This is a genomic window from Lentzea kristufekii, assembly GCF_033949925.1.
In the GTDB taxonomy this organism is placed as follows: Bacteria; Actinomycetota; Actinomycetes; order Mycobacteriales; family Pseudonocardiaceae; genus Lentzea; species Lentzea kristufekii.
Genome location: NZ_JAXAVV010000004.1, coordinates 1 through 115,343 on the forward strand (window position 1 = coordinate 1; position 115,343 = coordinate 115,343).

The 115,343-nt window shown below is 70.1% G+C and carries 101 protein-coding genes and 2 pseudogenes (1 of these 103 running past the window's edge); 38 read left to right on the top strand and 65 right to left on the bottom strand.

The genetic code is table 11. From position 1 onward, the window contains the following. Positions 1-59 precede the first annotated feature (59 nt). Genes SK571_RS09230 through SK571_RS09240 form a run of 3 tightly spaced genes read right to left on the bottom strand, consistent with a single transcriptional unit; the run spans position 60 to position 3,573 of the window. Positions 60-1,388, bottom strand: a complete 1,329-nt coding sequence (locus tag SK571_RS09230; RefSeq protein ID WP_319983601.1) for a cytochrome P450 — start codon at positions 1,386-1,388, stop codon at positions 60-62. Then, complete coding sequence (locus SK571_RS09235; RefSeq protein WP_319983602.1) at positions 1,385-3,046, bottom strand: GMC family oxidoreductase; 1,662 nt, start codon at positions 3,044-3,046, stop codon at positions 1,385-1,387. Before SK571_RS09235 ends, SK571_RS09230 begins: the two co-directional genes overlap by 4 nt. Continuing rightward, positions 3,043-3,573 carry a DUF5987 family protein gene (locus SK571_RS09240; RefSeq protein ID WP_319984013.1) on the bottom strand — a complete coding sequence of 177 codons (531 nt, stop codon included), beginning with the start codon at positions 3,571-3,573 and terminating at the stop codon, positions 3,043-3,045. Before SK571_RS09240 ends, SK571_RS09235 begins: the two co-directional genes overlap by 4 nt. Positions 3,574-4,216: 643 nt before the next feature. On the opposite strand from SK571_RS09240, the gene SK571_RS09245 reads away from it, so the two are divergent. Continuing rightward, the gene (locus SK571_RS09245; RefSeq protein WP_319983603.1) at positions 4,217-4,930 is read left to right on the top strand and encodes an AraC family transcriptional regulator; all 714 of its coding nucleotides are present in this window, start codon (positions 4,217-4,219) and stop codon (positions 4,928-4,930) included. A 226-nt stretch (positions 4,931-5,156) separates the two neighbouring features. Here the strand turns inward: SK571_RS09245 and SK571_RS09250 are convergent, their stop codons facing one another. The 9 genes from SK571_RS09250 to SK571_RS09290 all read right to left on the bottom strand — a co-directional run bounded on the left by SK571_RS09250 (position 5,157) and on the right by SK571_RS09290 (position 18,476). Then, complete coding sequence (locus tag SK571_RS09250) at positions 5,157-5,666, bottom strand: flavin reductase family protein (RefSeq protein WP_319983604.1); 510 nt, start codon at positions 5,664-5,666, stop codon at positions 5,157-5,159. 20 nt (positions 5,667-5,686) lie between these two features. Next, positions 5,687-6,124 carry an acyl-CoA thioesterase gene (locus tag SK571_RS09255; RefSeq protein WP_319983605.1) on the bottom strand — a complete coding sequence of 146 codons (438 nt, stop codon included), beginning with the start codon at positions 6,122-6,124 and terminating at the stop codon, positions 5,687-5,689. Position 6,125: 1 nt separating this feature from the next. Continuing rightward, positions 6,126-11,858 (bottom strand): type I polyketide synthase, encoded by a 5,733-nt coding sequence (locus SK571_RS09260; RefSeq protein ID WP_319983606.1) that lies wholly within the window; start codon positions 11,856-11,858, stop codon positions 6,126-6,128. Further along, complete coding sequence (locus SK571_RS09265) at positions 11,855-12,787, bottom strand: enediyne biosynthesis protein (RefSeq protein ID WP_319984014.1); 933 nt, start codon at positions 12,785-12,787, stop codon at positions 11,855-11,857. Before SK571_RS09265 ends, SK571_RS09260 begins: the two co-directional genes overlap by 4 nt. Before the next feature lie 74 nt (positions 12,788-12,861). Next, positions 12,862-14,721, bottom strand: coding sequence for a CRTAC1 family protein (locus SK571_RS09270; RefSeq protein ID WP_319984015.1), 1,860 nt, complete (start codon positions 14,719-14,721; stop codon positions 12,862-12,864). A gap of 47 nt (positions 14,722-14,768) precedes the next feature. Beyond that, positions 14,769-15,752, bottom strand: coding sequence for a DUF1702 family protein (locus tag SK571_RS09275; protein ID WP_319983607.1), 984 nt, complete (start codon positions 15,750-15,752; stop codon positions 14,769-14,771). A 97-nt stretch (positions 15,753-15,849) separates the two neighbouring features. Next, entirely contained in the window at positions 15,850-16,818 is a 969-nt protein-coding gene (locus tag SK571_RS09280) for a DUF1702 family protein (RefSeq protein WP_319983608.1), read from the bottom strand. Between the two features lie 75 nt (positions 16,819-16,893). Further along, the gene (locus SK571_RS09285) at positions 16,894-17,517 is read right to left on the bottom strand and encodes a MerR family transcriptional regulator (RefSeq protein WP_319983609.1); all 624 of its coding nucleotides are present in this window, start codon (positions 17,515-17,517) and stop codon (positions 16,894-16,896) included. After that, the gene (locus SK571_RS09290) at positions 17,508-18,476 is read right to left on the bottom strand and encodes a hypothetical protein (protein WP_319983610.1); all 969 of its coding nucleotides are present in this window, start codon (positions 18,474-18,476) and stop codon (positions 17,508-17,510) included. The genes SK571_RS09285 and SK571_RS09290 overlap by 10 nt, the downstream gene beginning before the upstream one ends. Before the next feature lie 209 nt (positions 18,477-18,685). On the opposite strand from SK571_RS09290, the gene SK571_RS09295 reads away from it, so the two are divergent. The 3 genes from SK571_RS09295 to SK571_RS09305 all read left to right on the top strand — a co-directional run bounded on the left by SK571_RS09295 (position 18,686) and on the right by SK571_RS09305 (position 21,878). Further along, positions 18,686-19,612, top strand: a complete 927-nt coding sequence (locus SK571_RS09295) for an NAD-dependent epimerase/dehydratase family protein (RefSeq protein ID WP_319983611.1) — start codon at positions 18,686-18,688, stop codon at positions 19,610-19,612. Between the two features lie 86 nt (positions 19,613-19,698). Continuing rightward, the gene (locus SK571_RS09300; RefSeq protein WP_319984016.1) at positions 19,699-21,240 is read left to right on the top strand and encodes an acyl-CoA carboxylase subunit beta; all 1,542 of its coding nucleotides are present in this window, start codon (positions 19,699-19,701) and stop codon (positions 21,238-21,240) included. Further along, positions 21,237-21,878 (top strand): maleylpyruvate isomerase family mycothiol-dependent enzyme, encoded by a 642-nt coding sequence (locus SK571_RS09305; protein WP_319983612.1) that lies wholly within the window; start codon positions 21,237-21,239, stop codon positions 21,876-21,878. The genes SK571_RS09300 and SK571_RS09305 overlap by 4 nt, the downstream gene beginning before the upstream one ends. On the opposite strand, the gene SK571_RS09310 is transcribed toward SK571_RS09305, so the two are convergent. Next, on the bottom strand, positions 21,859-22,524 hold the full coding sequence (locus SK571_RS09310; RefSeq protein ID WP_319983613.1) for a TetR/AcrR family transcriptional regulator: 666 nt from the start codon (positions 22,522-22,524) through the stop codon (positions 21,859-21,861). The genes SK571_RS09305 and SK571_RS09310 overlap by 20 nt on opposite strands. Before the next feature lie 69 nt (positions 22,525-22,593). Between SK571_RS09310 and SK571_RS09315 the strand changes: the two genes are divergently transcribed. Then, the gene (locus SK571_RS09315; protein WP_319983614.1) at positions 22,594-23,598 is read left to right on the top strand and encodes a carotenoid oxygenase family protein; all 1,005 of its coding nucleotides are present in this window, start codon (positions 22,594-22,596) and stop codon (positions 23,596-23,598) included. A 134-nt stretch (positions 23,599-23,732) separates the two neighbouring features. After that, on the top strand, positions 23,733-24,164 hold the full coding sequence (locus tag SK571_RS09320) for an SRPBCC family protein (RefSeq protein WP_319983615.1): 432 nt from the start codon (positions 23,733-23,735) through the stop codon (positions 24,162-24,164). Positions 24,165-24,180: 16 nt separating this feature from the next. Here the strand turns inward: SK571_RS09320 and SK571_RS09325 are convergent, their stop codons facing one another. From SK571_RS09325 to SK571_RS09335, 3 genes are all read right to left on the bottom strand, one after another. Next, on the bottom strand, positions 24,181-24,543 hold the full coding sequence (locus tag SK571_RS09325) for a hypothetical protein (RefSeq protein ID WP_319983616.1): 363 nt from the start codon (positions 24,541-24,543) through the stop codon (positions 24,181-24,183). Positions 24,544-24,682: 139 nt separating this feature from the next. After that, on the bottom strand, positions 24,683-25,120 hold the full coding sequence (locus tag SK571_RS09330; RefSeq protein WP_319983617.1) for a MarR family winged helix-turn-helix transcriptional regulator: 438 nt from the start codon (positions 25,118-25,120) through the stop codon (positions 24,683-24,685). Positions 25,121-25,214: 94 nt separating this feature from the next. After that, positions 25,215-27,899, bottom strand: coding sequence for a tyrosinase family protein (locus tag SK571_RS09335; RefSeq protein WP_319983618.1), 2,685 nt, complete (start codon positions 27,897-27,899; stop codon positions 25,215-25,217). Positions 27,900-28,092: 193 nt separating this feature from the next. Here SK571_RS09335 and SK571_RS09340 point away from each other — a divergent pair, with 193 nt between their 5' ends. Then, positions 28,093-28,272 carry a hypothetical protein gene (locus SK571_RS09340; RefSeq protein ID WP_319983619.1) on the top strand — a complete coding sequence of 60 codons (180 nt, stop codon included), beginning with the start codon at positions 28,093-28,095 and terminating at the stop codon, positions 28,270-28,272. Between the two features lie 245 nt (positions 28,273-28,517). Here the strand turns inward: SK571_RS09340 and SK571_RS09345 are convergent, their stop codons facing one another. Then, positions 28,518-30,623 carry an NACHT domain-containing protein gene (locus SK571_RS09345; protein ID WP_319983620.1) on the bottom strand — a complete coding sequence of 702 codons (2,106 nt, stop codon included), beginning with the start codon at positions 30,621-30,623 and terminating at the stop codon, positions 28,518-28,520. Between the two features lie 397 nt (positions 30,624-31,020). Here SK571_RS09345 and SK571_RS09350 point away from each other — a divergent pair, with 397 nt between their 5' ends. Both SK571_RS09350 and SK571_RS09355 read left to right on the top strand, forming a co-directional pair. Then, positions 31,021-31,788, top strand: a complete 768-nt coding sequence (locus tag SK571_RS09350; RefSeq protein WP_319983621.1) for a sensor histidine kinase — start codon at positions 31,021-31,023, stop codon at positions 31,786-31,788. Then, complete coding sequence (locus SK571_RS09355) at positions 31,776-32,408, top strand: response regulator transcription factor (RefSeq protein WP_319983622.1); 633 nt, start codon at positions 31,776-31,778, stop codon at positions 32,406-32,408. The genes SK571_RS09350 and SK571_RS09355 overlap by 13 nt, the downstream gene beginning before the upstream one ends. Before the next feature lie 17 nt (positions 32,409-32,425). Here SK571_RS09355 and SK571_RS09360 read toward each other — a convergent pair whose 3' ends face one another. The 5 genes from SK571_RS09360 to SK571_RS09380 all read right to left on the bottom strand — a co-directional run bounded on the left by SK571_RS09360 (position 32,426) and on the right by SK571_RS09380 (position 40,322). Further along, entirely contained in the window at positions 32,426-34,750 is a 2,325-nt protein-coding gene (locus SK571_RS09360; protein ID WP_319983623.1) for a DUF7617 domain-containing protein, read from the bottom strand. A 200-nt stretch (positions 34,751-34,950) separates the two neighbouring features. Beyond that, the gene (locus SK571_RS09365; RefSeq protein WP_406601965.1) at positions 34,951-37,317 is read right to left on the bottom strand and encodes a bifunctional salicylyl-CoA 5-hydroxylase/oxidoreductase; all 2,367 of its coding nucleotides are present in this window, start codon (positions 37,315-37,317) and stop codon (positions 34,951-34,953) included. A 2-nt stretch (positions 37,318-37,319) separates the two neighbouring features. Then, positions 37,320-38,906, bottom strand: coding sequence for an AMP-binding protein (locus SK571_RS09370; RefSeq protein ID WP_319983625.1), 1,587 nt, complete (start codon positions 38,904-38,906; stop codon positions 37,320-37,322). Between the two features lie 25 nt (positions 38,907-38,931). Next, positions 38,932-39,843 carry an acyl-CoA thioesterase gene (locus tag SK571_RS09375; protein ID WP_319983626.1) on the bottom strand — a complete coding sequence of 304 codons (912 nt, stop codon included), beginning with the start codon at positions 39,841-39,843 and terminating at the stop codon, positions 38,932-38,934. Next, entirely contained in the window at positions 39,840-40,322 is a 483-nt protein-coding gene (locus tag SK571_RS09380) for a cupin domain-containing protein (RefSeq protein WP_319983627.1), read from the bottom strand. Before SK571_RS09380 ends, SK571_RS09375 begins: the two co-directional genes overlap by 4 nt. A gap of 40 nt (positions 40,323-40,362) precedes the next feature. Here SK571_RS09380 and SK571_RS09385 point away from each other — a divergent pair, with 40 nt between their 5' ends. From SK571_RS09385 to SK571_RS09395, 3 genes are read left to right on the top strand one after another with little or no spacing between them, the layout of a single operon-like run. Next, positions 40,363-40,779 (top strand): RidA family protein, encoded by a 417-nt coding sequence (locus SK571_RS09385; RefSeq protein WP_319983628.1) that lies wholly within the window; start codon positions 40,363-40,365, stop codon positions 40,777-40,779. Between the two features lie 58 nt (positions 40,780-40,837). Then, positions 40,838-41,722 (top strand): fumarylacetoacetate hydrolase family protein, encoded by an 885-nt coding sequence (locus SK571_RS09390; RefSeq protein WP_319983629.1) that lies wholly within the window; start codon positions 40,838-40,840, stop codon positions 41,720-41,722. Positions 41,723-41,756: 34 nt separating this feature from the next. Beyond that, positions 41,757-42,581 carry a PaaX family transcriptional regulator gene (locus tag SK571_RS09395; protein ID WP_319983630.1) on the top strand — a complete coding sequence of 275 codons (825 nt, stop codon included), beginning with the start codon at positions 41,757-41,759 and terminating at the stop codon, positions 42,579-42,581. Here the strand turns inward: SK571_RS09395 and SK571_RS09400 are convergent. Next, entirely contained in the window at positions 42,578-43,081 is a 504-nt protein-coding gene (locus SK571_RS09400; RefSeq protein ID WP_319983631.1) for a M15 family metallopeptidase, read from the bottom strand. The genes SK571_RS09395 and SK571_RS09400 overlap by 4 nt on opposite strands. Before the next feature lie 113 nt (positions 43,082-43,194). Between SK571_RS09400 and SK571_RS09405 the strand changes: the two genes are divergently transcribed. The 3 genes from SK571_RS09405 (at position 43,195) to SK571_RS09415 (ending at position 45,288) form a co-directional block, all read left to right on the top strand. Next, positions 43,195-43,539, top strand: coding sequence for a hypothetical protein (locus SK571_RS09405; protein ID WP_319983632.1), 345 nt, complete (start codon positions 43,195-43,197; stop codon positions 43,537-43,539). Between the two features lie 14 nt (positions 43,540-43,553). Further along, positions 43,554-44,039 carry a glutathione peroxidase gene (locus SK571_RS09410; RefSeq protein WP_319984017.1) on the top strand — a complete coding sequence of 162 codons (486 nt, stop codon included), beginning with the start codon at positions 43,554-43,556 and terminating at the stop codon, positions 44,037-44,039. 184 nt (positions 44,040-44,223) lie between these two features. Continuing rightward, positions 44,224-45,288: a lectin MOA-related protein gene (locus tag SK571_RS09415; RefSeq protein ID WP_319983633.1), complete on the top strand. Its 1,065-nt coding sequence runs from the start codon at positions 44,224-44,226 to the stop codon at positions 45,286-45,288. 49 nt (positions 45,289-45,337) lie between these two features. Here SK571_RS09415 and SK571_RS09420 read toward each other — a convergent pair whose 3' ends face one another. Together SK571_RS09420 and SK571_RS09425 are read right to left on the bottom strand one after the other, a co-directional pair. Further along, positions 45,338-45,814: a hypothetical protein gene (locus SK571_RS09420; RefSeq protein WP_319983634.1), complete on the bottom strand. Its 477-nt coding sequence runs from the start codon at positions 45,812-45,814 to the stop codon at positions 45,338-45,340. 91 nt (positions 45,815-45,905) lie between these two features. Further along, a complete protein-coding gene (locus tag SK571_RS09425) occupies positions 45,906-46,757 on the bottom strand; it encodes an alpha/beta fold hydrolase (protein WP_319983635.1) in 852 nt (283 codons plus the stop codon). A 123-nt stretch (positions 46,758-46,880) separates the two neighbouring features. Between SK571_RS09425 and SK571_RS09430 the strand changes: the two genes are divergently transcribed. Then, positions 46,881-47,465, top strand: coding sequence for a CGNR zinc finger domain-containing protein (locus tag SK571_RS09430; RefSeq protein ID WP_319983636.1), 585 nt, complete (start codon positions 46,881-46,883; stop codon positions 47,463-47,465). On the opposite strand, the gene SK571_RS09435 is transcribed toward SK571_RS09430, so the two are convergent. Further along, complete coding sequence (locus tag SK571_RS09435; protein ID WP_319983637.1) at positions 47,444-47,593, bottom strand: hypothetical protein; 150 nt, start codon at positions 47,591-47,593, stop codon at positions 47,444-47,446. The two genes, SK571_RS09430 and SK571_RS09435, sit on opposite strands and share 22 nt — an antisense overlap. A 166-nt stretch (positions 47,594-47,759) precedes the next feature. Here SK571_RS09435 and SK571_RS09440 point away from each other — a divergent pair, with 166 nt between their 5' ends. From SK571_RS09440 to SK571_RS09455, 4 genes are all read left to right on the top strand, one after another. After that, positions 47,760-48,191, top strand: a complete 432-nt coding sequence (locus SK571_RS09440) for a cupin domain-containing protein (RefSeq protein WP_319983638.1) — start codon at positions 47,760-47,762, stop codon at positions 48,189-48,191. Positions 48,192-48,236: 45 nt separating this feature from the next. After that, complete coding sequence (locus tag SK571_RS09445; protein ID WP_319983639.1) at positions 48,237-48,953, top strand: spermidine synthase; 717 nt, start codon at positions 48,237-48,239, stop codon at positions 48,951-48,953. 67 nt (positions 48,954-49,020) lie between these two features. Continuing rightward, positions 49,021-50,109, top strand: a complete 1,089-nt coding sequence (locus SK571_RS09450; RefSeq protein ID WP_319983640.1) for a VanZ family protein — start codon at positions 49,021-49,023, stop codon at positions 50,107-50,109. Further along, a complete protein-coding gene (locus SK571_RS09455; protein WP_319983641.1) occupies positions 50,084-50,491 on the top strand; it encodes an SRPBCC family protein in 408 nt (135 codons plus the stop codon). The genes SK571_RS09450 and SK571_RS09455 overlap by 26 nt, the downstream gene beginning before the upstream one ends. A gap of 4 nt (positions 50,492-50,495) precedes the next feature. Here the strand turns inward: SK571_RS09455 and SK571_RS09460 are convergent, their stop codons facing one another. Then, positions 50,496-52,592, bottom strand: a complete 2,097-nt coding sequence (locus SK571_RS09460) for an alpha/beta hydrolase (RefSeq protein ID WP_319983642.1) — start codon at positions 52,590-52,592, stop codon at positions 50,496-50,498. Beyond that, on the bottom strand, positions 52,589-53,662 hold the full coding sequence (locus SK571_RS09465) for a class I SAM-dependent methyltransferase (protein WP_319983643.1): 1,074 nt from the start codon (positions 53,660-53,662) through the stop codon (positions 52,589-52,591). The genes SK571_RS09460 and SK571_RS09465 overlap by 4 nt, the downstream gene beginning before the upstream one ends. A gap of 107 nt (positions 53,663-53,769) precedes the next feature. On the opposite strand from SK571_RS09465, the gene SK571_RS09470 reads away from it, so the two are divergent. Continuing rightward, positions 53,770-56,430, top strand: coding sequence for a helix-turn-helix transcriptional regulator (locus SK571_RS09470; RefSeq protein ID WP_319984018.1), 2,661 nt, complete (start codon positions 53,770-53,772; stop codon positions 56,428-56,430). Here SK571_RS09470 and SK571_RS09475 read toward each other — a convergent pair. Continuing rightward, the gene (locus tag SK571_RS09475; protein WP_319983644.1) at positions 56,398-57,024 is read right to left on the bottom strand and encodes a glyoxalase; all 627 of its coding nucleotides are present in this window, start codon (positions 57,022-57,024) and stop codon (positions 56,398-56,400) included. The two genes, SK571_RS09470 and SK571_RS09475, sit on opposite strands and share 33 nt — an antisense overlap. A 10-nt stretch (positions 57,025-57,034) precedes the next feature. Then, a complete protein-coding gene (locus SK571_RS09480; protein WP_319983645.1) occupies positions 57,035-57,328 on the bottom strand; it encodes a hypothetical protein in 294 nt (97 codons plus the stop codon). Positions 57,329-57,495: 167 nt separating this feature from the next. Between SK571_RS09480 and SK571_RS09485 the strand changes: the two genes are divergently transcribed. Continuing rightward, positions 57,496-58,077 (top strand): NADPH-dependent FMN reductase, encoded by a 582-nt coding sequence (locus SK571_RS09485; protein WP_319983646.1) that lies wholly within the window; start codon positions 57,496-57,498, stop codon positions 58,075-58,077. A 3-nt stretch (positions 58,078-58,080) separates the two neighbouring features. Here SK571_RS09485 and SK571_RS09490 read toward each other — a convergent pair. From SK571_RS09490 to SK571_RS09505, 4 genes and pseudogenes are all read right to left on the bottom strand, one after another. Next, positions 58,081-58,988: pseudogene (locus SK571_RS09490) on the bottom strand (arsenic resistance protein). A 42-nt stretch (positions 58,989-59,030) separates the two neighbouring features. Beyond that, positions 59,031-59,414, bottom strand: a complete 384-nt coding sequence (locus tag SK571_RS09495) for a MerR family transcriptional regulator (protein ID WP_319983647.1) — start codon at positions 59,412-59,414, stop codon at positions 59,031-59,033. 2 nt (positions 59,415-59,416) lie between these two features. Then, positions 59,417-59,716, bottom strand: coding sequence for a hypothetical protein (locus SK571_RS09500; RefSeq protein WP_319983648.1), 300 nt, complete (start codon positions 59,714-59,716; stop codon positions 59,417-59,419). 39 nt (positions 59,717-59,755) lie between these two features. Then, complete coding sequence (locus tag SK571_RS09505; RefSeq protein ID WP_319983649.1) at positions 59,756-60,124, bottom strand: nitroreductase family deazaflavin-dependent oxidoreductase; 369 nt, start codon at positions 60,122-60,124, stop codon at positions 59,756-59,758. A 63-nt stretch (positions 60,125-60,187) separates the two neighbouring features. Here SK571_RS09505 and SK571_RS09510 point away from each other — a divergent pair, with 63 nt between their 5' ends. The 3 genes and pseudogenes from SK571_RS09510 (at position 60,188) to SK571_RS09520 (ending at position 63,083) form a co-directional block, all read left to right on the top strand. After that, on the top strand, positions 60,188-60,730 hold the full coding sequence (locus tag SK571_RS09510) for a hypothetical protein (RefSeq protein ID WP_319983650.1): 543 nt from the start codon (positions 60,188-60,190) through the stop codon (positions 60,728-60,730). A gap of 130 nt (positions 60,731-60,860) precedes the next feature. After that, positions 60,861-62,669 (top strand): annotated as a pseudogene (locus SK571_RS09515) (glycoside hydrolase family 3 protein); the annotation flags it as partial. Positions 62,670-62,696: 27 nt separating this feature from the next. Then, positions 62,697-63,083, top strand: a complete 387-nt coding sequence (locus SK571_RS09520) for a carbohydrate-binding protein (protein WP_319984019.1) — start codon at positions 62,697-62,699, stop codon at positions 63,081-63,083. Here the strand turns inward: SK571_RS09520 and SK571_RS09525 are convergent. The 4 genes from SK571_RS09525 to SK571_RS09540 all read right to left on the bottom strand — a co-directional run bounded on the left by SK571_RS09525 (position 63,080) and on the right by SK571_RS09540 (position 67,216). Next, entirely contained in the window at positions 63,080-64,171 is a 1,092-nt protein-coding gene (locus SK571_RS09525) for a glycosyltransferase 87 family protein (protein WP_319983651.1), read from the bottom strand. The genes SK571_RS09520 and SK571_RS09525 overlap by 4 nt on opposite strands. A gap of 109 nt (positions 64,172-64,280) precedes the next feature. Beyond that, positions 64,281-64,907 (bottom strand): response regulator transcription factor, encoded by a 627-nt coding sequence (locus tag SK571_RS09530; protein ID WP_319983652.1) that lies wholly within the window; start codon positions 64,905-64,907, stop codon positions 64,281-64,283. Then, entirely contained in the window at positions 64,904-65,920 is a 1,017-nt protein-coding gene (locus tag SK571_RS09535; RefSeq protein ID WP_319983653.1) for a sensor histidine kinase, read from the bottom strand. Before SK571_RS09535 ends, SK571_RS09530 begins: the two co-directional genes overlap by 4 nt. Positions 65,921-65,989: 69 nt before the next feature. Next, positions 65,990-67,216 (bottom strand): aspartate aminotransferase family protein, encoded by a 1,227-nt coding sequence (locus SK571_RS09540; protein ID WP_319983654.1) that lies wholly within the window; start codon positions 67,214-67,216, stop codon positions 65,990-65,992. A gap of 77 nt (positions 67,217-67,293) precedes the next feature. Between SK571_RS09540 and SK571_RS09545 the strand changes: the two genes are divergently transcribed. Together SK571_RS09545 and SK571_RS09550 are read left to right on the top strand one after the other, a co-directional pair. Further along, a complete protein-coding gene (locus SK571_RS09545; protein ID WP_319983655.1) occupies positions 67,294-68,163 on the top strand; it encodes a LysR substrate-binding domain-containing protein in 870 nt (289 codons plus the stop codon). Positions 68,164-68,256: 93 nt separating this feature from the next. Continuing rightward, on the top strand, positions 68,257-69,261 hold the full coding sequence (locus tag SK571_RS09550) for an LLM class flavin-dependent oxidoreductase (protein ID WP_319983656.1): 1,005 nt from the start codon (positions 68,257-68,259) through the stop codon (positions 69,259-69,261). Here SK571_RS09550 and SK571_RS09555 read toward each other — a convergent pair. Further along, positions 69,250-70,521 carry a lanthionine synthetase LanC family protein gene (locus tag SK571_RS09555; RefSeq protein ID WP_319983657.1) on the bottom strand — a complete coding sequence of 424 codons (1,272 nt, stop codon included), beginning with the start codon at positions 70,519-70,521 and terminating at the stop codon, positions 69,250-69,252. The two genes, SK571_RS09550 and SK571_RS09555, sit on opposite strands and share 12 nt — an antisense overlap. 24 nt (positions 70,522-70,545) lie before the next feature. Between SK571_RS09555 and SK571_RS09560 the strand changes: the two genes are divergently transcribed. Beyond that, positions 70,546-71,397, top strand: a complete 852-nt coding sequence (locus SK571_RS09560; protein ID WP_319983658.1) for an aminoglycoside phosphotransferase family protein — start codon at positions 70,546-70,548, stop codon at positions 71,395-71,397. Here the strand turns inward: SK571_RS09560 and SK571_RS09565 are convergent. Next, positions 71,369-74,605 (bottom strand): NACHT domain-containing protein, encoded by a 3,237-nt coding sequence (locus tag SK571_RS09565; protein ID WP_319983659.1) that lies wholly within the window; start codon positions 74,603-74,605, stop codon positions 71,369-71,371. The genes SK571_RS09560 and SK571_RS09565 overlap by 29 nt on opposite strands. Positions 74,606-74,659: 54 nt before the next feature. After that, positions 74,660-75,031 carry a hypothetical protein gene (locus SK571_RS09570; protein WP_319983660.1) on the bottom strand — a complete coding sequence of 124 codons (372 nt, stop codon included), beginning with the start codon at positions 75,029-75,031 and terminating at the stop codon, positions 74,660-74,662. A 261-nt stretch (positions 75,032-75,292) separates the two neighbouring features. Here SK571_RS09570 and SK571_RS09575 point away from each other — a divergent pair, with 261 nt between their 5' ends. Next, a complete protein-coding gene (locus SK571_RS09575) occupies positions 75,293-76,006 on the top strand; it encodes a hypothetical protein (protein WP_319983661.1) in 714 nt (237 codons plus the stop codon). Positions 76,007-76,019: 13 nt separating this feature from the next. On the opposite strand, the gene SK571_RS09580 is transcribed toward SK571_RS09575, so the two are convergent. Then, on the bottom strand, positions 76,020-76,520 hold the full coding sequence (locus SK571_RS09580; protein ID WP_319983662.1) for a hypothetical protein: 501 nt from the start codon (positions 76,518-76,520) through the stop codon (positions 76,020-76,022). Positions 76,521-76,612: 92 nt separating this feature from the next. Here SK571_RS09580 and SK571_RS09585 point away from each other — a divergent pair, with 92 nt between their 5' ends. From SK571_RS09585 to SK571_RS09595, 3 genes are read left to right on the top strand one after another with little or no spacing between them, the layout of a single operon-like run. Further along, positions 76,613-78,139, top strand: a complete 1,527-nt coding sequence (locus tag SK571_RS09585; RefSeq protein WP_319983663.1) for a hypothetical protein — start codon at positions 76,613-76,615, stop codon at positions 78,137-78,139. 2 nt (positions 78,140-78,141) lie between these two features. Next, on the top strand, positions 78,142-80,886 hold the full coding sequence (locus tag SK571_RS09590) for an ATP-binding protein (protein WP_319984020.1): 2,745 nt from the start codon (positions 78,142-78,144) through the stop codon (positions 80,884-80,886). A gap of 2 nt (positions 80,887-80,888) precedes the next feature. Next, positions 80,889-82,484, top strand: a complete 1,596-nt coding sequence (locus tag SK571_RS09595; RefSeq protein WP_319983664.1) for a hypothetical protein — start codon at positions 80,889-80,891, stop codon at positions 82,482-82,484. Between the two features lie 148 nt (positions 82,485-82,632). Here SK571_RS09595 and SK571_RS09600 read toward each other — a convergent pair whose 3' ends face one another. From SK571_RS09600 to SK571_RS09640, 9 genes are read right to left on the bottom strand one after another with little or no spacing between them, the layout of a single operon-like run. Continuing rightward, complete coding sequence (locus SK571_RS09600) at positions 82,633-83,610, bottom strand: hypothetical protein (RefSeq protein WP_319983665.1); 978 nt, start codon at positions 83,608-83,610, stop codon at positions 82,633-82,635. Further along, a complete protein-coding gene (locus SK571_RS09605; protein ID WP_319983666.1) occupies positions 83,607-84,575 on the bottom strand; it encodes a protein phosphatase 2C domain-containing protein in 969 nt (322 codons plus the stop codon). Before SK571_RS09605 ends, SK571_RS09600 begins: the two co-directional genes overlap by 4 nt. Before the next feature lie 35 nt (positions 84,576-84,610). Further along, on the bottom strand, positions 84,611-85,351 hold the full coding sequence (locus SK571_RS09610) for a vWA domain-containing protein (RefSeq protein ID WP_319983667.1): 741 nt from the start codon (positions 85,349-85,351) through the stop codon (positions 84,611-84,613). Further along, a complete protein-coding gene (locus tag SK571_RS09615; protein WP_319983668.1) occupies positions 85,348-86,244 on the bottom strand; it encodes a phosphotransferase in 897 nt (298 codons plus the stop codon). The genes SK571_RS09610 and SK571_RS09615 overlap by 4 nt, the downstream gene beginning before the upstream one ends. Next, positions 86,241-86,882 (bottom strand): vWA domain-containing protein, encoded by a 642-nt coding sequence (locus SK571_RS09620; protein ID WP_319983669.1) that lies wholly within the window; start codon positions 86,880-86,882, stop codon positions 86,241-86,243. The genes SK571_RS09615 and SK571_RS09620 overlap by 4 nt, the downstream gene beginning before the upstream one ends. A gap of 19 nt (positions 86,883-86,901) precedes the next feature. Further along, positions 86,902-88,608 carry an Hsp70 family protein gene (locus SK571_RS09625; RefSeq protein ID WP_319983670.1) on the bottom strand — a complete coding sequence of 569 codons (1,707 nt, stop codon included), beginning with the start codon at positions 88,606-88,608 and terminating at the stop codon, positions 86,902-86,904. Then, positions 88,605-89,099, bottom strand: a complete 495-nt coding sequence (locus SK571_RS09630; protein WP_319983671.1) for a hypothetical protein — start codon at positions 89,097-89,099, stop codon at positions 88,605-88,607. Before SK571_RS09630 ends, SK571_RS09625 begins: the two co-directional genes overlap by 4 nt. 13 nt (positions 89,100-89,112) lie before the next feature. Then, on the bottom strand, positions 89,113-89,514 hold the full coding sequence (locus SK571_RS09635) for a hypothetical protein (RefSeq protein WP_319983672.1): 402 nt from the start codon (positions 89,512-89,514) through the stop codon (positions 89,113-89,115). Between the two features lie 14 nt (positions 89,515-89,528). Then, positions 89,529-92,258, bottom strand: coding sequence for a hypothetical protein (locus tag SK571_RS09640; RefSeq protein WP_319983673.1), 2,730 nt, complete (start codon positions 92,256-92,258; stop codon positions 89,529-89,531). Positions 92,259-92,884: 626 nt separating this feature from the next. On the opposite strand from SK571_RS09640, the gene SK571_RS09645 reads away from it, so the two are divergent. Continuing rightward, entirely contained in the window at positions 92,885-95,914 is a 3,030-nt protein-coding gene (locus SK571_RS09645; RefSeq protein ID WP_454780181.1) for a BTAD domain-containing putative transcriptional regulator, read from the top strand. Positions 95,915-95,938: 24 nt separating this feature from the next. Here SK571_RS09645 and SK571_RS09650 read toward each other — a convergent pair whose 3' ends face one another. The 9 genes from SK571_RS09650 to SK571_RS09690 form a co-directional block, all read right to left on the bottom strand. Next, positions 95,939-96,712, bottom strand: a complete 774-nt coding sequence (locus tag SK571_RS09650) for an ABC transporter permease (RefSeq protein WP_319983675.1) — start codon at positions 96,710-96,712, stop codon at positions 95,939-95,941. Next, positions 96,709-97,659, bottom strand: a complete 951-nt coding sequence (locus tag SK571_RS09655) for an ATP-binding cassette domain-containing protein (RefSeq protein WP_319983676.1) — start codon at positions 97,657-97,659, stop codon at positions 96,709-96,711. Before SK571_RS09655 ends, SK571_RS09650 begins: the two co-directional genes overlap by 4 nt. A gap of 66 nt (positions 97,660-97,725) precedes the next feature. Continuing rightward, on the bottom strand, positions 97,726-98,838 hold the full coding sequence (locus SK571_RS09660; RefSeq protein ID WP_319983677.1) for a MalY/PatB family protein: 1,113 nt from the start codon (positions 98,836-98,838) through the stop codon (positions 97,726-97,728). A 95-nt stretch (positions 98,839-98,933) separates the two neighbouring features. Then, the gene (locus tag SK571_RS09665) at positions 98,934-100,409 is read right to left on the bottom strand and encodes an alpha/beta hydrolase (RefSeq protein ID WP_319983678.1); all 1,476 of its coding nucleotides are present in this window, start codon (positions 100,407-100,409) and stop codon (positions 98,934-98,936) included. A gap of 74 nt (positions 100,410-100,483) precedes the next feature. After that, complete coding sequence (locus tag SK571_RS09670; RefSeq protein ID WP_319983679.1) at positions 100,484-101,233, bottom strand: glucose 1-dehydrogenase; 750 nt, start codon at positions 101,231-101,233, stop codon at positions 100,484-100,486. After that, positions 101,234-102,739: an aldehyde dehydrogenase family protein gene (locus SK571_RS09675; RefSeq protein ID WP_319983680.1), complete on the bottom strand. Its 1,506-nt coding sequence runs from the start codon at positions 102,737-102,739 to the stop codon at positions 101,234-101,236. An 8-nt stretch (positions 102,740-102,747) separates the two neighbouring features. Further along, complete coding sequence (locus SK571_RS09680) at positions 102,748-103,596, bottom strand: SDR family NAD(P)-dependent oxidoreductase (RefSeq protein WP_319983681.1); 849 nt, start codon at positions 103,594-103,596, stop codon at positions 102,748-102,750. Positions 103,597-103,631: 35 nt separating this feature from the next. Beyond that, positions 103,632-104,717: a Zn-dependent alcohol dehydrogenase gene (locus SK571_RS09685; protein WP_319983682.1), complete on the bottom strand. Its 1,086-nt coding sequence runs from the start codon at positions 104,715-104,717 to the stop codon at positions 103,632-103,634. A 142-nt stretch (positions 104,718-104,859) separates the two neighbouring features. Beyond that, positions 104,860-105,051, bottom strand: coding sequence for a ferredoxin (locus SK571_RS09690; protein ID WP_319983683.1), 192 nt, complete (start codon positions 105,049-105,051; stop codon positions 104,860-104,862). A 45-nt stretch (positions 105,052-105,096) separates the two neighbouring features. Here SK571_RS09690 and SK571_RS09695 point away from each other — a divergent pair, with 45 nt between their 5' ends. Beyond that, positions 105,097-106,257 carry an acyl-CoA dehydrogenase family protein gene (locus SK571_RS09695; protein ID WP_319983684.1) on the top strand — a complete coding sequence of 387 codons (1,161 nt, stop codon included), beginning with the start codon at positions 105,097-105,099 and terminating at the stop codon, positions 106,255-106,257. A 9-nt stretch (positions 106,258-106,266) separates the two neighbouring features. Next, a complete protein-coding gene (locus SK571_RS09700) occupies positions 106,267-107,181 on the top strand; it encodes an acyl-CoA dehydrogenase family protein (RefSeq protein WP_319983685.1) in 915 nt (304 codons plus the stop codon). Here SK571_RS09700 and SK571_RS09705 read toward each other — a convergent pair. Next, positions 107,165-108,253 (bottom strand): NAD(P)H-dependent flavin oxidoreductase, encoded by a 1,089-nt coding sequence (locus tag SK571_RS09705; RefSeq protein WP_319983686.1) that lies wholly within the window; start codon positions 108,251-108,253, stop codon positions 107,165-107,167. The two genes, SK571_RS09700 and SK571_RS09705, sit on opposite strands and share 17 nt — an antisense overlap. Beyond that, a complete protein-coding gene (locus SK571_RS09710; protein ID WP_319983687.1) occupies positions 108,234-109,820 on the bottom strand; it encodes an acyl-CoA synthetase in 1,587 nt (528 codons plus the stop codon). Before SK571_RS09710 ends, SK571_RS09705 begins: the two co-directional genes overlap by 20 nt. 74 nt (positions 109,821-109,894) lie before the next feature. On the opposite strand from SK571_RS09710, the gene SK571_RS09715 reads away from it, so the two are divergent. The 3 genes from SK571_RS09715 (at position 109,895) to SK571_RS09725 (ending at position 112,294) form a co-directional block, all read left to right on the top strand. Beyond that, positions 109,895-110,686 carry a crotonase/enoyl-CoA hydratase family protein gene (locus tag SK571_RS09715; RefSeq protein WP_319983688.1) on the top strand — a complete coding sequence of 264 codons (792 nt, stop codon included), beginning with the start codon at positions 109,895-109,897 and terminating at the stop codon, positions 110,684-110,686. A gap of 95 nt (positions 110,687-110,781) precedes the next feature. Next, positions 110,782-111,543, top strand: a complete 762-nt coding sequence (locus tag SK571_RS09720) for a hypothetical protein (protein ID WP_319983689.1) — start codon at positions 110,782-110,784, stop codon at positions 111,541-111,543. A gap of 25 nt (positions 111,544-111,568) precedes the next feature. Beyond that, positions 111,569-112,294 (top strand): HAD family hydrolase, encoded by a 726-nt coding sequence (locus SK571_RS09725; RefSeq protein ID WP_319983690.1) that lies wholly within the window; start codon positions 111,569-111,571, stop codon positions 112,292-112,294. Here SK571_RS09725 and kstD read toward each other — a convergent pair. The 3 genes in view from kstD to SK571_RS09740 are tightly spaced (each overlapping or abutting the next) and all read right to left on the bottom strand, a layout consistent with a single transcriptional unit that may run on beyond the window. Beyond that, positions 112,291-113,997, bottom strand: a complete 1,707-nt coding sequence (gene kstD / locus SK571_RS09730; RefSeq protein ID WP_319983691.1) for a 3-oxosteroid 1-dehydrogenase — start codon at positions 113,995-113,997, stop codon at positions 112,291-112,293. The genes SK571_RS09725 and kstD overlap by 4 nt on opposite strands. Further along, positions 113,994-114,449: a pyridoxamine 5'-phosphate oxidase family protein gene (locus SK571_RS09735; protein WP_319983692.1), complete on the bottom strand. Its 456-nt coding sequence runs from the start codon at positions 114,447-114,449 to the stop codon at positions 113,994-113,996. Before SK571_RS09735 ends, kstD begins: the two co-directional genes overlap by 4 nt. After that, positions 114,442-115,343 carry the 3' portion of an acyl-CoA synthetase gene (locus SK571_RS09740; protein WP_319983693.1) on the bottom strand. 613 nt of this gene lie beyond the right edge of the window, so only the last 902 of its 1,515 coding nucleotides appear in the window; its start codon lies beyond the right edge, outside the window; its stop codon occupies positions 114,442-114,444. The genes SK571_RS09735 and SK571_RS09740 overlap by 8 nt, the downstream gene beginning before the upstream one ends.

Sequence of the window (115,343 nt, forward strand, 5' to 3'; positions counted from 1 at the left end):
CCCACTCCCCACCCCCCCCCCGCCCCCCGGCCCCCGCCCCCCCCCCACTTCTGGTGTGTTCACCAGCTGGACACGGTCATCGGCAGGCCGTCCCGCATGCGCAACGTCAGCATCGGCTCCGGCACCGCCGCACGTCCCGGCACCCCCGTGAGCTTCAACGCCCTGGTGACGGTGGCGAGCACGAACGTCGCCTCCATCATCCCGAGGTGGTTGCCGACGCAGTACCGCGGACCGGCGCCGAACGGGATGTAGGCGTAGGTGGGCCGGCCCGCCGCGTCCCCCATGAAGCGACCGGGGTCGAACCTCTCGGGGTCCGCCCAGAAGGCCGGGTGCCGGTGCAGCGTGTACGGGCAGATCAGCACGTCCGCGCCGGCCTCCACGCGGTAACCGCCGATCACGTCGGACTCCCTGGCCTGGCGCGGCAGGATCCACACCGGCGGATACAGCCGCATGACCTCCTGCAGCACGGCCGACGTGTAGGGCAACACGTGCAGGTCCTCGAACACCGGCATGCGGTCCCCCAGCGCACCGACGACCTCGTCGTGCACAGCGGCGGCCACGTGCGGATGCCGGTCGAGCAGGTGGAACGCCCAGCTCAGCGTGCTCGCCGTGGTCTCGTGACCGGCCAGCAGCAACGTCACGAGCTCGTCGCGCATCCGGCGCCGCCCGACGGCCGGGTCCGTCTCCGCGCGCGTCGACTCGACGAGCCGCGACACCACGTCGTCGCTGTCCGCCCGCGCCCCGTCGGCAACGAGCTGGTCCACCACGCGCTGCAGATCAGCCCGCGCCCGCCGGAATCTGAGCTGACGTCCCAGCGGCACCCAGGTCGGCACCGCGCTGAGCGACATCATCTCGAACATCGCCTGGTCCTGGACCGCCTCGAACGACGCCCCGAGCGTGTGGAACTCGCTCAGGTCCGCGTCGAGCAACACCCGGCCGAGCACCCGCAACGTCAGATCGGTCATCTCCGCACGGACGTCGACGGTCTGGCCGCGCGCCGAACCCAGCCGTGCGGCCATGTCCTCCGCCTCCCGGGCGATCACCCCGGCGTACCGCGCCATCCGCTTGGCCTGGAAGACCGGCTGGATCACCTTGCGCTGCTTGCGCCACAGCTCACCGTCGCTGGTGAGCAGGCCGTCGCCGAGCGCGCGCCGGGCGTGTGTCAGGCCGATGCCCTTGACGTAGTTCGCGGCGTGGTCGGCGAGCACGTGCTTGGCGTGGTCGGGATGGTTGAAGTAGTTCAGCGTCTTGGGTCCCAAGGGCAACCGCACGACGTCGCCGTAGTGCGCGGACATGGACGACATGACGCTCAGCCGGTTCCTGGCCATCTTCGCGAGCACCGCGAGGGTCGCCCGCCGCGGTGGACCAGGGGCGAGTGCCGCCGTCATTCGGTCACCAGGTGCGAGACCAGGGGCAGGACACCGTTGCGCGCCGACGTCTCGCCGTCCGGCGACGGCGCCCCGTAGGACACGTCGACGCCGCGTTGCCGGGCCGCCCGCACGATCGCCGGCACGGCGCGTTCGGCCAGTGCCGCGATCGTCATGGCCGGGTTCACCGTCAGCGCGCCGGGCACCGCGGACCCGTCGGTCACGAAGATGCCGGGATGCCCGCGCAGCTCGTGGTTGTCGTCCAGCGCCGAGGTCGCCGGGTCGTCGCCGATGCGGCACGACGACAGCGGGTGCACGGTGTACGCGCCCACGACGTCGTTCGTCCACGGCATCACGCGGGACATGCCGTCGCGTTCCAGGATGTCGCGGACGGCCTCGTCGGACTCGGCCCAGCCGCGCAGGGTGTTCTCGGTCGGCTGGTAGCTGATCGTGCCGCGGCCGAGCATCTGCTGGGAGATGCGGTGCGCGTTGCCGGTCGGTGGCGGCGGGCCGAAGACTCCCTCGTTGTCGTCTTCGGACATCGTGAACACGGTGAGCCACGACTTCCACCGGCGCAGGATCTCCTTCTTCTCCACGCCGAACCAGCTCGGGCCGGTGGCGTCGGGCGCCTGGGCGAGGATGGTGCCGAGGCCGGGCGGGAAGTACAGCTGTTCCAGCGAGAACCGCGAGTACTCGGGCAGCGAGCCGTCGAGCCGGTCCCAGCTCGCGACGCACGGGCCGCGGCCGATCTGGTTGGCCTGGTAGGTGACCGCCTCGTCGACGCTGATGCCCAGCACCTCGCGCACCCTGTCCTCGTTGAGGATCGCGGTGTTGAGGCGCTCGCCGTTGCCGGAGAAGTACCTGCCGGCGGCGTGGGGCATCGCGCCGAGCGTGGGCTCGGACCGTTGCAGGATCACGGGCGTGGCGCCGGCGCCGGCCGCCAGGACCACGATCTTCGCGTCGATCGTGCCGCTGCCGGTGGACACGCGGTAGTCCTCGCCGTCGATCACGTTGTAGTGCACGCGATAGCCACCACCGTCCGTGATGGACAGTTGCTGGACCTCGTGCAGCGGCCGGATCTCCGCGCCATGGGCGAGGGCCGCGGGCAGGTAGTTCAGCAGCAGGGAGCGCTTCGCGTCGAACTTGCAGCCGGACATCATCCAGTTGCAGTTGGTGCACAGCGCGGTGTCGATGGCGGCGGGCACCGGGTTCGCGGTGTGGCCGGCGTGGGCACAGGCCGCGCCGAAGAGTCCACCGCCGTAGGTCATCGTGTCCCAGTCGGTGGTGCTGATCGGCAACGCCTCGGCGACCCGGTCGTACCACGGTTCGAGGCTCTCCCTGGTGATCGCGGCGGGCCACATCCGCCTGCCGATCGAGCCCTGGCGGTCGAACACGAAGCGCGGCGCCCGCGGCATGGCGGCGAAGTAGACGACGCTGCCGCCGCCCACGCAGTTGCCGCTGAGGACGCTCATGCCGTCACCGACGACGAAGTCGAACACGCGGGTGGAGGACGAGCCGAGCCGGAAGTCGTGGTCGAACTCGTCCGCCTGGAGCCAGGGCCCCCGTTCGAGCACGACGACCCGCGCGCCTCCGGCCGCGAGGTGGTAGGCGGTGATCGCCCCGCCGAACCCGCTGCCGATCACCACGATGTCCGTCTGCTCCACTGTGGACGCGGTCATGCCGGGCTCCCTGAAGAAGTCGTGTCCGGGTGGCGGCGCGCGAGCGGCTTGCCATAGGTGTAGTCGGGAAAGCGCCACACCCCGTCGGGGTCCGGCGGGGCGAACCCGATCGTCAGCAGCCCGGGATGACCTGCCGCGATCGCGTCGGTGGTGTGCATGTGGGCGCCGGTGTCGAAGGCCATGTTGCTGAACAGCGCGATACCGACCCAGACCTCCTTCTCCGGGTGGCCGGGTGTCGTCAGCAGCTGCACCAGGGCGGTGCGGTCCGCGAACGGCAGTGCGACGAAAGCCGGCAGCGCTGGGTCGAGTTCGACGTCGTGCTCGGCCGCGTACGTGGCCGCGTGCGTGTTCAGCAGGCCCGCGAGCGGGTCCAGCAACGCGGCCATGCCGCCTTCGGGCATGCGCAGCAGCTCGATGGCGCCGGCCGCGACGGCACCGGGACCGGCGCTCGCCCCCGCGACCGCGACGTCGTCCGGCCACCTCTTCTCGCCGGGCACGATCGTGTCCGCGAACGCCTCGAACGTCATAGTCGTGACGTCGATCTGCGGAGTCTCCGTTTCGGTGGCGGTCACGTGCGCGTCCTCCTGTCCTCTTCGGTCGGGCGAACGCCCGGTGATGGTGCGAGCAATGACTTTCACCGGCCGAACAACCCGTTCGGCGGAAGACACGGAAGGCAGTCAATGCACGACCAAGGCTTTCCGCGGACTCCATTCTCGCGAGCGTCATCCGAACGGCGCATCTCCCGGATTGCGGTCTCGATGAATTGGAGATCAACTCCCGGGATGGGATGATCCCCTTTGCGCACGGAGGGCGACAAAGAACACGACACCCCTGGGAGCGGACCCACAACTCCAAGCGGTCCATCCCACTGGACCGCTCAGAGCAACCCGGGTTGTTCCTCCGCACCGCACGACCGTGCGTTTTGTTCATAGCCAAAACGCAGAGGCGACATAAAGGTCTTCGATCGCCTACCCAGAGTGAGGAAAAGAGCAGGTCGCTATGCCGGAATCGCACCTTGCCTGGCGTTTTGCCCGCTGCTAGCTTCGGTTGGGATGATTCCAACGCACTTTCCCAACAACTGGAGAATCCACCACAGTCACCACAACGGCGGAATCGGGGGACCCAATGGACAAGCTCGGTGAACAAGCAGTGGCCAGAGTAGTGGATGCCATGCAGACGAACCTCGGCGAGCGGATAACCATCGACGACATGGCCAAGGTCGCGATGTTCAGCAAGTTTCACTTCACCCGAGTGTTCCAGCGGGTTACCGGGGTTTCGCCGGCACGTTTTCTCTCGGCGTTGCGACTGCAAGAGGCCAAGCGGTTTCTCGTGGCGACCGATCTGAGGGTCACGGAGATCAGCCACCGGGTCGGTTACAACAGTCCCGGCACGTTCAGCTCGCGGTTCAAAATCAGCGTCGGACTCTCCCCCACCGAGTACCGGCAGCTGCGTGGCCGCACGACGCGCATCCCCGTCGACAACCGCAAGAACATCGTGCTGCGCCGCACGAGTTCGGTCAGCGGGCGGATCTACTGCCCGGCCGGGTGCGAGCCCGGTCCCACGTTCGTCGGCTTGTTTCGCGACCCGATCCCGCAGGGCGCGCCGGTCAGCTGCGCGGTGCTGCCGGGGCCGGGTCACTTCGTGCTGGAGAACGTGCCGGAGGGCGCTTGGTACCTGCTCATCCACACCGTCCCACCGGGCAGTGAGCACACGGCAGACCGCATGCCTTCCGTGGGCTCGCACGGGCCGTTGGTCGTGTCGAGCAGCACGATGGCGCACGTCGTGGACGTCGTCCTACGCCCGATGTCGGCCATCGACCCGCCGGTGCTCATGGCGTTGCTCGACGTCCGCACCACCGCGCTGGAGGCTCCGCGGGCGAGCTAGTGGCGCGACTCGGAACGTTGGCGAGGTAATTCACGCTCAGCAGGGCACCTCGCGGCACCGCCCCCACGCCCCCATACATCCAGTACGAGGACGTGGGGGCGGCACCACGATGCACCCGTCTGACCGCGAATTCCCCCGGCAACCTTCCGAGCCACACCACTAGCAGGACGAGAAGAAGGCGGGTCGCCAGTGGCGGCCCGCCTTCTTCTCGTCCTGCTCAGGTATTTCAAGCCGACAGACCGGAACGCTCCAGTGCGTGGAAGGCGCCGTTGAGGAACAGCAACGCGTTGCGGCCGGCCGGACCGTCGGTCGCGAGGAGGCGGCCGAGGAAGATCGTGTGGTCGCCGCCGTCGTAGGTCCGCCACAGCGCGCACTCGAACCGGGCGAGCGCGCCGCCGATCAGCGGCGCGTCGATCCGGCTGCCCGGCACCCAGTCCACCGCGTCGAACTGAGCACGGCCCGCCGGCCGCCACCGGCTGGCGAAGTGCCGCGCGACGTCCTCCTGGTCCGCGGCGAGCACGGACACCCCGAACGCCCCTGCGGCGGTGAGGTGCCCGTGCATGGACGCGTCCCGGCCGACGCACACGAGCACCAGCGGCGGGTCGAGGGACACGGACGTGAAGGAGTTCGCGGTCATGCCGTGCGGTGACGGGCCTCCGACGGTGACCACGGTGACGCCGGTCGCGAACGTGCCGAACACACGCCGCAGCGTCTTCGGGTCTTCGAACTCGTCCATGCAGGTCTCCCCCGTCATGATCAGGCCGCCACCGGCGCGTACCGCTCGAGCGCGAGACGCAGCGAGTCCGGCACCCGCGCCGGCCTGGTCGCGTTGTTCGGGCCGCGCATGCACGCCACCCGCTGGGCTCCCCGCGCCACGAGCTTCTCCGCTCCGCCCGCGCCGACCAGGACGTAGTCGAAGCCGAACTCGACCTGCGTCTGCGCCAGCTCGACCAGCGTCATCCTGACCGCGAGCTCGTCGAACGCGGTGAGCTCGGCGTAGAACTCGCAGTCCACCTTCAGCGTGAAGAGCTTCAGGTCGTCCTGGAGCTCGGTCAGCACGTCGGGGGCGTGCCGCACCAGGAACATCTCCCGGCACCGTCCCTGCCAGCGCAGGTAGTTCACGTAGTACACGTTGCCGACGAGGTTGGTCTCCTCGAAGCCGACCGTGTGCCTGATCTCGAAGTACGACTCCACGTCAGCTCCCCTCCATCAGCAGCACGGCCGCCACCACGGGATTCGAGACCCCGCGCAGGGACGTCACCAACGTTGCAATCCGCAGTCCCGGTGCTGTGAAGACCCGCCAGCCCTGCGGCCCACCCGGTTCCGGCGTGAGCGGTGTGTCGAGCGAGAGACCGGCCTTCTGCAGGCACTCGACGGCCGACCACACGCGCGTGGCCGCCACCGCGAACGGCTCACCGGCCTCGGCGAGCAACGCCGCCGTGCGGTGCCGGCGACCGAGGAGCCCTTGCCACACCTGGTCCTCCTGCTCGACCACGTCCTGCAGGTCGCAGGCCGTGGCGCGATCCGCCGCGACGCAGAGGGTGACGCCGGCGGCGTGGGACGCCGACACGGTCAGCCCGCCGTCCACCTCCGGCCGTCCGTCGGCCCGGTACCGGACCTCGGTCTCCCGTCCCAGCAGCCGGCTCACCGCGAGCGCGGTGCTCCTGCGCCTGGTGGCCCGGTCGGTGCCGGGTTCGCGGTCGGGCTCCACGACCACCGCGACCCGGTGGCCCAGCAGGTCCTCGACCTCCCGCTCCAGGTGGGAGCCCAGCAGCGGGGCCACCCACGGGCCGGCGGATCCCTTGCGCCGCAAGGCACGCAGGTGCAGGCCCTCCCACCGCTCCACGAGCTCGTCGCCGTCGAACACCGCGATGTCGTAGACGTAGGTGTCGCCGTCGCGGTGCCGTTCGGTGGCACGCATCCGCACTTCGCTCGCGCCGATGCCCGCGCCCGCCGGGTACACGCGGTCGATCCGTTCCGGCAGCAGCGTGCCGTCCGGGACGCAGACCTGGTTGCCGTGCATCAACGCGTCCCGCATGCCCGGATCGGCGAGCAGCAGGTCGGCGGGCAGGTACCCCGCGAACCCGTCCGGGTGCGCGCTCACCGCCACGTCGGCGTCGACGTCGCGGGCGCGGGCCTCGTGGAAGCGCCGCAGCCGCTGGAATCTCGCGCCCTGGAACATGGTGTCGCCGTACAGCTGGGTCGCCGGGTCGAGCGCGACGGGCGGCAACCCCGCGTCCGGGACGTTTTCCCCCAGGGGCAAGGTGTTCCCGTACGACAGCCTGGCCACGAAGTGATCGACCTCGAACGCCGTCTCCGAGCTGCGGATCGCGACGTCCACCACGTCGTCGGCGGTGACCACGGCGGCGATCCGGACCGTCGTGGACCCGCGTGGCGGCACCACGATCGGTCGCAGGAACCGGATCCCGGACAGCGCGGGCGTCGACTCGTGTCCGGTGACCGCCGCGGCGACCTGGGTCATCGCCTCCATCCCGTAGACGGCGGGGAACAACAGGTTGCCGTCGAGCAGGTGGTCGGCGAGGTAGAGGTCGGTGCCCGCGTTCAGCTCGACCTCGGTGACGAGCTCGACGCCGTGGTAGCGGACCAGCGGCTTGTCCACGAACCGCAGCAGTGGCAACGGCGGCAGGTCGTGGCGCACGGTGTCGACGCCTTCGGTGCGCCCGCTGACCACGACGACGTCCGGCGTCTCGGGATCGACGAGCAGCCGCCGCAGGATCCGGACACCCTCGTCCGGTGGGATGGGCGCGACGCCGTCCCGGGAAAGCGACTCGACCACGGCCAGCCGCTCCCCCATGCCGACACCGGACCACACCGACCACTCCAGGCACAGGGCCCGGCAGGACGGGTGGCCGTCGGCGAACTCGCGGGTGAGCGCCGCCAGCCAGTCGTTGGCGGTGCCGTAGTGCGCCTCGCCGCGCAGGCCCGAGCGGCCGATGATGCTGCCGAACGTCACCAGCAGCCGCAACGACCCCGCGTCGACGGCGCCGAGCACCGCGCGCAACCCGTCGATCTTCGGTGCCATCGTCGACCGCAGCCGATCCGCGTCCACTGTGGACAAGGCGGCCGGCTCGTTGCGCCCGGCGCCGTGCAGCACGGCGGTGACCGGGCCGAGCACGGCCTCCAGCTCCCTGACAGCGGTACGCATCCGTTCCGCGTCGGTCACGTCGGCCACCGCGTAGGCGACCTCGATGCCCCTGGCCCTCATGCGGTCGAGGTTCGCTGCCAGCTCGGCATCGGCGGAGGGCTCGGACCTGCCGAGCACGGCCAGCCGCACACCCCACTCCTGCGCGAGCGAGATCGCGCACTCGGCGGTGATTCCCTTGCCGCCGCCGGTGATCAGCAGCACGTCGGTGTCGGTCAGCGGCGGGATCTCGGCGGACGGCGACACCGGCAGTGCCCGCATCGTCGGCACCGTGCGCGTCATCTGGCTGTCGTAGCGGACTTCGCTGAACGCCGTGGTCGCCAGCACCTCAGGCAGCACGACGTCAGAGCTCGCGCCCGCGGGCAGGTGCACGACGGTCACCCGCACGCCCGGTGCTTCCAGCCGCAGCGTCTTCGCCATGGCCGCCGCACCCGCGTCGTGCTGCACCAGCACGAACCTGCCGTCACCGCGTGCGGCCGCGGACTTCGCGCCCCGCAAAGCCAGCTCCAGGTGCCGTTCCTCGCACACCTCGGGCAGGCAGACGAGCACACCGTCGCCCGCCGCGCCGCGTTCGAGGTCTCGCCGCAACCGTTCAGCGAACGGGTGGGAGTCCTCGGCGTAGAGCTGCCATTGGCCGTCGTCCTCGTGAGCGGCGACGGGCCGCAACGGCACCGGGTCGTCGTCCACGACGAACGCCCGCGCCCACGGTCCGGCGCCCGTGACGACGGTCGCCGCGGCATCGGTGTCCCTCGCGGTCGCACCCAGGTCGTCCAGCGCGTCGGCCAGTTCCCGCACGGTCGCGGTGGCGAAGTTCGTCGGCGCGCTGGCGGGCGGCACCCCGAGCCGCTGGGCCGCCTCGTTGACGAGCTGGCCCACGGTGATCGAGCTGAGGTGCAGGTCGTCGAGCAGCCTGCTCTCCGGGGCGACCGCTTCGCTCGGCAGTTCGGCCCGTGCGGCGGCCATCTCGCGCAGCACGTCCACTGTGGACGTCGCGGTGCCGACGACGGTCATGCCCGCGACGGCCGTGACGACCAGGTTGCCGGCGCCGACCGACAGTTCCGGCGCCTGTTCGCACGGGCTCGCGAAGAACGAGAACTCCTGGCCGACTCGCAACGGCCGGACCAGCCGGTCCGCGAACAGGGCGGCCGGGTTCAGCGCGGCTCCGGTGACGTGCGCGGCACCGACGACGCCGAGCAGCGACACCAGCGACTCGTCGTCGGTGTCCAGCGCGACGACCGGCACCTGCCCGACGTCGGCGGCCAGCGTCGTCAGCACCCGGCCGGGACCGACCTCGACGAGCAGGTCCGCGTCCTTGGCCGCGACAGCGATCGCCTGCGAGAACAGCACCGGATCGGTGATCTGGGCACGCAGCAACCCGCGGATGTCGGTGTCGGCCGCCAGCGTCTCGCCGGTCACGGTGGACACGACGTGCCCGCTGATCTCCGTGAACGTCTCGGCACCGAGCTTCGCGTGCAACGCGTCGGCCGCCGGTGCCACGAGCGGCGAGTGGAACGCGTGCGAGACCCGCAACGCGGTCCCGCGCACGCCTTCCCGCGCCGCCGCCTCCACCGCGGCAGCCACCCCCGCGTCCGTTCCTGCGACGACCGTCTGCTGGGGACCGTTGAACGCGGCGATCACCACCGGCAGCTCGCGAACGAGTTCGCTCACCACCTCCGCCGACGCGCCGAGGCTCGCCATCGTGCCGGAGGCGCTGTGCTCGGCCATGGTCGCGCCACGCACGGAGGCCACGCGCAGCAGCGTCCGTTCGTCGATCGCCCCTGCCCAGTGCAGCGCGGTGATCTCGCCGAGGCTGTGCCCCACCGCGACGTCCGCGGTGACACCGAGTCCGGCCAGCACGCGCAGCCCCGCGAGCGACCCGGTGACGATCCGCGGCTGGGCGACGGACGTGGCGACCATGTCACCGGACGTCGGCAGCGCGGCCCGTTCGTAGACCTCCCGCGCGGCCGCGAACCGCCGCCGCATCGCACCGCCGCTGGTGCCCTGACCGGATCCCTGGCCGGGGAAGAGGAACCCGACCGTCGCCGGTTCCGTGACGTGGCCGAGGAAACCGCGGCCGTCCGGCCCGAACCACGTGACGGCACCGGAGCCGGCCGCCTCCAGCACGCGGTTGAGCCCGCGCACGGCGTCCTCCGGCGACCGCGCCACCACGGCGGCGCGGTACGGCCGGTCCGCCAGTTCGGTCTGCAGCGTCGCCGCGAGGTCACCCAGTTCCGCGTAGGACACCCGTGCCGCGAACTCGGCCAGCTCGGTCAGCCTGGCCCGCAACGACTGCGCGGACTCGGCGTCGACCAGCAGCACCTCGGCGTCCTGCGCGGCAGCGGAGATCTCCAGCGCACGGGCGTCGGGTGCCCGCAACGGCGCGGACGACTCCAGCACGACGTGGGTGTTGATGCCACCGAAACCCATGGCCGTGATGCCGGCCCGCAGCGGAGCACCGGCAGGCCACGGTTCGGCGTTGCGCAGGACCCGCAGGGTCGCCGCGTCCTCGGTCAGCACCGGATGCGGGTCGACGCAGCCGATCGTCGGCGGCAACGTCTGGTGGTGCAACGCCAGCGCGGCCTTGATCAGACCGGCCACGCCCGCCGCCGCCTTGGTGTGGCCGATCATGCCCTTGATGGTGCTGATCGCGGCAGGGGCCGCCGCCGGGTCGGCATCCGCACGGGCCTGCGACAACGCCCGCAGTTCGGTCGCGTCACCGACCTCGGTGCCGGTGCCGTGGCCCTCGAACAGCGGCACGGTGTCGACGCCGAACCCGGCCCGTTCGTAGGCGCGGGCCAGGGCGAGCCGGTAACCGCTCACCTCCGGCCGGGTCATGCCGCCCCAGCCGTCGGAGGAGACGCCCCAGCCGGCGACGGTCGCGTAGACCCGTTGGTGCGGCTGAACGTCCTGCTCGCGCATCAGCACGACCATGCCGCAGCCCTCACCCGGCCAGAAGCCGTTGGAGCCGCGGTCGTACACCCGCATCTCCGACCGTGCGAGCGCTCCGGTCTTGGCGAACCCGACGATCTCGAACGGGTCGATCGACAGGTCGACCCCACCTGCGACGACGACGTCGAGGTCGCCGTCCACGAGCCGGCCCGCTGCCGTCGCGACGGACAGCAGCGACGACGAGCAGGCGCCGTCGACGGTGTAACCCCCGCCGTTGAGGCCGAAGTAGTTGCAGACCCGGCCTGCGATCGTGTTGGCGAGCCCGCCGGCGAGGCTGTCCTCGTCGATGGCGGGGAACGGGCTCTTGTACGTCGCCTCCAGGTCGGCGAGGAAGCCTTCCAGCTCACCGTCCGCCCAGCCGCGGGCCTTGAGCGACGCCGCGACCGTGCGGCGCACGTACGGCCACCTCAGCCGCATCAGGTTGGCTCTCGCGAACTCCCCTGTGAGCGTGTTGCCGACCACGACACCGGTGCGTTCGCGAGGAAGCCCTTCACCGCCGGCGAACCCCGCGTCGCTGAGCGCCCTGCCCGCCGTGTCGAGCGCGAGCCAGTGGGTCAGGTCCGTGGAGCGGTAGGTGCTGCCCGCGATCCGGTGTGCCACGCGGTCGAACTCGTAGCCCTCGATGACGGCGGCGGTGCGGGCGTAGAAGCGGTCGGGCGTCGAGGGGTCCGGGTCCCAGTAGTCCTCCAGCCGCATCCGCTCGTCCGGGAGCCGCCGGAACGCCCTGCGGCCCGCCAGCGCGTTCTCCCAGAGCTCCTCCGCCGACACCGCGTCCGGGTAGCGGCAGGCAACACCGACGATCGCGATCCTGGTCATGCCGGTACGACCTCCTTGCCCAGTGTCGACGGAGGCGAGACGACCTTGCCGTTCTCCGTGGTGCTCCCGGCTTCCTTCGCCAGCGCCTGGGCTGCCTCGTGCTGCTCACGCGCCTTGTTCACGAAGTGGATGCCCCACAGGAACATGCCGCGGATCAGGCACACCAGCGCCGTCGCGAAGAACAGGCCGTATGCGATGTGCACGCCGGTGAAGAAGCCGTACGCGAGGGCCACGCCGCCTCCGAACGCGATCTGCGAGATCGGCTTCGACGGGCTCGTGCCGGGGTCGGTGATCATGTAGTTGGTGAACAGCACGAACGCGACGCCGGTCATGGTGAGCAGGGCGCCGGGGATCGAGGTGCCGAACAGGATTCCCCTGACCACCGACTGGACCACGAAGAAGAACAACCACGACAGGATCAGCCACATCCGGCCGGTGAGCTTCGCGTTCAGCATCGTGCCGGCGGTGACGATGATCGCCGGGATCAGCCAGTCGAACAGGCCGGTGACGTTCTCGGTGAAGTGGTAGGGCGGCACGATGCTCGCCCACGGGAAGATCAGCAGGATGACCGCGATACCGAAGTTGGAAGGGTTCATGTAGTGCCGCAACCGGCCGCGGACCGGCGCCCGCAGCACCCACTTGGCTCCGACGGCCACGACGACGCCGAAGATCATCACCCAGATCTGGTCGTTGACGTAGATGAGCATGTTCATCGCGAGACTGGTGATGTGCGCCGGGTAGAGGAACTCCACCACGCCGCGCACCCCGTTGCCGAGGAACCTCGGTGGCCGCCCGTCCGTCCTGGCCCCGACGAGTTCGAGTCCGATCTCGACGGTGTAGCCGGTCAGCAGTGCGATGAACGGCCAGAGCCACGGTTGCTCGAACCCGAGCACGGAGTATCCGATGATGTTGAACACCGTCATCGACATCGCGAAGTTGCGCAGTGCCTTGACGACCTTCGGGTCGTGCCGGGGCACGTTCGCCGCCACGTCCGTCACGTCCGTCACCTCTCCTTAGCCTGGGAGCCGAGTTCGATCAGGTGCCTGCCGGGGGCGAGCGTCAGCGTCTGCTCGCGGGTCTGTCCCGAGCGGTCGCGCCAGTTGAGCCGCACCTCGACGGGTCCGTCGGTCTTGCCGAGTCCGATGTGGACCTCGTGGCCGCGTTTGCCGGAGTGCCCGCCACCGCCGTCGACGTGGCCGATGAACGTGCGTCCCTCCTTGGTGGTCGCGGTGACCTGGGTGCCGACCGCGGGCGATCCGCCCTCGTGGCACAGCCGCAACGTGAGACCGCGGCCCTGCGACGGGCCGGAGTTGCGGTAGAACACGGGTTCCGCCCACTGGCGTGCCACGGCGAAGTCGAGCTTGCCGTCGCCGTCCGCGTCGCCCGTCGCGATGCCGCGGGTGGGCACCGGGACGGCGAGGCCGAGCTGGTCGGCGATGTCGACGTACCGGTCGCCGTCCTTCACGTAGAACGCGAGCCTGTGGTTGCCCCCGACGTCGTCGCCGACCGTGACGCGCGGCCAGGAGACGGGGTGGCGCAGCGCGAGGTCGTTGGCGGTGGCCAGCTCCTGCAGCTGGGGCCACCTGTTGACCTGGCCGCGGACGAAGCCGGTCGCCTGGGCGATCGCGGGTTCGCCGGAGTTGGCGAAGTCGGCGATCTTGACGTCCCAGCCCCAGCCCGACCACGCGGTGCCGGCCGGCGCGCTCACGTCCTCCCACGGCGCCTCGTTGTTCGCGAGCTTGGCGCGCAGCACGTTCCGGTCGCCGGTCTGCGACATGAACTGGAAGTTGCTCTCCTGGATGCCGTACGACGTGGTGATGTTGCTGACGAACATGTCGTAGACGCCGTCCTGGTTGAGGTCGCCGAAGTCGACCCCCATGCCCTTGAACGAGTCGTGGCCGACGACCTTCGACTTCGGGGTGAGCGCGGTGCGCACGCCCTCCACCAGTGCCAGCTCGATGCGGCCCGGCGTGGACCTGTTGTGGTACATGCGATCCGGGCCGAAGTCGTTGGCCAGGTAGAGCTCGGGCAGCAGGTCTCCGTCGAGGTCGGCGGCCGCGGCGCCGAGCTCCCAGCCCTTGGAGGCGTCCAGGTCCTGCACGCCGTCCTGGACCTCGTAGCGGGGCACGCCCGCCGAGGTGGAGTTCCAGCGCAGGAAGTAGTTCTCGCCGCCGTTGTAGGCGGCTGACATCGAGTCGTTCATCTCGACCCCACCGCTGACGGAGGGATCGAGCACGGGGCCGTGCGGGAAGTAGTTGCCGATGAAGATGTCGTCGTGGCCGTCGCCGTCGAAGTCGGCGACCGCGGCGGCGTTGGAGTTCCACTGCGGACCGGTGTAGCGGCCGGACGTCGCGTTCGCACCGGGCACCAGTTCAGTGGCGGTGTAGGAGCCGGCGGTGAGCTTGTCCTGGCCGTCCGTGGAGATGTGCGCGATCGGGGTGCGGCCCCACATGTAGACCAGCAGGTCCATGCGGCCGTCCTCGTTGAAGTCGCCGGGCACGCAGCCCATGGGCGCCATCACGTCGTTCATCGGCAGGGTGCCGGGTGAGAGCGCGAACGCCTCGTAGCGCTCCTCCTTCGCGCCCGGTGCCGGCGTCACGACGACCTGGTCGATCCGCGGGTCGACGACGCACAGGTCGTTGTCGAGGCCGTCGCCGTCGAGGTCGTTCATCGCGATCGCCGCACCGACCGAGGAGATCCAGGCGTCGATGTGCTGGTAGTCCTTGTTGACCTTGCGGATCGTCTGCTGGTCGAACCCGCCGGGGAGCGAGATCGACATCGGGGTGAAGCCGTAGCCGCTCGCCACGTCGCGCTTCTCCGCCTGCGACGCAGCGGGCAGCCGGGCCATCAGGAAGGTCACCATCACGAGAACGAGCGCCAGGATTCCCGGCAGCTGTTTGCGGGTCCAGCTCACTGCTCCACACCTCCTGAGTGGACGTACTGGTCGGCGAAACCGCGCCGCCACAGCTCGTAGGCGGGCACGTCGTCCCGTCCGGGCCCGGCCGGCTTGAGTGCGCGGACCCGGTGCGCGGCCTCGTCCGCGCCGGTGCCGCACAAGATGTCGGTGGCGACGTGCGTGTGGTCGACGGTCAGACCGGCGAGTGCTCGCGCTTCCGCGGCGAACGCGCTGCCCTGGGCGACCACCGCGCGATGACGTCCCGAGTGCTCGGCGAACCAGCGCAGCTCCTCGGGTCCCGCGCCGCCCGCGTAGGTCGCGGCGAGACCCGCACCCGCGTACAGGTCGGCCCGGCGCGTGTCGGGGAAGCCGTCGATCAGCTCGGCGACCTGGGCGGCGTCCGCTCCTCCGACGAACCACAGCGCACGCCCGATGCCCTGGTCGATCGCGCGGTTCGCGTACCAGGCCGGGCCGCTGAACGGCCACGGGAAGTCAGGTTCGCGGTAGTGCCGGTGCACGTACTTCTCCGTGTGGAAGTACGCCTGGTGGAAGCCGTAGCCGTCCATCAGGAGCCACTGCAGCAGCTCGTCGCCCACCGCGAGCTTCGGCCAGCGGAACCTCGGCACGCGGGCCATCGCCCAGCCGACCCCGACGTAGACCATGTAGACGTGCTTCCCGCCGGCTCCCGCGAGGAACTCCGCCACCCGGCCACCGCCGCCGAACGGCAGCGCGTCGAGCGTGGCGAACCCCATGCCCGCGCCCTCGTAGGCGAAGCCGCGGAACTGTGGAGGCACGGTGTCGAGGAGCCGCTCCGCCTCCGCGGGTGCGCGCGCCTCGACAGCGGTCGCGAACCCGAAGAGGAAGTTCCGGCCGATGCTTTCCAGCAGTTCCTTCGAGGCTTCGTTCTTGTGGTGAAATCCACGTACTTCGAGCGTGGCCTCCGAACTCTTCGGCGTCAGCAATCGACGCCGCAAAGCGCGCAATCCCGCTTTGGTCACGATGCACTCTCCCCAACCGGACATATTCCCGACATCATTCTTTGCGTCACCGCAGCGGGATGACATCTTCCAGCATGCTCGAACACGCCTGCTTATCTCACGCAGTGAAATGCGCCTTGATACGACTGCGCCAGAGTTCGTATTCCGGCTCTTTCCCCGTCTCGCCGGCGGGCACGGAAGCGGTCTCGACGACGGCGACCGCGGCGGCCGGGCTCAGGTCGCTCAACGCGTGGACCGCCTGTCCGGCGCGGTCGTCGACGCAGTCGGCCGCCGCCTTGGCCATGATCGCGAGGGTCGCGCCGAGCGCCAGCTCCGGCCGCTGGTCGCCGGCCTCGGCGCGCAGCCACGCCAGGTCGTCCGGTCCGGCGCCGCCCGCGAACGTGGCGGCGAGCCCGACGCCGCTCCACAGGTCGGGCTGCCGGTGGCCGGCGAACGCCCGCACGGCGCCCGCGACGGCCTTCACGTCGGCGCCGTGGATGAACCACAGGGCCCGGCCCAGCCCCTGGTCGAAGGCCCGCGGGAAGTACGAGGGCATGTCCTGCCACGGGTAGGGCTTCGGCGGTTCCTGCTCGGCGACCCAGCGCTTCGGGTGGAAGTAGGCGCGGTCGAAGCCGTAGCCGTCGACCGCGAGCCAGGTGATCGCCGGGTGGTAGCGGACGCCGTCGAGATCGGGCACCACCTTGCGCCACAGCGGCCGGGGCAGCCGGGCCATGGCGAACCCGATGCCGATGTAGGCGAGGAAGAGGTGTGGCAGGCCGGGGCCGCGCAACAGGTCACGGGTGCGCTTGCGGCCGTCCATCGCGTCCAGGACGGTGCACGCCATGGTCGCGCCCTCGTAGGCGAACCCGCGCAAGCCGGGCTCGACGAGCGACAGCCTGCGCTCCAGCTCCCACAGGCTCCGGCAGTCGATTCCCCATTCGAATCCCGTGATCACGGTCTGCGGGATCTGCTCGAGCGCTCTGGTCGTTTCCGATTCCGGAACGGAGAATCCGCGAGCGGAGAAGGTGACGTCCGCGAGTTTCGGAGTGAACACGAGTCTTCTGATGGAACCGAGCACCGTCGACATCAGCGCTCCTTTTGTCGGCTCCCTCCATCTTCGACCGAACCCGTGGCAATTTGCATCTTTCCAATTGCGGTGCCGTCAGCCGTTCTCGGCCATGAGGTCGTGACCCAGTCTGCGGGCGGCGGTGAGCGCCACCGTGCCCAGCACGACGGACACGAGCAGCCGTTCCGCGCACTCACTCGTCGCACCGGCGCCCCGCGCCTGGTCCGCCTCCGCCCTGGCGACCGTCGCCCCGGCCCTCAGGTAGGCCTCCAGCAGCGCGTCATCCGGTGCGTGCCCCGCCAGTTCCAGGCCCGCCAGCACGCCGGCCAGCTCGGTCGCGGCGGCGTTGTCGCCCGCGACGCTCCGGCCGTCCCGGGCCAGCACCTCGTCGACGCGGTCACGCCACTTCGCCCGCGCTTCCCCGGTGGCGTCGGGCGGGGTGTCGCGGGAGATGCTGGCAAGCACGTCGGGCACGCTCCGGCCGCCGGGGCGGCCGACGAGCTCCGCGACCGCGGCGACCGACAGGCCACCGCGGTCGATGAGAGCACGCACGACGCGGAGCCTGCGCACATGGCTTTCGTCGTAGCGCATCTGGTTCGGCCCGGTCCGCTGTCCCGCGTGCAGCAGACCGGACCGCAGGTAGAACTTGATGGTCGGGATGCTGACCTGCGCGAGCCTGCTCAGCCCCGCGATCCGCAGGCCCGCGTCGCTCACGCCCATGGCGCCGTCGGGTACCACGGGATCAGCTCGCGCCGGGCGAGCAGCCGCACGTCCCAGTACAGGAACGTGAAGACGCCCATGGTGATCAGTGCGACGCCGGTGATCACCGCGAGCCGCACCGGCTTCTCCGTCAGCCAGCGCCGGGCTCCGGTGCCGAGGAACGCCGCCGTCGCGACGAGCGCCAGCGCGAGCACCGCGATGTTGCCGAGCGACTGCAGGCAGAACGCGGCGGCGCCGTAGAGCGGGTTGCCGCTCTCCGCCGCGTCGCGGAACAGCTTCCGGAACAGGCCGAACGGGCGGCCGATCAGGAACCCGCCGATGAGCACGCCCATGAACACCATGGGCGCGTTGGGAAAGCGCTTCGCGATGCCGGCGAACGGGTCGCGGACCACCCCGAGCGCGGCCAGGCCGAGGTAGGTCATCACCAGGCCGATCACGCCGAACACGATCAGCGACTGGACACTGCGGCCGTTCAGCGTGCCCGCGACGGCCTGCGCGGTCGAGAACTGGGGCATCGAGGTGCCCACGAGTCCGACGATCACGCCGTAGACCGCCGACACCGAGAGCATGCCGGCGGACAGCCACACCAACGGCTTCAGCGCGCCGCGGATCCGTTCGGACCGGCTGCTCGAACCGCCCAGCATCGGTGCCATCGCACCGAACGCCGCGATGTTGCACGCGGTGAACGTGCCCGCGAGACCCGTGACGAACGCGAACGCGATGCCGGCGGCGACACCCGCGATCGGCGTGGCCTTGGCGTCCTGGCCGAGCAACGTGTTCGCGACGTTGTCCCCGATCGTCGAGTCCACGAAGTGCGCCGACCACACGACCGTCAGCCCGAAGCCCGCGAGAGCGCTCAGCAGGACGATCAGACCGGGCCTGCGTGGGAAGTGGCCGTTGACGAACGCGGACGTGGCGATGGGCCGCGCCTTGGTGAGCGCGGGTTTGTCCGTCGACATGGGTGTGCTCCTCCGCCGCCTGCATTGGTCCACAAAGGACAGGCGCTGTTGCGCCCATCACAGAATGAGTCGGGGTGGCGCCGATCGCTTATCCCAGAGTGCGGGGTTGCGCCGGGGCGGACATCGCACTCTGGGATAAGCACCGAGGCCGTGGCGAAGGCAGGCTGGCGGTCGTCGTCGCGGCGAACGGGGTGCTGATGCTGGTGAGCGTGACTGGAGGGACGGGTTTCGTCGGATCACACTCGGTCGCGGCGTTCGTCGCGGCAGGGCACCGGGTCCGGCTGCTCGCGAGGAACCCCGGGGACGTGCCGGAGGTGCTCCGCCCGCTGGGGATCGATCCCGCCGCCGTCGAGGTGGTCGCCGGTGCCGCGACGGACGCCGGCAGGGTCGCGGAGCTGGTACGCGGTGCGGACGCGGTGCTGCACGCAGCAGGTGTCTACTCGTTCGACCGCCGCAGACGCCAGGAGATGCGGCGCACCAACGTGATCGCCACCGAGACCGTGCTGGGGGCGGCGCGGCGCGCGGGGGTCGGACGGATCGTCCACGTGTCGAGTTTCGTGGCACTCGGCGGCTCGATGCTCGACGAGAACTCCGCCGTGGCGAAGTCTTCCGAGGCGTACGCGGCGTCCAAGGCCGCGGCGGAGGCCATCGCGCGGAACCACGGCGCCGTGATCAGCTACCCGCCCGCGTTGCTCGGACCGCACGACCCGCGGCTGGGTGACCAGACCGCACGGCTGCGGGCGACGTTGCGAGGGCTCATGCCGATCTGGCCGACCGGTGGCTTCCCACTGGGCGATGTCCGTGACACGGCGGCGATGCACGCTCGCCTGCTCACAGGCGGCCCGCTCCGGTGTTTCGGGCCGGGGCGCTTCGTCTCGACGCGCGAGTACCTGCGGACGTTGCGCGAGGTGACCGGGCGCCGGTTGCCCGCCGTGTTCCTGCCCGGCGCGGCCCTGGCGCCGGTGGGACTGGCCGCCGACGCACTGCAGCGGGTGTGGCCGTGGCCCATACCGGTGCAGGGCGGCGCGATCCGCACGTGCCGGAACGCTCAGCGCTTCGTCTCGTCCGAACAGGCCCGTCCGTTGGCGGAGACCATGGCCGACACCGTTCGCTGGCTGGCGGGGAGGACGGCATGACCGACCTGTCGGAACGTGCGCTCCGGCCGATCGACTTCGTGCCGGTCGCGGTACCCCGCCCCGCGCCGGCACCGGAGCCGCGCTCGATGAGGTCCGTGCTGGACGAGTCCGACCGGCTGCGGGCACGCGTCATCGCCGGTGACGAGAACGCCGTCGCCCGTCAGCACGCGCTCGGCAAGCACACCGCCCGCGAACGGCTCGACCTGCTGCTCGACCCCGGCTCGTTCACGGAGATCGACCTGTACCGGCGGCACCAGGCGCGGGGCATGAAGATCTCCGAGAACCGGCCGCACACGGACGGAGTGGTCGCGGGGTCCGGCACCATCGACGGACGCCGGGTCTTCGTGTACGCGCAGGACTTCTCTGTGTTCGGCGGGTCGCTCGGCGAGGCGCACGCGTCGAAGATCCACAAGGTGATGGACCTGGCGATCTCCGCCGGGTGCCCGTTGATCGGCCTGAACGACAGCGGCGGCGCCCGCATCCAGGAGGGCGTCATGGCCCTCAACGCCTACGGCGGAATCTTCCGCCGGCACGTGGCGGCCTCCGGGATCATCCCGCAGATCAGCGTGGTGATCGGCCCCTGCGCGGGCGGCGCCGCCTACTCCCCCGCGCTGACCGACTTCACGTTCATGGTGCGCGGCACGGCGAAGATGTACCTGACCGGACCCGACGTCGTCGCCGCCGTGAACGGCGAAGTGGTGACGCACGAGGAACTCGGCGGCGCGGACGTGCACGGCAGCCAGTCGGGCGTCGCGACGTTCGTGCACGACGACGAGGAGACCTGCCTCGCGGACGTTCGATACCTGGTGTCCTTGTTGCCCGCCAACAACCTCGACAGTCCTCCCTGTGACGAACCGGTCGGTGCGACGACCGACGAACGCCCGCGTTTCGCCCAGCTCGTGCCGGTCGAACCGAACAAGCCGTACGACATGCGCTCGGTAATCGCCGAGGTCGTCGACGACGGCGAGTTCATCGAGGTGCACGAACACTGGGCGGGCAACGTGATCTGCGCGCTGGGCCGCGTCGACGGCCGGACGGTGGGCCTGGTGGGCAACCAGCCGCTGGTGCTCGCCGGCGTCCTCGACTCGGCGGCGGCGCAGAAGGCGGCGCGATTCGTGCGGTTCTGCGACGCCTTCAACATCCCGCTGGTCACACTGGTCGACGTGCCCGGCTTCCTGCCCGGCACCGCACAGGAGCAGGGAGGCGCGATCCGGCACGGCGCGAAGCTGCTCTACGCCTACTGCGAAGCCACCGTGCCCCGCATCCAGGTCATCATCCGCAAGGCGTACGGCGGTGCGTACATCGTGATGGACTCCCGTTCGATCGGCTCGGACCTCTCACTGGCCTGGCCCACCAACGAGATCGCGGTCATGGGGGCCGAAGGCGCGGTGAACGTGTTGTTCCGCAAGGAGCTCACCGCCGCGGCCGACCCGCTGACCTTGCGCGCCGAACTGATCGCCGAGTACACGGAGCAACTCATGCACCCGTACTACGCCGCCGAACGCGGCCTGGTGGACGACGTGATCGACCCGGCGCAGACGCGGGCGGCGATCGCCCGCGGCCTCGAGATGCTGAACACGAAACGCACCTCCGCACCGGCGCGCAAGCACGGGAACGTGCCGCTGTGACCGCGCCGGACCACCTGCTGTACCGGCGCGTCCGGCGCGACATCGGCCTGCTGGCGACGCGGCAGGTGGCTGACGCACCGGTTCCCGCGTGTCCGGAGTGGACGGTCGCGGACCTGGTGGCACACCTGCTGGAGGTGGCGGGGAACGTGGCGGCACGGCTGGGATCGCCGGTCGGCACGGCACAGCCCCGGCAACCCGGCGTCGAGCTCGGCTTGGAGGAGTGGGACCGCGTCTCGCACGTCCTCGAACCGCTCGTCGAACTGGAGGGCCCGCGCTCGGCCGGCCGCATGGTGATGGACGCGTTCACCCACCTGCTGGACCTCCACGCCGCCCTGGACGTCCCGGCCGACCCCGATCACCCCGCCTACCGCAGCACGCTGGACCTGCTCGCCGGTGGCTTCTCCGCCTCCGTGCGGGCACACCACCTGCCGGTGCTGCGGATCGAGAGCCCGACGACGTCCTGGACGACGGGTGACGGGCCGGTGGTCCGCACGCTGCGAGCCGGCACCCACGACCTGCACCGCAGCCTCGCGGGAAGGCGGTCCCACGCCGAGATCGCCGCCCTGGACTGGGACGGCCCGCCCGGACCGTGGCTACAAGCCTTCACCTGGGGACCGTTCACCCCGCCTGCTGACTGAGCTCTCGCTCGACCCGGCGCCGCGACGCCCGCACCGACCGGGCCGCCGGCTCCGGCCGATCCCCCGCCCCCAGCATCAACGCGACGAGCTGAGGATCGAACAACGCCTCACCGTCGAGCGGCGCCGCCAGGTACCCGCCCAGTTCCAGAGTCACCAGTCCGTGGGTGGCGATCCACATCTGGTGGGCGACGTGCGCGACGTCGGCCTCCCCGAAGCGGCCCGCCGCGACGCAGTTCGCCACGCACTCGACGACGCCCGTCAAGGTGTAGCGGCCGTGCTGGCGATCCTCGTCCGTCAGCGAGAACCCGCTGAGCGACGCACCGCCGAACATCACGCTGTACAGATGCGGGTTCGCCAGCGCGTTCAACCGGTACGCGCGGCCGAGCAACGCCAGGTCCGAAACCGGGTCGGACGTCGGGCGCACCGCGGTGAGATGCTTTTGCAGCCGCTGAAAACCCTCGTGCACGATCTCCCGGACCAGGCCGCTCATGCCGCCGAAGTAGGTGTAGACGGCCATCGTCGAGGTGCCGGCCTCCGCCGTGATGCGACGTGTCGAAAGAGCCTGAGGTCCTTCGGTGGCGAGCAACGCGGCGGCGATCTCGATCAGGGCGGTGTGCGTGCGCGGGTCCGTTCGGCGTGGGCTCACCTTTGACATTGTTGCATAACAGCGATATGTTTAGGACAACACTGTTATGCATTGGTCGGAGGTGCGACCGTGGAAGCACTGCTCGTCGAGGGCTCGTTGCCCGCGAACCTGCGCGGCCGGTTCCTGCAGTCCGTCCCCCACCCGGCGCACGGCGCCGACCCCGTCTCCATCACCGGGGTCCGCCTCTCCGACGGCACAGCGGCCTGGCACCGCGCCCGCACCGACCACTCACTGCTGGGCACGGTGCCGAGCCTCGCCCCGGCGGTGCGCGACGGCCTGCGCATCGCCCGTCCGGTGCAGGATCCGCGCACCGGCGAGTGGCACACGATCGCGACCAGGCCAGGTTCCCCCCTCGCCGAGCACGTGACGATGAGCGCCTCGGGTTCGGTGCGCCGCGGCCGTTGTTTCGTGCTCAGCGGCCCCACGCGCATCGACACCGTCGCCCTGACCCCTGACCACGTGGTCGTCTTCGACGTCTCCGTGGTGCACGACCGCGCCGCAGAACTCATCGGCCTGCGCACACCCTTCGCCTGGCGGTCGTCCAAGCAGGCCCGGATCGGCCTCCTGCCACGACGTTCCCGCGGCAATCCCCTGTGGTTCCCGGTCTCACCGTGCTTCGTGCCGGACGCGGTCAACGCCTTCGAGGACGGTCAGGAGGTGGTGGTCGACGCGCTGCGGCAGACCTCGCCCACCGGACCGCGCGAGCTGACCCGCTGGACCCTCGACCTCGGCACGGGCGAGGCCGACGAAGTGTTCTTGACGTACGCGGATTCCGCCATCGCGCGCGCTGACGAGCACGGACGAGGACATCACGAGACCTACGGAACCGTTGGCACCACGGTGTTCCGGTACGGCGACGCCGCCTACTCGTTCGGTGCCGATCACCGCCTCGGCCAGCCCGCACTCGCCGACGAGTGGCTCGTGATCCCGGTGCGTCACGGTGCTTCGAGCGACCTGGCCGTCTTCGACGCCACCGATCTCGCCGCCGGCCCGCGTTCCGTCGTCCGGTTACCCGTCACCGTGCCGGTTGCCACCCGCACCGCGTGGCAACCTCTCGCCTACCCGATCCGGTAACACCGGGGCAGACCGGAGGTTCCACGGCTCCGGCATCGACTCAGGCGCGTCACCCGGAGATGGGCGATGATTCAAGACAGACGCGCGCGGTACATCGGCACCGCCGCGGCCCTGTTTCACCGCGGAGGTGTCGCATGCCAGTCGACGTCCGGCCCGAGGTGCTCGTTCACCGGTCGCGCTCCGACGTCGCCGCGTTCATGTTCGACCCGGCCAACGATCTCAAGTGGACCGGCGGGATCACGTCCAGCCGGCCCGCACAGCCCGGACCGCTCGTGAAGGGCGCGACCGTGGAACGCACGGCCCGGTTCCTGGGACGTGAGTTCGTCTACGGCTATGTCGTGACCGAACACGATCCGGACCGGCTGGTCGAGCTGAAGGTCGACCGGCCGTTCCCGATGACGGTGCGCTACGAACTGGCGGACGCACCGGCCGGCACGCTTGTCGCGATACGTGCCAGTGGTGCGCCGGGCAGGTTCTTCGGCTGGGCGACGCCGTTCATGGCGCGCCAGGTGCGCAAGAGCATCACCGCTGACCTTGAGCGGTTGCGCGCCTGCCTGGAGTCGTGAGGGTCATGTTTCCCCGTCAGCGGGTGGCGTGGGAGCCGTGGTCGCCGACTTGGGCGTCGAACCAGGCGTGCAGGGCGTTGCGAAGCTCGGCATCAGCGGTGGTGTAGGTGGCTCGCGCCCCGTCGCGGGTGTTCTCGTAGTCGATGGTGATCCGTCCGCTGTGGACGCGGAGCGTTTCCAGGCCGGGCATCTCGTTGCCGTGGATGCGCGCGGGATCGGTGAAGTCGCCGCGGCGGAAGCGGTCGACCTCCGCGGTCAGGTGTTGCTGGACGAGGGTGATCTGGGCGGTGTCCCGCGGGTCGTCGGCGACGACGGTCTGCACGCCACCGGCGTCGTTCTTGGTGAACCGGTGTGTGGTGCGCTCCAGGTCGAACGGCATCACAGACGCACCCCGTTCGGCGACCTCTGCCTGTCGGTCGGAGGGCGCCGGCGGCGAGGGGGCGGCGGCGCAGCCGCTGCTGAGCGCGACCGCAGCGACTGTGGCCACCAGGAACGGGGTTCGATGGACTTGAGGGCGGTCACGACGGTTCAACAGCGGCCTCCGCGAGGATCTGGAGCGCGCGCACCACAGCGGCGCGTTGGTCTTCGGGTACGCGATCGAGCAGGGACGCGAGACGGTCTCGGCGGGAGTCGGCCTGCCGAGCGGCAGCGGTGGCACCTGCCGCGGTGAGCACGAGCAGCACACCGCGGCCATCGCCGTCCGCGGCCTCCCGATGCACCCACCCCCGGCCGGCCAGGTTGGTGACCAGGCGGCTGACCGTGCTCTTCTCCAACCGCAGGCGGCGAGCCAGTTCGACCTGACGGATCCGCCCCTCCCGGGCGATTTCCACCATGGCGTGCGCCTCGGAGACCGGGAGCGACTGCCCGCACGGCGTGCGGTCGGGCTGATGGAGGCCGAAGTTGCGGACGAACCGCATCAGGGCTTCCTGCGCCGCGTCCGTCTCCCCGCTCGTCATGGTTCGACCGTACAACCAGATGGTTCGATGGCGCAACCAGTTGGCCTGCGCCGGTCACGTCGGCACCGTTGACCGCCCGTTGCGGCTCCGGCCCCTAGCGACAAGCGGACTTGAGACATTCGGCGACGCGGTCGGGGTCGATCTTGTTCCGTTCCAGGAGCCGGCGCACACCGTCGTTCTCCAGCAGGCAGAGCAGGAACGCGCAGCCGTCGAGATCGCGGCCGGGCCGGGGGTGAGGATCGATCACCAACGGGGGCGCCTGGTCACCGCGCGACCAGACGGCGAAGGTCCGGAGCTCCTCGCGAGTGAACGCCGTGCCGCGCAGATCCGTGCCGCTCGCACGGACCAGCACGCGATACACCCCTGACTCGGCGGTGGGAACCGAGACGGCGAACACCCCGGGCTCCTGCCCGGACAGTGACATGGTCGTCTGACCGCCGCCGGGACCGGTCACCAGTGCACTCACGGCCGCGGAGGACAACGGAATCCCGCTGTCCGTCAGCGTCGCTGTCAGCTGCGCCGGGGTGCCGGGCAGCCGGGAGCCCTGGCTCAGCACCACGCCGAGCCGCAGCGCGCTGCGGGCTTGGACGCTCAGCGTGAACGGCACGCCGTGCGCCTTGAACCCCGTCACGATCTGCTCGAACAGCTGCCCACCACGTTTGCGGTCGGCGAGGCGCTTGCGCAGTTCGGTGATCCAACGGTCGAGCTCTCGCCTCTGCACGGACAGCACGGCCTGCCACTCCCCCGCCTGACCTGCCACGCGCAGCACGCGGTAGGCCTCGCCGACGACCTCCGCCGGGCTCGCGGTGGAGCCGTCCGGTGCGACGAGCTCCACGCGCAGAGCCCGCGCGTTCTCGCCGAGCACCAGCACGTCCGCCCGGATGTCCGCGGCGGTGAGCAGGAACGGGACGACGACCTTCCCGCCGACCGGTACGAAGCCGTCCGGGTCGACCACGATGGCGGAGTTGGTGGCTCCGGCAAGCACCTGAGCGAAGTACTTCTGCAGCAGCAGCTGGTCGTCCGCGCCGGGGTTGCCGGTGAGCAGGAGGTAGCCGCCGGTGCCGTTGGCGATGTCGGACAAGGCGCCGGGGTTGAGCTGGTCGGCGGTGCCGAGGCCGATGGCGAACACGCGGCTGTGCACGGAGGACGCCGCGGCGGCGATGGTCTTGTCGGCTGTTTCGTGGCCGTCGGTGAACACGACGGTGGCGGTGTGGTCGTAGTCCATCGCGACCGGTGCGAGCTGTGCGGCTGCGCTTTCCAGGCCGTCACCGATGGCGGTGAGGCCGTTGGGGTTGGTGAGCGTTCCGGTGATCGCGGTGGAAGCGGCGAGCCGGCCTGCTCCACCGATCATGGGCCCGGCATCGGTGACCGGTGCGGCCTCGGTGGCATCGGTGTCGAAGCGGACGACGCCGATGCCGTCGGTGTCGTCGAGCAGCGTGACGAACAAGGGCGCGGAGTCGTGCAGGACGTCCATGCGGGTCCTGCCGAGCAGTCCGGAGGCGAGGCTCATGCTGCCGGACCGGTCCAGGACCAACGACGTGCCGACAGTCGGGTTCGGCACGACGGTCGCGGTCACCGGGACCGTGAACACGTCGCCGGTCTCGGTGATGGTGACGGTCAACGTGCCGGAATCCGACGAGCCGGCGGCACCCGGCGTGCAGAGCACCCAGACCAGCAGGTCGCCGGCCTCGAAGCCGTCCGGGTGCGGCGAGGTGACCGACGCGGACAGGACGGTGAACGGAGCGGTCACCGAGGCGCCGGCGGTCACCTCGGTGCACCCGCGCACCCGCAGCCGCAACGCCCGGGCCGTCGGCAGGTGCTCGATCACGTCGAGGAACCGGATGGGGTCACCGACGGCCGGCGAGACCTGTTCCACGGTCAACGGCAGGGTGTCGTAGCACGGCGGGCGCACCACGGACGGGTGGCGGCAGTTCTTGCTCTCGATGCTGGGGGAAGCGCCGGCCCACGGGTCGATCGGCGAACCGAACTGGACGGTGCCGTTCCACGGCTGCATCGGATCCAGGATGCTGCCCGGTCCGGTCGTGCCCGACTGGTCGCCGTAGACCTGGTCCGGGTCGAGCCGCCAGTCCTGGCCGGGCTGCGCCTGCCACATCGCGAAGAGCCGGTCCACGTTGCTGTGCAACAGGAACACGAACGGGTCCTCGAACGCCTGGTGTCCATCACCGATGTCGCCACCGACGTAGCCGTGCGCGCTGCCGTGCCAGCCCTCCAGCTCGGTGTGGAACGCTTCCCACTGCTGGGCCTGGGGAAGGCCGTCAGCGTTGCCGATGATCGAGGCGTCCGAGCCGATCCCCGGCGCCCCCGCTCCGGCGCCTCGCTGGACGGACTGCGGTGGATCGGCCGGGTTCCCGGTCTGTTCGCGGCTGCCGGCGAGCACACCGCCGTTGTGCAGCGCGGCGAGCGGTCCGTCGACCATTCCGTTCATCGTGCCGAAGAGAGTGTCGGAGGAGAGGTCGACGGTGCCGCCCTGACCGTCGGAGGCGGCGCGCGGGTCCTGCGTCCAGTCCCAGTAGTGCAGGGCGACATCGGGGTTCGACTGCTGCAGCAGTGCCTCGAAGCGGTTGCAGAGCTCGCGGTGCCATGGCAGGAAGGAGTTGCCGCCGTGGTTGTGGGTCGACTGGTGGATCTCGTCCTGCTTGTCCCAGTAGGACACTCCTCCGGGGAAGGCGTGCAGGTCGGCTTGCAGCAGGGCGTCGATGAACGCCTGCCGCTCAGCCGGCGTGAGGTGGGCGATGTTGCGTCTGACCGGTCCAGCCATCGTGGGCCCCCTTTGTGCGGATAACTCGAGGAGGGCGGATGGCGGGCGCAAATACACCACGCGGCACGGTATTGACACCCCGAATGGGTGAGAGCCTGCCGCTGAAAGCGCAGAACCTGTTCCTGTTGTGCGGTCACTTCGCTCAGACAGATCTCACGGACACGGATGCGGTGGTAGCACTCCGATCTTCACGGTGAAGGTCGACCCCGTCGGCTCCCGCCAGTTCGTCGACAGCGGTGAACGCGCGCGCCTCGCTGCAGGCAAAGCGATTCGCCGTGCGCTCACCCGTCTCACCGAAGCCGACGCCGTGATCGGCGAACATCTGCGCCGCGCCGTGCACACCGGCAGGCGCTGCGACTACCGACCGATGTGACCGCCTGCCTCGTCAGCCGATCCCGGGTTGCGGGGCCGAGGGTGCAGGTCGACCGTCCGCCATCGCGCACACCAGTGACCCCGGCACCCACGCCCGGTTCGAGGACACCCCGGGTAGGCCACCACCGCCGCCAACGGCTCCGGAAGGTCGATCTCGTTTTGGATCGGCTCCCCACCCGTTGCTGCGCAGCGAGGCGATGACTTTCCGGGCGATACAGGACGACCTGCCGAATGCGAGCCCGATGCTCAGGTCCTGATGGTGGAGCTCGATGCCAGCCGATCCTGAAGTCGTGCGTGACGAAGCTGGTAGGCGGCTCCTGCTTGTCGGAAGAGCCCTCTGTCGTGCGCGTCACGCAAGAACGTGAGCAGTCGCCAGGGCAGTTCACCGCGCAGGCCGAACCACCCCCGCGCGAGGCAGAACTCACCCCAAGCGGACCCGAGGCCCAAAGCCACCACACCGACTGCGGCGAAGCTGATTCCGGACAAGGCGATGAACCCGATGGACATGCCACCGGACATGCCGAGCGATACTCCGAACAGAAACCCCCCGAACGAACCGATGAGCAGAACACTGCTCCGATCGGCACGGAAAGCTGAATACGGGTCGACAGCGTGCGCGGTATCGGCCGGTTGATTCACGAATGCCGCGAGAGCGGTGCCCATCCCGATTGCAACGCCGGCGAACAGGCCTGCTCCAGCTCCGATCGTGAAGCCGCTGAGCACGCCCGTGGCGAGGCCGGTCACCACGCCGGTCACGGCGACGGAGGTCAGGCCCCCCGCTGCCCGGCGGAAGTTCCTGCGTACTCCGAGGCGGACGACGACTGGTTGCGGTAGACCGGTCCTCCGATCGACCAGCAGTCCGCCCAGAACGCCCAGCAGACCTGTCAGCAATCCTGCGGGCAACCCCAGCGCCATGCCGCCGGCGATTCCGAATACGAGCGCGGTCGGCAGCCCGCCGGAGAGTCCGAGGTACAGCCAGATCGAGAAGCCGACCGCGAGAACAAGCCCGAACACCGCACGCACGTGAATCTGGACGTCTGTCGCGCAGAGAAGATGCCCTACCGCAGCGCCCAAGATCCCCAACAGCACACTGCTGCCGCGGCGCGGTGCTCCTTGTGCCAACGTCCACCAAATGAAATCCCGTGTGCCGTGGTGCTCGAGCCGCTCGGCCAGGTGAACGCACCACTGCTGCACCAACACGGGATCCCAACGAAGTGCATGTCGACGCCGTCTGCCGGTTGTCTCTTGCGGCCGTGCGTACAGCCCCGAGATGAAGGCGTCCAACAAGTGGTCCTCAAGAGCTTGCGTGCTGTTGAACTGGCGCTGGTTCAGCAGCACTGCCGGATCCAGATGAGTGCCTTCGCCGTAGATGTCACGCGCCAGCGAGACCATCAACGGGGTGGACAGAACCGTCGCCAAATTACTGCAGGCAGGATCGAGAGGGCGTCGCTCGAGCTGGTCCAGGACGCACTCCCACGACGAGCTTTCAGAGCTGCGGCGACGAGTCAGCGGCAGGTACGATCGAAGATCGTTCGGTGAGATGTCGATCAGTTCGACGGCTGCCGCTCGAGACAGCACGTGCAGATCATGGACGGCCACAGCGTATTCTTCTGTTCGACTTGTGAGCACCATGGGAAGATTGCACTCGCTGAGCAATCTGAGTGCCTGTTTTCTGTGATGGGCGGCGATTTCGTCGAATCCATCGAAAATTGGCAGGATGTGACCATCCGCGACGAGAAGCGACACCGCGGACACCTTACCGCGCCCAGGTCTCACTATTCCGACGTAGTCGCGTGCGAGCTGCGCTTCGATCCACTCCCTCAAAGAGGTGGTGACCGGATTCCAGGATCCGATGTTGAGCACCACCGGCACTGGACTGTTGTCGCTCCATCGCCCGAGCAGAGCGAGCACGAACTGCAGCACAAGGACGGTCTTCCCAGCCCCACCCCTGCCCAGGACCACCATTCTGCCCGACGGCACACTGCGGTAGATCTCGGCGAATTCCGCAACCGGCCCGACCAACGCAAGAGGTTCGACATCATCAGCCGAGACACCTAGTACATTACTCCAGTAGTCGCTCAGCTCCAGACGTGCCGCCTTGAACCGCACAGTCAATGGAAGAGGATCTCGAATGCGCCGCTTCTCCTCTTCTCCGAGCCACTGCACCCTGACCGCACGGGCAAGCTGTGCCGCCAGGACACGCAAATCGTCGGTGAAACCTCGATCGCCGGCATGGAAGTGGATGCCCCCGAAAACCGATCCACTTTGAGCGATCACACCACCCGAGCCCGTACTGACTTCATTGTGAACAGCACCAGCCAATTGAGACGCCGACTCGCTCTCCTCAGACATGGACGCCTCGCACACATTGATCACTTAAAAGGAGCACCCAACCTGGACGCGCAAACATGCGAGCCACCCTAGCGAACTTCTGTCGATCTCAAAGGCAAGAGGTTGAGGCTTCAGAGAAGCTGACCAGCAGCACAGAAATCCTGATCCGCTCAACGATCCACACCAGCCGCTCGTCGACCCACAAGCAGACTCAGGTGATATTTTCCTAGAAACTTGACCGCGGAGCGCCGAGATTCTTTAACGCATGGAATTCTGCGTCTTCAATCCAACGTCAGCGCCGCGGAGGCCCGCACCTGAACGGAGATCAACAGCCCTGCGAGGTCCTCTGCGAGGCTGGCGTGTCGCGCCCGCAGACCATGCGTTTCAGCTGTAGCTGTCGTCGCAGAAGATCACGTCAATGTCTGCCGGAACGAGCTTTCTGAACGTCACGCAGATCGGCGTGCTCGCCGCGTCCGGCACCACCCCGGCCGTGCTCGAGGTCGTCGCCACCGCCGCCGCGAGTCTGGTCGAGGTCGCCCGGTTGCGCGGGGAGCTCGCCACCGCCCTGCGCGAGGTGGAGGCGAGTCGCACGCGGATCATCCAGGCCGGGGACGCCGAACGGCACCGGCTCGAACGGGATCTGCACGACGGCGCCCAGCAACGGCTGGTGTCGCTCGGCATGGCGATGCGGCTGGCGCAGCGGCAGCTGCCCACCGGGTCCGTCGACGTGCACGCGCTGCTCGACCAGGGGGTCGCCGAACTCGCCACCGCCATCGCCGAACTCAGGCAGATCGCGCACGGCCTGCGTCCCACCAGCCTCGACGACGGCCTGCACAACGCCCTTGCCGCGCTCACGACGACGTTGCCGGTCCCGGTGGCGCTGGAGATCATGTCCGAACCGCTGACCGACGACATCGCGATCACCGCCTACTACGTCGCCGCCGAGGCGATCACCAACGCCGCCAAGCACGCGCACGCCAGCACGATCACCGTCCGCGTCACCCAGCGGGCGGACGAGGTGAACGTGTGGGTGAACGACGACGGCTGCGGCGGTGCCGATCCGCGCGCGGGGTCAGGACTGGCCGGGCTGGCCGACCGCGTCGCCGCGATCGGTGGTTCGTTGCGGCTCAACAGCTTGCCGGGTGCCGGCACGACGATCCAGGCGGTGCTGCCGTGCGCATCGTGATCGGCGAGGACTCGGCGTTGTTCCGGGAGGGTCTGGCGAGACTGCTCTCCCATGTGGGCCACGACGTCGTGGGCCGTGCCGCCGACGCCGAGACCCTCGTGGACGTGGTGGCGCGGGCCGAGCCCGACCTGGCCATCGTGGACGTCCGGATGCCTCCCGGCCTGACCGACGACGGTGCGAAGGCCGCCCGCCGGATCCGGGCGGCCCAGCCGGAGGTCGCCATCCTGCTGCTGTCCCAGCACGTGGAGACGAAGCACTCGGTCGACCTGGTCAGCCAGGGCGGGTTCGGCTACCTGCTCAAGGATCGCGTGCTCGACGTCGACGACTTCCTGGAGTCGATCACGCGGGTCGCCGCCGGTGGGTCGGCACTCGATCCCGAGGTGGTGGGCCGGCTGCTGGGACGGCCCACCACCGGGGCGCTCACCCCGCGCGAACGCGAGGTGCTCGGACTGATGGCCGAGGGCTGCACGAACGTCGCGATCGCGCGGAGGCTCTGGCTCACCGAGCGCACCGTCGAGACCCACGTCGGCAGCATCATGGCCAAGCTCGGGCTGGCCGCGAACGTGGAGGAGCACCGCCGGGTGCTGGCCGTCCTGACCTACCTGGCCGAGTACGGCTGATGCTCCTCCGCCACTGCTCAGTTCAGCACGCAGAGCAGTGAACAGGCCTTCGCGGACGACCACTCGCTGTACGTCCGGGTGCCGTTGACCGGCGTGTACTTCGCTTTCGCGTTGTTGGTCAAGGGGAACAGCGACAGCAACGCGTACGTCGAGCAGTACACCACTTCTGACTCACCGGGCTGCAACGCGAACGGCCCGCTCTGGCAGGCCGGTTCCACGTCGTCGACCACGTAGGCGTCGACGACCGGGATCGGGCCGTTGTTCGTCACCGTGACACGCCAGTACGCGGTCGCGTTCAACAGGCCGAGCACGCCCACGGGTGCTTGCTTCACCCACGGACCGGCGCCGCCCGCCTTGCAGTTGGCCGGTGAGTGCGAGCCGCAGATCTCCTTGTTCACCACCACGTTCGGCATGCACGCCGTTCCCGGTGCGACCTGGCGGGTCACCGTGTTGGACGAGAAGCCGCCGGTCGCGTCGGTCCCGTTCGCCGTGTTCGCGACGGACGTGACCGCGCAGTCCGCGGAGATCGTGGTGCGGAAGCACACCTGCGGTGCGTCGCCGTTGAACTCCACGGCCAGGGACGGCTGGTTGCCGCCACCGAAGTCCGCGGCGTCGTTCAGCACGAGCGATGCGGTGAGCGTCAACGAACCGGCGGTGACGCCGGTCAGGTCGACCGTGCCGTCAGGGGCGAAACCCGGTGTGGCGACGGGGTTTCCGCCTCCGTCGACGGCCTTCACGGTGGAGGCGCCGAAGTTCACGTTCGCCGGTGTCACGCCGACGAGCCGCGCCTTCGTGTATGCGGTGACGTGCGGTTTGCCGTCGCAGTAGAACTGAGACGGGGTGAGAGACACGGAGGCGCCGCTGCGAACGCAGGGCGACGCCCCCGTGTCAGGATCCATCGAGAACAGCACGCCCGCGTCACCCAAGCCGATCATGCAGCCGGTGGGAACGTCGTAGGCGTAGCCGTAGTCCCTGGTGTCGCCGCCGTTGACGGTCGGGTGGGTGATGCGCGAAGGCACGCCGGCACAGGACGCCCCGGTGCTCCAGTCGTGGCACACCGCCGCACCCGGGTACGGGCCGCGCCAGATGCCGATGAAGCTGCGCACGCGGTCACCGGTGCGGACCACCTCGGGGTTGAACGCGATCACGCCTCCTTCCAGCCCGGCCGTGGCCGACGGCGCGGGCAGGGGCGAGCCGTCGATCGCGTAACAGGTGGTGACGTTCGACGCACCGGTCGTGCTGGAACACGCACCGGTCTCCGCACCCGTGGTGCTGTAGGCGGTGTAGGCGTTGTAGGTGATGTTGCCGTTGGGCCCGACGGGTTTCGAGGCCGGCCAGCCCGCGCACCTGGCCGTGGTGCCGGGGTCGAAGCAGCCCAGCTGGGGAGCGCCACCGGCGGCCGGCACCGAGGAGGCGAAGAGCTTGCCTCCGGCGACGGTCAGCGCGCCGTAGTAGTAGCTGCCGGTGTTGGTCCACGGCACGATCGGGGCGTAGGGCTGGCCCGCGCACGCGCTCTGGGTGGCGATCGTCCAGCACACCACGTTGCCCGAGGTCGAGGCGCCGTAGAGGTTGCCGCCGATCTGGACGAGTCCCGCCATCTCGGTCGTCTGCCCGCCGCGGGGCATCAGCGGCCAGAACCCGCAGTTGCCGGGAGCGGCGAGGTCCATGCAGGCCACGCCGATCGAGGACGCCGTGGTGGCCGAGTAGTACACGCGCGCCGGATTCGCCTCGTCGCGCACGTACTGCGGTTCGAGCGGGCTGCTGATGTCGCCGGTGTTCCCCGCGCCGAACGGGCCGGGCGCGGTGTTGAGCGGTTTCGGCCACGGACCGCCCGGGCAGGGCGTGCTCGTCGCGAGATCGGTGCACACCAGCTTGGGGACGGTGAGAGCCGCGTGGTGGTAGACGTTCCACGCCTGCAGGCGGCCGTCGGGCGTGCGCTGCAGGATCGGGGTGAAGCCGTCACCGCCGGTCGATGCCGCGCTGGCCTGCACCGGCGGCGTCAGCACGCTGGAGAGCGCCTTGCCGCCGTTGCGCACGCCGGGGTGCGTGGCGGTGACCGGGTTGCCCTCGGTGCCGGTCCAGCCCGGCGGTACCTGCAGCGAGCCGGCCAGGAGGGTCTGGCCCGCGCCGACGGGGTCGGTGATCGAGGCGGCTCCGTTGGCGCCGTTCGCGTAGGACACGACCCAGGAGGCGACGTCGCCATGGGAGGCGGGATCGGACACGCCCTGCACGGACTTGGTGAGCGTGGACACGGGTGACTGGGCGGCCACGGGAACGGCGGCGGTGAGCGTGCTGCCGGCGAGCACGCCCGCTAGCACCATCGCCGGCAAACGTCTTCGCACGAGCATGATCCCTTCGGTGGCGGGTCGTTCGGGAACTGACCGCCGACGCTAGGGACGTCCTCTGTTCGGGAAAAACCCCCTCACCCGCGTGCTCGTGATGTCTGCACCATCAGACCAATGTGTGATTGCGGAACATGTGACCTGACAAGAGATTCCAATTCGTCGTTGAATGAAGTTTCACCTGAACGCCGCTGAAGTGCCTATGCGAGAAGCGAATGCTCGCGGTGCGGGGTCCAGCGCAGGTGCACGTTGCGGTCGGGTGGGTCGGCCCGCAGCAGGGACAACCGCGGCCGGACGGCGTCGGTGCGCGCGGACGGCGGCTTGCGGCTGCCGGCGCGGTACTGGACCGGCCACTCGGCCTGGTAGCCCTGTTCGGCGGCCGCGTGCAGCGTCCAGTGCGGGTCGTAGAGGTGCGTGCGGCCGAGCGCGCACAGGTCCGCGCGGCCCGCCAGCAGGATGGAGTTGACGTCGTCGTAGGAGGCGATGGCACCGACCGCGATGACGGCCGCGCCCTTGACCTCGTGGCGGATCCGGTCGGCGAACGGCGTCTGGTAGCTGCGGCCGTACGCGGGACGTTCGTCCGCCGTGACCTGACCGGTGGAGACGTCGATCGCGTTCGCGCCGTGGGCGATGAACGCACGGGCGATCTCCACGGCGTCGTGCTCGGTGTTGCCGCCGTCGACCCAGTCGGTCGCGGAGATGCGCACGATCATCGGGCGCTCGGCAGGCCACACGTCGCGGACGGCGTCGAACACCTCCAGGGGGAACCTCAGCCGGTTCGCCAGCGAGCCGCCGTACTCGTCAGTGCGCTGATTGGCGATCGGGGAGAGGAACGAGGACAGCAGGTAGCCGTGCGCGCAGTGCAGTTCGAGCAGGTCGAACCCTGCTTCGGCACCGCGCCGGGCCGCGGCGGCGAACTGCGCGGTGATCCGGTCCAGGTCCTCGCGACCGGCCTCGGCCGGGACGGGCGATCCGGGGCCGTACGACAGCGGAGACGGGCCGATGACGTCCCAGTTGCCCTCCGGCAGCGGCTCGTCCATGCCCTCCCACATCAGGCGGGTGGAACCCTTGCGGCCGGAGTGGCCGAGCTGCAGGCCGATGCGGGCGGTGCTCCGCTCGTGCGCGAACGCCACGATCCGCGCCCACGAGTCGCGCTGCTCGTCGGTCCACAGACCGGTGCAGCCGGGCGTGATGCGGCCCTCGGGCGAGACGCAGACCATTTCGGTCATCACCAAGCCCGCGCCGCCCATGGCCTTCGAGCCCAGGTGGACGAGGTGGAAGTCGCCCGGAACGCCGTCGACGGCGGAGTACATGTCCATCGCCGAGACGATCACGCGGTTCTTGAGTTCCAGCTGCCCCAGGCGGAACGGCTGGAACATCGCCGGGGCCGTGCTCTGGAGTCCCTGGGAGGCGGCGAAGGCGGCGTCGACGCGGTCGGCGAACTCCGAGTCGCGGGTGCGCAGGTTGTCGTAGGTGATCCGGCGCGAGCGCGTGAGCAGGTTGAAGCAGAACCGGGTCGGCTCCTGGTCCGCGTACATGCCGATGTTCTCGAACCACTCCAGGGACGCCTGGGCTGCTCGCTGGGTGGACTCGACGACGGGGCGCCGTTCGGTCTCGTAGGCCGTCAGCGCGGTCTCGACGTCACCGTGCTCGTGCAGGCACGCGGCGAGGGCGAGCGAGTCCTCCATCGCGAGTTTGGTGCCCGAGCCGATCGAGAAGTGCGCGGTGTGCGCGGCGTCGCCCACTAGGACCACATTGCCGTGGTGCCAGCGTTCGTTGCGCACGGTGGTGAAGCTGAGCCACTTCGAGTTGTTGGCGAACACCTGGTGGCCGGCCAGTTCCTCCGCGAACAGGTCGCGGATCCGGTCGACGGCGCGTTCGTCCGAGACACCCGGCGCGAACTCCTGGGCGGTGTCGAAACCGGCACGGCGCCAGACGTCCTCGTGCATCTCGACGATGAACGTGGAACCGCTGTCGGAGTAAGGATAACCGTGGACCTGCATGGTCCCCCACGGTGTGTCCTTGATGAAGAACTGGAACGCCTCGAAGACGCGATCCGTGCCGAGCCACATGTACTTGTTGTGCCTGCGGTCCAGAGTGGAGCGGAAGACGTCCGCGAAGGACTGCCGCACCAGCGAGTTGACGCCGTCCGCGCCGACCACGAGGTCATGTGACGCGCGCAGCACTTCCGCGTCGGGCGCGGGTGTCGAGAAGTGCACGACCACGCCGAGATCACGGCACCGCCGCTGCAGCAGCCCGAGCAGTTCCCTGCGGCTCATCGCGGCGAACCCCTGCCCGCCCACGGTGTGGCTCTCGCCGCGGTGGTGGATGTCGATGTCCGTCCACCGGGCGAACCGGCTGGCCATGGCGGCGGCGAACTCCGGGTCGGCGTTCTCGATCCCGCCGAGCGTCTCGTCGGAGAACACCACGCCGAAGCCGAACGTGACGTCCGGTGCGTCGCGCTCCCACACGGTGACGTCGTGCGCGGGGTCGAGCTGCTTCATCAGCGCGGCGAAGTACAGGCCTCCCGGGCCACCACCGACGACGGCGATTTTCTTCGCTGCGATCCTCACGCCGTCACCTCCTCCTCGACGATCTTGCGGAGTGCGAAGCGCTGCAGCTTGCCGCTGGCGTTGCGCGGCAACGAGGTCCGGAACCGGACCTCGCGCGGGTACTTGTAGGGCGCGATCGTGCGCTTGACGTGGTCCTGGATCTCACGGGCCTTCGCGGCGTCGCCCCGCACCCCGTCGCGCAGCACCACGAAGGCACACACGACCGAGCCGCGCTCCTCGTCGGGTTTGGCGACGACGGCGGACTCCAGCACGTCCGGGTGGGCGTCGATGGCCTCCTCCACCTCCGGGCCGCCGATGTTGTAGCCGGAGGAGACGATCATGTGGTCGCTGCGGGCGTGGTAGTGGAAGTAGCCGTCCTCGTCGCGGTGGAAGACGTCGCCGGTGACGTTCCAGCCGCCCACCACGTAGTCCTTCTGCCGCTCGTCGTCCAGGTAGCGGCAGCCGACGGGGCCGATCACACCGAGCCGTCCGGGCTCGCCGGGGCCGAGTTCCTCGCCGTCGGCGCCGAGCACGGTGGCGCGGTAGCCCGGCACCGGCTTGCCGGTGGAGCCCGGCCGGATGTCGTCGCCGGCGGCGGAGATGAAGATGTGCAACAGCTCCGTGGCACCGATGCCGTCGATCACCTTGAGCCCCAGCCGCTCGTGCAGCCGTTTCCAGGTCTCCTGCGGGATGTGCTCCCCGGCCGACACCGCCGTCCGCAGACCACCGAGCTTCGCCTCGACGCCGTCGCGCAGGATCGCCTTGTACGCGGTCGGCGCCGTGGCGAGCACCGTGACTCCTTGCTGTTGCACGAGGTCCGCGATCTGGGTGGGCGTGGCGGCCTCGGTCAGCAGGGCGCAGGCACCGGCCCGCAGCGGGAAGACGACGAGCATGCCCAGGCCGAACGTGAAGGCGAACGGGGCGGTGCAGGCGACGAGGTCGTCCTCGGTCAGCCGCAGGACGTTCCGGCCGAAGGTGTTGTCGATGGACAGGACGTCGCGGTGGAAGTGCGCGGTGATCTTGGGCGCTCCGGTGCTGCCGGACGTGGGCGCCAGCAGTGCCACGTCGTCGGCGGCGGTGTCGACGGCGGTGAACTCCGTCGGCTTGGTCGCGGCCAACACCTGGAGGTCGTCGTAGCTCACCACGGTCAGCGATGGAAAGGCTTGCAGGTCCTCCACGAACCGCTGGTCGGCCAGGGCGATCGAAGGACGGGTCCGCTCGACGATCGGCGTGAGCTCACGGGTCCGCAACGCGGCCATGGTCGTCACCACGACACCGCCCGCCTTGAGGACGCCGAGCCACGCGGCCACGGTCCACGGGTTGTTGGGCGAGCGGAGCAGAACCCGTTGTCCTGGAACGAGACCGAGGTCTTCGGTCAGCACCTGGGCCACCTGGTTGGCGCGGGTCAGCAACTCGCCGTAGGACCACGTCTCCCCCGCCGGCGTGCGCAGCGCGGGACGGCCGGGGCCGAACTTGGAGACCGGGACGTCGATGAGCTCGGTGGCGGCGTTGAGCCTGGCCGGGTAGTTCAGCTCCGGCGTCGTGAACTCGATGACGGGCCACAACGCCGCGGGAGGTAAGTGGTCACGAGCGAAGGTGTCCATGGTGAAGTCCTTCCCGGGCGGCGGGTCAGGAAGCGCGGATCATGCCCTCCTGGGCAACGGTGGCGAGGTGGAGACCATCGCGGGTGAAGAAGCGTCCGTACCCGAGGCCCCGGCCCGCGTCCGCGGCGACGGCCTCCTGCAGGTAGAGGAGCCAGTCGTCGACCGGGCCCTCGCGGTGGAACCACATCGCGTGGTCGAGGCTCGCGGTGACGAGGCCCGGCCGGGCCCACGGCAGGTCGAGCACCCGCAGGACGGGTTCGAGGATCGTGTAGTCGCACACGTAGGCCAGCGCGGCGAGGTCCCGCTGGGCGTCGGTCAGGCCGTCGACCGGGCGCAGCGGGTCGAACGGTTTGATCCAGACGGCCTGGTGCGGGACCTTCTCGCCCTCCACCGCGAGGTAGACCGGGCCGGGTGCGTGCCGCATGTCGAAGCTGCGGCCCCCGGACCAGTAGGCCTTCGACTCCTCCGTCATCGAGCCGCCGGAGCGTCCGGCGAGGAAGTCCGCGGAGCTGGACAACTCCTCCGGGCCGGGCAGGTCGCCGGTGAACTCGGCCTGGAAGCCACCGCCCGGCTCACCGGCGGCGAAGTTCGCGAGGCAGGCGTAGAGGGGCTTGCCGTTCTGGTAGCCGCGGACCTGCCGGGTGCTGTAGCCGCGGCCGTCGCGCAGCAGCTCCACCTCGTATCGCACCTGGGCGCCGATGTCGGCCGGGCGCAGGAAGTAGCTGTGCATCGAGTGCAGCGTCTTGCCGTCGGTCACCGAACGCATGGCCGCGGCCGCCGCGGCGGCGACCAGGTCCCCGCCGTAGGCCTTGGGCCACGGGCAGGGCTGGGTGACGGCGGTGAAGGCGAGGTCGAAGTGCTCCGGCTCGGCCTTCTCCAGCGCGACGGCCTCCGTGAAGATCGCCGAGGTCGGCCCCGAAGCCCGCACGGCCGTCATCGGGTCAGCCAGTCGCGCAGGTCCTCGTCCGGCACGTCGTCCAGGTTCACGACGATGTTCTCCGGCGTTCGCGTGGTCATCCACGTGAGCGGGTTGTTCCGGTCGAGGTTGCACTCGATGTGCGGCATGAACGGTGGCACGAACACCCAGTCACCCTCCTCCATGTCGACGTAGTCCTCGAACTTCTCGCCGAAGTAGATCCGCGCCCGGCCGGACAGCACGTAACCGCCGGTCTCGGCCTCGCCGTGGTGGTGGGTGACCGAGCGGTAGCCCGGTTCGTTGGTGACCTTGCCGAACCACAGCTTCGTCGCCGGGGTGTGCTGGATGCTCACGCCCGAGATCCGGATCGCGCCACCGGAGTTCGCGGTGTCCGGGTTCTCGGCACCGCCGCGCGTCACGACCGGCGCGACCAGGCCGCTGGGCAGCCGGTACATCGAGTTGTCGCCGTCGAGCTGGTACTTGCTCAGGTCGGGCTCCATATCTCGTATTCTTCACGACCGTCAGATAGTGTCAATACTCATGAGGCCTGCAGCAGTGAATCCGGCCAGCCTTCCGGCGCCGCGCGGTTACTCCCACGGCACCCTCGCCGGCACCACACTCCACCTGGGCGGGCAGACCGCCCTCGACGCCGACATGAAGATCGTTCCCGGCGGCATCGTCGAGCAGTTCCGCCAGGCGTTCGGCAACGTGCTGACGACACTGCGTGCGGTCGGTGGCGAGCCGGAAGACCTGGTCAGCATCACGATCTACCTGACCGACATCCCGGACTACCAGGCGCACGGCAAGGAGATCGGGAAGGTGTGGCGGGAGCTCGCCGGCCCCGTCTACCCGGCCATGGCGGGCATCGGCTGCACCGCGCTGTGGCAGCCGGAAGCCCTCATCGAGATCCTCGGCGTCGCGGTGATCCCGGAAGACCGGCTGGTCAGGCCCAGCTGAATCGATAGCGCATTCATGATCTACGCAACGTGAACGCGATAGCCGAGGAGGTTCGTGCGTGAAGCTCGCTTCTGTGACCGTCGGTGATGTGCGGCGCGCAGCGGTCGTCGACGAGACGAGACGTCTCGTCTCGGTGCTGTCCACGACAGTCGACGACATCGTGCGCGGGGCATCGGCCGACGTGTCAGGTGCCGAGGTCCTGCCGCTGGCGGAGGTTCGGCTGGAGTCGCCGCTGCACCGCTTCAACCGCGACATCCTCTGCACCGGCTGGAACTACCGGGACCACTTCGAGGAGTCCGCGGGCAAGCGCGAGGGGCAGGACCCGGTGTCCCTCCCGCTGCGTCCGACGTTCTTCACCAAGGGCCCCGACACGGTCATCGGCCCCTCCGACGGCATCGCCTACGACCCGGAGTTGTCCCAGAAGTGGGACTACGAGGCCGAGATCGCGATGGTCATCGGTCGCGACGGCCGTTCGATCCCGGAAGAGAAGGCGCTGGACCACGTGTTCGGCTTCCTCGTCGCCAACGACGTCTCGCAACGCGATCTCCAACGCGCGCACGGCGGCCAGTGGCTCAAGGGCAAGAGTCTCGACGCCACGATGCCGCTCGGCCCGTGGCTGACCACCGCCGACGAAATCCACGACCTCGGACAACTGCGGGTGCAGTGCGAAGTCAACGGCGTTCTGCTGCAGGACGCGACCAGTGCGCAGATGGCGTTCTCCTTCGCCCGGATCATCGCCGAGCTCAGCCACGGCATGACCCTGCGCACCGGCGACGTGATCCTGACCGGCACCCCCAGCGGCGTCGGCAACGCCCGCGAGCCGCAGGTCTTCCTGCGCGACGGCGACGTCGTCGTCACGCGCGTCAGCGGCCTGGGCGAACTGCGCAACACCGTCACGCTGACCGACCTCGGCGAGCCGGGCGTTAAGCTCGCCGGCAGCTGATCAAGGTGAGGAGAGGGCACTGAACGTCGCGGACATGACCGTGGAAGCCGCGGCTCCCGCCGGGCGCGACCGGCTCGGCCCGCTCATCATCACGATCTTCGGCCTCTACGCGCGCGGCGAGCACAACTGGCTCTCCGTGGCCTCCGTCGTCCAGCTCATGGCCGACCTCGGCGTGGAGGGCCAGGCCGCGCGGTCCTCGATCTCCCGTCTGAAGCGCCGGGGCGTCGTCCGGGCCGAACGCCGCGACGGCGCCGGCTACGCCCTCTCCGAGTCCACGCTGGAGACCCTGGCCGAGGGCGACACCCGCATCTTCGAACGCCGCCGGGCCACCACCGAGGACGGCTGGCTCGTGGTCGTGTTCTCCGTGCCCGAGTCCGAACGCGAGAAGCGCCACGCCCTGCGCACCAGCCTGACCCAGCTCGGCTTCGGCACCACGGCCCCCGGCGTGTGGGTCGCACCGGGCAACCTGGCCACCGAGACCCGCCGCACGCTGGAGCGCCGCGGGTTGTCCGAGTACGTGGACATCTTCACGGGCCACCACTTCGCGTTCGGCGACCTGCGCTCCAAGGTCCGCGCCTGGTGGGACCTGGACGAGCTGACCGACCTGTACGCCGACTTCCTGCGCCGCCACCGCCCCGTCCTGGACGCCGGCATCACCTCACCCGAGCAGGCGTTCCAGACGTACGTGCCGATGCTCACCGCGTGGCGCCGCCTGCCGTACAGCGACCCCGGGCTCCCCCTGTCGCTGCTGCCTCCCGGCTGGAACGGCGTCACGGCCGAGGCCCTGTTCGAACAGCTCAACACGACTCTGAGCGCACCGGCCCGCGAGCACGCCCTGGCCGTCATCCACGGTCGTTAGCCGGCATTGCTCTGCGGCGGCGGGCACTGGCCGCCAGGGGTCGTCAGCAGCTCGAAGTGCCACATCTCGTTGGCGTAGGCCTGGCACAACCCGTAGTCCGCGCCGTGCTGGATGAGCCAGTCGTCGGCGTTCGTCGGCCCGATGTCGATCGCTTTGCCCGTGACGTGCGCGGACTTGTCCGGCGGGTGCACCCACCGCCGCGCCTCCTCCTCGCTGCGGTACAGCTCGACGGCCTCGTCCAGGAGCCGCTGCTGGTGCTCCGCGCTGCGCCAGCCCGACGTCACCCGCAGCTCGACCCCGGCGAGCTTCGCGTCCGCCGCCGCCTTCCGCACGGCGGTGAGCAGCGCGGGATCGAGGTTGGCGATGGCGGCGTGCTCGCCGTCGTCCAGCGAGATGCTCTCGTTCTTCGGAATGCTGCCGTCGCCGGTCACCTTCACCTGGACGCTGGTCGACTGCGGTCCAGCGGGTGTGCAGCCCGTCACCATCACGAGCAGGAGCACGATCCAACTTCCTTTACCAGACACGATTTCCAGCTTTCCCCAGCGATGTCGCCGGACGGCCAGCGGAGCGTGCGCGTTGTGCAACGAACCGTCGACTGCGTAGAACGGTGATCATGAGTTCACGGATCACAGTGTGCCGCGGCTGTTGCTGCGGCACCGAGCGCAAGCACCCCGAGGTCGACCACGACCACCAGCTCGAAGTGCTGCGCGCACGGCTCGCACCGGTGTTGGTGGCCGACTGCCTGGACGCGTGCGAGGCGTCCAACGTGGTCGTCGTGCGGCCCGGCAAGGCCGCCCGCGCCGCCGGGGCGAGGCCGGTGTGGGTCGGGTCCGTGCTGGACGACGACGTGGTGCGGGACGTGATCGACTGGGTCGACGCGGGCGGGCCCGGCGTGGCCGCTCCACCGCCGTCGGTGAGCGCCCGGATCGTGCCCGCTCCCGGTGGGCGCAAGACATGAACTACGTTGGCGGGATGGAGATCTACGACATCCCCGTCCGCACGCTCGCGGGCGAGCCCGGCGACCTGAACGCGGTGCGGGGCAAGGTGGCGCTGGTCGTCAACGTCGCCTCGCGGTGCGGCCTCACCCCGCAGTACGCGGGTCTGGAGCGGTTGCAGGAGAAGTACGGGACCGAGGACTTCTCCGTGGTCGGCTTCCCGTGCAACCAGTTCGCGGGCCAGGAGCCGGGCTCGTCCGAGGAGATCGCCACGTTCTGCTCGGCCACCTACGGGGTGTCGTTCCCCCTGTTCGAGAAGATCGAGGTCAACGGGCCCGGCCGGCACCCGCTCTACGAGGAGCTGACGAAGCACGCGGACGCCGACGGGACCGCCGGCGACGTGAAGTGGAACTTCGAGAAGTTCCTCGTCTCGCGCGACGGGCAGGTCATCGCCCGCTTCCGGCCGAGCACCGAGCCGGAGGACGCCGCGATCACCGAGGCGATCGAGGCCGCGCTGCGATAGCACTGCTTTGCAGGGTCAAGTGGCCACGAGGCGGATTTCACCCGGCGACGACACACGTCCGTGCGACTTGCCGGGCCGCGACTCCCGCGAGTCGCCCTTGTCCCACCAATAGATATCTTGTCGCGCCACTGCGGTCGGCGGAACGTTGAACGGGTCCAAACCCCCTTCCTTTTCCGAGGCCGCCATGACGATCCTGCGCATCACCCCGACCGAGACCACCGAACTCCTCGTCCCGACCCAGCGCGAGCCGCACGCCGATCCGGGTGATCTGCTCGCCGGCCACCTCCACGCCCCGAGGAGAGGCGAGGACTCGTCAGGCCCCCTCAGAGACGAAGGCCCGGTCATCACGCTGAGCGAGCCGATCCCCGCGGAGCAGATCGACGAGACCACGCCCTACGTGATCAAGGACGCGTACGGACGGGTGCTGAGCGTCCAGGACGCGGGAAGCGGCGCCTGGGAGTGGGCGTACTTCGGCGCCTACAACAGCTACTGGACCGACGTGTTCCCGCTGCAGTTCTCCGGGAAGCCGGTCGAGAAAGCCTCTTCGATCACCATGCAGGCGCGCAACTGGCCGTTGCACTCGAACGGCACCGCGACCTCGTGGGAGTACGCCCTGTGGGCGCCGTCCGACTACGGCAGCAGCTATCCGGTGATGTCGTTCTCCGCCAAGGCCGCTCAGAAGAACCCGGACGGCGTCCAGACCTACAACCTGTCGTGGAACAACAACGGAACGACCATGAGCCTGTGCGCGGACTCCGGCTCGTGGAACTGGGCGTACGTCTCGAGCTCCCACTCCGCCGCGGCGCTCACCTTCCACAAGTTCTACGTGCAGAAGACGAAGCTGGACAGCCTGTTCAGCGCCGCGTGGCCCGATGCGAGCTACGACCTGAAGCTCAACACCGGAGACCTGTACTACCAGGCCGTCACGACCTCGCAGGTGACGGCGACCTACCACAACTCCGGACTCGCGCAGTACAGCTGGAAGGCCAACTACTTCGACTGCGACGACTTCAGCTACGTCTACAAGGGGCAGTGCTCCAAGGACGCCTACGCGGTCAGTCCGGAGTACGGCTACGCGGTCGGCATCATCTTCGGGACGACGGCGAACAGCGCACACGCCGTGAACGTCTTCATCGACACGAGCGGCGCCGTTCAGGTCATCGAGCCGCAGAACGGTCAGATCGTCCAGGGCAAGAACTGGAAGGATCACACCGGCGCGGCGTACTCGCCCTACTTCATCCTGATGTAGACCGGGCGTGGTGCCGCCCCCGCGACGCGAGGGCGGCACCTGGCTCGAATCAGCGCTGGCGAGCCGTCGCGCCGTTGGCGATCAGGTTGTTGCCGGTGGTGTACTTCTCGGACAGCACGCGGAACGTGTACCTGACGGCGTCACCGTTCAGGTTCGGGGTCCAGCAGCGACGCTGACCTGGACGGATGTTCCCGTTTCCGCCCGGCTCGGTGTCGCAGTTCACCTCTCCGACCCAGGACCCGTTGTCGTAGCGCTGAAGCCAGGCCTGCGCCCACTGGTTCGAAGCCATGGGCTGCTCGTAGAGCGCGAACCCGAAGTACAGGCTGCCGGTCCGGCAGAGGTAGACGGTGCCGATGCGATCACCGCTGAAGTCCCTGATCGGCCCGGTACCGACGACGGTGTGGTAGCCCGTGTCGTTCTGGCAGTCGGGCGCCGCCTGCACCCCCACCGACGCCGTGGCCGGTGCCACCAGCCCCATCAGGACCGCGCCTGCCACGGCGAGCACCCCGGCCATCTTCTTGAACATGTCCCCTCCTGGTGTTCACGACGAGTAGTCGTGAGACCACGGTGGGGCACCGGTGCTGTGGAACCCTTGCAGGTTTTCTGGAATCGCCAGGTCAGGCGAAGGTCTTCGCCAGCACCGCGTGCACGTGGTCGGCGATCTCGTCGGCCGCCTCCTCCAGGGCGAAGTGCCCGGTGTCGAGCAGCACGACCTCGGCGGAGGGCACGTCACGGCGGTAGGCCTCGGCGCCGGCGGGGATGAAGAACGGGTCGTCGCGGCCCCAGACCGCGAGCACTCGCGGCTGCCGTTCGCGCAGCCAGGCCTGCCAGGACGGGTAGCGGCCGGGGTTGGTCCGGTAGTCCCACAACAGGGATTTCATGTAGCCCGCTCGTCCGGGCAGGTCGAGCACGCGCTGGTCGGCCAGCGCCTGCTCGGGGTCGATGCGCTCGGGGTCCTTCGCGCCCGCCAGCCACTGGTGCCGGGTGCCCTCGATGCTCAGGAACCAGTCGACGGTCTCGTCGTACTTCTCCTTCTCGCTCCACCACCCGTTCAGCGCCTCGGCGCCGGGGCCGAAGCCGTCGGTGTAGGCGTTGCCGTTCTGCGTGATCACGGCCTTGACGCGCTGGTCGTGCCCGAGTGCGATCCGGAAGCCGACCGGTGCGCCGAAGTCGAACATGTAGACCGCGTAGTCGCCGATGCCGAGCAGGTCGATGACCTGGCCCGTGACCTCGGCCAGCCGGTCGAACGTCGGGTCGCCGGGCAGCGGGTCGGACGAGCCGAAGCCGGGGTAGTCGATCGCGACGACGTGCCAGTCGGACGCCAGGCGGTCGATCAGCCGCACGTAGGCGCGGGTGCTCGACGGGTAGCCGGGCAGCAGCACGATGACCGGCCTGCTCGCGTCGCCGGACTCGCGGACGAACACCTTCAGGCCGTCGACCTCGACGTGGCGGTGGCGAATCGCGGGCATGTCGCTCTCCTCGTTCGTTCTAATGGATAGATGGACCGTATACACGTTAGCTTCCGTGCTGCAAGCTCCCGAGGGGAGAATCTGCTAACGTCTCGACCATTGCTTCAACCGTTAGGAGACGGCGTGGTCGCCACCTTGTCCGAGTTCCAGGCGGCAGGCTTCCCCATGGGTGCCGAGCCGCTCGTGGCGCTTGATCTGGTGGACACGCACGCGCTGTGCCTGGACCCGGTCCGGGACCTGCTCGCCGACGAGGCCGGGCACGCGGCGTGGTGGGCCCTGCAGGCGGATCGGCTGCCCGACGCGGCACCACCGGCGATGAGCGCGACCCGGCGGCTGAGAGCGGTGCTGCGGGAGTTGTTCGACGCCCACCTGACCGGGCGCACGCCTGACCCGGCGCTGATCGCGGACCTCAACGCCGTCGCCGCCGCGGTGCCCACGAGCCCGCGGCTGGACGGCTGGGGAGCCGGAGCGCGGGCAGGCGTCCGGTGGCACGACGACTACAACGGCCACCCGGCGCTGGCCGCGATCGCGGGCGAGGCGATCCGGCTGCTGGCCGACCAGAAACGGCTGGACGCGCTGCGCGCGTGCGCCAACCCGGCGTGTTCGATGTTGTTCCTGGCGGAGAACAAGCGCCGGGTCTGGTGCGCCGCCAACGTGTGCGGCAACCGGGCCCGGGTCGCCCGGCACTACGAGCGCACGCGCGCCTGATCGAGCGTGATCTGGTCCAGCAACGCCGCCAGATCGGCGGGCATGGACAGGAACGGCGAGTGCGATGCCGGCCGGTGGTGCACCGAGGTCGCGCGGGCGGCCATCTCCTCCTGCGACGCGGGCGGCATCGTCTTGTCGTTGTCGCACAACAGCTACGTCGACGGGATCGTGAGCCACCCGGCGGCCCTGAGCCGGTCGCACAGCGGGCGCTCTGCCGCCGCAGCGTCCCGGCGGCACGCTCGGCCATGCTGGTGGAGCAGCTGTCCCACCGTTGCAAGTACGAGGAGAGTCCCCATGCGCACGACCAGCAGCCTGGCATTGATCACGGCCCTCGGGCTGTCGTCCGCCGTCCCGCCGCGTGTCGCGGGCGCCACACCGGGCAGCGGGGTCACCGCCGTCACGATCTTCGACCAGACCGTGGGCGACACCCAGTACGTGCTCAAGGAGATCACCATCGCGCCGGGTGGCTCGACGGGCTGGCACTACCACCCCGGGCCGGTCAAGGGCGTGGTCACCCGGGGCGTGCTGACCCACCACGACTCGGACTGCTCGATCGACGGCGTGTACCGGCCGGGGCAGTTCATCAACGAACCCAACGGCACCGGCTACGTCCACTTGGGACGGAACCTGACGACCGCGCCGCTGGTGCTGGAGGTGCTCTACCAGAACCCGGTGGGCAACCCGCCGGCGGTCAGCACGCCGAATCCCGGCTGTTCCTTCGAGTAGGCGCCGCGGCCACCCGTTCGTGCACACGGGGTAGCGTGCCGCCGCATGAGTGCGCGCTTCCAGGAACTCGACTACCGCCAGACCCCGCTGGGTGAGCTGTCCCTGCGGCGCCGGCTCGAACCCGGCACCGGCAGGGAGATCCACGAGATCAAGCTCAACGAGGAGTTCCTGATGTCGAGCCTGTTCACCGTCGCCGAGGTCGAACTGGCCCACCTCGCACTCGCGGAACTGTCCGGGGACTCGCTGAACGTGGTCGTGGGCGGCCTCGGACTCGGCTACACGGCACAGACGGTGCTGGAGCACCCGAACGTCGGTTCGCTGCTGGTGGTCGACGCCCTCGGCGAGGTGATCGAGTGGCATCAGCAGGGCCTGATCCCCGCCGGCAAGACGCTGGCGGCCGACGAGCGGTGCCGGCTGGTGCACGGCGACTTCTTCGCCCTGACCCGCTCCGGCGAGGGTTACGACGAGGCCGAGCCCGGCAGGCTGTTCGACGCCCTCGTCGTCGACATCGACCACTCACCACGCCACCTGCTGCACCCGTCCAATGCCGACTTCTACACCGCGGAGGGCACTCGGCGCCTCGCCGCGCTGCTCACGCCCGGCGGGGTGTTCGCGTTGTGGTCCAACGACCCGCCCGAGGCGGAGTACACCGCCACCCTCGCGGAGGTCTTCACCGACGTGCGGGCCGAGGTCGTCACCTTCCCCAATCCCCTGCAGGACAGGGAATCGACGAACACCGTCTATCTCGCGAAGCGCCGTTGATCCATTCGCCGCAACCTTGGTGATCGTGGTTTGGCACTCCGCGTGAACGGGCATTGGACGACTCATGATGGCGTCGTACTGGGAGACCGCCCGGACCGGTTTCCTGGCGTTCGTGGGTGTCGGGTTGTTGGTGCTCCTGCCCCTGGTCCTGTTGCACTACTTCCGATTCAGGCGGGTCGAACCGCGGCGGGCGTTCGTCCTGTACGGCCTGCTGGCCTACGGGCTGGTCGCGCTGGCGCTGATCTTCCTGCCGTTCCCGTCCGACGTGGCGAAGCTGTGCACGGGCGAGCAGATGCTGTCGACGGTCCCGTTCCAGTGGGTGACCGACATGAGCAACAACATGGCGGCGAACGGGCGTTCCGGCGTCCTCTCGATGGTGAAGTCGCAGGCGTTCTTGCAGCAGCTGTTCAACGTCGCGCTGTTCGTGCCGCTGGGTGTGGTGCTGCGCAAGGCGTACCGCAAGGGTCCGCTCGCCGTCGTCGCCATCAGCCTCGGCCTGTCGCTCGCGATCGAGGTCGTGCAGTTCACCGGCAACCTCGGTTTCTACCCGTGCCCGTACCGCATCGCCGACGTGGACGACCTGATCTCGAACACCTTCGGCGGCCTGCTGGGCTGGATGATGGCGCCGGCGGCGTTCGTCGTGCCCAGGCTGCCCTCGTCCGACGAGTCGGCGGCGCCGAGCGACACCGTGACCGTGCCACGCCGGATCCTCGGCCTGATCTCCGAGCTCGTGCTGGTGATCGTCATCGCGAAGCTGGTGCTGAACTCGGATCCGCGCTGGGCCGTGTGCGTGCTCGTCGCGTTCCGGGTGGTGCTGCCGGCGGCGGCGAACGGGATGACGATCGGCGGAGTGCTGCTGCACTACCGGGTCCGCGCTGAGGACGGGTCACGCGCCAACCCGTTCCAGCTGGGCCTGCGCGAACTGCTCGGCTTCACGGGCTTCATGGCCTACGCGACCGTCGTGTCGCCGCTGATCGGCATCGGCTGGTGGGACCTGGCCGTCGTGGCGCTGTACGTCGGAGGCGCGTTCGCCGTGCCCGTGTTCCGCCGCGACCAGCGCGGATGGCACGAACAGGTGGCTCGGACGAGGGACGTGTTCGCGTTGCGGGAGACCGGGTACCCGGACCGCCATGACGACGTACACGCACACAGCTGAGGCGGACATCCCGGCCGACAAGCTGTTCGGTTTCCTCGCCGAGCCGCGGAACCTGCCCCGCTACTTCCCGCAGATGACCGCGGCCGAACCCGAGGGCGGCGAGCAGGTGCACGTCGAGGCCGAGGTGCACGGCCACCACGTCGAGGGCGAGGCGTGGGTGCGGCCGGACGCCGGACGCCGGACGCTCGAATGGGGCGCCGAGGGCCCGGACGACTACCACGGCGAACTCCAGATCGAGGAAGTGGCGCCGGGACGTTCGCGCATCACGGTGAGCCTGCACAGCGTGCGGGAGGCGCAGGGCGACGAGGTGCAGCGCGGGCTGGAGCAGACGGTCGCCGTGCTCACCCAGACCGCGGCGGCCGACGACCGGCAGACCGGCTGACCTCTCAGAGCAGTTCCGCGAGCAGGGCGGCGGCCCGGGCGGCGCCGTCCGCCTCGACCTCCCGGTAGCCGACCTCCCTGCCGATCTCCTCGGCGATGGCGGCGGCCAGGACATCACGGTCGGCGACCTGCTCGTACGTCATGCACCGGCCCGCGCCGTAGCGTTCGAGCCGGTGCCGGACGTGGAAGTTCTGCTCGAAGTGGTGGCGCAGCGGCACGAAGAGGAACGGGCGCCGGGCGGCCGTCAGCTCCATGCACGTGGTCAGGCCGCCCTGCACCACCGCGAGGTCGCAGGCGGCCAGGTACCGGGGCAGGTCCGGCACGTATCCGCGGATCTCCACCCCGCTGCGCCGCGGCAACGAATCCGGGTCGATGCGAGGGCCGGTGACGACGAGGAACCTCAGGCCCGGCACCCGTTCGACAGCGGCCGGCACGGCGTCGAGCACGCGCCGCAGCAACGACTCCCCCACACCGGAGCCGCCGACCGCGACCACGCACAGCTTCTCGTCCTGGTGCAGGCCGATCCTCCTGCGCAACGCCGCGCGCTCGCGTTCGTCCGGCGGGTCGAATCCCGTGACGTAGCCGGAGAAGTCGAAGTTCTGCTCCGTCCACTCGCGAATGGCGGGCAGGCCCTCGCCGAACGGCAGCGAGATCACGTCGTCCGGGTTGCCGACGAACACCGACCTGTCGCGCACGCGCCGCAGCCGGGCTCGCTGCTCGATCATGTCGAGGTTGTGGTCGGCCGTCAGGCGTTGCTCGCGCGCACCCCCGTCGGGCATCGGGAGCCAGCCGACGAAGTCCGTCATCCAGGCGAACGAGAACCGCTTCAGCTCGGGGTTCTCGTGCAGGAAGAAGTCGACGTCCCACGCCTCGTCGCCGATCACCAGGTCGTACCGCTCGGCGTCGAGGACGTCGTTGAACACCATGAAGTTGTTCACCAGCACCGAGTCCAGGCGGCGGAACGCCTCGAACACGTGCAGGTCGTGCTCACCCGCGTCGTCCTCCACGTGGGACGACTCGTTCGCCAGCCACGCCGACGCCGGATGGACCCGCTCCCCCGCGGGTTCGAGCACCTCGGTGACGGGGTGCTGCGCGAGCCAGTCGATCTGCAGACGCGGATGGATCTTGCGCAGTTCGGAGGCGATGGCGAGATCACGCCGGGCGTGGCCGAGGCCGATCGGTGAGCTCAGGTAAAGCGCCCGTGGCGGCTTGGCCCTGAACGTCCTCGTGCGCCGGGCCACGGGGTGCACCCGGTCGACGAACTCCTTGATCAGCAGGTTGATCCGCACGGGATCGCGGGCGTGCACGCCGTGGCCTGCGCCGTCGATCAGCACCAGTGAACCACCGGTGAGCTCGGCGAGGCGTTGACCGATGGCGTGCGGGCGGACGCGGTCGTCGGTCCCGTGGATCACCAGCACCGGGCACCGCACCTCGCGGCAGTCGTCCTCGATCGACGCGGAGCTCAGCCGGCCGGCGGTCGTGTCCACGAGCGTGGCGGGCTCGATCTCGTGCGCCCACCGCACGCCGTCCTCGATCTGCTTGGTGGAGTGGGGTTCCGCGAACATCCGCGCGAAGAACCAGTCGGCGAAGTCGTCGTAGCCACCGTTCAGCCAGTACTGCCGGTTGTACTTGCCCTCGGTCGACTCCCAGGCCTGCCTCTCCTGTTCCTGCACGCCGATGAGCGACCCGCTGGCGGGGCCGATCGCGACGATGCCGGTGATCCGTTCCGGATGGTGCGCGGCCACGAGCACCGACCAGGCGTCGCCGCGCGACAACGCCACCAGCACCGCCTGGCCGGTGTTCGTCGCGTCCATGACCGCGATCGCGTCCGCCGCGCACTCCGCGTCCACATAGGACTCGGCGCCCACCGGGCGATCGGAGTCGCCGCTGCCACGTCCGTCGAAGGTGACCACCCGGAAGTGCCTTGCCAGGTAGGGAACCTGGGCCTTCCAGAACCGCGACGGCACGATCGACCAGGTCGGCATCAGCAAGACCGTCGGTCTGCCGGGGTTGTCGTAGACCTGGAACGCGAGCCGCACGCCGGCGCGCCGGGCGTGCCCCCTCCGGTCGGCCTCGCGCACCGGGCGCGGCTCGTCGTTCACGGCCGGACTTCGAGGACCTGGTTGAAGGGGGTCTGGGCCACCCCGGCGAACCGGGTGAACCCACCGGCGACCGCGACGTCGCGGATCCGCGCGGGCCCGGCCTGGGTGCCGAGCGCGAGTCCGACGTCCTGCGACAGCGAGGCCGGCGTGCACAGCAGCGTGGAGAAGCCGTAGTAGGTGCGGCCGACGGGGTTGAGGTTGTCCTCGACGTGGTCACCGGCCATCGGCTCGACGATCATCCACGTGCCGTCGGGTGCCACCGCGTCCCTGACGTGCTGGGCCGCGCCCACCGGGTCCCCCATGTCGTGCAGGCAGTCGAACATGGTCACGAGGTCGTAGCCCGTGCCGCCGAAGTCCTTCGCGGACGCGACCTCGAAGGTCACGCGGTCGCCGACGCCCGCGGCCTCGGCACGGTCGCGCGCGATCCGGATCGACTCGGGGTGGTAGTCCGAACCGGTGAAGGACGAGTTCGGGAACGCTTGTGCCATCAGGATCGTCGATGCGCCGTGGCCACAGCCGACGTCGGCGACCCGCGCACCGGCCCGCAGTTTGGCCGTCACGCCGTCGAGCGCGGGCAGCCAGCCCTCGATCAGGTTCGCCTCGTAGTTCGGCCGGAAGAACCGCTCGCAGCCGACGTGCACGTCGGTGTTGTGCTCGTGCCAGCCGACCCCGGACCCGCTGCGCGCGGCCTCCAGCACCCGTCCGGCGTCGTGCACGGTGCCCAGCGCGATCTGGAACATGCCGGGCAGGAACGCGGGGCTGTTCTCGACCGTGAGCGCCACCGCGTGCTCGATCGGCAGCGCGTACCGGCTGGTCGCGGGGTCGTAGGTCACGTAACCGCCGGCGGCCTGGGCGTTGAGCCACTCCCGCACGTAGGGCTCGGCGGTGCCGCTGCGGTCCGCGAGCTCGGCGGGGCTGATGGGGTCGCCGGACGCCATGGCGCGGTAATAGCCGAGCTTGTCGCCCATGACGACGAGCGCGGCGTTGAGCGTGGCGCCGACCTCGTCGACGGCCCGGAACACGAACTGCATGAGCTTGTCGGTGTCCACCTCGGGTCTTGTCGTGGTCATGTGCTCTTCCCTCCTGTGAGGGATCGGAACCTATGAGCGCCAACGGGACAGCCGCATCAGGTGCCCCACCTAGTGACATGACCGTGCCTACACTGCCCCGTGTGCTGATGGGACGCGAGTCCGAGCGTCGCCAGGTCGAGCGGCTCGTCGCGAGCGCCCGGCTCGGGCACGGTGGCGCCCTCGCCGTCACCGGCGAGCCCGGGGTCGGCAAGACCGCGCTGCTGCGGTTCGCGGCCGGGTGTGCCACCGGGATGCACGTCCTGCGGGCCGCCGGGAGCGAACCCGAGCGCGAGATCCCGTTCGGCGCCCTGCACCAGGTGCTGCGGCCCGCGCTGGACCGTCTGGACGAGATCCCCGGTCCCCAGGCACAGGCGCTGTCCGTCGCGCTCGCGCTGCGGTCCGGGCCCGCCGTCGACAGGTTCGCCGTCGGGGCCGCCACGCTGAGCCTGCTGTGCCGGTTCGCCGAGGACCGGCCGGTCGCCGTGCTGCTCGACGACCTGCACCTGGTCGACCGGCCGTCGGCGGACGCGCTGGCGTTCGCGGCGCGCCGGCTCGCGGCCGATCCGATCGTGCTGCTGGCCACCACGCGGTCGCCGGATCCGCCGCTGCCCACGCTGCCGCTGGCGGGCATCGACCTCGCCGCCGCGGGTGAGCTGGTGTCGAGCCGGTCCGGCGTGGCCGCGTCGCCCGACCTGATCGCGCGGCTGCACCGGGCGACGGCCGGGAACCCGCTCGCGCTGATCGAACTGGCCGCGGGGGCGCACCGGTGGGCGCACGCGTCGCCCGAGGCACCGCTACCGGTGTCCGCCGCGCTGGCCACCGAGTTCGCCGCGCAGGCGCGGTCGCTGGGCGAGGCCGGACGGGCGGCCCTGACCGTGGCCGCGGTGGCGGGGAACGACCTGCGGATCGTCGCCGGGGCCTGCCGGCTGCTCGGTGTCTCCGTCGAGGCGCTGACCGAGGCCGAGAACGCCAAGCTCGTCGAGATCGCGGACGGTCACGTCGAGTTCCGCCATCCGCTGATCCGCGCCGCCGTGTACGGCGATGCGGCACCGCAGCACCGCCGTTCGATCCACCGCGCCGTGGCGGAGGCGTTGGGTCCGCACGACGCCGACCGGCACGCCTGGCACCTGGCCGAGGCGACGCTCGGTCCGGACGCCCAGGTCGCCGATCTGCTCGTGCAGGCAGCAACCCGCGCACACGAACGAAGCGCGCACGACGTCGCCGCCGCCGCGTACGAGCGGGCGGCCCGGCTGAGCCCGGACGTGTCCCGGCACTCCTCGTTGTGCCTCGCGGCGGCGGAGTCGGCGTGGCTCGCGGGCACGACGGCGCGCGCCGTCACGTTGCTCGACGAGGCAGGTGATCTGACGCGGGCGCTGGAGCTGCGCGGAGCGATCGCGGCTCGTACCGGCTCGCTGACCGAGGCGCGTGACCTCTGCCGGACCGCCGCCCACCGGTCCGGCGACGCAGACGAACGCGTCGTGCACCTGGCGGACGCGGTGCACGCCTGCTTCTACCTCGGCGACGCGATGACAGGGCTGGAACTGGCGCACGAGATCGAAGAACTCCTGGAGCGCGTCACGACGCCACGGTCACGTGGGCTCGGGCAGATGGCCGCGGGCGTCGCGCGGATCCTCGCCAACCGCGGTGGCGCGGACCAGATCCGTTCCGCGGCAGAGCAGCTGGCCGCGTCCGGCGTACCGCGTGACGACCGGCGCAGGCTGTCGTGGCTGATGATCGGCCCGTTGTTCCTGCGTGACGCCGAATCGGGCGCGGAGCTGCGGCGCATGGTCGGCGAAGCGCGCGCGGACGCGGCCGTGGGGACGCTGCCGTCGTTGCTGTTCCACGTCGCGAGAGACGAGGCCACCACCAACCAGTGGGTCCGGGCCGAGGCGACCTACGACGAGGCCGCCCGCCTGGCGAGGGAGACCGGGCAGGAGACCGACCTGGCGATGTGCCTGGCCGGCCTCGCATGGCTGCGGGCCCGCCTGGGCGACGAGGCGCAGTGCCGCGCGTTCGTCGCGGAGGCACTGCCGATCTGCCGTGCCCGCGACATCCACATCGGCCGGGTCTGGTCGCTGTTCGCCTTGGGAGAGCTGGAACTCGGCCTGGGCAACGCGACCAACGCGCTGACCCACCTGGAAGAACTGGCGGCGCTGCTCGACGGGCTCCGGCTCACCGATCCCGACCTCTCCCCCGCGCCCGAGCTCGCCGACGCGCTGGTGAGGCTGGGCCGTCGTGACGAGGCCGTGGTCGTGGCGCGGCGCTACCGTGCCGAGGCGGCAACGAAGGGTCAGCCGTGGGCCATGGGCCGTGCCGAGCGGATCACGGGCATGCTCAGCCAGGACGGCTTCGACACCCACTTCGAGGCGTCTTTGGCCTTCCACCACAGGACTTTGGACGACTTCGAGACCGCGCGCACCCGGCTCGCCTACGGCGCCCGCCTGCGCCGCGCCCGGCGGCGGGTGGACGCCCGGCCGCACCTGCACGCCGCGCTGGAGACGTTCGAGAACCTGCGCGCGGCCCGGTGGGCGGACCTCGCCGCGGTCGAACTGGGCGCGACGGGCGAAATGATCAAGCGTCGCGCCCAGGGCGAAACCCTCACGCCGCAGGAGTTGCAGGTCTCACTCCTGCTGGCGGAGGGCAAGACCACCCGCGAGGTCGCCGCCGCGTTGTTCCTGAGCCCGAAGACCATCGAGTACCACCTGCGCAAGGTCTACACGAAGCTCGGCATCCGCTCACGCGCCGAGCTGGCCGGCCGGCTGCCCTGACGCCCACGCGAACCCGTCCGGGTCGGTGAAGTCGACGGCGCCGATCATCACGATGCGGTGCGAACCGGAACCCTCGGGCGCCACGCCGGCGTCCTTGGCGAGCGCGCGCCGCCGGTACAGCCCCAGCTTCACGGTGCCGGCCGCGGCGAACTGGACGTACACGCGGCCGAAGCTCTTCTCCACGGTGAAGCCCTGGTCGACGTAGCACTGCCTGCTCGCGGCCACGTCCGTCGCGCCGAGCAGCAGCACGACGTCGCCGATCTCCCCGGTGGCCGGTCCGGTGTTCTTCTTGGCCGAGGTCGCGACCTTCCAGATGGTGCCGTCCGGCGCCTGCACGACCCCGCCGTAGCCCCACAGCGACTTCCCGGCGCGCTTGAGCACGGTCGCGCCGGCGTCGAGCGCGCCGCCGATCAGGAGGTCGACGTCCGCGGGCTGCGCCACCGTGAGGGACAGCGTGAAGCCGCGGAAGCCGGTGGCCGGTTCCTGCGAGGCCCGCAGGCGCAGGCGGGAACCGAGCCCGAAAGCGTTGGCGTAGAAGCGTTCGGCGGCCGCGAGGTCGGCCACTTCGAGGGTGATCGCGTCGAGTGAGGTCATGCCGGAAACGCTAGGCGTCACCCCGGGACCGGTGCTTCTCGATTCCTGACCGGCTCGCGGCCTTGCGCCGGTGCAGCACCACGACCGCCGTCACGACGACAACGGCGACCGTGCTGCCCGTGCCGACGAGTTTCTCGACCCGCCGGGCGGTCTCGCCCGCCGCCGCGCCGAGACCGATGTGCAACGCGCACCACCCGGTGGCACCGGCCGGCACAGCGGGCAGGAACGTCCGGAACGGCAGCCCGGCGGTGAGCTCGACCGGGTCGCCCACCGCTCCCGGCACCAGCGGCACAGCCAGGACCACCCACAACACGGCATCCGGCCACCGCAGCCCAGCCGCGCCTCATCGGTTCATCGCAGAAGACGGCTGTTGTGACTCACGGCACCGAACCAGGCAACAGCAAGCGGGGTAGAGTCCGGTTACCTAAGCGGGGTACGGTCCGCTTCGATCTCGGCAAAGGACTCCAGGACATGACGCACATCGGAATCATCATCGGCAGCACCCGCCCCGGCCGGAACGGCGAGCAGGTGGCGAAGTGGGTCCTCCAGCACGCGGAGCAGCGCACGGACGCGACGTTCGAGCTGGTCGACCTCAAGGACTTCCCGCTGCCCCACCTCGACGAGCCGATGCCCCCGATGCTGCAGCAGTACCAGCACGACCACACCAAGGCGTGGTCGGCGAAGATCGCCGGGTTCGACGGCTTCGTCATGATCACGCCCGAGTACAACCACTCCACGTCCGGCGTGCTCAAGAACGCGATCGACTACCTGTTCGCCGAGTGGAACAACAAGGCCGTCGGCTTCGTGTCGTACGGCAGCGTCGGCGGCGCACGGGCCGTGGAGCACCTTCGTCTCGTCGCGGGTGAGCTGAAGCTTGCCGACGTGCGCACCAGCGTGTCGCTGTCGATGTTCACCGAGTTCACGAACTTCACCGAGTTCCACCCGTCCGAGTACCAGGCGGCCACGCTGTCCACCATGTTCGACGAGCTCGTCGCCTGGAGCAGCGCACTCGCGCCGCTGCGCGACCGTCAGCTCACCTCGCAGCAAGCCTGACGCTCAGGGCAGCAGCCGCGGCACCACCCGCACGTAGATGACCATGCCGACCACCTCGACCAGCGTCTGCGTCACCACGACGACAGCCGCGAGGTCGTCCGGCAACGCGAGCGCGAGCGGCAGCACGACCAACGAGTTGCGCGTCGCCCCGGTGAACACGATCGCGCGCCCCGATGTCACGTCCAGGCGGAACAACCGGGCGACGGCGAGCCCGGCGAAGGCCATCACGACCAGGAAGGCCGCGTAGACCGGCACGACCCGCGCGACCTGCGGCAGGTCGCCACCGAGCTTCGGCACCTGCGACGCGACCACCGCGAACAGGGTCGCGGCCATCAACGGCACCATCGTCGTGCTGATCGCGCCGATGATCCGCCCCGCCCAGGCCTGGGTGAGCCACGCCAGCACCAGCGGGATCACGATCAGCACGACGAACGCCTCGACGAACGGCCCGGGGTCGACGACGGCCAGGCCGGAGCCGAGGAAGAGCCACAGATAACCGGGCAACAGCACCATCTGCGCGAGCAGCAGCAACGGCGTGGCGGCGAGCAGGCGCCGGCTGTCACCTCCGGCCAGTCCGCTGAACACGATCACGTAGTCGACGCACGGCGTGAGCAGCACCAACAACACGCCCAGCCGCACGCCTGATCGTCGGGCAGGAACGTGAAGAGCGCCGCCACCACCAACGGCACCACCACGAAGTTCACGACGAGAGTGGCCCCGAGGAACCGGCCCGCCCGCAGCGAACGCCCGAGCTCGACCACCGGCACCTGCAGGAACGTCACGTACAGCAGGGCCGCCAGCACGGGGTTGATGGCGTGTTCGAGGGCAGAGCCGGCGTCGGGGGCAGCCCAGCCGGCCAGCGCTCCCGCCGCCAGTGCGCCGAGGTAGACGGCGACCTGGTGACGTTCCAAGCCCGCGACGAACCCCGGCACAGCACCCTCCCGATCGGATGATCAGGACGATATCGGCAGCGGGCAGGACGGCGAGTGCGAGCAGACCAGGAGGTCGTCACAACCAGCGGAGATCGCCGCGCGCAGCGTGTCGCGGACGACCTCGAGGTCCGCGATCCTCGCCTCGACCTCACCGAGCTTCACCTCGGCGCGCACCCGCAGACCAGGACGGCGGGAGCCGATCGCGAGCAGTTCGGCGATCTCGTCGAGGGCGAACCCGAGCCGTTGCGCCGCCTTGATCACGCGGATCACCGTCACGGTCCCGGGCGGGTAGAGCCGATGCCCGCCGAGCGATCGTTCCGGCGGGGCGAGCAGGCCGACGCGCTCGTAGTACCGCAGCGTCTCCCTGTTCACCCCGGTTGCCTCGGCGACCTCCCCGGTGCGCATGCTCACCTCGCCGCCAGCGCGTCGAGCACCTCGGTCTGCGCGTCCGGTACCGAGATCGCCAGGGTCAGGCCGCCACCGGTCGCCGTCAACTCGAACGTGAAGAACGAGCAGCAGCCCGTCTCCCGCACCGCCAGGTCCGCCGCCTGGGCCACGACTTCCGGCCGTGGCTCCAGGTCCAGCACCAGCCGCGTCCTCGTGGGACGGTGGCGCGCGGCCCCGGCGAGCAGCGCGTCGAACTCGGCCAGGCGAAGCGGTCGCTCGGCCGTCGGCAAGGTGCACGCCCAGTTCTCTGATTCCTCCATGACTCGACGGTAAGCCCGTACCCCGGTACCGGATGCAAGTCAGGCGACGTCCATCCGGAGGAACTCCTTGATGCGAAGCGACTTCGGCGGGCGCTTCACGCCCTCGGCCAGTGCCGCGAACGCCTCCGCCTCGCTCACCACCCGCGGCGCGGTCACCTCGACGTCCTCGCCGTTGACCGTGAGCTTCGCGTGCCCGGCCGCCATGACGTTGCGCACCCAGTCCGCACGCGATCCGTAGACCAGGACGACCAGGTAGCCGCCCTCGACCGGGTGCGCCTCCATCGGGGTGCGGTAGGGCATTCCCGAGTTGCGGCCGACGTGGGTGAGCACCGCCCACTTGCCGCTCTTCAGCGCGTGCGGGTTGAACACGCGCTTGTTGATGTGGCCCCACCATCTGGGCATGGGCATGTCGGTCTCCTCTCCTGCTCCAAGACGCGATCGGAGGCCGAACTGTTGAAGTAACGTGCGCGAGTGGAGATCACCGACGACCGCACCTTTCCCGCCGCGCTGAGCGCGCTGAGCGGCATCCACTTCCCGTGGGAGTACGACGAGAAGGCCGACGAGCCCTCGCCGGGCAACATCGACTACGAGCCGTACGACGAATTCGAGCCGGCCGGGGACACGACCGACTGGATCAGGTCGTGGACGGGCAACAAGGACCTGGACGGGACCGAGGTCCGGCTCTTCGGGAAGGACGGCAGCGGTGGGCTCGCCGTGCTGTGGCTGGTGCGGGAGGGGCCGCTGACCGCGCAGCCCGTCATGTTCTTCGGGTCGGAGGGTGAGGTCGGGCCCGTCGCGACGAACCTGGGCGAGTTCCTCTGGTTGCTCGCGGGCGGGGTGGGGCCGCAGGAGGCCGTCGAGTTCGGGGCGGACAGCGGTGTGCCGAACGAGGAACTGCGTGCCGTCGCGGAGAAGTACTCCGGGACCGAGCCGCTCACACCGGCCGAGGTGCTCGCCAGGGCCCAGGCGGAGTTCCCCGACTTCGCCGAGAAGGTCGAGTCCTGGTGCCGCTAGAGCCGTGAGGGGAACCGGTACTCGTTCCGGTTCCCCGATGGTCTATACCACTTTGCGAACGCGGGTTACGCTCGATGGAACCTGTTGTGCCGCAAGGTAAACAGGACCTCGTCCCCCGGAGGTCTGCCCTGTGAGAAAGCTCCTCGCGGCCGCACTTCTGCTCGGTGCCGCCGTCATCCCCACCGGAACGGCCGCCGCGGCCGATCCGATCTACAAGGACCCGACCCAGCCGATCCCGGCTCGTGTCACCGACCTGCTGGGCCGCATGTCGCTCGACGAGAAGGTCGGGCAGATGACGCAGGCCGAGCGCAACTCGGTCAGCAACGCCGACCTGACGAACTTCCGGATCGGCTCGCTGCTGTCCGGCGGTGGTTCCGCGCCCTCGCCGAACAACGCCACGTCGTGGGCGGACATGTACGACAACTTCCAGCGCGCGGCGATCGCGACGCCGCTGGGGATTCCCATGATCTACGGCGTGGACGCCGTGCACGGCCACAACAACGTCGTCGGCGCCACGATCTTCCCGCACAACATCGGCCTGGGCGCGACGCGTGATCCCGGACTGGTGCAGCGGATCGGCCGCGCCACGGCCGAGGAGGTGTCGGGCACCGGCATCGACTGGGACTTCGCGCCGTGCCTGTGCGTCGCGCGCAACGACCGCTGGGGCCGCACCTACGAGTCGTTCGGCGAGACGCCCCAGGACGCCACGTCGATGACGACGATGATCACCGGTCTGCAGGGCTCGAAGCTGTCGGACTCCGGCTCGGTCCTCGCCACGGCCAAGCACTACATCGGCGACGGCGGCACGACCAACGGCACCGACCAGGGCAACACCCAGGTCAGCGAGGCCGAGCTGCGCGCGACGCACCTGCCGCCGTTCCGCGACGCCATCGCCAAGGGCGTCGGCTCGGTGATGATCACCTACAGCAGCTGGAACGGCACGAAGCTGCACGGGCACAGGTACCTGATCACCGACGTGCTGAAGAACGAGCTCGGCTTCAGCGGCCTCGTCGTGTCGGACTGGAACGCCATCGACCAGATCGACGGCCAGCCCGGCTTCACCGCCGCCGAGGTGCGCGACTCGATCAACGCCGGCCTCGACATGATCATGGTGCCGACCGCGTGGCGCCAGTACATCACCTACCTCAAGCAGGAGGTGCAGGCGGGCCGCGTGCCGATGTCGCGCATCGACGACGCCAACCGCCGCATCCTCACCAAGAAGTTCGAGCTCGGCCTCTTCGAGAAGCCGCTGACCGACCGCACGTACACGCCGACCGTCGGCAACGCCGCACACCGCGCGCTGGCCCGTGAGGCCGTGCGCAAGTCGCAGGTGCTGCTGAAGAACCAGAACGGCGTGCTGCCGCTGTCCAAGACCTCGTCGAAGATCTTCGTCGCGGGCAAGAGCGCGGACGACATCGGCTACCAGAGCGGCGGCTGGACCATCTCCTGGCAGGGCGGCAGCGGTCCGGTGACTCCGGGAACCACTGTGCTGCAGGGCATCCGCTCAGCCGTGTCCACGTCCACCACGGTGACGTACAACCGCAACGGCACCGGCATCGACGGGACCTACCAGGCCGCGATCGCCGTCGTCGGCGAGACCCCGTACACCGAGGGCGCGGGCGACCGGCCGGGCGGTCTGGGGCTCGACGCCGAGGACATCGCGACCCTGAACACCCTGCGCGCCACCGGTGTCCCGGTCGTGGTGGTGCTCGTGTCCGGCCGTCCGCTGGACATCGCGGCGCAACTGCCGCAGTGGCACGCCCTGGTCGCGGCCTGGCTGCCGGGTACCGAAGGCAACGGCGTCGCGGACGTGTTGTTCGGCGACCACAAGCCGACCGGCACGTTGCCGTTCACGTGGATGCAGAGCGCCTCGCAGCAGCCGATCAACGTCGGTGACGGCAAGGCTCCCCTGTTCGCGCACGGCTTCGGCTCGCAGTTCCCCGCCACACAGAACGCCTACGGGATCATCGGTGCCTCGTACTACGACGAGCAGCGCGGCACGCAGGTCGAGCGGTGCACCGACTCGGGCTGCGGGCAGAACGTCGGCTACCTGACGCCGGGCGACCACGTGGCCTATGCGGACGTCGACTTCGGCGCCACGCCGCCGACCTCGGTGACCACGCGGATCGCGTCCGGCTCCACGGCGAACGGCACCCTGCAGTTCCGCCTCGACAGCCCGACCGGCCCGCTGGTCGCGACGGTCCCGGCGGCGAGCACGGGCGGGTGGCAGACGTGGACCAGCCGCACCTCCGCCGCGTCCGGCGCGACGGGCGTCCACCGGCTCTACCTGGTGGCGACCGGCGGCACGGGCGGTGACCTGGCGAACGTGAACTGGTTCCAGTTCGCCCGCTAGAAGCCGACCGCTGAACGGGGTTCCGGGCGGGAGCCCCGTTCAGCCTTGTCCCGCGCAGTGCTGATGACCGCACACCAGCAGAGGAACGCGAGCCCCAGCCAGACGTAGGTGTTGCCGACGAGGTGCTGCCACCACGTCCACGCCAGCTCCCTGTCCCCCGCGGTCGGCAGAAGCCAGTGCGGGCCGACCGCGAACACCGCACCGACCGCGATCCTCACCCAGCCCCGCAGCAGCACCAACGCGGGCGCGATCCACACCCAGTGGTGCGACCAGGACACCGGTGAGATCAGCAGACCCGCTGCCGCGACGGCGACGAGCGTGGTGAGGTCGTCGCGCAACCGCGGCAACAGCACGACCGTCAACGCGAGCAGGGCCACCACGCTGACGAGCCACACGGACTCCGGGACGCCGAGCCGGAACAGCAGCCCGCGCAACGACTGGTTCGCGCTGTAGGACAGGCCGCCGACGCGTTCCGGGTCGAGCATCGCGTGGAACCAGAACTGCTTCGACTGGCCCGGCGCGAGCGCCCAGCCGAGCAGACCGCACGCCGCGAACGTCGCCACGGCGGTCAGCGCGGGCCGCCACCGCCCGCGCGACAGGAAGAACAGCACGAAGATCGCCGGAGTCAGCTTGATCGCGGCGGCCAGTCCGACCAGCAGGCCCCGTGGCCACGGGGTGCGCGGCAGCAGGCAGTCGGCGGCGACCAGGCCGAACAGGATCAGGTTGACCTGGCCCATGTCGAGAGTGATCCGCAGTGGTTCGAGCACCAGGCACAACGCGATCAGGCCGAAACCCGTCCACCTGCGGGCCGCCGCCGTGAAGAGACCGATGCCCGCGGCCGTGAACAGAACTGCCGTGAGAGCAAGGGAAAGTGGTGCCAGAACCCCGAACACCATCGCCGCGAAGGGCGGATAGGTGAACGGCAGTCCTCTCGGGCCTTGGAAGTCCGCGGCGTACAGGTCGGTGCCGGCGAGCCACGCCTCGCCGCCGGCGAGGTACACGCGCAGGTCCAGCACACCGGTGCCGAAGCTCCGCACGAAGACCCAGACGAGCAGACCGGCAACCGTTGCGCCCCAGAGGTTTCTCACAGCACAGAACACTGCTGTGCGAGGAGGTTCCGCCGGATCGGCCGGAGAGCACGAAGATCATGGCCGTTGGGACGGCCCGCGGAGCCGAAACTGGCCACCTGGCCAATGGTCAGTCGGCCACCACGTGCGCGCGGAACGCCCACGCGACGATCTCGACGCGGTTGCGCGCCCCCACCTTCGCCTGCACCGAGGCGAGGTAGGCCTTCACCGACGACACCGAGACCTTCAGCGAGGCCGCGATCTCGTTGTTGCTCAGGCCTTTCGCCACGTGCCGCACGACGTCCAGCTCGCGCTCGCTGAGAACCTGGGCGTCGGCGTTCGCGACCGGCGGCACCGACCGGCGCAGCACCCGCAGCACCACCTGCGGTGACACCAGGACGTCACCCCTCGCCGCCGATCTGACGGCCTCGGCCAGCAGCCCAGGACTCGCATCCTTCGTGAGGAACCCGCACGCGCCGAGGTCCAGCGCCTTGTTCAGCACCTCGTCGCTGTCGAACGTCGTCACGACCACGACGCGGGTGTGCGGGGCCAGCTGCCGCGTGACCTCCAGCCCGTCGAGCCCCGGCATCCGCACGTCCACCAGGCACACCTGCGGTTCCAGTTCGCGGGCCCGCTGGACCGCGGTGATCCCGTCCGGCACGTCGGCGACCACGCTGATGTCGGGCTGCGCCTCCAGGATCAGCCGGAACCCGGCCCGCACCATGTCCTGGTCCTCGGCGATGAGCACGGAGATCACGTGCGCACCTCCAGCGGCAGCTCGGCGGTGACGAGCCAGCCCTCCCCGGTGGCACCCGCGAAGAACCGCCCGCCCAGCTCGTGCACCCTTTCCCGCATGCCGACGAGCCCGAACCCTCCGGAGTGCTGCGGCCCCGGCCTGCCGTTGTCCACAACGGACAGCAGCACCACGCTCGAAGTCAGTCGCACGTCCACTTCCACACTCGTCGCGCCGAGGGCGTGCTTGCGGGCGTTGGTCAGGGCTTCCTGGACGATGCGCAGCACCGACCGCCCCAGTTCGGGCCGCACGTCCGCGGTCAGCTCGACGTTCGTCCGCACCGGCAGCCCCGACCTCTGCGCGAGCCGGTGCAGGTCGGCCGCGAGGTCGGTGGTCGCGGTCGCGGCCCCGTTGTCCCGCAACGTCCTGACCATCGCGCTCATCGCCCCCAACGCGTCCGTGCCGCCCTCGACTATGCCCGGCAGCATCTCGCACGCCTTGTCCTTGTCCTGCGCCGCCACCACGAGCGCGGCCTGTGCCTGCACCAGCATGCCCGTGACGTGGTGCGCGACCACGTCGTGCAGCTCACGGGCCATGTCGAGGCGTTCGTCCCGCCGCGCCCGCTCCTCCGCGGCCGCCGCCAACGCCGCCCGTGACCGTTCCCGCATCCGCAACAGCAGCCCGCCGGCGGCCATGATGATGCTCAGGATCAGCATCAGCTGGACGGCGTCCGCGCGGGACAGCGAGATGTGCGGACGGTAGAACGCGGCGTGTTCGGTGACGAGCACGAGCGCCACGACCGACGGCACGGCCACGAGCACCGGTGTGCGCCACGCGTGCGCGAACACGAGAACCAGCACGACCGCCGACTCGGCGATCGTGTACACGGGGTGGTCGAACCACGTTTCGCCGACGCCGGGGCCGCTGATCAGGCGCAGCGCCCGGTCGAAACCGATGATCCGTCCCGTGACCGCGAACACGGCGGCGACCATGACGGCGGTGGCGACGATGAGCGGTCTGCCGCGTTGTTCCCCCACGCCACCGATCGTAGGAGCAGGTCCGGCCACCCGGCCTCGACCGTCCAGCCGAGACGGGTGGCCAAGTGGTCAGGCGGCGCCGATCGCCTCGTCCAGAACGCTGATCCCCAACGCCAGCTCCTCCTCCGTCGCCGTCAGCGGCGGCGCGATCCGGAACACCCCGCCCATCCCCGGGATCTGCACGATGTTCATGTGCAGCCCGAGGTCCAGGCACTTCTGGGTGATCGGCGCGGACAGCGACTCGTCCGCGATCTCCAGCCCGACCAGCAGCCCACGCCCGCGGACGTCCGTCACCAGATCATGCTTCGCGGCGATGTCCTCCAGCCCGTTGCGCAGGAAAGCCCCGAGCTTCGCCGCGCGCTCGTCCAGCCGTTCCTCGACGAGCACGTCCAGCACGGTGTTGCCGACCGCGGCCACCAGCGGGTCCGACACGTGCGTGGTGAAGAACAGGTAGCCGCGGGCGTGCGCCTCCGCCTCGATCTCCGCGGACGTGATCACGGCGGCCAGCGGCAGCCCGGCGCCCAGCGTCTTGGACAGCGTCAGGATGTCCGGCACCACGCCGTCGCGCTCGAACGCGTACCAGTTGCCCGTGCGGCACAGCCCGGTCTGCGCCTCGTCCATGATCAGCAGCATCCCGCGTTCACGGCACTTGGCCGACAACGCGGCGAAGTAACCGGGCGGTGGTTCGAGGATGCCGCCGGAGCTCAGGATCGGCTCGACGATGCAGGCCGCCAGCGAGCCGACCGACTGCGCGTCGATCAGGTCGAACGCCAGGTCGAGCTGGGCCTGCCAGTCACCGGACGGCGCCGGAATCGCGAAGTTGCCGGGGGTCGCGGGACCGTAGCCCTTGCGGCCCGCGCTGTAGGTCGCGGCGGCCGCGGCGGCGGTCATGCCGTGCCACGAGCGGGCGAACGCCACCACCTCGTGCTTGCCGGTCACGAGCTTGGCCATGCGCAGCGCGGCCTCGTTCGACTCGGCGCCGGTGGTGAGCAGCTGCACCTTCGAGAGCGACTCGGGCAGCGTCCCGGCCAGCCGCCGGGCCAGGTCCACGACGGGGCGGCTGAGCATGCCGCTGAACAGGTGGTCGAGGTTCGCGATCTGGCGCTGCACCGTCTCGACGATGCGCGGATGGGAGTGGCCGAGGATCGCGCTCATCTGCCCGGACGTGAAGTCCAGGACGCGGCGGCCGTCCTCGGTGAACAGGAAGCTTCCCGACGCGCTGTCGATGATCTCGCGCGTGAACGTGCCGCCGTAGCGGACGAGGTGGCGGTCGACGTCGTCCCAGAAGGTGTCCATGGGAGAAAAGCTACGAGCGGGTGAGCATCAGGTCCATCTCACAATTCCACGCTCGCTGTTCGGAAATACTGCACAGCATGACGCTCAACCCGTGGCGCCTGCGCCTGCTCAGCCAGCTCGACGCACTCGGCACCGTGCGGGCCGTGGCACAGGCCGCGAACCTGAGTGCTTCGAGCGTGTCCCAGCAGCTCGCGGTGCTCGAAAGCGAGACCCGCACGCAGCTGATCGAACGAACGGGACGGCGCGTGCGGCTCACGTCGGCCGGGCTCATCCTGGCCAGGAGGGCGCGGTCGATCCTCGACCAGATGGACGCCGTCGAGGCCGAGCTCAGAGGCCTGAACGACGAACCGTCGGGCCTCATCCGGCTCGGCGCGTTCCAGAGCTCGATCCACACGCTCGCCGTGCCCGCGATCCAGACCCTCCGGTACCCGCACCTCGCCGTCGAGATCGTGGAACTGGAACCGCACGCCAGCATGCCCGCGCTCCTCGCCGGAGAGGTCGACGTGATCATCACGACCACCGACTTCGTGGAGCTGCCGGTACCGGGCGACATCGACGTGGTGCCGCTCGGCCAGGACCCGATCGTGCTGGTCACGCCGCCGAACCACCCCGCGGCGGACGTCGCCGCGTGCAAGGACGAGCCCTGGGCGTTCGACATCCCCGGCTCGTACATGGCCAAGCTCGCGACGCGGCTGTGCCGGCAGTCCGGGTTCGAGCCACGCGTGGTCGGCCGGTTCAGCAACTACATGCTCACGCTCGAGCACGTCGAGGCAGGTCTGGCGGTCGCGGTGCTCCCCGCTCTGGCCGTCGACCGCAGGTTCGACGTGGTCACGAGGGAGTTGCCGGTGACGAGAAGGATCACCGCCGCCGTGCGCCGCGACTCGCGCGCCGCGATCACCGTGGTGCTCGACGCCCTGCACACCCGGTCGCAGTCGGACGAGAGGTGATCACGAGCAGGCCCACGGTCGGGCCGGTTCCAGCATCTGGACGTAGTTGAGACGTCACCTGAACTCGGAGGAGACCCGATCGAGGAGGAAACGGTGCCGCGGAAGTCAGAGCCGTTGCGAAAGCTGGGTTTTCTCACCATCGGACTGTTCGACGAGCACGATCCGGGCGCGGGTCACCGGTCCACGCTGGACGTGATCGTGCTGGGCGAGGAGCTCGGGTTCGACAGCGCGTGGGTGCGGCACCGGCACCTGCAGTTCGGCATCTCGTCGCCGGTCGCGGTCCTCGCCGCCGCGACCCAGCGGACCAGCCGGATCCAGCTCGGCACCGCCGTCATCCCGCTGGGCTGGGAGAACCCGCTGCGGCTCGCCGAGGACCTGGCCACGGTCGACGTGCTGTCCGGCGGCAGGCTCAACCCCGGCATCAGCGTCGGGCCGCCGATGCACTGGGACGACGTCAAGCACGTGCTCTACCCGGAGACCGCGGACGTCGAGAACTTCAGCTACGACCGCGTGCAACGGCTGCTGGACTTCGTGGGCGGCGAGAAGGTCGCTTCGTTCAGCGGCGTCGAGGGCATCGAGGTCTGGTCGGACCGCGTGCAGCCGCACGCGGCCGGGCTGCGCGACCGGATCTGGTACGGCGGCGGCAGTCTGCGGTCGGCGAGGTGGGCCGGCGAGCACGGCCTGAACCTGCTGGCCAGCAACGTCGTCCAATCCGAGGAGTCCGAGGACTTCGCCGAGATCCAGCGCTCGCACATCCGGACGTTCCGCGAGCACGGTGGCGGCCGCGTCTCCCAAGGCCTCGTCGTGATCCCGACCGATTCGGCCACAGCTGACCAGCGCGCCAAGTACGAGGCCTACGTAGAGGGACGCACCGGGCGGATCGGCAAGCCGTTCGGGCCGCGCAAGTTCATGTTCGAGCGCGACCTGATCGGCACGTCCGCGGAGATCGCCGAGCAGCTGTACGCGCACCTCGCCTTCCAGGAGGTCGACGAGGTGGCGTTCGCACTGCCGTTCAGCTTCGCGCACGAGGACTACGTGCAGATCCTCACCGACATCGCCACGAAGCTCGGCCCGGAACTGGGCTGGTCACCGGCCTAGAGACCACCAGGTGTCCATGCGGGGCACCGACCTCGTGTCGCCCTGTTCCACGCGATCGGCGTGGAACAGGAACCCGGCGATGCCCGCCGCGCCCTGCATCCAGCCGATGCCGGGCGGCAGCAGCGGGTCGTCGTCGCGGTGCTCGGTGAACCGCCAGCACACACCGGATCCGTCCGGAATCGCCCGCTCCACCACGACGTCGGCGAGGCGGAACGCGAAGTCGGTGTGCTGCCCGGAGTCGAGCACCATGTCGCCGACCCCGGCCGTGCCGCAGCAACGGCCGTCGTTGTCCCAGAAGCCCGGGTACTTCCGCTCGGGCAGACCGGAGACGAGAACGCTGTGCAGGCAACGGCGATGCCACTCCGCGACGTCCACGCCCGCCACCTCGGCGATGCCCGCGTGCCGCAAAGCGGGCCACAGCAACGAGGTTCCGGTCGGGCCGTGGCACCAGCCGTAGCTGAACGGATCCGCGTCCTCCACGGGAACGCGCCGCCGCACCCGGAACCCTCCGTCGCCGGTGTCCGCCAGCGCCACGAGATGCTCGGCGCCTTCGGCCGCGGCCTCGACCAGATCGGGCCGCCCGAACTCGGCACCCGCCACCGCGAACGCGGCGGCGACACCCGCGACCCCGTGCGAGAAGTTGGGGCTGTGCCAGTCGTTCGTCGTGAAGCGCTCCGGCACCCAACGCCAGTTGGCACCGACCTCGGCCTGCTCCCGTTCGGCCAGCAGCACGTCGGCCGCTGTTCGGGCCAGCTCGTCCGCGCCCTCGACGTCGTGGCGGCGGGCCCACACCGCGCCCAGCAGCACGCCCGCCGTGCCCACGGCAACGTCATGCACGCGGGCGCCCGGCAGGTACCTCGGCGGCTCCAGGAACCCCTGCGGCCATCCGTCCGGAGTGGACAGTTCGAGCAACCTCGCGACCGCGGCCCCGGCTCCGGGAGCGCCCAGGGTCGTCAGCACGCTGATCGCGCTGACCAGTCCGTTGAAGAACGTGGCGTCGGTCGTCACGCCGATGCCGGCCCGCACCCGCGCCACGACGGCGTCCGCCAGCTCCTGCTCGCGAGCCGTCCACTCCCGGCTCAGGCGGATCTCCGCCAGCACGTGCGCCAGCCCGCCGACGCCCGCGTACATCCCCTCCCGGTACCCGACTCCCAGGTCGCCGCCCGGAAACTCCGGGATCCACACGCCGCTGTCGTCGTGGCACACCTGGTCCAGCACCCATCGCCAAGCGTCCTCGGCGGTCCCCCGGTACGTCCTCATCCGTCGATCATTACATTGGCGGAGGTGACTGTGCAGCGATCGCTCGCGGCCGCCGGGCTCACGGACGCGAAGACGACGCCGCTGGGCGGCGGCACCTACAACTCGGTGTTCCGGGTGTCCGCTCGCGAAGGCGAGTTCGTGTTGAAGGTGGCGCCCGGCGACCAGCCCGGCCTGACCTACGAGCGGCACCTCATGCGGACCGAGGCGATGTTCTGCACGCTGGGCTCCGCGGTCGCGCCGGTGCCGGAGGTCGTGTACGCGGACGACACCGCGCTCCTGGCCACCTGCCTGCCGGGCCGTCCCGTCTTCGGGCGCTCCGATGTCGACCGTCCGAGGCTCCGCCGAGAACTCGGGCAGGCGGTGAGGGCGCTGCACGAGGTGACCGGGCCCGGTTTCGGCTATCCCCAGCTCGGCCTGCACGGCACGTGGACCGAGGCGTTCTTCGGGATGTTCGACGCCGTGCGGGCCGACGCCGAACGCTACGGAGTGCGGCTCCCCGCGGCCGATCTGCACCGCCACGCCAAGGCGTTCGACGAGGTGCGGCGCCCGGCGCTGGTCCACTTCGACCTGTGGGACGGCAACGTCCTAGCCGACACCGGACTCACCGGGCTGGTCGACGGCGAGCGGGCGTTCTGGGGCGATCCGGTCGCGGAGTTCGTGTCGCTCGCGCTGTTCGGTTCGATCGAGGACGACGCGGACCTCCTCTCGGGCCACGGCTTCGAGTTCACCGACTCGGCGCGCGTGCGACTGGCCGCCTACCAGGCCTACCTCTACTCGATCATGCTCACCGAACGGGTGCCGCGCGGCAGCACCGACCCGGAGTTGGAGCGCGTGATCACCACAGCGCTCACCACAGCTCTCGACGGGTTGCGGTGACATCAGAGAGGCCGTGCACGGCCAGCACGTGGCTGGTGGCGCGGACGCAGTCGGCGCGGAACAGCGCGCGGCTCTGAGGCGACAGGCGGACCAGTTCGTGCCGGAGGGCCCCGCTCCAGACCGCGACGACGTCCCGGTCCGGCTCGGTCAGTGCCAGCAGACAGGTGAGCAGGTACCGCACCTTGTCCTGCGGTGGCAGGTCGTGCGCGTTCAGCGCCGCCTCCATGGCCGGGTCCGACGTCACCCTGGCGCAGGTCGCCACGGCGGCGAACACCGCGGGGTCGTCCGGCCGGGCGTGGACCAGGCCCCAGGCGATGCGGCGGAGGTTCGCGACCGGCAGCGGCACGGCGCCGGTGAGGCGGTCCACGGCCGCCGACACGAAGCGGTCGCCGGCGACGGCGGTGATCCGCCGGATGAGCTTCATCTCCAGCAGACCGTCCACCGCTCGCACCATCAGCTTCTGCAGCGCGGGTCCGACCGGCCCCTGGAGGAGATCGGGCTCGATCTCCAGCATGTGCAGCACCGTCTCCGTGGCCGGACCGATCTCGGTCAGTCGCGCCGCCAGCGCGTCCAGGTCGTCCATCGGGGGTGCGCTCTCGTCGCGGTACAGCTCGTCGCTCGCCTCGTCCACCAGCCGGTCCACCCACGGCACGCGCAGCCCGATCTGCACCAGCTCCTCGCGTGCGGCCAGCCTGACCCGCCGGTCCTCGTCGTGCAGTGCGGCGGTGAGGAGCGCGATGACCCCGGCGTCGTCGAGCGCCGCGCCGAGACTGGCGGCAAGGCCCGCCACCGCGGCTTCCCGGTGCCGCGGGTCGTCGCCGCCGAGCGCCTCGGCGAGGTCCGCCTTGGCCGTGGCGGCGGCCGTCCAGCCGAGAGCCTGCGCGACCGAGATCAGCGCGGGGTTGCGGCGTCGCGCCGCGCGCAGCACCTCGACGTCCTCGTCCACCAGGTCGCGCAGCACGACGTGGTCGGGGCGGGTGACGCCCAGTCCGCGGGCGAGGCGCTCCCGCATCGCCGCCACCGCCAGGCCGGGCGCCACGCGGTGCAGTGCGGCGGCGGCACCGTCGGTCACACTCCGGTAGACGATCGCCGCGCGCAACGCCGCGTGTCCCACCGGCCCGCACCACGCCAGAGCCTGCCAGGTCGACTCCCGGTAGCCGTGCTCGCCGGCGGCCGCCCGCACGAGTTCGGTCAGCTCGGCCTGATCTGCGGACGGAGTCAGGGCGAGCACCCTCGCCAGGTGCTCCGCGGTCAGGAAACCCGCTCCGTACAACCGCCAGACGAGTGCGGTCACCTCCGACCGCGCGTCCGAACCGGTGGTGAGGCCCGCACCCGCCGCGGTGAACGCGGTGGCGAACCAGCCGAGTCCGTCGTCGTCGCCACGTGCCAGCCGCCAGACGGCCTCGGTCACCACCCCGTCACCGTCGTCGCGCCCGGCCTCCAGCCCCAGCGCGAAGTCCAGCACGTCCGTCCACTCAGGACAAGCCCACGCCCGTTCTCCGACCAGCTCCGCGACCTCGTCCGCGCCGAGCGTGACGAGCTTCTCCGCCACGACGAACTGGTGCACGCTGCGGTGGATCCAGCCGATCGGCGCCGCGTCGTCGCCACCCCACGGCACCAGCACGCCGAACGCCCGCGTCGCGTCGAAGACCCGGCTCCTCGGCGTCGAGACCGACCCCAGCGACCGGTCGAGGACCGACTCGCACTCGTCCACCGGTACCGCGTCGCGCCAGGCCTGCCCACTGGTCGCCATGTGCCAGCCGAGCTCGCGGAACGCCGTGCGGAAGCGGCCCCGCAGTCCGGCGTCCTGGCGCAGGGCGGGAAACGGCGACGGTGAGCCGCTCTTCCACTCCAGCCGGTGGAACCGCTCGACCACCTGCTGGTAGAGACCGCTGCGGTTGGTGGTCACCTGTTCGGTCTCCGCGACCCACGCGCAGAAGGCGGCCACCAGCGGAATCCCGGCGGCCGCGCGGATCGCCGACAGCGGCGCGAGCACGGGATCGAGCCTCTCCCAAGGGATCTCGCCACCGTTGAGCTCGTACCACTGCTCCCAGAGCGCGCGCACCTGCCGTTCGCCGAGCACCCCCAGCTCGAAGAACACCGTCTCCGCACCGGCGAACGGGTGGACGAAACCCGCCGGCCGCGAGGTGAGCAGCACGACCGGGCCGGTTCGCTCACCAGCAAGGCCTGCCAGGTGCGCGAACGCTTCGACGACCGCGTCTCGTGCGCCGTCCTCGAACACCTCGTCGTAGGCGTCGATCAGAACGTGCGACGTGGGCGCGCTGGAGTCCAGGCGTGATGCGAGATGCGCGCGCAACCGCGCGTTGTCGCGAAGCTCGGGAGACCAGTGCAACGCGGCGCGGGCCACGCCGTCGGGTGACGGTGTCGCTCGCCAGGTCCCGGCCAGTTCGTGGGCGTGCGCGAACATCGGCAGCTCGACGTCGGCGACGGGGACGCCGTCGTCCAGCGCGGCCAGAGCCCCTTCGCACAACCGCAGGGCGTGCTGCCGCAGCAACCACGTCTTGCCGAAACCGGCGTCGGCCAGCACCACGCCGAGCCGGACGTCACGCACCGCGTCCCGCCAGCGGACCTCGCCCTCCGGCACGACGGGGCCGCGCTCCGGCACCTCGTCGTCCACGGTGACCCACCGCTCCAGGAAGCCGTCGTCGAGCGAGCGGTACGGCAGCCAGGCCCCGGTGCCGCGCAACCGGCCGGCCAGCGCCGTCAGGTATGCGCGCACGTCCCGCTCGGTGATCGTCATCAGGTCGCCGGCGAGCCGTGTGATCACCGTCAGGTCGTCTTCGGCGTTGCGGTGGCGCAGCCTGCAGTACTGGGCGGCGTCGAGCCCGGCCAGCTCTCCTGGCAGCCGGGCGGCGTCCAGTCGCGGGGTGGCGTCGAGGAAGACCGGGATCACGGTGATCCCCCACCGGCGCGCCAGCACCAGCTCGCGGCGCACCCAGTCGCCCGGGAGGTCGAGTCTGCGCACGCCGTCTCCGTCGCACACGTCGAGCCACCGCGACCCGATCACGGCGAGCACGACGACGCAGTCCGCCAGCCTCGATTCGATTTCCTTATCGAAATCCATCCCGGCGGGAATTGACCTCGAAGCGAGGAAAACACGATCCCCGCCGAACACCTCGGACAGGTGGCGGTCGATCAGCACGGCAGCGAAATCACCGTCGTCGGTGCGATAGTTGATGAAGATCATGACCGCTTCCGCGCTGATCCGCCGAAAGTTGACAGAATGTGGACGAATTAGTGGTCAGGCACCCTTCAACCAATTGGCCGCCGATGACGCGCTGCTCAGCTTTCGAGCCAGTGAGGCCTCCTTGCGCCACGCCAGCTGGGCGTGTCCCATCACTCCGTAGTGGGAGGTCCAGTGCGAGGTCCAGATCGACACGTCGCACTGCGAGGTGCCGCTCGTCGTGAAGGTGACCGAGATCGTTGGCGGCCACTTCCGCAGCTTGGGACGGAAGTTGAGGTGCCCGGCACCCTCCACCTGTGTCCACAGAACCCCGAAGTGCTCCATCACGAGCTGGGCCGCCTGCTGCTCGCTCAGCGCTGCCGTCACGTCCGTCTGGGCCCGCGCCCGGACCTGACAGAAGATGGCCCAGCCGATCAGCACGATGATCACCAAAACCGCGAATGCTTCCACAATCCCGCCTCTCCGCTCAGAACCTGACCAGTGCATCGCCGCCACCCCGTCGCGCGTTGCAAGAAGAATGCGGTCAATTTTCTGGACACTCCCGGTAACGTCGCAGCACCGGTCGAACGAAGTGAGAGAGGAGCACGTCAACAACACCGAAACGGATGGAAGAGGTGACCTGCATTGATCGACTGCGTCAGTTGCGGCGGCACCGTCCGGGGCGGCCTGAGCTTCTGCACGAAATGCGGAGTGCGCATTCGGCCCTCGGCCGTGACGGCGCCGGCCGTGCAGGCGCCGACCGCTCCCCGGGTTCCGGCGCCCACTGCCATCCCGCCGCCGCAGTCACCGGTGGCACCGCGAACGGCACCGGTCCGCCGGGAGACGCCGTGGCTGACCGGAAGCCTGGCTGCGGCCGTGGTCGTACTGGTGATCATCGTGTTCGCCGTGGCCGCACAGGACGACCCGGACGGCGGCGCGCCGACCTCCCCGGCGGCAGGACAGGCGACGAACTCCTGGCAGGACAGCACGAGGCCGACGACCGTGTCGCCCACCACCACGACACCCGACGTGTTCACCAACGCGGACCTCGCGCGCCAGGCCCTCGAACAGCAGGTCACCCGCGACCGGCCGGCGGTCGAGGCCGCGGTCGGGCTGTGGATCCCGCAGCTGTCCTCGAAGAGGTCCGGGCTCGTCGTCAACGGCGTCACCTTCGGGTACGCCGAGATCTGGGCGGACTACCGCACCGTCAAGAAGCGCTACCCGGACGCCCTGCTGCTGTGGTCCGGCGAGTTCGCCAGCTACGACGGCAAGAACTTCTGGGTCACCGTCGTACCGCGCTCCTTCAGCGCCGGGGCCGACGCCAACCTGTGGTGCGACGACCAGGGCATCGGCAAGGACGACTGCTACGCCAAGAAACTCATGCACACAGGCACGTCGGCGGGCACGACCGTGCTGAGGAAATGAGATGGCGGGGACGTCATCTCCACTGCAACGACCCGAGCATCGCGCACCAGTGCCACCGGTAGCCGGCCGCGCTCGCGCGCGGCACCCTCAGTTCGCCGTGCAACTGGTAGCCCGGCGCGTCGGCGACGAGACGGGAGACCCGTTGCCCGTGGGGGAGGTCGAGATCGACGACGAGAGCGTTCCGCCCGTCGACGAGCACCCGCCGCGCCTCGGTCACCGCTCCCCCGTAGAGCCGCGGCAGCTCGCGGACCACGGTGTCCGAACCGCTGAAGGCTCCCGGCTGCGGCCAGAACTGCACCTGCGGCACGAACGTCGTGTGTGGAGCGACGAGGGTGGCGAAGACGTGGTTCTCCTCGTCCGCGCCGGACACGTTCACCAGGCCGCCGTCCTCGGCGAGCGACCACGGCCACGGGTAACCGAACCGGAACGCACCCGGTACGTCGACCCAGCCCTCCTTGGGCAACACGTCCGGGATCGGTTGCCCACCAACGGAGTTGAAGAACCTGCCGATCACCACGACCTCCTCGCACCGGCTGCCGCAGACGATAGGCCTCGACCTGCCCGTTGCGGAAGAGGCGTCCGCACAACGACTTCCGGAGGTGCGCGGTGAGCGGGATCGTGCTCGGCTGGCAGGCGGTGGACCACGGCGACGCGCCGATCAGCCCGTTGTTCGACCAGCCGCCGTCCGCCACGGGAATCGATCCGGCGCGGGCGAACGCCTTGTGGCGCAGCAAGGTGGAGGCCGACCAGCTCCAGCTCGCGCGCCGGCACCACAGCCGGCCCTCGTGGTATCCGATAGTGGCCTGGGACGACGTGCACGTGCTGCCGGTGTTCGGTGGCACTCCCGCGTTGTGGTCGAGCCTGCTCGTCACGTTCGCCATGTCCTCGCCAGGCCGCGTGCGCATGGTCGACCTCACCCAGTCGGACCTCTTCGAACCGGTGCGGCGGGCCCGAGGAGTACCCGATGTCCGCTCCGACGTGCTGTCGGCCCGCGGATCCACTGTGGACGTGTTCGGCAGGCGGACACCCGAAGAACTCGCCTCGCTCGTGACGGACGTGCTGCGCCCGGCCGCGGGTGGCCACGGCCGCAACGACGCGTTGCGCGCCAGGCAGGAGCTCGCTCGGATCCAGAAGATGCTCGACGTTCCCAACGACCTCGCCACTCTGCGCGACGCGATCGCCTTGCTGCTCGGACATCCGCAGCGGTCGATCACGACCACGTTCGACCGGCGGGAGGAGACGGAGCTGCGCGACTACCGCACGGACGTCGTCACCGGCAACCAGCACGTGGCGGCCCGCCTGAACGACCTGCACGGCGACCTGGACGGGCTTCTCGCCTACGCACGTGATCCAGCGCGAACCGTGAAGACCTCGGGCGGTGGCCCGTTCCGCGTCCGCACCTACGAGGTCGAGCGCGGCGGTAGCACACAGGACGCGGAACTCGCACGGGAGCTGTTGTCCCGCACGGCGATGCTGGCGTTCTCGGCCCCGCACCCGCAGCCGGACCTGCTCGTGGTGGCGGGCGCGGAGGAGCTCGCACCCGAGGTGCTCGACGCGCTCACGAGCACCGCGCAACGCCGCGGCAAACAACTGGTCCTGTTGTGGGGCAGGGTGCCCCAGGAGGCGCAGAAGGTGATCGGGCACGGCGGCGTCGACTCGTCGCTGTGGGCGCGACTGCCCAACCGGCAGGACGCCGAGGTCGCCGCCAAGCAGTTCGGCAAGGAGTTCACGTTCGTGGTCAACGGTTTCTCGCTCTCGGTCAACGAGACGGACCAGTGGAACGAGTCGCAGTCCAAGACCGTCGGCGTGACCACCGGCACGACCAGCAGTTCCGGCACGAGCAGTTCGGCGGGACTGAAGGGCGCGCTGAGCTTCGGCCGCAACTTCGGCAACTCCGTGTCGACCTCCCTCAGCGTCAGCAACGCCAGCGTGCGGGGAACCGGCGGCTCGGCGGGCGTCACCAACACGCAGAACTGGGGACGAGTGCACGAAGACGTGGTGCCGCCGGAGACGTTCCAGCGCCTCGACGACGGCATCGCCCTGTACCGCGACGGCTGCACCGCGATGATCGCTGTCTGTGACCCCGCGATCGCGAGTTCCGGCCGCGCCTCTGCCACCCCGCTGGGGCCGTGACCATGCCGCCTGCGGAAACCGCTTTGCTGACCCACCAGGTGCTCTCGGTGCCCCGGCTGGAGGGCGGGCTGCCCGAACTGCGCGGCAGGCTGCTCCCCCAGCTCGCGCTGGCGCACGCGGCACGGCGCGCCGTCGCGTGCTGCTGGATCCGCGCCAGGCCGAACGGCAGGTTCGCCCTGCTGGTGGGGGGACTCGCGGCCGACGCCGCCGTCCCGTTCCCGCCGGGCGCCAAGGGAGCACCGCTGCGGCCGGAGCAGGTCGTGCGAGCGGTGAACCGCCTGTCCTGCTGGCGCCCTGCCGAGCTGGCCCTGGACTGCCTGCGCGAGGAGACCGATGACCCGCCTCCCGTGCTGGACGACCTGTTCGCACTGCTGCCGGACCGCCCGGCCGCGCTGCTCGTCGTCGCCGAGCCGTGTCCCGCCTCCGCACTCGAAACCCGCGTCTCCGACCTGTCGGACACGGTGGCCGACCTGGAGAAGCGCCGGTCCGGGCGCGGTTCGGAACGCATCCGGCTCGCGAGGGCCGAAGCGGAGCTGACGCACTTCGACGAGGCTGCCGCGCTCGGTGCGTGGCGGCTGCGCGTGTGGACCGCGGGCGAGAACGAGAGCGTCTGCACCGCCCTCGCCGCGATGATCGGCGGCATTGACGGGCCGCTGCGGGTCAGGCCCACCGGCCCCAAGACCGACCTGCGCTGGGACGAGACCTGTGACATGGCGACGTCCGCCGTCACCGCTCTGCTGCGCCCTCCTCTGCGGGAACTGCCGGGGATCAGGGTCACCACCAGCCCGGCGTTCGACCGCACGCCGGAGACCGCTGGTGAGCTGGCGCTCGGCCGCGTGCTGGACGCGACCGACACCCCGTCGCTGCCGTTCGGCGTCGCGCTCGACAGCGTGAACCGGCACGTCTTCGTCACCGGCGCCACCGGTGCGGGCAAGTCGCAGACCGTGCGGACATTGCTGGAAGCGTTGTCCGGGCGGGGGATCCCCTGGCTGGTCGTCGAGCCGGCGAAGGCCGAGTACGCCGCGATCGCCGGCCGGATCGCACCCGCCGAGGTGCTGGTGATCCGGCCGGGCGCGCCCGACGCCGTTCCCGCCTCGTTGAACCCGCTCGAGCCGAGCTCGACGCTCGTGAACGGCCGGCGCGTGCGGTTCCCGTTGCAGACGCACGTCGACATGGTGCGCGCGCTGTTCACCGCTTCTTTCGACGCGCAGGAGCCGTTCCCCCAGATCCTCGCCCGCGCGTTGACGAGTTGCTACACGTCGCTGGGCTGGAACCTGCCGCTGGGCGCGTCGCTCACCGCGGCGTCGGGGGTGCTCCCCCGCTGGCCCACGCTGACCGACCTGGAGCGCCACAGCCTCGCCGCCGTCGACGACATCGGCTACGGGCCGGAGGTCCAGCGCAACATGCGGGGGTTCGTCGGCGTCCGGATCGGCAGCCTGCGCTCGGGCACGCCCGGCAGGTTCTTCGAGGGCGGCCACCCGCTCGACCTCGACCGGCTGCTGACCCGCAACGCCGTCTTCGAGATCGAGGACCTCGGCGACGACAACGACAAGGCGTTCTTCATCGGTTGCGTGATGCTGCGGATGTTCGAATGGCTGCGGCTGCGCGAGAAGCACGGCCTGATCGGGTCCGGACTCGCGCACGTGACGGTGATCGAGGAGGCGCACCGCCTGCTGCGGCACGTCGAGACCGGCACCGCGGCCGCCCAGGCCGTCACGATGTTCGCGAACCTGTTCGCCGAGGTCCGCGCCTACGGCGAAGGCATCGTGGTGGCCGAGCAGATCCCGGCCAAACTGCTTCCCGACGTGGTGAAGAACAGCGCCGTCAAACTCGTGCACCGACTGCCGGCCAAGGACGACCGCGACTTCGTGGGCGCGACGATGAACGTCGACGAGGACCAGTCGCAGCACGTCGTCAGCCTGCCGCCCGGCACAGCCGTGGCCCACACCGACGGCATGGACCGCCCCGTGCTGGTGGCGATCGACGCCGCGGGCAGAACACGCGAATCCCGTGCGCCGGCGGTGACCACGCCGCCGGTGCGTCCCCGCGGCCCAGCCTGCCCCTCTCAGTGCGCCTGCCCCCTGGACCGGATCGTGCGGGCCGAGCACCTGCGCGACGCGCCGTGGATCTCGCTGTGGGCGGAGGTCGCGGTGCTGGCACACCTGGTCGGCGAATCGCTCGGCGCGCTGTCGGACCCGTTCCGCTCCCGGCTGCGCGTGGTGAAGCCCTTGGTGCTCGACTGCGCGATCGCGGCAGCGGCCGACGCGTCCGCGAAGCGCCGCGGCGTCCACGTCCAGCCCTGGTACGACCCGCGCGACCTGGCGAGGCGTGTCGGTGAGGTGATGCGGGACCAGGTCGGCACCGGCGCCTCGGTCAGCGTGCCCGAACCGCGCTGGCGCATCGGCCAGTTCCGCTGGGCTCGCATCACCCGCGTTCTCGGCGCTCCACCCGGTCCCGGCGACGACCCCGCCGTCCCCCACCCCCGGACGGCGGCCTGGCACGCGGCGGGCTTCGACGTTCCCGGCGCCACCTGGGCGGACCAGCTGGCCAACGCCACCGCGAGCGCAGCCCGGGACATGGTCCCCGCGCGCGAAGCACTGGGCGGGGAGCCCTCGATCGTCGACGACCTCACCTCAGCGCTGGCCGGCGGCGACTCGCCCGCGGAACGCCTGAACCGCGCCCTCGACGTGACCGGTCTCAACTCCGCGTGGCCGGCGTTCCGGCTCCGATCCCTGTGGGAGGCGTGATCATGGAAAGGTTCCCCGGCGGCGGCCAGGAGGCACCGGAGTTCAAGCCCGCGTTCGAGCTGGAGCCACCGCCGCCCGAACAGTCCGGGCAATCCGACAGCACTCTCGAGGACGATCTCGCCCCCGCTCCCGCCACCGCCTGGCAACCGAACGCCGCCCCGGACCGGCACGCACCACACCACATCGACTCCCACTCACCACACTCCGAGAGCGAGAGCGTCCGCAGCCAGGTGCCTGAAACCGCTGCGGAGCGCCCGCAGCCGGGCCTGGCGAGCCCTCTGGGCCACACGGCGCTGAGCCTCACCCTCCAGCACGACCTCGCTCCCGCACCCGACGCCGAACCACGACCGCCCGAGCCCTCCTTCGCCAGGCAGCTCGGCCACACCGCGCTCGACCGCACGATCCACCGTGATCTCGCCCCGGCGCCCACCACCGCTTGGCAGCCCGGAACACCGCCGAGCGAGGCCTCCTCGAACGAGCACAACCGCACGTCCCCCCAGGACACCACCGACCAACTCAGCTACGACGCCCTCGACCGAGAAAGCCATCTCGACTTCGTGCCGTCGCCGGCCACCTCCACCCAACCCGAAGTCGTGTCGAGCGAAAGCCGGCCACACCGCGCTGACCCGGCTCGCCAACCCGACGACACCTCCGGCCGGCTCGACTACGCCGCACTCACCCGAACCGTCGACCAGGCTTCCGAACCGGTCACCGGCCAGGGCGAACGAACACCACGGCGCATCGGCGCCCACGTGCCGGATCCCGCAGCCGACGACCAGTCCCCAGGGCGGTCCGACCCGGAGTACAACGCTTACCGCAGATTCGCCGAGGTGATCGTCAACGGTCGCGGTCCGCAGGACGGGACGAACGACTCCACCGGCGCGATCGACGACGGCGCTGACGATCCCGCGATCGCCCGGAAACGCCTGGACGGTCACAGCCGGATCCAGATGGCACGGGAGATCGAGAACGTCGAGATCAGTGGAAGCCCGAACGACGACGTCGACCGTTGGCTTCCACAGGCCCGCAACGACCTCGGCATCCAGAACACCTGCGGCATCACCGTGGTGAGCAAGATGGCCGAAAGACTCGGCGTGCAGACGTCCGAGACCCAGCTCGTGCACACGGCGCTACGTGAAGGACTGTGCGACACGCGGAGCGACGACGCCAAGGAGTGGGGCGGGGTCACCTCGGCACAGCAGGTCGAGCTGCTCAGATCCGTCGGCCTCGACGGCGACCGCCGGCGTGGCGGGACCACCGACGAGCTGGCCGAGCTCGTCAAGGAGGGATACATCGTCTCGATCGAGGTCAACGCCCGGGACATGATCCACCGGACCGATCCCCGATTCCCCGAGGAACTGCTGCCCAACACGGACGAACTGCCGCCGCGCAACCACGTCTGGTACCTCACGAACGCCGTCGAGCTCGTGCACCACCCAGCCGCCGTCGACGAGATGCGGGAGCCGATCGGGCTCGTCGGTCATGATCCGACGGGAAGGCCCGGAGTCATGCTGCCCGTCGAGCTGCTGCAGGAGATCTGGGAGCGCAACGGCGGGTACTACCTGATCGCGCACCGCCCCGCGCCGGACCCGGTCTGAACACGGTCGTGCCGATGAACTGCGCGCCGGACACCGTGATCTCGGTCAGGCCCAGCGGAGACCGCCCGCCCGACGCGTTCGCACGGACGCGCAGCCATTCGTTCTCGGCGAAAACCACCGGGCTGGGATGCGCAGTGCGAAGCCCGGTTCACGTGGCCGGCACCCACTGCCCGGTGGCGGGGTCCCGCCGCCAGCCGCTCGTGACCATCGGAGGCCGGGGTTCCGATGGCCGCGCGGCGAGCATCGGAGCGACCGCGGTGGACGTGCGGCGCGGTGTGCGCAGGGCGAGGTAGCTGTACCAGGCCGACGCGGCGGGGCGGTCCTTCGCACGGGCGGACAGCGAGCGGACGAGCAGCTCCCAGCCCTCGGCGTCGAACAGCCGGCGCACCCGCTCCGGGGCGCGGGCGGTGGACGCCTGCGGGCCTGGGCTCAGCACCCGCAGCACGAACAGCGCCAGCTTGTACACATCGGTGGCCTGGGTGAGCACCACGCCCTCCGGCGGGTCCCAGTCCGGTGCGCTGAGCTGGCGGACGACCGCCGCACTGCCCCGGATGCGGACGGCGTCGCAGTCCACCAGCATCACCGTCGGTTCCGGGGTGAGCCGGAACAGCTCGTTCTTCGCGTTGAGGTCACCGAAGACGATTCCCTTGGCGTGCAGGAACGACAGCGCGCCGGCCAGGTCGCGGCACACCGCGAACCGGTCGGCGCCCGTCAACGACGGCATGCCGAGGCGAGCGGCGAGTTCCGGTGCCACGAAGAGGTTCTGCGCCTCCCGCGGGTCGCGACTCGGCCTGCCGCTGGGCAGTGTTCGCCGCTGGAAGAAGGAATCCGGGATCAACGGCATCAACACTCCGACGATCCGGCCCTGGGAGCGCACCACCCGCGCCGGCCAGGCCGCGATGGTGTCGAGCCGCTGCCGGTCCCTGACGTCCATCGCGCTGCGCACCCGCACGATCGCCCGGAAGCCGTGGGGTGCCGACTGCTGACCCAGGTAGGCCTTGTACGCCAGAGGGCCGGAGACGTCGGGCAGGGTCAGGCCGGGCACGAGGTACACGACCGCCTGCCCGCCCTTGCCGATCCGGTCGCCCAGCTGCCCCAGCTCCGCCAGGTCGACCTCGTCGTTCATGACCGGCGCACCGGCCACACCGCCACGACAGTGCGGTCGTCGTCGTAGGTGCGCCGGGCGAAGTTCGCCTGTGAGGCGAACGTGAGCGCCTCCGGTGGTTCTCTCCAGGACGCGGCGAGGAACTGGCCGACCTCCCCCGAACCCGCGCCCAGTGCGTCACCGACGCCGTCGGTCATCAGCACGAGCGCCTCACCCGGCGCGATGCTGGTCTTGACGGCTGCGGGAAGCTCGTGCGGCACCAGGGGAATCGCGTCCGTGGCGGACGACGCGATCACGCTCCCCTCGTTCTTCACCGGCTGCAGAGCGATCCACGGCCGTTCGTCGTCCGGACGCAGCACCCACGCCGACGAGTCGCCGAACGGCATCACGTACGCCGGCAGGAACCCGTCCTCGTCCGGTGTCAGCCCGACCACGGCGAACAACGCCGTCGTCGCGAGCGTTCCGGCCACGTCGACCCGGTCCCCCAGGCCGAGCTCGGCCTGGGCGTAACGCACGACCTCGTCAGCGAGCCGGTGCAGCAACGCGGTCCAGTCGATCCGTGATGGGTCGTCCTGCCCCAGAAGGGCCGACAACGCCCGGCAACCCGACCTGACGACGATCTGGGCGGCGATGTGCGAGTGCGTGCCCTGGGCGACCCCGTCGGCCACGGCGATCACGAGCCACCGGCGGTCCGGGGACACCAGGAACCCGTACTCGTCCTGGCAGACCTTGCCGTAGTAGCGGTTCTTCAGCCCCCGCACGCACGCGGCACGCAGGTCGGCCACCGGTGATTCCACCGCGGGCAGACGAACGCCGTCCACCAGGAAGTCGTTGCGGAACAGGAACCTCGCGTCCCACTCGGTCACCACCGTGCTCGCCGCCCTGCCCGGATCACCGACCGCGCACGGTCGCGCGCCCTCTTCCCACTCCACCGGTTCCTCCTCCGTGGCCGCCTCGGGCCCTGCCGCGTGTCTGCCAGGGGACATCAGGTTCTCCTCGTCGCGCCGCGTTCGTCCTCCGCTCACAGGAAATCGTCGTCGTCCGCGCCGTAGGAGTTGATCCCGGCGGGGAGTTGGGCCGTGGTCGGCAGGACGATGCCGGACGAGCCTCCCGCCATCACGTTGCCCGAGTTCACCACGCTGGAGACGAGAATCTCGGCCATCGCCCTGATCGCCTCGGCGGGCGTGTTCCCCTTGTCCATCATGAACATGCGCATCTGCTTGCCGCCGGTCGACGGATGGATCAGCTGCTGCATCACCCGCGGATCCGCCTGCGCCACGCCGAACGGGATGAAGTTGGGGTACATCGGGAACCCGGTGCCGCTCTGCCGGTCGTACTCCGTCAGCTGTGCGAAAGCGTCGCGCCACTCGTGGTCCTCGTCGGTCGGAGCACCGTCGCTCAGGAAGAACACGGCCGGCCGGTGCACGCTGTAGTGGTCGCCCTTGAGCTGGGCGACGTCGTCCTCGATCGTCTTGCGCAGCATGCGGAACGCGGCCGCGTACGAGGTCCCGCCCCGCACCGCGAGTCCCGGCACCGTGAGCGACGGTTCGAGGATGTCGCACAGGGGCAGCAGGACCTGCGCGTCGTCGGAGAAGTCGACGAGGCAGAACCGGACCTTGTCGCTCAGGATCGGGTTCTGCCCGAGCGCGTCGAGCAGTGTGGGCATGATGTCGTTGGCCGCCACGATGTTCTCGCCGTCCATCGAGTACGAGACGTCGATGACGACGTAGAACGGCAGGAGTTTGGCTTTGTCTTCACTCATCGGGTGGTCACGCCTTCCGGCCTGGTGGGTGTGCGGAGTTCGGCGGCCCGGCGGAGCAACGGCTCCGGCCAGGCGGAGATCGGGGGTCTGCTGCCCGGCTCGGCGCGCAGCGACGCCCGCAGCAGCGGCATCAGCCCCCGGCCCAGCACCTCCGCAGCGCCTTCCGGGTCCCTGGTGTGGAAGTTCCTCGCCACGGCGCGCAGCACGACCAGGGCGGACTTGTACACGTCGGACTGCTGGTTCTGCGTGCCGGGGAACAGCGGGTCGTCCCAGCCAGGGGAGTTGGGCTGTGGTGAGACGGGGTCCGCGCCTCCCAGCCGGACGCCGTCGCAGTCGACCAGGTACACGGCGGGCTCGGGCTCGGCCCGCCACAGCACGTTCTTCACCGACAGATCGCCCAGTACGACACCGTGCCGGTGCAGCATCGCCGCGACCTCGGTGCAGTGCGCCAGCACCCGCAGCCGGGTGACGGTGTCGGGGTCCTCGATCCCCCTGCGCCGCAACAACGCCGCGTCCGCGATGAGGAACTGCAGTTCCCGCAACGTGGCCGTGCTGCCGCCGCCGGGCATGCGCAGGTCGAACGTGAAGTCCGCCGGCACCCGCGGCAGCAGTGCGCCGACGGCTCGATCGCCGGAGACCAGCACCGCCCGGGGCCAGCACGCCACGGCGTCCAGCGCCGCCGCGTCCACAGAGGACATCGACCGGCGCAGGGCGACGAGCCGGGTGAGCGAGGCCGGGTTGATCGCGATGCCGTCGTGGTAGCGCTTGATCACGAGGTCCCGCACGGGCAGCCCGCCGATCGCGAGCACCTCGGTGACCCGGCCCTGCCCGCCTTCGCCGAGGAGCGCACCCTCGGCGACATCGGCCGCCCGCACCACGTTTCCACGACTCACAGCACGTCCACCTCGTCGAACCCGGCGGGCACGCCCTTGGGCAGCACGGGGGCGCCCGCGGTGCCCGAGGCGACGACGCTGCGGATCACGATGTCGGCGATCCCCGCGATGGCGTTCTCCACGACCTCGCCGGACCGGGCGGCGAAACACCTCGTCGTCGCCACGCGGGCGAGCGTCGCGGCGTTGGCGTCTCCGATGGCGAACGACACGATCTCGGGCCGCCACGGCGAGGCCGGGTCGAGCAACCGCCGGTGCGCGGCCTGCCACTCGGAGCGGCTGTCGGTCGGCTCACCGTCACTGATGAAGAACACCATCGGCCGCCACACCCCGAACTCGTCGGCGGCGAGCTGGGCGACGTCCGCCTCGATCGTCGAGGAGAGCAGCCGGAACGCCGCGGTGTAGCTGGTGAGTCCCGCCGGCGCGAGCGGCGGGATCTCGTCGATCGTCGCGATGTCGCACAACGGGAGCACCACCCACGCCGAGGTCGCGAACCCAAGCACGCCCACCCGCGCGGTGTCGCTGACGACCGGGTTCGCCCAGATCGCGTCGCGCAACGCGGTGACGGACCCGCGCAGGGCCGTGGTGCGGTCGCCGGCCGCCATCGAGGCGGACAGGTCGCACACCAGGTAGATCGGCACGATCCGGCACTCGGCGTGGTCAGACGAGGAGATAGGCGTACGGGCGCAGAGCACTGGAGAGCGCCTCCTTGCACTCGTCGGCACCCGCGCCCGTGGCGCTCTCCAGGTCCGCGCAGATCGCCTCGATGCGGGCCGCCTCGTCGTCGTCCACGAACGGGATGACCTTCGACCTCGCCCTCGTGGTCAGCGCCGCGACCTCCGGGTCGGCGGCGTGCGAGGCGACCTGGCGGGGCGTGGCGCCGTTCACCGCGCCGGTGTCGATCGTGACGCTGACCCGCTTGGCGAGCTCGACGAGCTTCGACCTGTCCTTGGTGACGCCCCACGAGACGTCGTCGCGCAGCAGCACGGTGCCGGTCCTTATGTCGGTCACGACGATGTGCAGGATGCCGTCGACGTTGTACTCGTAGGTGATGGTGAAGGCGTTCTCGGTGATGCCGCGGTCCGGGTCGACCGAGATGTCCCACTCGCGCAGGATCACGTTGTCGTCGTGGTCGACGCCCTTCTCGGGATCTCCCTCGATGACCCGGATGCGCACCTCCTTCTGCCCTTGGGCCGCCGGGTGGTAGGTGTCGGTCGCCTTGGCGGGCAGCTGGTGGTTGCGCGGGATCAGCACGCTGAAGTGAGCGCGCTGGTGGTCGTCGTGCACCACGGTCCCGAGCGCGTGCTCGGTCGCGACGAAGAAGTCCTTGTCCAGCTGTCCCATCAGGATCGCCGATGCGATGGCCGCGCCCTGCGCGACGGCCGTCATCGGGTCGCAGCCGCCCGCGGGTTCGCGGCCGAGCATCTCCGACACCATCGTGCGGGCGGCGGGGATCTTGCTGCTGCCGCCGACCATCACCAGCTGGTCGATCGACGCGGGGCTGATCGACAGGTCGGCGAGGCACTGCTCGATCGGGCGGCGAACCTCGTCGAGGTGCGTGCTGATCGCCTTGACGAACATCGCCCGCGTGACCGGGAGGTACCGGCCGTCGGGCAGTTTCATGTTCACCTCGTCCTGCGTGGACAGCAGGATCTTGGCGCGTTCCACCTCCAGCCGGAACTGCGCCTCCTGCACCGGGCTCCACGACGGGCGCACCGGCAGCGCGTCCATCACCGCCTGGCCGAACGCCACGTCGAGGTCGATGCCACCGCTGCGCGGGATGCCCTTCGACGCGCGCTCGATGAAGACGCCTTCAATGGTCTCGAGCACCGTCACGTCGAGCGTGCCGCCGCCCCAGTCGAACACCAGCACGTTCTGGTCCCGGGTCGCGTCCACCGAGTACGCCATGGCGGCGGCGGTCGGCTCGTTCAGCAGGGCCTGCACCTCGATGCCGGCGAGGCCCGCGCAGAGCTTGGTGCGGAACCTCGCGAGCCCGCGGCTGTTCGCCGGGATCGTCACGACCGCGCGGTCCACGGTGATGCCCGGCGAGGCGCCCCGGATGTGCCCGAACAGCAGCGCGGCGGCTTCCTCGACGGACGCGGTGTGGCCACCGATCTCGACGAACTCCTCCGTCGCGAACAAGCGTTTGACGGCCTCGAGCTTGCCGCTGCCCATCTTCTTGCCGAGCCACCCGAACCTGGTCTCACCGGAGGGCTCGATCCCGAGCACCGAAGGCATGACCTTGTCGAAGCCCATGTCGGCCCAGTCCTGCGGCGGCGCGTCGATCGGCAGGACGTCCACCGATCTGCCGTTCCACTGGGCCAGGACGGAGTTCGTCGTGCCGAAGTCGATTCCGAACGGGTTCACGACCGCACCTCTTCCTGGTCGCCGGCGTCCACGCGCCGGTGCGCACCGAGATCCACAGTGGACTTGACTCGTTCCGCCTGGCCCATCACGATCGGCCGCCCGGTGATCGCGTCGACGTAGGCGAACCGCAGCACGCGCAGCTCGTCGCCCTCACCGCCGAGCACGTCGTAGTACCGGTCGTCGGTGGCGTCGTGGACCATGACCAGACCCGACTGGCCCATCCACTCGCGCACGAGGTCCGGCAACGCCTCCACGTGCCCGGATCCGACCGCGTCGGCGAACCGGGCGAGCTGGTGCAGGTGCTGCATCCGGCTGCCCGCGGCGGCGACCACCTGCTTGCGCAGCCCGTCGTACGCCTCGGCCGACAAGCCGGAGGACGGGTCGCGCACGATCGTGGCGACCTCGATCTTGTCGATCGACCGGCTGATGCCGTCGACCATCTGCTCGAGCCGCTCCAGCCGTGCTGCAGCTTCCCTGGTCCTGCGGGTCATCGACTGTCCTCTCCTACCGGGTGTATCCGTCGTCGAACTGCGTCAGCCGGGGTGTGATCGCCCCCAGCAGCTCCCAGAGGTCGTCCGCGAGCCAGTCCTCGAGAACGTCCACATCGGACTCGCTGACCTCGGTCGCGCGAGCCAGCGGACGCGGGGCCGGGGCGAACGCACCGGTGCTGCCCGGCCGGAAGACCTGGGGGTTGGCCGGCACGCGGAACTGGTCCACGGCGTCGGCCGGATCGTGGTCGCGTTGCTGGATCTCGTGCAGAGCCCGGTTGAGGTCCTCGATGGAGACCGCCGCTTCACCGCCCGCCCGCCGCATCCTCCTGGCGGCGCGGGCGAACGACCGGCGGGCGACCGCGGCGTCGGCGCCGTAGTCCACGCCCAGCAACAGGTACGGGTTGTGGTTGTCCATGGCCTGCCCTCCTGTCAGTTGCCCAGCACGCGGCGGGCCTTGGTCTCGAGCTCGCGGACGTGGTCGAGCAGGTCCATCAGCAACGCCCGCAGGTCCTCGCTGTCCGCTCCGCGCAGCCACGGCGTCAGCTGTTCGCGCACCCGTGTGCACATGTCCACGGTCTCGGCGACCTCGTGCCGCCCGGCGAACCAGGCGCTGCTGCCCGTCTGGGCCTGGTCGAGCAACTCGAGCGCGGCGTTGTAGATGTCGATCCGCGCCTCGACCTCGCGCGCCCGCGCCTTGTAGAGGTTGAGCCCGATGCGGCGCTGGGCGAGGTCCAGCAGGGAGCCCACCTTCGCGCGCTCGTCCTCCGGCAGCGCGGCAGCGGCTTGGCGGGCAGCCGTGTAGGAGTCGACGAGCGAGCCCGCGATCTCCTCGTCGCGGAACGACAGGTGGTAGGTCAGGGTCCCCACGCCCAGCAGCAGCAGGCAGGTCTGGTCGAACCGGCTCAGACCGGTCACCTGCCGGGCGAGCGCGAGGGCGACGACGCCGGCGACGTTGTCCGGGTCGTCGATGTGCTCGATCAGGAACTCCTTCGTCTGTTCCACCAGGTCGTCGCGTTCCTGACGGATCCAGTCCGGGGCGGAGTCCCAGTCGGTGATCGTGGCGAGCACGTTCACGATCGCCGTGTACGCGTCCTCGCTCGCCTTGGCCCGGAAGAACACCGCCTCGAGCGAACCGGTGTGCGGCGAGGCGGCGAGGCTTCGCGGTGCGCGCAGCCACTCCGCGTCGAAGCGGGAGAGGACGCGGGCGACCTCGCGGAACTCCTCCAGGCTGATCGGCTGCGTGATGATGGTGCGCAACGGTTCGCGCAGCATCGCGGGCAGTTTGTTCGCCTCGACGTCCTCGCCGTCCCAGATCTTCGAGCCGTCGCTCTGCCACATGCGCAGTGCGCGCATCGCCGCGTTGGCCCGCATTGCCTGGGACGGTGCTTCGCGCACGACCCTGGTCAGGTGCCGGGCGGCCAGCTCACGGTCGAGGTGCGTCGCGACGACGGCGATGTTGGCCAGCAACGCCACCGAGTACTCGCCCTCGATCGCGACTTCGAGCTCGTTCAGCGCCGTTCCATGTTCACCGAGGTGGTGCAGGGCGCACGCCAGCAGGTTGTGCGCCTCGTCCCGAATCGCCTCGTCCGTCGCGTGCGAAAGACAACCGCGTGCCTCCCGCGCGGCACCTGCCCAGTCGGCGAGGAACAGCCGTTCCCGCGTCGCCACCAGGGAAAGCCAGTCGGCGAAAGCCGGGAACCGCTGCCGCACGGACTCACCGCGCAGCAACGCGCCTGCGTTGAGCACGGTCGCGAGCGGCTGCCACGTCGTGCGGTCGGCCAGCACCACCTCGTCCAGCGCGGCGGCCGCCTCCCCGGACTCCGCCGCCCGCCGCAGCCCGGTGGCCAGCCTGCCGACGACATCGGCGTGCTCCGGCAGCGTCTCGTCGATCCGCACGTCGTCGAACCTGTTGTGCGTCAGGGCGTCCAGGGCGCGCAGGTGCCTGCCCATCGCGCTGTCGGGCGCTCGCTCCCCCGCGTCCGCCACGCCGCGTTCGTGAGCGCGACGGACGCTCTCGTCCACGTGGCCGACCTGGGTGACCTGCTCGTCCGTGAGGTCCTGCGGGGTTGTCCTGGCCAGCAGGTAGGCAGCGTCGTCCGGGTTCCGGTTCAGGCCGTGGACCTGGTGGGCGGTCAGGACTCCCGCGTCGATCAGACCGTCCACGACCGCGAGCGGGGCGGCGTCGAGGTCGCTCCCGGCGATGAGGGCGGAATTGGCCCGGGGCGAGCTGTGCACGGCCGCGACCCGGCCGCGGGCTCCGAGCAGCCGGGCGTGCTCCGGTCTGATCTCCGGCAACGGGGCGGTGGCGAGCGCGAGGACGGGAGCGGGCGCGTTGACCAGCCCGGCCAGCATCGCGACGTCCTCGCGGCGGCGGCCCGGTGTGCACGGGGTGATGCGCAGAACGCGCTGGACGACACCGGCGAGCGGCTCGGTGTCCGCAAAGGCCGCCAGCGACGGTGCAAGTCGCTGGGCCGCGTCACGAACCCGGTGCAGTCCGGCCGCGAACACCGCGAGCACCGCGATCTTGTGCCGGTACCTGTCCGCGGGCAGCACCGCTGCCGCGTCGACCACGTCCGCGACGTCGTCGCGCCGGGCGGCGGAGACGAGCCGCAGCCAGGCCTGTTCAGACTCACCGAGTCCGCAGTGACCGGTCAGCTCGGCGTGCCCGAGGGTCATCAGGTCCAGCGCGAGGCGGCGACCGAAGCCGGGGTGTGACCGGGCGTGCGCGAAGGCGCGGTCGAACAGGACCGAGGACGACCACGGCAGACTGAGCTGCGACGACTCCAGGGCGAGCGCGGCCCGCAGCACGGCTGCGGCCGGGCTCAGCCAGTTGTTCCCGTTCTCGGGCAACGAAAGCGGCGCGGGCTTCAGCGTGCTCACATCACGGTGCTCGACCTTGCCGTCGTGCAGGAGGAAGAGCGGGCCGTCCGCGCTCGTGCCGATGCGCATGGCATGGCGCTTTCGCAGCATCTTCCGGTACTCGAACACGTCGCCGAGGACGTCGTGCGGTGGCGCCGCGAGAAAGTCGATCGGGCTTCCGCACTGCGAGCACGGCCCGTCCGCGCTCATGTCCACACCGCACGCCACGCACATGCGTGCCGGAGTGGACAGCAACGCCGCGAGGTGCGTCTGCCCGGCCATGCCGGTCAGCCGGGTCACCTCGCCGAGGTCAGGCCCCTGCCGTCGTCCGGGCCGGGGCACCGGTGCCGGCGTCGGGCCAGAGGGCGCCGGAGCGCTCGCCACCACGACCGCGTCAGCCGGGAGACCGCAGTTCCCGCAGAACCTGTCTCCGATTTCTCCCGGCGCCGAGCAGCCGCGGCAAGAAGTGCTCCGCTGCCCGGAGACAGCGGGTCCAGTCAGAACGTTCAGGCTTTCTCCGGGCACGGTTCGTCCTCTCCGCTCAGCACAGCGACACGATGGTCGACAGCAACAAGGACTTCGTCCCTTTTCTGTCCAGAAATTCGCTGCGAGATGCCCACTTCCGCAGATAACACCAGGTCAGTTCGATCCAACGGCCTGCATTGCACATTCCGTCGACCATTTTCGAAGACAACGCACGACCGCCCCGGCAGCGCTCGCTCGTGTTTCATGACGTCCAGGCGCCAATGTGATCGAGCCGCCGTCGCCGAGCGTTACTCCGGACTACGACGAATTCGCTCCGTCACCCGTTCAGACCCTCCTGTCCTCGCGCCAATAGGAAAAGCGAATCGAATTCCTTGATCAGCTGGCATCGCCGGGCGGCCGGTTCGGCACACCGCCGCGAGCACGTCTGGAAAGCTGGTGGTGTGCGCGTGGCATTGCTGGGCCCGACGACCGTCGAGACCGAGGACGGCACACCGGTCGACATCGGTGGTGCCCGCGTCCGCATGCTCGTCGCACGCCTCGCGCTCGACCCGGGCCGCCCGGTGCCGACGACGACGCTGATCGACGACCTCTGGGGCGAGCAGCCGCCGGCCGACGCCGTGAACGCGCTGCAGTCGCTCGTGTCGAGGCTGCGCAAGGTCTGCCCGGTCGCGCTGGAGCCGGGCGGCTACCGGCTGGGTGTGGCGACGGAGGACGTCGACGTCTTCCGGTTCGAACGGCTGCGCGGCGCCGGGCGGCTGGACGAGGCGCTCGCGCTGTGGCGTGGTGACGCGCTGGCCGACGTGCGGGAGGCGCCGTTCGCCGCGCCGACGGCCGCGCGGCTCGAGGAAGCACGCCTGTCCGCGCAGGAGGACCGCGGTGAGCTCGACGTCGCCGCGCTGACCGCGATGTACGAGAAGCACCCGTTGCGGGAACGCCTGGCCGGGCTGCTGATGCGGGCGTTGTGCGCGCAGGGCAGGCAGTCCGACGCGCTGCACGTCTACGCCGAGGTCCGCGGCAGGCTCGCCGACGAGCTGGGGGTCGATCCCTCGCAAGAGCTGCAGGACGTCCATCTCGCGGCGGTGCGCGGAGAACTGGGGCCGCGGGCGGTGGTCGACCGGTTGCCGGTGCGGCTCACCAGTTTCGTCGGGCGCGACGACGAGCTCGCGGAGATCGCCGGGCTGCTCGCCGGGGCCCGGCTGGTGACGCTGGTCGGGCCGGGCGGCGCGGGCAAGACGCGGCTCGCCACCGAGGTGGCGGCGCGGCATCCGTTGCACGGCAAGGGCCGCGTGTGGTTCGCGGCGCTGGCCGGTGTCCGGGCGGCGGAGGACCTCGCCGGTGCGGTGCTCAGCGCGTTCGAGGTGACGTTCGCCGGGGATCCGCGGCGGCGGGCCAGCGAGGGCATGAACCGGATCGCCGAGGTGCTCGGCGCCGGGGAGTCGTTGCTGGTGCTGGACAACTGCGAACACCTGATCGGGGCGGCGGCCGAGTTCACCACCGAGCTGCTGCGCCGGGTGCCGAACCTCCGCGTGCTCGCGACCAGCAGGGAACCGCTCGCGATCGACGGCGAGTCGCTGTGCCCGATCGGCCCGCTCGCGGTGCCCAACGGTCAGGCAGACGTGTCCGCGTTCGGCGCGGTGCGGTTGTTCCTCGACAGGGCGAGCGCGGTGAAGCCGGCGTTCCGGCTCGACGGGTCCACTGTGGACGACGTGAAGCTGATCTGCCGCAGGCTCGACGGCATGCCGCTCGCGCTGGAGCTGGCGGCGGCGCGGCTGCGGTCGATGACGGTCCGGCAGATCACCCAGCGCCTGGACGACCGGTTCCGGCTGCTCACCTCGGGCAGCCGCACCGCGCTGCCGCGCCAGCGCACGTTGCGCGCGGTCGTCGAGTGGAGCTGGGACCTGCTGACCGAGGAGGAGCTGCTGCTGGCCCGGCGGTTCGCGGTGTTCCCCGCCGGCGCCGACCTCGCCGCGATCGAGGCCGTCTGCCTGCCGGACCCGTTCTACGTGCTCACGTCACTGGTCGAGAAGTCCATCGTGGACGTCATCGAGATCGAGGGCGAGCCGCGGTACCGGATGCTGGAGACGATCAGGGTCTACGCCGACGAACAGCTCGAGGCGTCCGGCGAGAAGCGGGAGGTCGTCGGACGGTTCCGGCACTACTACCGCGAACTGACCGCGCGCTGGGAGCCGCTCACCCGTACCGCGCGGCAGCTCGAGGCGATCGACGTCTACGAGGCGGAGCAGGACAACGTCGTGGCGGCGTTGCGCGGGGCGATCGACGACCGCGAGGTCGAGCTGGCGGCGGACCTGCTCGGTGGCACGTTCTGGTACTGGCTGGTCAAGGGCGACAACGAGCGCGCGGAGATGTCGGTGCGCGACGTGCTCGCGCTCGGCGACCTGCTGCCGGCCGACCGCTTCGCCACGTTCCGGGCCATGCAGCTCATCATGGCCGCCGTGCCCGGGGTGACGGACGCGGAGGAGGCGGCAGCGGTCATCGAGAGCTGCGTGAGCTCCGGCGCCGTCCAGAAGTACCCGTCACTCGCGATCGCGCTGCCCATGCTCGCGTTCCTCAGCCAGAACACCGAACTGGCGCGGCGCGAGGTGAAGCGGGCGGCGGCGAGTGAGGATCCGTGGGCCAGGGCGGGCGCGGAGTGGGCACACAGCTTCATGCTGGTCGACGACGGTGACCTGGAAGGCGCGGAACAGGCCCGCGACCGCGCGTACGACCAGTTCACGGCCATCGGCGACCGGTGGGGTTCGGCGATGACGCTCGGCATGAAGGCCGCGTTCGTCTCGCACACAGGTGACAACCAGGCGGCGATCGACCTCTACCAGCGCGGTCTGGAGGTGGCGACGGAACTGCGGTCGCAGGACGACGCCATACAGCAGCGGTGGCGGCTCGCGGTCGAGTACGCGCGCATGGGTGATCACGGCGCGGCCGCGCGCGAGGTGGTCGCGGCGGAGCAGTTCGTCAGGGACGTCGGCAACGACCAGCTGTCCACGATGCTCGACTACGCGAAGGCCGAGGTCGCGCTGCGCGCGGGCTGGACCGAGGAGGCACGCGCGCTGAGCATCAAGTTCAAAGAGAGCGCCATCGCGTCGTCCGTGCTCGGGACGTTCGTCACGGAGTGGGTGGCGATGCTCGACGCGCGCATCGCGATCGCCGACGGCAGGTTCGACGACGCCGAGGCGTCCGCCGCGGTGGCCGTCCAGACGACGTCCGAACGCGGCGACATGCCGGATCTCTCGACGGTGGCGGAACTCCTGGCCCAGGTGCGGCACCGGCAGGGCCGCGACGACGCCGCGCGGCGGTTGATGGAGCTCGCCCAGCTCATCCGCGGGCGGCTCGACATGGGCGATCCGGACGTGCGGCACCTCGTCGCCGAACTGGGTGAGCCCGCACCACTGACGATCACCAAAGCCGAGGCGCTGCAACGGGTGCGCGAAGAGGCGGGCCTCAGCACCGGCTGAGACCCGCCTCTGGTTCGGGTGAGGTCACACGCGCTTGCGGTAGGCCCACATCGCCAGCGGGAAGAACACCGCGACCGCGCCGGCCATCCAGATCAGCGATCCGGCGAGCGGCCCGGCGACAGCGCCGCCGTTGAGCAGCCCGCGCAGCGCGTCCGACAGCAGGCTCACGGGGCTGATGTCCGCCCACGCCTTGAGCCAGCCCGGCATCGTCGAGGTGCCGACGAACACGTTGCTGCCGAACGTCAACGGCATGATCAGCACGATCATGATGCCCTGCACGGCCTGCGGGGTCTTGAGCAGCATGCCCACGAACACCGACGCCCAGCAGAAGCACAGCCCGAACGCGATCGCGAGCCCCGCCGCGATCAGCAGTTCCACCGGACCCGTCTGGATCCGGTAGCCCATGACCGTGGCGATGATCAGCAGCACCACGACGCACACCACGTACCGCACGACGTCCGCCAGCACCGCGCCCACCAGCGGCGCCGACCTCGCGATCGGCATCGCGCGGAACCTGTCGAAGACGCCCTTGGAGACGTCGGTGTTCAGCTGGACACCGGCGGTCATGCTGGCCTGCAGGATGTTCATCACCAGGATGCCCGGCACCAGCATCTGCAGGTAGGCGTCGGTGTTCCCGGCGAGAGCGCCACCGAAGAGGTAGGTGAACATCACGAGCAGGATGATGGGCGCGATCGTCACGTCCGCCAGCTGCTCCGGATTCTTGCGGATCTTGAGGATTCCCCGCCAGGCCAGCGCGAAGCCGTGGCGCACTCCCCTGTCCAACGCGATCGTGCTCATACCAGGCTCCCTTCGTTCCGCTTTCCGGTGAGCGAGAGGAAGACCTCGTCGAGCGAGGGCAGCCGCAGCGCCAGTTCGTCCGCGGTGATGCCGGCATCGTCGAGCTTGCGGACCAGGGTGGACAGCAGCACCGGGTCGTTCACCGGCGCCGTCAGCAGTCCCGTGTCGTCGTCGCGAGTCGGCCGGACACCGGTCAGGTCACCGAGAATCCGGTACACCGCGTCGAGATCGCGCAACGACGTCGGCCGCACCTGCAGCGTCTGCCCGCCCACGCGCCGTTTCAGCTCGTCGGGCCTGCCCTCGGCCACGACGCGGCCATGGTCGAACACCGTGATCGAGTCCGCGAGCTGGTCGGCCTCCTCCAGGTACTGCGTGGTGAGCAGGACCGTCACGCCGTTCGCGACGAGCTTGCGCACCACCGCCCACACCTCGTTGCGGGCGTGCGGGTCCAGCCCGGTGGTCGGCTCGTCCAGGTACAGCACGGACGGGTTGCCGACCAGGCTGGCCGCGAGGTCGAGCCGCCGGCGCATACCTCCCGAGTACGTCTTGGCGGCCCGCCCCGCGGCGTCGGTGAGCTCGAACTGCTCCAGCAGCTCGGCCGCCCTCGCCCGCGCCCCCGCACGGGAGAAGTCCAGCAGGCGGGCCAGCAGGACGAGGTTCTCCGTCCCGGAGAGGTCCTCGTCCACCGACGCGTACTGGCCGGTCAGCCCGATCAGCGACCGGACCGCCCTCGGGTCCTTCAGCACGTCGTGGCCGTGGACCGTGGCGTGCCCCGCGTCCGGGCGCAGCAACGTGGCCAGCACCCGCACCGCCGTGGTCTTGCCCGCGCCGTTCGGCCCGAGCACCCCCACGACCTTCCCCTCCGGCACCTCGAGGTCGACGCCGTCCAGCGCCTTGGTCTCCCCGTAGTGCTTGACCAGGCCTTCAGCCCTGATCGCGAGTGCCATCGTTCCTCCCTCGTGTTCAGGAGGAACTGTGCGCCGCCCCGCTGGCAGATCGCGCACAGCGCGCTGTCAGCGGCTGGCAACCATCCTGCGCACGGCCTCGGTGATGATCTCGGGAGAGGTGCCGATGTTGAACCTGACGTGGCCCGCTCCCCCGCTGCCGAACTCGGCGCCCGACATCAGGGCGACCTTGCCCCGCTCGACGAAGAACGCGGCCGGGTCGTCGCTGATGGCACGGCAGTCGAGCCAGGCCAGGAACGTCGCCTCGGAGGGTTCGTAGCCGATCTCGGGCAGGTGCTCGGTGAGCAGGTTCTTGAGCAGCTTGCGGTTGTCGTCGAGACCGGCCAGCAGGGCGTCGAGCCACTCGCCGCCCTCGCGCAGCGCGGCCGCGTGCGCGATAGTGCCGAAGTGGCTCGGCCCGTGGCTGACCTCCTCGGGCAACCTCGCGAGGTCGTCGGTGCCGGAGATCGCGACCGCCGCCCGCATGGCGGCCAGGTTCCAGCCCTTCGACGCGGACATGAGCGACATCCCGTTCTCGTCGACGCTCAGGTACGGCACGAACGCGGTGCTCCTGGAGACGAGCGGCGCGTGGATCTCGTCGGCGATCACGCGGACGCCGTACGTCTCGGCCAGCCGCGCGAGGGCCGTCAGCTCTTCGACGGTGTGGACGGTGCCCGTCGGGTTCTGCGGGTTGCACAGCAGGTACACCGGACGGTCGGTCTTGACGTGCTGGAACGTCCACTCCAGCACGTTCAGGTCGAGGCGGCCGAGCCGCAGCGGTGCCTCGACGACCGCGCGGCCCATGCTCCGGACGAACAGGTAGAACGGCGGGTACACCGGCGGGCTGACGATCACGGGGTCGCCCGGCCCGGACACCAGCTTGATCAGCTCGACGATGCCGAGCATCACGTCGGACACGAGCGCCGTGCGGTCCACCGGGAGGCTCCAGCCCCAGCGCTGTTCCGCGAACGCCGCGAGCGCCTCCTGGTAGCCGGTACCGGCAGGGTAGCCGGTGTCGCCGAGGTCCAGTGCGTCGATGAGCGCCTGTTTGACGGGCTCGGCCAGGTCGACGTCCATCTCGGCCACCCACAACGGCAGCACGTCGTCCGGGAACTGCCGCCACTTCACACTCGTGCGCCGGCGCAACCGTTCCAGCGGCACCTGGGTCAGCGGATTCAGCATGAACCCCAACGTAGGTCACCCAGGATGAGCCGTCACGTCGTGCGGTGATCCGTTTCAGGAAGGGCCCCGCCGGCGAGGCCCTCCTGAAAGCGAACTCAGGCGAACGGCGACCTGTCGATGCCGCACGTCTTCTGAGCAGGCAGCACACCGGTGAAGAGGTACTCCCGCTTCACCTTCTCCGCGCACGCGCTGCGCACGTACATGGAGGTGTGCCCGTAACCCTCGACGGTCAGGAACCCCGTGCGGGCCATCTCCGCGGCACCGTCGCGCGCACCGTGCAACGGCGTCGACGGGTCGAACCTGCTGTTGATGAACAGGATCGGCGCCGACGTCCAGCGGTTCCACGGCCCGGTGTAGCGGTCGTCGTCACGGCCCTGCCAGAACGCGCAGGCCATCATGTCGAACACCACGGGACGTCCCCAGTACGGCACGCGCTGGTCCTCGCTCCTGCCGTGCTTCGAGTAGACGGCCGGGTCGCGCGGGAAGTCGCTGTCCGAGCACTGCACGGCGTTGAAGCCCTCGAACCGGTTCGTGACGTAGTCGGCCGACGCGGTCAGCGAGGCCGGTGCCTCCCAGACGCCCTGCAGCACCCGAGCCGTGTCCTGCCAGGTGTCCGGCTGCGCCAGCGCGTCCCAGACGAGGCTGATCAGCGAGACGCGGTCGAACCGGCCGTCCGGCGTGGTGACCGGGGACGCGGTCACGCGAGCGACCAGATCAGCCCACTTCTGCTTCAGGTCGCCGCCCGCGAACGCGCACTGCGCACCAGGCGCCGCACACAGCTTCAGGAACTGGTCGAACGTCTCGGCGACACCGCGCGGCACGTCCTGGCGGGTGTCCAGCGGCACGGTCGTGCCCTGGTCACCGTGCCCGGTGGCGTTGCCGATGAAGTCGAGCGCGCCGTCGAACGCGAGCGCGCGGACCTTGTCCGGGAACATGTTCGCGTAGATCGCGCCGAGGTGCGTGCCGTACGAGATGCCGTGGTACGTCAGCTTCTTGTCGCCCACTGCCTTGCGCAGCAGGTCGAGATCACGAGCGGAGTTCGCGGACGAGACGTGGTCCAGCAGGTCGCCGGACTTCTCCTCACACCGCCGGGCGAACTCGCGGTAGCCGTCGTAGAACGCGGGCTCCTCCGCCGTGGTGTCCGGGTACACCGGGATGGAGTTGAGGAACTGCTGCTGTTCCTCGACGCTGTCGAAGCAGCGCACAGTCGCCGAACGGCCGATGCCGCGCGGATCCCACGACACCACGTCGAACCGCGACCGCAGTTCGGACGAGAACAGCCACTCCCACTTGCCGCGGGCCCGCAGTCTGTCCACACCGGACGCTCCGGGCCCGCCGAAGTTCACGAACAGCGAGCCGATCCGCTTCGCCGGGTCGGTCGCGGGCAGCCTGATCAGCGCGAGATCGATCTTCGCGCCGGACGGCCGGTCGTAGTCCAGCGGTACCTTCGCCGTCGAGCACTGGAACCCGTCCTGGCAGTCCTGCCAGGAGAGCACCGGCGCCTGTTCGGTCGCCACCGCGGCCGGCGCCAGTCCGATGAGCAGCGCGGCCGTCAACAACAGTGATTTCAAACAGGGCTCCCCAGTTCTGACCTCTCGACCAGGAAGACGCCGTGGAGATCAACCGGGTTGCGTGCTGGGAATCGTCAACCGTTCAGCGCGTGCGTCGCCGTCGCCCCTCCGTCGACCACGAACTCCCCGCCCGTGCAGTAGGCGCTGTCGTCGCTGGCGAGGAACAGCACGACGTTCGCGACGTCCTCCGGCTGCCCGATCCGGCGCAGCGCCAGCTTCTTGCCCATCGGCGAGACGTCGATGGGGCGGCCCAGGGCCTCGCTGACCATCGGGGTGTCGATGGCGCCGGGATGCACGGAGTTGACGCGGATCCCGTGCTGTCCCAGTTCCATCGCGGCGACCTTGGTCATGCCTCGGATCGCGAACTTCGACGCCGTGTACGCCACCAGGTACGGCATCCCGCCCAGGCCCTCGACCGACGAGACGTTCACGATCGACCCGCCGCCCGCCTGCTTCATCGACGCCACGACCGAGCGCATGCCGAGGAACGTGCCGACCTGGTTGATGCCGATCACCCGCTGGTAGTCGGCGAGTGTCGTGTCGGCCAGGGCGGAGAAGTGCAGGATGCCGGCGTTGTTCACGAGAACCGTGATGTCGCCGAACGCCGAGACGGTGAACGCAACGGCCTCCGCCCACTCCTCCTCCGAGGACACGTCCAGGTGGCAGTACTCGGCACCGAGTTCGGCCGCGAGTTCCTTGCCCTGGTCGTCGAGGACGTCGGTGATCATCACCCGAGCACCCTCGGCGGCGAACCGGCGTGCCGCGGCCGCGCCCTGACCCCGGGCGGCGCCGGTGATCAGGGCGATCTTCCCGTCGAGCCGCATCTACATCATCTCGTCGGTCAGCGGCATCATCACGGTCTTGAGCTCGGTGTAGGCCTCGTAGGCGCTCTGCCCGCCCTCGCGGCCGAGGCCCGACTGCTTGTAGCCGCCGAACGGGATGTGCGGTTCGAGCTGGAAGCCGTTGATGCCGACCATGCCGACCCGCAGGGCCTTCGAGACGCGGAACGCGCGGCGGACGTCGTTGGTGTAGACGCCGGCGCCCAGGCCGTACTCGGTGTCGTTCGCGATGCGGACGGCTTCTTCCTCGTCGTCGAACGGCACGACGGTCAGCACCGGGCCGAAGATCTCGTCGCGGGCGATGGCCATGTCGTTGTTGGCGTCGGCGAAGATCGTGGGCGCGACGAAGTTGCCGGACGCGTAGTCGCCGTCGAGCCGGGTGCCGCCGGTGACCAGGCGGGCGCCCTCCTCCTGGCCGCGCTCGATGTAGCCGAGCACGCGTTCGAGCTGTTTGCCGTTGATCAGCGGGCTGGCCAGCACGGCGGGGTCGAACGGGTCTCCGAACGTCACCGCGGTCGCGAGCATCTGCGCCATCGAGATGAACTCTTCCTGGGCGTCCCGCTGCACCAACGCCCGCGTGTGCGCCACGCACGCCTGGCCGGACAGGCCCATCGTGACCATGCCCATGCAGGTCATCGCGGCGAGGCCGACGTTCGGGGCGTCCGCGAACACGATCGCGGGCGACTTCCCGCCCAGTTCCAGGGAGACGCGCTTCATCGTGCCGGCCGAGGCCTCGACGATCCGGCGGCCGACGGTGCGGCTGCCGGTGAAGCTGATCTTGTCGATTCCGGGGTGGGTGATCAGTGCCTCGCCGGTCGGGTCGCCGGGACCGGTGACGAGGTTGATCACGCCTTCCGGGAGACCTGCCTCGATCAGCAGCTCGACCAGGCGGATCACGCAGAACGACGCGTACTCCGACGGCTTCACCACGACCGTGCAGCCGGCGGCCAGCGCGGGCGCGAGCTTCTGCGCGAAGAGCACGAACGGCGCGTTCCACGGCAGGATCGCCGCGACGACGCCGACCGGTTCGCGGAACGTCATCGCGAGGTGGTCGCCGCCCTGGTACGGCGGCAGGGTCTGGCCGCCGACCTTGTCGATCCAGCCCGCGTGGTGGTCGAAGATGTCCGCCGCGATGCCGACCGAGGTGGCGTAGATCTGGCCGAACGACAGCGGCACGCCGTTGTCCAGCGCCTGCAGGCCGCGCAGCTCGTCCGCGTTCTCGCGCAACAGGTCGCTGTACTTGCGCAGGACCTTGATGCGCTCGCCGGCGCGACTGCGCGGCCAGGGTCCCTCGTCGAACGCCTTGCGGGCCGCGCGCACGGCCGCGTCCACGTCCTGGGCCGACGCGACGGCGAAGCTGCCGATCTTCTCGCCGGTGGCGGGGTGGTGGTGGGTCCAGGTCTCGTCCGCCTCGCGGAACTCGCCTCCGATGAGGAGCCGGCCGTCCTTGAGGCCCAGCGAATCGCGGTGCGGTTGGACGGTGAGCGTCACGGCTCCTCCTAGAGCGACATCGTGTCCGTGCAGGCGAAAGTCCTTTGTGGATCCCGGTCGGCGAAGTAGCCGTCGAGATCGGTGAACGCGCCGAACTTCTGCTCGACGGTCGGTGGTGCCATCAGCGCGACCATGCCGCCGTGCACGACGAAGACCTGTCCGTTGATCTTCTCGCCGGACGGTCCCGCCAGGTGCGCCACGAACTTCGCGACGTGCTCGGGTGCCAGCGAGTCGTCGCCTTCTGGTGCGTCGCCGAACACGTGCGCGGTCATCTGGGTGCGGGCACGTGGGCAGATCGCGTTGGCGCGCACGCCGTAGCGGCTCGTGCCCCGGGCGGTCGCCACGGTCAGCGCGGCGATCCCCGCCTTGGCCGCCGCGTAGTTGGCCTGCCCCTCCGAGCCGAGCAGGAACGCCTCCGACGAGGTGTTCACGATCCGCGCGCAGACCGGTTCGCCCGCCGCCTTCGACTGCTGCTTCCACAGCGCGACGGCGTTGCGCGACAACAGGAAGTGGCCGCGCAGGTGCACCCGCACGACCAGGTCCCACTCCTCGTCGGTCATGTTGAACAGCATCCGGTCGCGCAGCACGCCCGCGTTGTTCACGACGACGTGCAGCCCGCCGAACTGCTCCATCGCGGCGGTGACGAGGGCGTCCGCGGTGCTCCGCTCGCCCACGTCACCCTCGACCACGAAGCACTTCGCGCCCAGTTCCTCGATCTCGGCCGAAGCGGCCTCGGCCGATCCCGGCAGGTCGTTGAGCACGATCGACGCACCGGCTCTGGCGAGTTCCAGCGCCTCCGCACGGCCGAGCCCGGCACCCGCGCCGGTGACCACGGCGACCTTCCCCGCAAGGTCCACAAGAGACTCCCAGAAGAGATGTGCCAGAAGATGTGTCAGTCGAAGAGGATGACCTGGCGGATCAGCGATCCACCGCCACGCAGGGCCTGCAGACCCTCGTTCACGTCCTCGAGCCTGATCCGCTTGCTGATCATGCCTTCGAGGTCCAGCCGGCCCTGCCGCCACAGCGCGATCATGCGCGGGATGTCCCGGCGGAAGTTCGCGGTCCCGTAGAACGAGCCGTGCAGCGTCTTGTCGTGCAGGAACAGTTCCTGGGCGCTGAACGACACCATCGCGTCGGCCCGGCCCGCGCCGACGACGACCGTGTGGCCACCGCGCCGGGTCAGGTCCCACGCCTGGCGGATCGTCGCGGGCAGGCCGACCACGTCGAACACGTAGTCGAAGCCCATGCCGAAGTTCAGCTGGTTGTTCAGGTCCGCGACACCGTCGGGCGTCGTCGCGTGCGTCGCGCCGAACTTCTGCGCCACCTCGTGCTTCTCGAGCACCGGGTCGACCGCGACGATCCGCGCGGCGGCAGCGAGCCGGGCACCCTGGATCACCGCGACACCGACACCACCGCAGCCGATCACGGCGACGCTGGAGCCCGGTTCGACCTTCGCGGTGTTGAGCACGGCGCCGACACCGGTCAGGATGCCGCACGACAGCAGCGCGGCGATCTCCCACGGCACGTCGTCGTCGACCTTCACCGCGGCATCGGCGGGCACGACCATCTCCTCGGCGAACGCGCCGAGCCCCGCGTACCCGAAGGCCGGGTTGCCGCCGACGACGAACCTCGGTGACGTGAACGCCGAGATGGTGTGCACGAGGCACAGATGTGATTGGCCTGTCACGCATTGGGCGCACTTCCCGCACGGTGGCACGAAGGTGATCGCCACGTGGTCGCCGACCGCGAGCGACGTCACGGCGCTCCCGATCTCGACGATCTCACCGGCGCCCTCGTGACCGACCACGCCGGGCGTCAGGGCCGGAAGTGTTCCGTCCATTGCGGACAGATCACTGTGGCACACCCCGCACGCCTTGATCCTGATGCGGATCTCCTGCGGTCCCACCGGGGCCGTGGTCACGTCGTCGCGGAGCTCGAGCTTGTCGTCGCCTACCTGGTTGAGCACGGCAGCCTTCACCGGTATCACTCCTCGCTGAGCTCACACGGTCTGGTGCCGCGAGGCGCCCTGCTGAGCGCCGGAAGACGCGGCGAAGGTTGCCGGTCGCGGCACCACGTACCCGTCGCACACTAGAATCTGTTCCTGTTCGTGGCAAGGTCCATCAGCGTGAGAGGCGCAGCGCGCCCATGGGGCACGACGCGACGGCGCGTTCCGCCAGAGCCTCTTCGGCCGGAGCCAGCTCACCGCCCCGGATCTGCAGAACCTCGTCATCGTCAAGGTCAAACACCTCGGGTAGGATGGACATGCACTCCCCGTGCGCCTCGCACAGCAAAGGGTCGACGCCGACCTTCATCGCGGCCTCCTGACATCAAGTAGAACTTGTTCTAGAGTAGCGGTCATGCGCATCGGTTTCACGCCCGAACAGGAGCAGTTGCGCCAGGAGTTGCGGGCGTACTTCGCCGCGCTCATGACGCCCGAACGCAAGGCCGGGCTCGCCGGTGGCGGCGACTACGGCGACGCCGCGGTCTACAAGGACACCGTCCGCCAGATGGGGCTGGACGGCTGGCTGACCATCGGCTGGCCGGAGGAGTACGGCGGCCGGGCCCGCCCGATGATCGAGCAGCTGATCTTCCTGGACGAGGCGTCCGCCGCCGGTGCGCCGGTGCCGTTCCTGACGCTGAACTCCATCGGCCCGACGATCATGTCCCTGGGCACGCCCGAGCAGAAGGCGTTCTACCTGCCCAAGATCGCGTCCGGCGAGCTGCACTTCGCCATCGGCTACTCCGAACCGGAGGCGGGCACCGACCTCGCGGGCCTGCGCACGCGGGCGGTCCGCGACGGCGACGAGTACGTGATCAACGGCCAGAAGATGTGGACCAGCCTCATCCAGTACGCCGACTACGTCTGGCTGGCCTGCCGCACCGACCCGGAATCGCGGCGGCACAGGGGGTTGAGCGTCATCATGGTGCCGACCACCGCTCCCGGCTTCTCCTGGACGCCCGTGCCGACCATGTCCGGGCCCACGACCAGCGCCACCTTCTACGACAACGTGCGGGTGCCCGCGACGAACCTCGTCGGCGAGGAGCACAAGGGCTGGAAGCTCATCACCAACCAGCTCAACCACGAACGCGTCGCCCTGTGTTCGGCCGCGCCGCTGCAGACCGCGCTGCGCGAGGTTCGTCAATGGGCGGACGAAACCGGTGCCGTGAAACAGGAATGGGTGCGCCTGCACCTCGCCCGCGTGCACGCCAAGACGGAGTTCCTCAAGCTCGTCAACTGGCGGATCGCGTCCGGTTCCGACGAGGCCCCGTCACCGGCGGAAGCCTCCGCGACCAAGGTGTTCGGCACCGAGTTCGCGACCGAGGGTTACCGGTTGCTGATGGAGGTGCTGGGCGCCAACGGGATCGTGCGCACGGGCTCCGCGGGAGCACTGCTGCACGGCCGTGTGGAACGCATGCACCGGTCGTCGCTGATCCTGACGTTCGGCGGCGGCACCAACGAGATCCAGCGGGACATCATCGCGCGGGTGGGCCTCGGGTTGCCCGCTGTGCCTCGGTAAGGAGACTTCGTGGACTTCACACTCACCGAGGCCCAGCGCGAGCTGGCCGCGCTGACCCGCAAGATCCTCGACTCGTCTGACACGCCCTGGCTCGACCTGGTCAAGTCGGGCGTCCTGCCGGAGCAGCCCGACGAGTTCGGGGTGCTGGAACAGTGCTCGGTGCTGGTCGAGCTGGGCCGCGCGGTCTCCCCCGTGCCCTACCTGCCCACCACGGTCGCGGCGTCGGCGCTCGCCGAGTTCGGCACCCCGGACCAGCGCGAACGCTGGCTGACACCGGGAACCGTGCTGTCCGTGGCGCTGTCGGAGGCCGGCGGCGTGAAGACGACGGTGCCGTTCGCGTCGGAGGCGGCCACGTTCCTGGTCGCGCAGGAAGAGCAGGTGTTCCTCGTCGAGGCGGAGCAGCTGGAGATCACTCCCCAGGAGCTCGTGGACGGCTCGGACGCGGGGAGCTTCGCGTTCTCCGGCACCGGCGAGGTGGTGCCCGGCCTGTCCCCCGACTGGTTGATCACGCGCTACACGCTGGGGTTGTGCGCTCTGCAGCTCGGCGTCACCGAACGCGCCCTGGAGCTGACGGCCGAGTACGCGCGGACCCGCGTGCAGTTCGACCGGCCGATCGGCAGCTTCCAGGCCGTGGCGCAACGGCTCGCTGATGCGTACATCGACGTCGCGGCGATCCGCCTGACCCTCTGGCAGGCCGCCTGGCGCCTCTCCGAGGGCCTGGACGCGGCGGAAGAGGTGGCGACGGCGAAGTTCTGGGCCGCCGACGCCGGGCACCGCGTGGCGCACACCGCCGTGCACGTCCACGGCGGCACGGGGATCGACATGAGCCACGACGTGCACCGCTACTTCACCGCGGCGAAGCGCAACGAGTTCGAGCTGGGCGGGGCGACCGCCCAGCTCCTGAAACTCAGCGCAGCTTGGTGAGGCGTTCGACCGTCGCGTCGAACTCCGCCAGCAGGTCCTCGAGGACCTCCGCGACCGGGCGGACCTCGTTCATCCGCCCGACGACCTGGCCGACCGGCATCGAGACCACGGACGGGTCGTCGGACCGGGCGATCCGCAGGTGCGCCTCGCTGACCAGGATGTTCTGCAACGGCATCGGCAACGGGTCCGGTGCCTCCGCGGACGTCCACGCCTCGGTCCACCGCGTCTTCAGCAACCGCGCCGGCTTGCCGGTGTAGATGCGGGTGCGGACGGTGTCGCTGGAACCGGCGGCGAGCAACGCCTGCTGCGTGCTGGAGTTCCCGAGCGTGTACTCGGCGGTGGTGAGCCAGTACGAGCCCATCCACACGCCGGACGCACCGAGCGCCATCGCGGCGGCGGCCTGCCGTCCCGACCCGATGCCGCCGGCGGCGAGCACCGGGACGTCCACGGCGTCGACGATCTCCGGCACCAGCACCATCGTCGCGACCTCGCCGGTGTGCCCGCCGGCCTCGTACCCCTGCGCCACCACGATGTCGACGCCGTTGGCCACGTGCCGCCGCGCGTGCTCGGCCTTGCCGGCCAGCGCGGCTACCGGAACACCGGCCGCGTGCACCTGCTCGATGACGTCGGTGGGGGGTGAGCCGAGGGCGTTCGCGATGAGCCGGATCGGGTGTGCCAGGGCCACGTCGACGTGTGAGCGCGCGACCGAGTGCAGCCAGCCGAGCACGCCCTCGCCGCCCTCGCCGTCCGGCAGCGGTGGCACACCGAGCTTCAGCAACGTCTGTTGCACGAACTCCTTGTGGCTCTGCGGGATGAGACTGGCCAGGTCGATCTGCGTGCCTTCCTTCGGCACGGTGGCGGGCATGACGATGTCGACGCCGTACGGCTTGCCGTCGGTGTTCTCGTCCATCCACGTCAACGCGCGGTCGAGGTCCTCCGCGTCGTTGAACCGCACGCACCCGAGGACACCGAGCCCGCCTGCCCGGCTGATCGCCGCCGCCACGTGCTCGGACGGCGTGAAGCCGAAGACGGGATGTTCGATGCCCAGCTCGTCACACAGGCTGGTGCGCATGATCCTCCACGTGGCGCTTCGCCCACTGGTAGTCGGGTTTGCCGCTGGGGGTGCGGCCGATCTCGGCGACGAGCCACAGCGACCGCGGCACCTTGTAGCCGGCGAGGGTCTCGCGGACGTGGGCGTCCAGTTCGGACAGCGTCGGCGTGGCGCCGTCGCGCGGCTGGACGATCGCGCCGACGCGCTGGCCGAGCAGGTCGTCCGGGATGCCGATCACGAGCGCGTCGAACACGTCCGGGTGCGACTTCAGCACCCCCTCGACCTCCTCGGGGAACACCTTCTCGCCGCCGGTGTTGACGCAGGTGTTGCCGCGCCCCAGCAACGTGACGTCGCCGTCCTCCTCGAACCGGGCGAAGTCGCCGGGCACGGTGAACCGCTTGCCGTCGACCTCCACGAACATCCGTGCGGTCTTCTCGGGGTCCTTGTAGTAGCCGAGCGGGATGTGACCGCCGCGCGCCAGCTTGCCGATGACACCGGGCTTCGGCTCGAGCTTGTTGCCGTCGTCGTCGATGACGATGGTGTCCTCGTTGAGCTTCACCTTGGTGCCGTCGGTCTTCACGATCTCCTTGGGCACCGCGCCGATGCCGGTGGACCCGGTCTCGCTCGACCCGATCGACTCCAGCAGCGTCGTGTGCGGCAGGTGTTCGTGGTACTGCTTCTTGACGGTGTAGGAGAACAACGCGGCACTGCTGTTGAGGATGTACAGCGACGAGCCGTCGTACGTGCCGCGCTGGAACTCCTCGATCAGCGGCCGGCCCATGGCGTCGCCGGTGATGACGGCGACCTGGACCTTTTCCCTTTCGATCACCCGCCAGATCTCGGCGGGGTCGAACTTGGGCACCAGCACCACCGTGCTGCAGCTGAACAACGCGCCCAGCACGGCCCACTGCGCCGCGCCGTGGATCAGCGGCGGCAGGCACAGCCGGATGAGCCCGTAGTCCTTGCCCGCCTTGGCCTGCTGCCACTCGTCCGTCAGCCGTTCGCCGGTGACGAAGTCGATGCCGCCGCCGAGCGTGCGCCACACGTCCTCGTGCCGCCACATCACGCCCTTGGGCATGCCGGTCGTGCCACCGGTGAACAGGATGTAGAGGTCGTCGGGGCTGCGCGGCCCGAAGTCCCGCTCGCCGGACTCCTCGGCGAGTGCCGTTTCGTAGTCGGCGCCGGCGAAGTCCTCGTCCGTCTCGTCGTCGATCACGACCGTGTGGCCGGGAGCACCGACCTCCGCGACCAACGGCGAGTACCGCCGTTCGTGTACGAGAGCGGTCAGATCCGCCTCACCGAACAAGTATTGCAACTCGTTCTTGGTGTAGCGGTAGTTCACGTTGATCGCCACGGCACGCAGCTTGTAGACCGCGAGCATGGCTTCGACGAGTTCGATCGAGTTGCGCGCGTAGAGCCCCACGTGCGCACCCTGCGTCACGCCGTTCTTTGCCAGGTGATGAGCCAGTTTGTTGGCTCGCGACTCCAGCTCGGCGTAGGTGACCCGCTTGGACCCGCACACGAGCGCGGTCCTGTCGGGCACGGTGTCGGCGGCGTGTTCAACGAGGTCTGCGACGTTGAGGGCCATGGTACGCAAAGTAGAACGTGTTACTGTTCTGGACAATCCCCCGTGCGGTCAGACTCGATCCAGGAGGCCCGTGAATGACGACCACGACAGAACCCCATGCGTTGGTGGAGCTGGCCGGCAACGTCCTGGTCGTCACGATGAACCGCCCGGAGGTCCGCAACGCTCTGTCCGGCCCCATGCTGGCCATCATGAAGGAGGCGTGGGACCGGGTGGACTCCGATCCGGACGTCCGCGTCTGCGTCCTGACCGGTGCGGGTGGCTCGTTCTGCGCGGGCGCGGATCTCAAGGCGATGACGTCCAACCACCCCAGCGAGAACGCCGGCAAGTTCGACTTCTCCGTCATAGCGCCACTGCTCAAAGGACGTCGATTGACGAAACCGCTGATCGCCGCGGTGGAAGGCCCCGCGGTCGCCGGCGGCACGGAGATCCTGCAGGCGACCGACATCCGGGTGGCCGGTGAGAGCGCGCGGTTCGGCGTCTCGGAGGCGCGCTGGGGTCTGTTCCCCCTGGGCGGCTCGGCGGTGCGGTTGCCGCGCCAGATCCCCTACACGGTCGCGGCCGACCTCTTGCTGACCGGACGTCACATCCGGGCGGCCGAGGCGAAGGAGATCGGGCTGATCGGGCACGTGGTGCCGGACGGTCAGGCCTTGGACAAAGCCATGGAGCTGGCTGCGCTGATCACGGCCAACGGCCCGATCGCGGTGCGGAAGATCCTGCAGACCATGCGGGAGACCGAGGTCATGCACGAGAACGAGGCGTTCACAGTGGACGCTCGGCTCGGCATGGAGGTGTTCTCCAGCGAGGACGCCAAGGAGGGTCCGCGGGCGTTCGCGGAGAAGCGCAAGCCGGAGTTCAAGGGCCGGTAGACACCTCCCGGACCAATTCGTTCGTGTCCGTAACACTTGGCGGCACCGCTCCGATCTGCGAGTCGAACATCCGCAGTCCGGGGCAGGGGCCAGTCGTGACACACGCCGATCAGGAGACCGGCAACGAGATCGAGGGCAACGTCAGCGGCACGGCGTTCCAGGCCGGGTCGATCGCGTTCAACCTCGGTGCTCCCGACAAGCCCAAGCGGGGCAAGGCGTTCTGGGGTGCTACCGCCTCGGTGGTGGTCGCCGTCGCGGCTGTGTCCACACTGGCGACGAAGCTGTCGCCTTCTGGCGAGCCGACGAGGGAGACGCCCGCGGCGGTCACCGGTGCGAACTCGGCCGAGGCCGCCGTCACCACGGCACCGGTCTCCGCCGGGGTCCTGCCCGCCACGACGACGGCCGGCCGACCGGCCCCGATCGTCCCGACAGCGCGCCAGACCGTCAGTGCACCGGCCGTCGTCCCACCGGTCATCACGACGACCGTCGCCAAAGCGGCCACACTCCCACCCGTGTCCACGGGCGACGGCGTGCGGTTCAGCGGCACCGTGGCGTTCGGCAGCTACAACCTCGATCTCCAACAACCTCGCGGCATGGACGGCATGAACGTCTGGCCTCTGACGCCCGGCCGTCTCCACGGGGACGAGAACTACTGGCTGGTGGAGTGGACCGGCGACGGCACCCCGGGCAGGGCCGAGTGCGACACCGGCATCTCCCAGCGCGGGACGAGGGACGCCACGAACCTGGTCGCCGGCAGCCGGGTCTGCGGGAGGACACCCGGCGGCCGGACCTTCCTGGTCGACGTCACCGCCGTGGACAGCACGACGATCACCGGTCAGGTCACGGTGTGGGAGTGACGCTCGCGTGTGCGAGGGTCTGTTCATGACCCGCGCCGTCGCCATCATCGACCTCGACGACTGCCTGATCCCGGACGGCACCGCGGCACGCGCCGCCGTCTCCGCCGTGCTGGACGAACTCTCGATCGCCTCCGGCGACCAGGCGGTCGACACCGTGCTGGCCGCCGCCCGCCGGGAGTGGCGCGGCAACCCGCACGTCGCACACCGAGAGGTCGAACGGGTCGCCTCGTGGGAGGCGCTCTGGGCGGACTTCCACGAACTGCCGATGCCGGAGGCGACCATCCGAGCCCTGGTCGGCAACGACGTGCGGGCGTGGCGACTCGCCCTGGACGATCTGGGAAGTTCCGCCGACGCCGCAGACGCCGCTCTGGCCTTCCGCAGACTGCGCAGCGAGCTGGTACGGCCGTTCCCCGGCGTCGAGTCCGCATTGGACTCACTCCGGGAACGCCACGAGCTGTGGCTCGCCACGGACGGCTGCCGGTCACTCCAGCGCGCGAAGCTGCGCCTGTCCGGCCTGGCCGACCGGTTTCAGCGCGTGTTCGTCTCGGGCGAGGTCGGCCATCCCAAGGGCACCGCGGAGTTCACGGCCGCGGTCAGGACCGCGCTGACGGAGGGGAGAACCGTGTGCCTCGTCGCCGGAGACAGCACGACCACCGATCTCCTGCTCGCGGAGACCGGTGGCTGGCCGTTCGTCCAGATCACCGACGAGGTGCGGTTCACCGACGTGCCCACCTACTGCCGTTGCCCCTAGACGTCGTTCGCCGCGATGTACCCGAACGTCATCGCGGGCCCGATCGTCGACCCCGCCCCGGCGTAGCTCCGCCCCATCACGGCCGAGCTCACGTTGCCCGCCGCGTACAGACCGGGAATCACCGAACCGTCCGGCCGCAGCACACGGGCCCGCGCGTCCGTCACCAGACCACCCTTGGTGCCGAGGTCACCGGGCACGATCTTGAAGGCGTAGAACGGCGGCGCCCACAGCGGTGCGAGGCACGAGTTCGGGAAGACCGCCGGGTCCGTGTAGTAGTGGTCGTAGGCGCTGTCGCCGCGCTTGAAGTCGGGGTCCCGGCCGGTCATGGCCTGGTTGTTGAACCGGCTGACGGTCGACCTCAGGTTCGCGCCGGGGACGCCGATGGCCGAGGCCAGGCCGTCGAGCGACCAGTTCTTCACCACGGCGCCGGACTGGTACCAGCCGTCCGGCAGCGGCAGGGTCGGTGCCACGTCGGCGAACAGGTACCTGTTGCGGTAGTTCTGGTCGACGACGAGCCAGGCCGGGATGCACGGGTCGGCCGGGTTCTTGTCGTACATGACGTGCACGACGTCGCTGTAGGGTGCGGCCTCGTTGACGAACCGGCGGCCGGCCGCGTTGATCATCAGGCCGCCGGGGAGCGTCCGTTCGGCCAGGCAGAAGTACGGGGTGCCGGGCACCGGGATCGCGGGACCCCACCAGGCGTCGTCCATCAGGTCGAGCGCCGCACCGGCCCGCTGGCCCGCGCGGTGGCCGTCGCCGGTGTTCTCCTTCGCGCCGACCGTCCACTGAGTACCGATGGGCTGGCGCTGGTACTGGGCGCGCATGGCCGCGTTGTGCTCGAAGCCGCCCGAACCCATGATCACGCCACGCCGTGCGCGCACGGCCCCCCGCGAGGTCAGCACTCCCCTGACGGCGCCGTTCTCCACGATCAGGTCCGTCAGACCGGTGTTCAGCCAGACCGGGACGTTCGACTGCAACAGACCCGCGCGAAGGCCGCCCGCCAGCGCCTGGCCCATGGTCAGGGGCTTCTGCCCGGCCAGGGCTGCCGCGGTGCCACGCGCCAGGGCGGCGGCCGCGGTCGCCGCTCCCTTCGCGTTGACCAGGGCCAGCGCGAGCCACTTGTAGTCCGCGCCGTAGATCACCATGCCGGCCGGCGTGGCCAGGTAGGGGGCGTTCAGGTTCGCCAGCTCGGCGCCGAGGACGCGGCCGTCGAGCATCTCCGGCTCGATCGAACGGCCCTTCGCGATGCCGCCGGGGTACTCCGGGTAGTAGTCGCTGTAGCCGTCCATGTGCCGGAAGCGCAGCGGGCTGTTGCGCATGACGAACGAGATCATCTGCGGCCCGTACGCCAGGTAGGCCTGCTGCCGCACGAGCGGGATGTCCCCGACGACCGCCGCCATGTACTGCGCGGCCTTCGCGGGCGTGTCCGGCACACCGGCCGCCAGGATCACCTCGTTGTTGGGGATCCAGATGCCCGCGCCCGAGCGAGCGGCCGAGCCGCCGTAGGTCGGCGCCTTCTCCACGACCACGCAGCTCAGGCCGCGCTTGGCGGCGGTCAGCGCGGCGGTCATGCCGGCCGCGCCCGCGCCGACCACCACGACGTCGAACTCGCCGAGATCGGCGGAGGCTGCGGTGGGTCTGACCAGTCCGGAGGCCAGCGCGAGACCGGCTCCGGCGAGCACCTGACGGCGGTTCAGGTTCACGGGTTCACTCCAGACATCGTCTTTCGATGGTCCCAGCTGGCGGTCTTGGTCGGACGGAAGATCACGGCGACGCGTCGCGACATCGCCTTCCGCAACGCTTCACGGGCTTCGGGGTCGGCGCCGACCTCGCCGAAGTTGCGTGCCACGACGGCGTCCACCACCCGGCCGAGGTCCGGCGTGAACTCGGTGACGCCCTCCATGTGCACGCCGCGCAGCTGGTCGTAGGTCTCCCCCGCCTCGGCCAGCACGCTGCAGCGCGGATCCCGTCGCAGGTTCACGATCTTCTGCGACTTGCGGTCCGTGCAGAAGACGAGCTCGCCGTCCACCCACGCGAACCACATCGGAGCGAGGTGCGGCAGGCCGGTGCGGCCGATGGTGGCGACGATCAACGTCTTCTGGCCCTGGAGAAAGGTCTCGACCTCGGCCGGCGTCATCTTGATGAGGTCACGCAAGGTCGCGCAGCTTTCGCTTGTAGAGCTTGCCGTTCGGATCGCGCGGTAGCTCGGCCATGTACTCGACCGTCCGCGGCAGCTTGAACTTCGCCAAGCGAGTCCGTGCGAACTCCAGCAGCTCCTCGGTCAGGGCCTCGGAAGCCTCGACGCCGTCCGCGGGCTGCACGACGGCCTTGATCGACTCGCCCCAGTCCGGGTGCGGCACGCCGAACACCGCCACGTCCGCGACCTTGGGATGGCAGATCAGCTCACCCTCGATCTCCGCCGGGTAGATGTTCACCCCGCCGGAGATGATCATGTCGTTCTTGCGGTCGCACAGGAACAGGTAGCCGTCCTCGTCCAGATAGCCGATGTCCTGCAACGTGAACAGCCTGCCCACGCGCGCGGCCCGGGTCTTCTCCGCGTCCTTGTGGTACTCGAAGGTCGCGTCGCCCATCCGCATGTAGACCAGGCCCTGTTCACCGACCGGAAGCTCGGTGCCGTCCTCGCCCAGGATCCTGATCTCGGACGTCGGCCAGGGCAGGCCGACGGATCCCGGCTTGCGCAGCCATTCCTGAGCGGTGATCGCCGTGCCGCCGCCCTCGGTGGCCGCGTAGTACTCGATCACGACCGGCCCCCACCAGTCGAGCATGCGGCGCTTGACCTCCAGCGGGCACGGCGCCGCGCCGTGGATCATCGCGCGCAGCGAACCCATGTCGTACTTGGCTTTCACGTCGTCCGGCAGAGCCAGCAACCGGTGGAACTGGGTCGGCACCATGTGGCTGTGGGTGACCTTGTGCTGCTCGATCAGCCGCAGCATGTCCTCCGGCGCCCAGTGGTCCATGAGCACGGTCGTGTGGCCGAGCTGGATCGAGATGACGACGAAGTTGAGCACCGCCGTGTGGTAGAGCGGCG

What these genes read in the sequence shown, in the direction of transcription:
- SK571_RS09230 (WP_319983601.1), bottom strand. Translation starts at nt 1,388, where the DNA reads ATGACGGCGGCACTCGCCCCTGGTCCACCGCGGCGGGCGACCCTCGCG.
- SK571_RS09235 (WP_319983602.1), bottom strand. Translation starts at nt 3,046, where the DNA reads ATGACCGCGTCCACAGTGGAGCAGACGGACATCGTGGTGATCGGCAGC.
- SK571_RS09240 (WP_319984013.1), bottom strand. Translation starts at nt 3,573, where the DNA reads ATGACGTTCGAGGCGTTCGCGGACACGATCGTGCCCGGCGAGAAGAGG.
- SK571_RS09245 (WP_319983603.1), top strand. Translation starts at nt 4,217, where the DNA reads ATGCAGACGAACCTCGGCGAGCGGATAACCATCGACGACATGGCCAAG.
- SK571_RS09250 (WP_319983604.1), bottom strand. Translation starts at nt 5,666, where the DNA reads ATGGACGAGTTCGAAGACCCGAAGACGCTGCGGCGTGTGTTCGGCACG.
- SK571_RS09260 (WP_319983606.1), bottom strand. Translation starts at nt 11,858, where the DNA reads ATGACCAGGATCGCGATCGTCGGTGTTGCCTGCCGCTACCCGGACGCG.
- SK571_RS09265 (WP_319984014.1), bottom strand. Translation starts at nt 12,787, where the DNA reads ATGTCGATGACGGTGTTCAACATCATCGGATACTCCGTGCTCGGGTTC.
- SK571_RS09270 (WP_319984015.1), bottom strand. Translation starts at nt 14,721, where the DNA reads ATGGTGACCTTCCTGATGGCCCGGCTGCCCGCTGCGTCGCAGGCGGAG.
- SK571_RS09280 (WP_319983608.1), bottom strand. Translation starts at nt 16,818, where the DNA reads ATGTCGACGGTGCTCGGTTCCATCAGAAGACTCGTGTTCACTCCGAAA.
- SK571_RS09285 (WP_319983609.1), bottom strand. Translation starts at nt 17,517, where the DNA reads ATGGGCGTGAGCGACGCGGGCCTGCGGATCGCGGGGCTGAGCAGGCTC.
- SK571_RS09290 (WP_319983610.1), bottom strand. Translation starts at nt 18,476, where the DNA reads ATGTCGACGGACAAACCCGCGCTCACCAAGGCGCGGCCCATCGCCACG.
- SK571_RS09300 (WP_319984016.1), top strand. Translation starts at nt 19,699, where the DNA reads ATGAGGTCCGTGCTGGACGAGTCCGACCGGCTGCGGGCACGCGTCATC.
- SK571_RS09320 (WP_319983615.1), top strand. Translation starts at nt 23,733, where the DNA reads ATGCCAGTCGACGTCCGGCCCGAGGTGCTCGTTCACCGGTCGCGCTCC.
- SK571_RS09325 (WP_319983616.1), bottom strand. Translation starts at nt 24,543, where the DNA reads ATGCCGTTCGACCTGGAGCGCACCACACACCGGTTCACCAAGAACGAC.
- SK571_RS09330 (WP_319983617.1), bottom strand. Translation starts at nt 25,120, where the DNA reads ATGACGAGCGGGGAGACGGACGCGGCGCAGGAAGCCCTGATGCGGTTC.
- SK571_RS09335 (WP_319983618.1), bottom strand. Translation starts at nt 27,899, where the DNA reads ATGGCTGGACCGGTCAGACGCAACATCGCCCACCTCACGCCGGCTGAG.
- SK571_RS09345 (WP_319983620.1), bottom strand. Translation starts at nt 30,623, where the DNA reads ATGTCTGAGGAGAGCGAGTCGGCGTCTCAATTGGCTGGTGCTGTTCAC.
- SK571_RS09350 (WP_319983621.1), top strand. Translation starts at nt 31,021, where the DNA reads ATGTCTGCCGGAACGAGCTTTCTGAACGTCACGCAGATCGGCGTGCTC.
- SK571_RS09370 (WP_319983625.1), bottom strand. Translation starts at nt 38,906, where the DNA reads ATGGACACCTTCGCTCGTGACCACTTACCTCCCGCGGCGTTGTGGCCC.
- SK571_RS09375 (WP_319983626.1), bottom strand. Translation starts at nt 39,843, where the DNA reads ATGACGGCCGTGCGGGCTTCGGGGCCGACCTCGGCGATCTTCACGGAG.
- SK571_RS09380 (WP_319983627.1), bottom strand. Translation starts at nt 40,322, where the DNA reads ATGGAGCCCGACCTGAGCAAGTACCAGCTCGACGGCGACAACTCGATG.
- SK571_RS09385 (WP_319983628.1), top strand. Translation starts at nt 40,363, where the DNA reads ATGAGGCCTGCAGCAGTGAATCCGGCCAGCCTTCCGGCGCCGCGCGGT.
- SK571_RS09395 (WP_319983630.1), top strand. Translation starts at nt 41,757, where the DNA reads ATGACCGTGGAAGCCGCGGCTCCCGCCGGGCGCGACCGGCTCGGCCCG.
- SK571_RS09405 (WP_319983632.1), top strand. Translation starts at nt 43,195, where the DNA reads ATGAGTTCACGGATCACAGTGTGCCGCGGCTGTTGCTGCGGCACCGAG.
- SK571_RS09410 (WP_319984017.1), top strand. Translation starts at nt 43,554, where the DNA reads ATGGAGATCTACGACATCCCCGTCCGCACGCTCGCGGGCGAGCCCGGC.
- SK571_RS09415 (WP_319983633.1), top strand. Translation starts at nt 44,224, where the DNA reads ATGACGATCCTGCGCATCACCCCGACCGAGACCACCGAACTCCTCGTC.
- SK571_RS09420 (WP_319983634.1), bottom strand. Translation starts at nt 45,814, where the DNA reads ATGTTCAAGAAGATGGCCGGGGTGCTCGCCGTGGCAGGCGCGGTCCTG.
- SK571_RS09425 (WP_319983635.1), bottom strand. Translation starts at nt 46,757, where the DNA reads ATGCCCGCGATTCGCCACCGCCACGTCGAGGTCGACGGCCTGAAGGTG.
- SK571_RS09435 (WP_319983637.1), bottom strand. Translation starts at nt 47,593, where the DNA reads ATGCCGCCCGCGTCGCAGGAGGAGATGGCCGCCCGCGCGACCTCGGTG.
- SK571_RS09440 (WP_319983638.1), top strand. Translation starts at nt 47,760, where the DNA reads ATGCGCACGACCAGCAGCCTGGCATTGATCACGGCCCTCGGGCTGTCG.
- SK571_RS09445 (WP_319983639.1), top strand. Translation starts at nt 48,237, where the DNA reads ATGAGTGCGCGCTTCCAGGAACTCGACTACCGCCAGACCCCGCTGGGT.
- SK571_RS09450 (WP_319983640.1), top strand. Translation starts at nt 49,021, where the DNA reads ATGGCGTCGTACTGGGAGACCGCCCGGACCGGTTTCCTGGCGTTCGTG.
- SK571_RS09455 (WP_319983641.1), top strand. Translation starts at nt 50,084, where the DNA reads ATGACGACGTACACGCACACAGCTGAGGCGGACATCCCGGCCGACAAG.
- SK571_RS09465 (WP_319983643.1), bottom strand. Translation starts at nt 53,662, where the DNA reads ATGACCACGACAAGACCCGAGGTGGACACCGACAAGCTCATGCAGTTC.
- SK571_RS09470 (WP_319984018.1), top strand. Translation starts at nt 53,770, where the DNA reads ATGGGACGCGAGTCCGAGCGTCGCCAGGTCGAGCGGCTCGTCGCGAGC.
- SK571_RS09475 (WP_319983644.1), bottom strand. Translation starts at nt 57,024, where the DNA reads ATGACCTCACTCGACGCGATCACCCTCGAAGTGGCCGACCTCGCGGCC.
- SK571_RS09485 (WP_319983646.1), top strand. Translation starts at nt 57,496, where the DNA reads ATGACGCACATCGGAATCATCATCGGCAGCACCCGCCCCGGCCGGAAC.
- SK571_RS09495 (WP_319983647.1), bottom strand. Translation starts at nt 59,414, where the DNA reads ATGCGCACCGGGGAGGTCGCCGAGGCAACCGGGGTGAACAGGGAGACG.
- SK571_RS09500 (WP_319983648.1), bottom strand. Translation starts at nt 59,716, where the DNA reads ATGGAGGAATCAGAGAACTGGGCGTGCACCTTGCCGACGGCCGAGCGA.
- SK571_RS09505 (WP_319983649.1), bottom strand. Translation starts at nt 60,124, where the DNA reads ATGCCCATGCCCAGATGGTGGGGCCACATCAACAAGCGCGTGTTCAAC.
- SK571_RS09540 (WP_319983654.1), bottom strand. Translation starts at nt 67,216, where the DNA reads ATGGACACCTTCTGGGACGACGTCGACCGCCACCTCGTCCGCTACGGC.
- SK571_RS09545 (WP_319983655.1), top strand. Translation starts at nt 67,294, where the DNA reads ATGACGCTCAACCCGTGGCGCCTGCGCCTGCTCAGCCAGCTCGACGCA.
- SK571_RS09555 (WP_319983657.1), bottom strand. Translation starts at nt 70,521, where the DNA reads ATGAGGACGTACCGGGGGACCGCCGAGGACGCTTGGCGATGGGTGCTG.
- SK571_RS09565 (WP_319983659.1), bottom strand. Translation starts at nt 74,605, where the DNA reads ATGATCTTCATCAACTATCGCACCGACGACGGTGATTTCGCTGCCGTG.
- SK571_RS09590 (WP_319984020.1), top strand. Translation starts at nt 78,142, where the DNA reads ATGCCGCCTGCGGAAACCGCTTTGCTGACCCACCAGGTGCTCTCGGTG.
- SK571_RS09595 (WP_319983664.1), top strand. Translation starts at nt 80,889, where the DNA reads ATGGAAAGGTTCCCCGGCGGCGGCCAGGAGGCACCGGAGTTCAAGCCC.
- SK571_RS09600 (WP_319983665.1), bottom strand. Translation starts at nt 83,610, where the DNA reads ATGAACGACGAGGTCGACCTGGCGGAGCTGGGGCAGCTGGGCGACCGG.
- SK571_RS09605 (WP_319983666.1), bottom strand. Translation starts at nt 84,575, where the DNA reads ATGTCCCCTGGCAGACACGCGGCAGGGCCCGAGGCGGCCACGGAGGAG.
- SK571_RS09610 (WP_319983667.1), bottom strand. Translation starts at nt 85,351, where the DNA reads ATGAGTGAAGACAAAGCCAAACTCCTGCCGTTCTACGTCGTCATCGAC.
- SK571_RS09630 (WP_319983671.1), bottom strand. Translation starts at nt 89,099, where the DNA reads ATGACCCGCAGGACCAGGGAAGCTGCAGCACGGCTGGAGCGGCTCGAG.
- SK571_RS09635 (WP_319983672.1), bottom strand. Translation starts at nt 89,514, where the DNA reads ATGGACAACCACAACCCGTACCTGTTGCTGGGCGTGGACTACGGCGCC.
- SK571_RS09650 (WP_319983675.1), bottom strand. Translation starts at nt 96,712, where the DNA reads ATGAGCACGATCGCGTTGGACAGGGGAGTGCGCCACGGCTTCGCGCTG.
- SK571_RS09655 (WP_319983676.1), bottom strand. Translation starts at nt 97,659, where the DNA reads ATGGCACTCGCGATCAGGGCTGAAGGCCTGGTCAAGCACTACGGGGAG.
- SK571_RS09660 (WP_319983677.1), bottom strand. Translation starts at nt 98,838, where the DNA reads ATGCTGAATCCGCTGACCCAGGTGCCGCTGGAACGGTTGCGCCGGCGC.
- SK571_RS09670 (WP_319983679.1), bottom strand. Translation starts at nt 101,233, where the DNA reads ATGCGGCTCGACGGGAAGATCGCCCTGATCACCGGCGCCGCCCGGGGT.
- SK571_RS09690 (WP_319983683.1), bottom strand. Translation starts at nt 105,051, where the DNA reads ATGAAGGTCGGCGTCGACCCTTTGCTGTGCGAGGCGCACGGGGAGTGC.
- SK571_RS09695 (WP_319983684.1), top strand. Translation starts at nt 105,097, where the DNA reads ATGCGCATCGGTTTCACGCCCGAACAGGAGCAGTTGCGCCAGGAGTTG.
- SK571_RS09705 (WP_319983686.1), bottom strand. Translation starts at nt 108,253, where the DNA reads ATGCGCACCAGCCTGTGTGACGAGCTGGGCATCGAACATCCCGTCTTC.
- SK571_RS09710 (WP_319983687.1), bottom strand. Translation starts at nt 109,820, where the DNA reads ATGGCCCTCAACGTCGCAGACCTCGTTGAACACGCCGCCGACACCGTG.
- SK571_RS09715 (WP_319983688.1), top strand. Translation starts at nt 109,895, where the DNA reads ATGACGACCACGACAGAACCCCATGCGTTGGTGGAGCTGGCCGGCAAC.
- SK571_RS09725 (WP_319983690.1), top strand. Translation starts at nt 111,569, where the DNA reads ATGACCCGCGCCGTCGCCATCATCGACCTCGACGACTGCCTGATCCCG.